At 55.5% G+C, this 83,693-nt stretch carries 96 protein-coding genes and 3 pseudogenes (1 of these 99 only partly in view); 45 read left to right on the forward strand and 54 right to left on the reverse strand.

Features of this window, described 5'->3' with window-relative positions:
- The 17 genes from ACR0NN_RS07045 to ACR0NN_RS07125 all read right to left on the reverse strand — a co-directional run.
- Window positions 1–1,441 carry the 5' portion of a terminase large subunit gene (locus tag ACR0NN_RS07045; RefSeq protein WP_480684239.1) on the reverse strand. The gene continues 329 nt to the left of window position 1, outside the view, so only the first 1,441 of its 1,770 coding nucleotides appear in the window; its start codon is at window positions 1,439–1,441; its stop codon lies beyond the left edge, outside the window.
- Window positions 1,425–1,775, reverse strand: coding sequence for a hypothetical protein (locus ACR0NN_RS07050; protein WP_480684241.1), 351 nt, complete (start codon window positions 1,773–1,775; stop codon window positions 1,425–1,427). The genes ACR0NN_RS07045 and ACR0NN_RS07050 overlap by 17 nt, the downstream gene beginning before the upstream one ends.
- Window positions 1,776–1,914: 139 nt before the next feature.
- Window positions 1,915–2,082 (reverse strand): hypothetical protein, encoded by a 168-nt coding sequence (locus ACR0NN_RS07055; RefSeq protein WP_480684243.1) that lies wholly within the window; start codon window positions 2,080–2,082, stop codon window positions 1,915–1,917.
- Window positions 2,083–2,231: 149 nt separating this feature from the next.
- Window positions 2,232–2,519: an HNH endonuclease gene (locus ACR0NN_RS07060; RefSeq protein ID WP_480684245.1), complete on the reverse strand. Its 288-nt coding sequence runs from the start codon at window positions 2,517–2,519 to the stop codon at window positions 2,232–2,234.
- A gap of 3 nt (window positions 2,520–2,522) precedes the next feature.
- Window positions 2,523–2,702 carry a hypothetical protein gene (locus ACR0NN_RS07065; RefSeq protein ID WP_480684247.1) on the reverse strand — a complete coding sequence of 60 codons (180 nt, stop codon included), beginning with the start codon at window positions 2,700–2,702 and terminating at the stop codon, window positions 2,523–2,525.
- A 115-nt stretch (window positions 2,703–2,817) separates the two neighbouring features.
- Complete coding sequence (locus ACR0NN_RS07070; RefSeq protein WP_480684249.1) at window positions 2,818–3,027, reverse strand: hypothetical protein; 210 nt, start codon at window positions 3,025–3,027, stop codon at window positions 2,818–2,820.
- A 220-nt stretch (window positions 3,028–3,247) separates the two neighbouring features.
- On the reverse strand, window positions 3,248–3,904 hold the full coding sequence (locus ACR0NN_RS07075) for a hypothetical protein (protein WP_480684251.1): 657 nt from the start codon (window positions 3,902–3,904) through the stop codon (window positions 3,248–3,250).
- Window positions 3,905–4,137: 233 nt separating this feature from the next.
- On the reverse strand, window positions 4,138–4,683 hold the full coding sequence (gene nusG / locus ACR0NN_RS07080; protein ID WP_480684252.1) for a transcription termination/antitermination protein NusG: 546 nt from the start codon (window positions 4,681–4,683) through the stop codon (window positions 4,138–4,140).
- Window positions 4,684–4,893: 210 nt separating this feature from the next.
- Window positions 4,894–5,034, reverse strand: a complete 141-nt coding sequence (locus ACR0NN_RS07085) for a hypothetical protein (protein WP_480684253.1) — start codon at window positions 5,032–5,034, stop codon at window positions 4,894–4,896.
- Entirely contained in the window at window positions 5,031–5,642 is a 612-nt protein-coding gene (locus ACR0NN_RS07090) for a LuxR C-terminal-related transcriptional regulator (RefSeq protein ID WP_480684255.1), read from the reverse strand. The genes ACR0NN_RS07085 and ACR0NN_RS07090 overlap by 4 nt, the downstream gene beginning before the upstream one ends.
- A gap of 12 nt (window positions 5,643–5,654) precedes the next feature.
- Complete coding sequence (locus tag ACR0NN_RS07095; protein WP_480684256.1) at window positions 5,655–6,236, reverse strand: hypothetical protein; 582 nt, start codon at window positions 6,234–6,236, stop codon at window positions 5,655–5,657.
- 282 nt (window positions 6,237–6,518) lie between these two features.
- A complete protein-coding gene (locus ACR0NN_RS07100; RefSeq protein WP_480684258.1) occupies window positions 6,519–8,633 on the reverse strand; it encodes an AAA family ATPase in 2,115 nt (704 codons plus the stop codon).
- 75 nt (window positions 8,634–8,708) lie between these two features.
- A complete protein-coding gene (locus ACR0NN_RS07105; protein WP_480684260.1) occupies window positions 8,709–9,344 on the reverse strand; it encodes a hypothetical protein in 636 nt (211 codons plus the stop codon).
- Window positions 9,345–9,414: 70 nt separating this feature from the next.
- Entirely contained in the window at window positions 9,415–10,161 is a 747-nt protein-coding gene (locus tag ACR0NN_RS07110) for a PD-(D/E)XK nuclease family protein (RefSeq protein WP_480684262.1), read from the reverse strand.
- Complete coding sequence (locus tag ACR0NN_RS07115; protein WP_480684264.1) at window positions 10,158–10,577, reverse strand: putative PDDEXK endonuclease; 420 nt, start codon at window positions 10,575–10,577, stop codon at window positions 10,158–10,160. The genes ACR0NN_RS07110 and ACR0NN_RS07115 overlap by 4 nt, the downstream gene beginning before the upstream one ends.
- A complete protein-coding gene (locus tag ACR0NN_RS07120; protein ID WP_480684266.1) occupies window positions 10,577–10,978 on the reverse strand; it encodes a hypothetical protein in 402 nt (133 codons plus the stop codon). The genes ACR0NN_RS07115 and ACR0NN_RS07120 overlap by 1 nt, the downstream gene beginning before the upstream one ends.
- Before the next feature lie 126 nt (window positions 10,979–11,104).
- Window positions 11,105–11,341 (reverse strand): helix-turn-helix domain-containing protein, encoded by a 237-nt coding sequence (locus ACR0NN_RS07125; RefSeq protein WP_480684268.1) that lies wholly within the window; start codon window positions 11,339–11,341, stop codon window positions 11,105–11,107.
- 94 nt (window positions 11,342–11,435) lie between these two features.
- On the opposite strand from ACR0NN_RS07125, the gene ACR0NN_RS07130 reads away from it, so the two are divergent.
- Window positions 11,436–11,771, forward strand: coding sequence for a helix-turn-helix transcriptional regulator (locus ACR0NN_RS07130; protein ID WP_480684270.1), 336 nt, complete (start codon window positions 11,436–11,438; stop codon window positions 11,769–11,771).
- A 303-nt stretch (window positions 11,772–12,074) separates the two neighbouring features.
- On the opposite strand, the gene ACR0NN_RS07135 is transcribed toward ACR0NN_RS07130, so the two are convergent.
- Window positions 12,075–13,034, reverse strand: a complete 960-nt coding sequence (locus ACR0NN_RS07135; protein WP_480684271.1) for an Arc family DNA-binding protein — start codon at window positions 13,032–13,034, stop codon at window positions 12,075–12,077.
- A gap of 121 nt (window positions 13,035–13,155) precedes the next feature.
- Between ACR0NN_RS07135 and ACR0NN_RS07140 the strand changes: the two genes are divergently transcribed.
- From ACR0NN_RS07140 to ACR0NN_RS07245, 22 genes are all read left to right on the forward strand, one after another.
- On the forward strand, window positions 13,156–13,287 hold the full coding sequence (locus tag ACR0NN_RS07140; protein WP_480684273.1) for an Arc family DNA-binding protein: 132 nt from the start codon (window positions 13,156–13,158) through the stop codon (window positions 13,285–13,287).
- A gap of 70 nt (window positions 13,288–13,357) precedes the next feature.
- Entirely contained in the window at window positions 13,358–14,104 is a 747-nt protein-coding gene (locus ACR0NN_RS07145) for a phage antirepressor KilAC domain-containing protein (RefSeq protein ID WP_480684275.1), read from the forward strand.
- On the forward strand, window positions 14,101–14,400 hold the full coding sequence (locus ACR0NN_RS07150; protein ID WP_480684277.1) for a hypothetical protein: 300 nt from the start codon (window positions 14,101–14,103) through the stop codon (window positions 14,398–14,400). Before ACR0NN_RS07145 ends, ACR0NN_RS07150 begins: the two co-directional genes overlap by 4 nt.
- A 188-nt stretch (window positions 14,401–14,588) precedes the next feature.
- Window positions 14,589–14,831 (forward strand): hypothetical protein, encoded by a 243-nt coding sequence (locus tag ACR0NN_RS07155; RefSeq protein ID WP_480684279.1) that lies wholly within the window; start codon window positions 14,589–14,591, stop codon window positions 14,829–14,831.
- Entirely contained in the window at window positions 14,828–15,172 is a 345-nt protein-coding gene (locus ACR0NN_RS07160) for a hypothetical protein (RefSeq protein WP_480684280.1), read from the forward strand. The genes ACR0NN_RS07155 and ACR0NN_RS07160 overlap by 4 nt, the downstream gene beginning before the upstream one ends.
- A complete protein-coding gene (locus ACR0NN_RS07165) occupies window positions 15,172–15,381 on the forward strand; it encodes a DUF551 domain-containing protein (protein WP_480684282.1) in 210 nt (69 codons plus the stop codon). The genes ACR0NN_RS07160 and ACR0NN_RS07165 overlap by 1 nt, the downstream gene beginning before the upstream one ends.
- On the forward strand, window positions 15,378–15,719 hold the full coding sequence (locus tag ACR0NN_RS07170; protein WP_480684283.1) for a hypothetical protein: 342 nt from the start codon (window positions 15,378–15,380) through the stop codon (window positions 15,717–15,719). The genes ACR0NN_RS07165 and ACR0NN_RS07170 overlap by 4 nt, the downstream gene beginning before the upstream one ends.
- Entirely contained in the window at window positions 15,716–16,006 is a 291-nt protein-coding gene (locus ACR0NN_RS07175; RefSeq protein WP_480684285.1) for a hypothetical protein, read from the forward strand. Before ACR0NN_RS07170 ends, ACR0NN_RS07175 begins: the two co-directional genes overlap by 4 nt.
- Complete coding sequence (locus tag ACR0NN_RS07180) at window positions 16,003–16,143, forward strand: hypothetical protein (protein WP_480684286.1); 141 nt, start codon at window positions 16,003–16,005, stop codon at window positions 16,141–16,143. The genes ACR0NN_RS07175 and ACR0NN_RS07180 overlap by 4 nt, the downstream gene beginning before the upstream one ends.
- A 188-nt stretch (window positions 16,144–16,331) precedes the next feature.
- Window positions 16,332–16,541: a hypothetical protein gene (locus tag ACR0NN_RS07185; protein WP_480684287.1), complete on the forward strand. Its 210-nt coding sequence runs from the start codon at window positions 16,332–16,334 to the stop codon at window positions 16,539–16,541.
- A 382-nt stretch (window positions 16,542–16,923) separates the two neighbouring features.
- Window positions 16,924–17,394, forward strand: coding sequence for a hypothetical protein (locus tag ACR0NN_RS07190; RefSeq protein WP_480684288.1), 471 nt, complete (start codon window positions 16,924–16,926; stop codon window positions 17,392–17,394).
- A gap of 29 nt (window positions 17,395–17,423) precedes the next feature.
- The gene (locus ACR0NN_RS07195) at window positions 17,424–17,909 is read left to right on the forward strand and encodes a hypothetical protein (protein ID WP_480684290.1); all 486 of its coding nucleotides are present in this window, start codon (window positions 17,424–17,426) and stop codon (window positions 17,907–17,909) included.
- On the forward strand, window positions 17,906–18,979 hold the full coding sequence (locus tag ACR0NN_RS07200; RefSeq protein WP_480684292.1) for a hypothetical protein: 1,074 nt from the start codon (window positions 17,906–17,908) through the stop codon (window positions 18,977–18,979). The genes ACR0NN_RS07195 and ACR0NN_RS07200 overlap by 4 nt, the downstream gene beginning before the upstream one ends.
- A gap of 111 nt (window positions 18,980–19,090) precedes the next feature.
- Window positions 19,091–19,462 carry a hypothetical protein gene (locus tag ACR0NN_RS07205; RefSeq protein ID WP_480684293.1) on the forward strand — a complete coding sequence of 124 codons (372 nt, stop codon included), beginning with the start codon at window positions 19,091–19,093 and terminating at the stop codon, window positions 19,460–19,462.
- Window positions 19,463–19,521: 59 nt separating this feature from the next.
- Complete coding sequence (locus ACR0NN_RS07210) at window positions 19,522–19,698, forward strand: hypothetical protein (protein ID WP_480684295.1); 177 nt, start codon at window positions 19,522–19,524, stop codon at window positions 19,696–19,698.
- Window positions 19,699–19,889: 191 nt separating this feature from the next.
- Window positions 19,890–20,918, forward strand: a complete 1,029-nt coding sequence (locus ACR0NN_RS07215; protein ID WP_480684297.1) for a tyrosine-type recombinase/integrase — start codon at window positions 19,890–19,892, stop codon at window positions 20,916–20,918.
- The gene (locus tag ACR0NN_RS07220; RefSeq protein ID WP_480684299.1) at window positions 20,915–21,154 is read left to right on the forward strand and encodes a hypothetical protein; all 240 of its coding nucleotides are present in this window, start codon (window positions 20,915–20,917) and stop codon (window positions 21,152–21,154) included. Before ACR0NN_RS07215 ends, ACR0NN_RS07220 begins: the two co-directional genes overlap by 4 nt.
- Before the next feature lie 276 nt (window positions 21,155–21,430).
- Window positions 21,431–22,420: a site-specific integrase gene (locus ACR0NN_RS07225; protein WP_170723395.1), complete on the forward strand. Its 990-nt coding sequence runs from the start codon at window positions 21,431–21,433 to the stop codon at window positions 22,418–22,420.
- A 206-nt stretch (window positions 22,421–22,626) separates the two neighbouring features.
- Window positions 22,627–22,845: a helix-turn-helix domain-containing protein gene (locus tag ACR0NN_RS07230; protein ID WP_170723396.1), complete on the forward strand. Its 219-nt coding sequence runs from the start codon at window positions 22,627–22,629 to the stop codon at window positions 22,843–22,845.
- A 17-nt stretch (window positions 22,846–22,862) separates the two neighbouring features.
- Window positions 22,863–23,357 carry a hypothetical protein gene (locus tag ACR0NN_RS07235; protein WP_170723397.1) on the forward strand — a complete coding sequence of 165 codons (495 nt, stop codon included), beginning with the start codon at window positions 22,863–22,865 and terminating at the stop codon, window positions 23,355–23,357.
- A gap of 355 nt (window positions 23,358–23,712) precedes the next feature.
- Window positions 23,713–24,393: a DNA-primase RepB domain-containing protein gene (locus ACR0NN_RS07240; protein ID WP_170723398.1), complete on the forward strand. Its 681-nt coding sequence runs from the start codon at window positions 23,713–23,715 to the stop codon at window positions 24,391–24,393.
- A 211-nt stretch (window positions 24,394–24,604) separates the two neighbouring features.
- A complete protein-coding gene (locus ACR0NN_RS07245) occupies window positions 24,605–26,056 on the forward strand; it encodes a hypothetical protein (protein WP_170746970.1) in 1,452 nt (483 codons plus the stop codon).
- 474 nt (window positions 26,057–26,530) lie between these two features.
- On the opposite strand, the gene ACR0NN_RS07250 is transcribed toward ACR0NN_RS07245, so the two are convergent.
- From ACR0NN_RS07250 to ACR0NN_RS07270, 5 genes and pseudogenes are all read right to left on the reverse strand, one after another.
- Entirely contained in the window at window positions 26,531–27,616 is a 1,086-nt protein-coding gene (locus ACR0NN_RS07250; RefSeq protein WP_480684302.1) for a DUF1501 domain-containing protein, read from the reverse strand.
- An 85-nt stretch (window positions 27,617–27,701) separates the two neighbouring features.
- Window positions 27,702–29,063 (reverse strand): DUF1800 domain-containing protein, encoded by a 1,362-nt coding sequence (locus ACR0NN_RS07255; RefSeq protein ID WP_170723401.1) that lies wholly within the window; start codon window positions 29,061–29,063, stop codon window positions 27,702–27,704.
- A 528-nt stretch (window positions 29,064–29,591) separates the two neighbouring features.
- Window positions 29,592–30,077, reverse strand: a complete 486-nt coding sequence (locus ACR0NN_RS07260; protein WP_170723402.1) for a hypothetical protein — start codon at window positions 30,075–30,077, stop codon at window positions 29,592–29,594.
- 235 nt (window positions 30,078–30,312) lie between these two features.
- Window positions 30,313–31,020 carry an IS6 family transposase gene (locus tag ACR0NN_RS07265; protein ID WP_170723403.1) on the reverse strand — a complete coding sequence of 236 codons (708 nt, stop codon included), beginning with the start codon at window positions 31,018–31,020 and terminating at the stop codon, window positions 30,313–30,315.
- A 57-nt stretch (window positions 31,021–31,077) separates the two neighbouring features.
- Window positions 31,078–31,290 (reverse strand): annotated as a pseudogene (locus ACR0NN_RS07270) (IS6 family transposase); the annotation flags it as partial.
- A gap of 240 nt (window positions 31,291–31,530) precedes the next feature.
- On the opposite strand from ACR0NN_RS07270, the gene ACR0NN_RS07275 reads away from it, so the two are divergent.
- A complete protein-coding gene (locus ACR0NN_RS07275) occupies window positions 31,531–32,982 on the forward strand; it encodes a S8 family serine peptidase (RefSeq protein ID WP_170723404.1) in 1,452 nt (483 codons plus the stop codon).
- An 8-nt stretch (window positions 32,983–32,990) separates the two neighbouring features.
- On the opposite strand, the gene ACR0NN_RS07280 is transcribed toward ACR0NN_RS07275, so the two are convergent.
- Both ACR0NN_RS07280 and ACR0NN_RS07285 read right to left on the reverse strand, forming a co-directional pair.
- Window positions 32,991–33,734: a zf-HC2 domain-containing protein gene (locus ACR0NN_RS07280; RefSeq protein ID WP_170723405.1), complete on the reverse strand. Its 744-nt coding sequence runs from the start codon at window positions 33,732–33,734 to the stop codon at window positions 32,991–32,993.
- Window positions 33,731–34,237 carry an RNA polymerase sigma factor gene (locus ACR0NN_RS07285; protein WP_170723406.1) on the reverse strand — a complete coding sequence of 169 codons (507 nt, stop codon included), beginning with the start codon at window positions 34,235–34,237 and terminating at the stop codon, window positions 33,731–33,733. The genes ACR0NN_RS07280 and ACR0NN_RS07285 overlap by 4 nt, the downstream gene beginning before the upstream one ends.
- 207 nt (window positions 34,238–34,444) lie before the next feature.
- Here ACR0NN_RS07285 and ACR0NN_RS07290 point away from each other — a divergent pair, with 207 nt between their 5' ends.
- The 4 genes and pseudogenes from ACR0NN_RS07290 to ACR0NN_RS07305 all read left to right on the forward strand — a co-directional run.
- Window positions 34,445–35,263 (forward strand): alpha/beta fold hydrolase, encoded by an 819-nt coding sequence (locus ACR0NN_RS07290; protein ID WP_170746969.1) that lies wholly within the window; start codon window positions 34,445–34,447, stop codon window positions 35,261–35,263.
- A gap of 25 nt (window positions 35,264–35,288) precedes the next feature.
- Complete coding sequence (locus ACR0NN_RS07295) at window positions 35,289–36,335, forward strand: P-loop NTPase family protein (protein ID WP_170723408.1); 1,047 nt, start codon at window positions 35,289–35,291, stop codon at window positions 36,333–36,335.
- Window positions 36,332–37,852 carry an ABC transporter ATP-binding protein gene (locus tag ACR0NN_RS07300; RefSeq protein WP_170723409.1) on the forward strand — a complete coding sequence of 507 codons (1,521 nt, stop codon included), beginning with the start codon at window positions 36,332–36,334 and terminating at the stop codon, window positions 37,850–37,852. Before ACR0NN_RS07295 ends, ACR0NN_RS07300 begins: the two co-directional genes overlap by 4 nt.
- Window positions 37,853–38,013: 161 nt before the next feature.
- A pseudogene (locus ACR0NN_RS07305) lies at window positions 38,014–38,385 on the forward strand (IS6 family transposase); the annotation flags it as partial.
- Between the two features lie 252 nt (window positions 38,386–38,637).
- Here the strand turns inward: ACR0NN_RS07305 and ACR0NN_RS07310 are convergent.
- From ACR0NN_RS07310 to ACR0NN_RS07340, 7 genes are read right to left on the reverse strand one after another with little or no spacing between them, the layout of a single operon-like run.
- Window positions 38,638–39,381: an amino acid ABC transporter ATP-binding protein gene (locus ACR0NN_RS07310; protein ID WP_170380804.1), complete on the reverse strand. Its 744-nt coding sequence runs from the start codon at window positions 39,379–39,381 to the stop codon at window positions 38,638–38,640.
- A 13-nt stretch (window positions 39,382–39,394) separates the two neighbouring features.
- A complete protein-coding gene (locus tag ACR0NN_RS07315) occupies window positions 39,395–39,739 on the reverse strand; it encodes a RidA family protein (RefSeq protein ID WP_170723410.1) in 345 nt (114 codons plus the stop codon).
- Window positions 39,736–41,637 (reverse strand): propionyl-CoA synthetase, encoded by a 1,902-nt coding sequence (locus tag ACR0NN_RS07320; RefSeq protein ID WP_170642903.1) that lies wholly within the window; start codon window positions 41,635–41,637, stop codon window positions 39,736–39,738. Before ACR0NN_RS07320 ends, ACR0NN_RS07315 begins: the two co-directional genes overlap by 4 nt.
- A complete protein-coding gene (locus ACR0NN_RS07325; protein WP_170380811.1) occupies window positions 41,634–42,380 on the reverse strand; it encodes an SDR family oxidoreductase in 747 nt (248 codons plus the stop codon). Before ACR0NN_RS07325 ends, ACR0NN_RS07320 begins: the two co-directional genes overlap by 4 nt.
- 6 nt (window positions 42,381–42,386) lie before the next feature.
- A complete protein-coding gene (locus ACR0NN_RS07330; RefSeq protein WP_170723411.1) occupies window positions 42,387–44,033 on the reverse strand; it encodes a hydantoinase B/oxoprolinase family protein in 1,647 nt (548 codons plus the stop codon).
- A gap of 3 nt (window positions 44,034–44,036) precedes the next feature.
- A complete protein-coding gene (locus tag ACR0NN_RS07335; protein ID WP_480684306.1) occupies window positions 44,037–46,103 on the reverse strand; it encodes a hydantoinase/oxoprolinase family protein in 2,067 nt (688 codons plus the stop codon).
- 6 nt (window positions 46,104–46,109) lie between these two features.
- Entirely contained in the window at window positions 46,110–47,384 is a 1,275-nt protein-coding gene (locus ACR0NN_RS07340; protein ID WP_170723413.1) for an NAD(P)/FAD-dependent oxidoreductase, read from the reverse strand.
- A 129-nt stretch (window positions 47,385–47,513) separates the two neighbouring features.
- Between ACR0NN_RS07340 and ACR0NN_RS07345 the strand changes: the two genes are divergently transcribed.
- Window positions 47,514–47,909: a rhodanese-like domain-containing protein gene (locus ACR0NN_RS07345; protein ID WP_170723455.1), complete on the forward strand. Its 396-nt coding sequence runs from the start codon at window positions 47,514–47,516 to the stop codon at window positions 47,907–47,909.
- A 20-nt stretch (window positions 47,910–47,929) separates the two neighbouring features.
- Here the strand turns inward: ACR0NN_RS07345 and ACR0NN_RS07350 are convergent, their stop codons facing one another.
- A complete protein-coding gene (locus tag ACR0NN_RS07350; protein WP_170723414.1) occupies window positions 47,930–48,697 on the reverse strand; it encodes an IclR family transcriptional regulator in 768 nt (255 codons plus the stop codon).
- Window positions 48,694–51,090, reverse strand: coding sequence for a molybdopterin-dependent oxidoreductase (locus ACR0NN_RS07355; RefSeq protein WP_170723415.1), 2,397 nt, complete (start codon window positions 51,088–51,090; stop codon window positions 48,694–48,696). The genes ACR0NN_RS07350 and ACR0NN_RS07355 overlap by 4 nt, the downstream gene beginning before the upstream one ends.
- A gap of 65 nt (window positions 51,091–51,155) precedes the next feature.
- Here ACR0NN_RS07355 and metC point away from each other — a divergent pair, with 65 nt between their 5' ends.
- Genes metC through ACR0NN_RS07370 form a run of 3 tightly spaced genes read left to right on the forward strand, consistent with a single transcriptional unit; the run spans window position 51,156 to window position 53,841 of the window.
- Window positions 51,156–52,295 carry a cystathionine beta-lyase gene (gene metC / locus ACR0NN_RS07360; protein WP_480684308.1) on the forward strand — a complete coding sequence of 380 codons (1,140 nt, stop codon included), beginning with the start codon at window positions 51,156–51,158 and terminating at the stop codon, window positions 52,293–52,295.
- 10 nt (window positions 52,296–52,305) lie between these two features.
- The gene (locus tag ACR0NN_RS07365; RefSeq protein WP_170380825.1) at window positions 52,306–52,941 is read left to right on the forward strand and encodes a VOC family protein; all 636 of its coding nucleotides are present in this window, start codon (window positions 52,306–52,308) and stop codon (window positions 52,939–52,941) included.
- Between the two features lie 15 nt (window positions 52,942–52,956).
- Complete coding sequence (locus ACR0NN_RS07370) at window positions 52,957–53,841, forward strand: MBL fold metallo-hydrolase (RefSeq protein ID WP_170723417.1); 885 nt, start codon at window positions 52,957–52,959, stop codon at window positions 53,839–53,841.
- Window positions 53,842–53,934: 93 nt separating this feature from the next.
- On the opposite strand, the gene ACR0NN_RS07375 is transcribed toward ACR0NN_RS07370, so the two are convergent.
- The 4 genes from ACR0NN_RS07375 to ACR0NN_RS07390 form a co-directional block, all read right to left on the reverse strand.
- Entirely contained in the window at window positions 53,935–55,002 is a 1,068-nt protein-coding gene (locus ACR0NN_RS07375) for an amino acid ABC transporter permease (RefSeq protein ID WP_170723418.1), read from the reverse strand.
- A 1-nt stretch (window position 55,003) separates the two neighbouring features.
- Window positions 55,004–56,137, reverse strand: a complete 1,134-nt coding sequence (locus ACR0NN_RS07380) for an ABC transporter permease subunit (protein ID WP_170723419.1) — start codon at window positions 56,135–56,137, stop codon at window positions 55,004–55,006.
- 72 nt (window positions 56,138–56,209) lie between these two features.
- Window positions 56,210–57,244, reverse strand: a complete 1,035-nt coding sequence (locus ACR0NN_RS07385; RefSeq protein WP_170642912.1) for an amino acid ABC transporter substrate-binding protein — start codon at window positions 57,242–57,244, stop codon at window positions 56,210–56,212.
- A gap of 1,098 nt (window positions 57,245–58,342) precedes the next feature.
- On the reverse strand, window positions 58,343–59,236 hold the full coding sequence (locus ACR0NN_RS07390) for a LysR family transcriptional regulator (protein WP_170642916.1): 894 nt from the start codon (window positions 59,234–59,236) through the stop codon (window positions 58,343–58,345).
- A 108-nt stretch (window positions 59,237–59,344) separates the two neighbouring features.
- On the opposite strand from ACR0NN_RS07390, the gene gstA reads away from it, so the two are divergent.
- From gstA to cysE, 5 genes are all read left to right on the forward strand, one after another.
- Window positions 59,345–59,953 (forward strand): glutathione transferase GstA, encoded by a 609-nt coding sequence (gene gstA, locus ACR0NN_RS07395; protein WP_170642917.1) that lies wholly within the window; start codon window positions 59,345–59,347, stop codon window positions 59,951–59,953.
- Window positions 59,953–60,333 (forward strand): nuclear transport factor 2 family protein, encoded by a 381-nt coding sequence (locus ACR0NN_RS07400; protein WP_170380846.1) that lies wholly within the window; start codon window positions 59,953–59,955, stop codon window positions 60,331–60,333. The genes gstA and ACR0NN_RS07400 overlap by 1 nt, the downstream gene beginning before the upstream one ends.
- Before the next feature lie 4 nt (window positions 60,334–60,337).
- Window positions 60,338–60,559 (forward strand): tautomerase family protein, encoded by a 222-nt coding sequence (locus ACR0NN_RS07405; RefSeq protein WP_170380848.1) that lies wholly within the window; start codon window positions 60,338–60,340, stop codon window positions 60,557–60,559.
- 185 nt (window positions 60,560–60,744) lie between these two features.
- A complete protein-coding gene (locus ACR0NN_RS07410; protein ID WP_170723420.1) occupies window positions 60,745–61,671 on the forward strand; it encodes a DMT family transporter in 927 nt (308 codons plus the stop codon).
- 25 nt (window positions 61,672–61,696) lie between these two features.
- Entirely contained in the window at window positions 61,697–62,491 is a 795-nt protein-coding gene (cysE, locus tag ACR0NN_RS07415; protein ID WP_170723421.1) for a serine O-acetyltransferase, read from the forward strand.
- Between the two features lie 113 nt (window positions 62,492–62,604).
- Here cysE and ACR0NN_RS07420 read toward each other — a convergent pair whose 3' ends face one another.
- The 3 genes from ACR0NN_RS07420 to ACR0NN_RS07430 all read right to left on the reverse strand — a co-directional run bounded on the left by ACR0NN_RS07420 (window position 62,605) and on the right by ACR0NN_RS07430 (window position 64,437).
- Entirely contained in the window at window positions 62,605–62,958 is a 354-nt protein-coding gene (locus ACR0NN_RS07420; RefSeq protein WP_170723422.1) for a PLP-dependent aminotransferase family protein, read from the reverse strand.
- Between the two features lie 283 nt (window positions 62,959–63,241).
- Complete coding sequence (locus ACR0NN_RS07425; RefSeq protein ID WP_480684311.1) at window positions 63,242–63,781, reverse strand: luciferase domain-containing protein; 540 nt, start codon at window positions 63,779–63,781, stop codon at window positions 63,242–63,244.
- 65 nt (window positions 63,782–63,846) lie between these two features.
- A complete protein-coding gene (locus ACR0NN_RS07430; RefSeq protein ID WP_170723424.1) occupies window positions 63,847–64,437 on the reverse strand; it encodes a YceI family protein in 591 nt (196 codons plus the stop codon).
- 124 nt (window positions 64,438–64,561) lie between these two features.
- Here ACR0NN_RS07430 and ACR0NN_RS07435 point away from each other — a divergent pair, with 124 nt between their 5' ends.
- Window positions 64,562–65,143 (forward strand): TetR/AcrR family transcriptional regulator, encoded by a 582-nt coding sequence (locus ACR0NN_RS07435; RefSeq protein WP_170723425.1) that lies wholly within the window; start codon window positions 64,562–64,564, stop codon window positions 65,141–65,143.
- 316 nt (window positions 65,144–65,459) lie between these two features.
- Here ACR0NN_RS07435 and ACR0NN_RS07440 read toward each other — a convergent pair whose 3' ends face one another.
- The 13 genes from ACR0NN_RS07440 to ACR0NN_RS07500 form a co-directional block, all read right to left on the reverse strand.
- Entirely contained in the window at window positions 65,460–66,167 is a 708-nt protein-coding gene (locus ACR0NN_RS07440) for an IS6 family transposase (protein WP_480684313.1), read from the reverse strand.
- A 97-nt stretch (window positions 66,168–66,264) separates the two neighbouring features.
- Window positions 66,265–66,783, reverse strand: a complete 519-nt coding sequence (locus tag ACR0NN_RS07445) for a 2,4'-dihydroxyacetophenone dioxygenase family protein (RefSeq protein ID WP_170728019.1) — start codon at window positions 66,781–66,783, stop codon at window positions 66,265–66,267.
- Between the two features lie 9 nt (window positions 66,784–66,792).
- Window positions 66,793–67,494: an SDR family oxidoreductase gene (locus tag ACR0NN_RS07450; protein ID WP_170728018.1), complete on the reverse strand. Its 702-nt coding sequence runs from the start codon at window positions 67,492–67,494 to the stop codon at window positions 66,793–66,795.
- Window positions 67,491–68,117: a 2-dehydro-3-deoxy-6-phosphogalactonate aldolase gene (locus tag ACR0NN_RS07455; RefSeq protein ID WP_170728017.1), complete on the reverse strand. Its 627-nt coding sequence runs from the start codon at window positions 68,115–68,117 to the stop codon at window positions 67,491–67,493. Before ACR0NN_RS07455 ends, ACR0NN_RS07450 begins: the two co-directional genes overlap by 4 nt.
- Entirely contained in the window at window positions 68,114–69,034 is a 921-nt protein-coding gene (locus ACR0NN_RS07460) for a 2-dehydro-3-deoxygalactonokinase (RefSeq protein ID WP_170728016.1), read from the reverse strand. Before ACR0NN_RS07460 ends, ACR0NN_RS07455 begins: the two co-directional genes overlap by 4 nt.
- A complete protein-coding gene (locus ACR0NN_RS07465) occupies window positions 69,015–69,704 on the reverse strand; it encodes an RraA family protein (RefSeq protein WP_108861947.1) in 690 nt (229 codons plus the stop codon). The genes ACR0NN_RS07460 and ACR0NN_RS07465 overlap by 20 nt, the downstream gene beginning before the upstream one ends.
- 12 nt (window positions 69,705–69,716) lie before the next feature.
- Window positions 69,717–70,748: a C-terminal binding protein gene (locus ACR0NN_RS07470; protein WP_170728015.1), complete on the reverse strand. Its 1,032-nt coding sequence runs from the start codon at window positions 70,746–70,748 to the stop codon at window positions 69,717–69,719.
- Window positions 70,741–71,235: a lactoylglutathione lyase family protein gene (locus ACR0NN_RS07475; protein WP_010437254.1), complete on the reverse strand. Its 495-nt coding sequence runs from the start codon at window positions 71,233–71,235 to the stop codon at window positions 70,741–70,743. Before ACR0NN_RS07475 ends, ACR0NN_RS07470 begins: the two co-directional genes overlap by 8 nt.
- Window positions 71,236–71,257: 22 nt before the next feature.
- Window positions 71,258–72,046 (reverse strand): SDR family oxidoreductase, encoded by a 789-nt coding sequence (locus ACR0NN_RS07480; RefSeq protein ID WP_170728014.1) that lies wholly within the window; start codon window positions 72,044–72,046, stop codon window positions 71,258–71,260.
- Between the two features lies 1 nt (window position 72,047).
- Window positions 72,048–73,049: an ABC transporter permease gene (locus ACR0NN_RS07485; protein WP_170728013.1), complete on the reverse strand. Its 1,002-nt coding sequence runs from the start codon at window positions 73,047–73,049 to the stop codon at window positions 72,048–72,050.
- Window positions 73,046–74,569, reverse strand: coding sequence for a sugar ABC transporter ATP-binding protein (locus tag ACR0NN_RS07490; protein ID WP_170728012.1), 1,524 nt, complete (start codon window positions 74,567–74,569; stop codon window positions 73,046–73,048). The genes ACR0NN_RS07485 and ACR0NN_RS07490 overlap by 4 nt, the downstream gene beginning before the upstream one ends.
- Before the next feature lie 78 nt (window positions 74,570–74,647).
- Window positions 74,648–75,682, reverse strand: a complete 1,035-nt coding sequence (locus ACR0NN_RS07495; protein ID WP_170728011.1) for a sugar ABC transporter substrate-binding protein — start codon at window positions 75,680–75,682, stop codon at window positions 74,648–74,650.
- Window positions 75,683–75,708: 26 nt separating this feature from the next.
- Complete coding sequence (locus ACR0NN_RS07500) at window positions 75,709–76,578, reverse strand: SMP-30/gluconolactonase/LRE family protein (protein WP_170728010.1); 870 nt, start codon at window positions 76,576–76,578, stop codon at window positions 75,709–75,711.
- A 106-nt stretch (window positions 76,579–76,684) separates the two neighbouring features.
- On the opposite strand from ACR0NN_RS07500, the gene ACR0NN_RS07505 reads away from it, so the two are divergent.
- From ACR0NN_RS07505 to ACR0NN_RS07535, 7 genes and pseudogenes are all read left to right on the forward strand, one after another.
- Entirely contained in the window at window positions 76,685–77,356 is a 672-nt protein-coding gene (locus ACR0NN_RS07505) for a GntR family transcriptional regulator (protein ID WP_170728009.1), read from the forward strand.
- 147 nt (window positions 77,357–77,503) lie between these two features.
- Window positions 77,504–79,057, forward strand: a complete 1,554-nt coding sequence (locus ACR0NN_RS07510; RefSeq protein WP_480684318.1) for a sugar ABC transporter ATP-binding protein — start codon at window positions 77,504–77,506, stop codon at window positions 79,055–79,057.
- Between the two features lie 2 nt (window positions 79,058–79,059).
- Complete coding sequence (locus tag ACR0NN_RS07515; protein ID WP_480684333.1) at window positions 79,060–80,046, forward strand: ABC transporter permease; 987 nt, start codon at window positions 79,060–79,062, stop codon at window positions 80,044–80,046.
- Between the two features lie 56 nt (window positions 80,047–80,102).
- Window positions 80,103–81,098 carry a substrate-binding domain-containing protein gene (locus ACR0NN_RS07520; protein ID WP_010437236.1) on the forward strand — a complete coding sequence of 332 codons (996 nt, stop codon included), beginning with the start codon at window positions 80,103–80,105 and terminating at the stop codon, window positions 81,096–81,098.
- Window positions 81,099–81,150: 52 nt separating this feature from the next.
- Window positions 81,151–82,053, forward strand: coding sequence for a hypothetical protein (locus tag ACR0NN_RS07525; RefSeq protein WP_480684319.1), 903 nt, complete (start codon window positions 81,151–81,153; stop codon window positions 82,051–82,053).
- Window positions 82,041–82,850, forward strand: coding sequence for an NAD-dependent epimerase/dehydratase family protein (locus ACR0NN_RS07530; protein WP_170728005.1), 810 nt, complete (start codon window positions 82,041–82,043; stop codon window positions 82,848–82,850). The genes ACR0NN_RS07525 and ACR0NN_RS07530 overlap by 13 nt, the downstream gene beginning before the upstream one ends.
- Before the next feature lie 285 nt (window positions 82,851–83,135).
- A pseudogene (locus tag ACR0NN_RS07535) lies at window positions 83,136–83,693 on the forward strand (transposase); the annotation flags it as partial.

Consider the following 83,693-nt stretch of genomic DNA (forward strand, 5'->3'; position numbering starts at 1 on the left):
GATCTACCATCGGTAAATCAGCGCCCATATCCCCGACCACCGCCTCGAAATCGGCAATCAGGTAATTGTCATACGCCACGAACTCGAAGTCATAGGCGGCACTATCGTCAATCAGATCCGCAGCAACGTAATCCAGTCGGGTCTTTTTGCCGGGCGTGGCGGTAATAAATCCGGCCTCAGCCCATAGATCATAGGGCGCGCCGTCCTTTTCGGCTCTCGCCTTCATCGTGTCCGCTGGCGTGTACCCGTGAACAAACGCGGCAAATTTCGGGTCGCCCTCATCAGTGAACCCATCGGGGAAAACCAGCGCCTTGGCCGTAAGGTCGGCTTTCGCCGATAAGTCCAGTCCGGCATACGCAGTCTGCTCCTTGAAGTCTTCAATGTTTAGTGTGTGGTCTTCAATGGCTTCCCACGCTGCCCGACTAATCCAGGCGCTTTCTGCATCCGTCCATTCGCAGAAATGCAGCCGCCTAATGCCGTTTGCCTTCGCCGGAATGTCCCGCGCCTGCTTGGCCTGCAGCGCTAGATATTCCTCTGTTATCGTCACCCCGAGCAGAGGGTTTGCTTTAATCCAGCAGCTAGGGTCTTCGAATGGGTCGTCGCCCTCATCCAGCGCGCAGACATACGAAAACGTCGTATCGTCTTCGACTTCCTGCGCTGCCACTGCAACCGCGTGTTTGCGTTCCTGCCAGCATATGCTTTGCCGATCGGACCCGCTGTTTGTAATCATCACCAGCAACGGCTGCTCTCGAAACTTAAAGCCACGCTCAAGGATTTCGATCACGCCGCCGTCTGGGTGTTCGTGCACCTCATCACAAAGCGCAAAGTGCGGACGCGGCCCCGAGCCCGTTTTCTTCGTTTCTCGTGATACCGGGCGAAAGAATGAACCGCTTTTCAAGTGCGCCAGATTGTATTCTCGGCCTGGCCCACCACTGCGTCGGATCTTACTATCCAGGCTAGGCGACTGATCCACCATCTTAACCGCATCGGCGAACAAGATACCGGCCTGCTCTTTCGTGGCTCCAGCGCTGTAAATCTGTGCCCCTGCCTCGCCATCAGCAACCAGCCCATAGAGGCCTATTGCCCCAGCCATAGGGCTTTTTCCGTTTCCCTTGCCTTGCTCAAGATACGCCCGACGAAACCGCCGCTTGTCGTCTTTCTTGCGTTTCCACCCAAAGATCGAACCGCATATAAACTGCTGTGAATGGTGCAATTCAAACGGCGTTCCGTCAAACTGGCCTTCGCTCAGCCTTAGAACCGTTCGACAAAAACGAGCGAACCGCTCAGCAGCTTCCGCGTCAAAGTAATATCCGCGATCCCCAGCGGTGTGCAGGTCGTCCAAATGCCGCCTACAGGCGTCCCGAACGTGTGGTCCCGCAACGATTTCCCCGGACTCAACGGCCTTGGCGTAAGCCGTGACCGGATCAGTTAAGGAACTCATCGGCTGGGTCGTCTTCTTCCGGCTTAGGTGGTGCCATTACCTTGCTGCGCGCCGCCGGTGTTGCTCCCATAGCATTCAAGATTTGGCGCATTTCCGTCATTGCCGTCAGCGACAACGGGCCTTCAACCATCTTCGCGCGGACGCGGCTAGCCATCTCCAAAATCACGCGATCGGATGCGCCCAGCCACGGCATCTCGGACTTAAACTGCTTCCATGCCTTTTTTTCTTCGGCATCGAGATAAGCCGGTGGATTACCAACCGCTTCGACTTTAGGGTCAGCGCGATCCTTGAAGCGTCCAGCGTTCTTTGCAACCGCTCCGGTGATCTTCGCCACCTCCTGCGGTAGCCTGGGACGTCCTGCCATTGAAAAGCCTTTTCATTTTGTGGATGTGAAAAAATGGCTCCCGCCGCCGGTCCCTAGACTGAAGGCTGTGAAGATGGAGGTACCCCCCCCTCCCTTTGCGATGAGCGAGTCAGTCTTCCTCTAAGGCCTCAATCGTCACTCGCAGGCGCTTGCCAATCATCAATTCGAGATCTTCATGCTTTCCATCGTCATCATCCGATAGTAGCCGCACAAACACCTCAGTCTCGTCGCTAGTAATCTCAAGTTGCAGAGAACTGCCGCCATCTTCTCGGTGCACGTAAGGTATTCCCTCAAGCACAATTGGATCAGTTGGATCGCTAGGAATAGTCGCGTTCCAGAAAGCCTGTATCTCAGGGCATTTACAAGGCGGTGGAATCTCACCTTGGGCGTGGTAAACTTTGGCCCCACAAACGTGACAGTGATGCTCTAGACAGCTGGCCATCCATCCTCACCAATCTGTTCTGTCTGGCAGTTCTCTGCCTTGGTCTTTTCTTTGTGACAGTCGTGGCAGATGGCCTGCAGATTGTCGGGGTCGTCTGTCCCGTCCTGTGCCTTGCCTATGATGTGGTCCACCTCAGACGCTGGTGTTGGCCTGCCCTTGCGCTTGCATGGTTGGCATAGATACCCGTCACGCTGTAGGATGCGCAGCCGCAGCTTTGTCCACTGGTAGCCGTACCCTCGTTCGTGTCGTGATGTGCTGTGCCAACCGGGCAAAGCTCACCCGTTCTGCGCCTGCTCCAGCAGTGTGGTAAGGTGCTGGCCTGCTTGCTGTGGTGTGGTGCCGATGTGTACGAGGTCTTCGAAGTCATAATGACCCTCAGCGTTCTTTGCTGCGTAGATATATGCTGCGAAGTTGCCGTTGGTGTCTTTGATGCTGAGAATGCGAATGTCTGTCATTGCTTAAGCCTCTTGAGTGCTTGTGCTGCTTCGTGGGCGGTTATCTCACCCCGTCGATACGATTGATAAACCTCACGGGCTTGGTTCATGAGGCGACACATGCGCTGAGCGTCCGTCATGTGTGCTGCTCCACTACTCTATCCAGCCAATCGCCTGCTTGGATTGCTGCCTGGATGTTGTCGTCAAATTTCTTGCCTATAACCGCCGGGCTACCGTCGCCCCTGTCTGATTGGGTCAGCGCTTCCCATGTGATGATGTTTGATAAATCATTCGACACAGCCTCACAGAAACCAGCGATTATGTATTCCTCGTTGGTGGGCGTCATCCGATCACGAACTCAAGCGTTTTCAGGATTAACGCACACGCACCAATAATCGCGAGAATGTCCGTGGCTCTCAATGAACTCGCCCCTCTCAATCAGTCGCGGTGCCTGTTTCAGGTGGTCGGTGCCCGTTGTTCCGCAGGCGGGCGCTGCGTACCAGAAAACCCGCCCAGAGGCGCATCGTTGAGAGGCGGGGCGGGTTGTGCCGGTGATCAACTCCGGCTCAGGGCTTTATTCGGTAGGGCGCACTTCCGTCACGAACCTTCTGGACCAGTGCTGCGGGTATTTGAAGAGCAACCGCAACGACCTTATCAGGTAAATCGCTTTCTAAGATTAGCTTTAGATCTTCCTGTGGTATTGCAGGCCAAGTCATAGGTTTATGAGTGTGCAACCAGGTATCTTGACTGTTCTCTGACGCTGACCCCCAGCAAAGATGTCGCGGGTTCACGCATGACAGGTGGCCGTTACCACACAAATGCCTTGCTGCGTGCCCCTCCTGCGGGTTTCCATGTGCCAAAATACACATCGCACGCGCGACGTCCATCTGATTGCCGTTCCAGTCAACGTTTGTTCGCTCACCGGGGATAGAGAAGGGAATGAATAGACAGTCAGGCCCCGACTCTTTGGCATTCTTGCGGATAAAATCTCTGCAAAACTCCGAGAATGATTTAATGCCACATCCGTGTCTCAGCTCCCACGCCTCACGCTCATCGGCCATTTTTTTGATCGCCCCGCGACCAGTCCACGGGTCATAAGCTACAATCTTTGCCCCCCTCGACCGCTTCCGTCTGCTGAGGGAAATAACACGCCTATTCTGGTTTGATTTGCGCTGGTGGTCATTTTCAAACAGCCATTTAGCTGCTAAGTCTGTGTTAGCCATAAGTGACGCTCCATCGTCGCTGCGGTTAGGGCTGCAAGGGTGTACCACCACCCAAGCGGCCCATTTGATTCCTTCTGTTTGAATTGCTTACGCACCCGGCTGCGTCTCAAGATTGAGACCGGGTTGCGTACCGAGCCATGGGCAAATCCACGGGATCCTCGGCGCTGAGCGCATCGCGCCCTGTGCCCAACTGGGGCTATTTGTTGCAACCATATTTAGTACAAATCGTGAATCTATGCAATACCTAGCTTATCCGGGTCCACTTCAAGCAATGATTCACGCCCAAACACCGCCACCTCTACGCGAATCTTGTGGTAATCGTCATGCGCCCGCTTGATTGTCTCTTTGAACACGGCGCGGAAGTCCTTGAACGGGCCGTCCAGCAACACAAGCGCCTGCCCCGGTCGATACTGACATTCATACAGGCTGTTGGCCTTTAGACGCTCTCTGTCGGCGTATTCGGCCTCTACGCAAGCCTTGAACTGCACCAGCCCAGATACGCCGTAGTTGCTGCCGTCAATGTCTCTGCGGGATAGCTCTAGGGGTTTGCCAATAACGTGCTTCAGTTCCACAACGTCGGGCCAGTAGATTGCCGGGATGACGCAGAACATAAGCTTTGAAACGTATGGGCGGTCATACCAAACCGTCTCGCGTTTTTCCTTGACGTACTTGCTTGCCAGGAACTTGGGAACCCATGGGTGTAGGCCCATTTCGGTTAACTCGCGCTCGACCTCGAATTCTTTGTTGCGGGTTGTGTTGATTGCGTATGTGTTTGTCATCTCACTGCCCCTCGCCTAGCCATTGAAAGGCGCAACCTGCGCTCTGTTGCTAGTTCTTCTTTCAGCGCCTTGATTTCCTGAGTGTTGGCCTCAAGCTCCCGATCCAGGTCGTGAAATCGCTCTGCCAGAATGTCCGCAATGGATTCCATGAGCGTGCAAATCTCTTCTGCAGATACGTACCCATTTCGCTCAAACTTTAAATTGAACATGTCACTTCTGCCCCTCCAATCGCTTTATCCGCGCGTCCTTTGCTTCAATCTCGATGTTCTTCCGCCGTATTGTTGCGGCCTGCTTGCGCACCTGTTCGCCTAACTTGCGTATGACGGCGTATAGGTGCTGGGTGGTGGTCATAACCGGCCACCAACCGCTTTGGGCAATCGACCAGCCTGCCTGAGAGACAACCTGTCAGCCGCAACCGCTGACTTGCCACAGCTAAGTGCTTCCGCGATTTGCGCGTTTGTGCGCCCTGCGAGAACAAATTCGCGCACCTTTTCGCGTCGATCGTCTAATTGAGATTGGCTGAGAGTGCCGCCCGGAACGCACTTTTCGAGCAGCCCGCGCTTAACGAGGTCAGCGCGATAACCCTGAACCGTCTTGGGTTTGAGGCCCAAGTATTTCGCTATCTCGGGGCCGGTGAATCCTTCATTGACCAGCCGTAGGACTTCTTTGCGGCGGAACTCAATCTCGGGGCTCTTTTTCCTTTGGGTCGTGAAATTCTTGTTGAACTTCTTGCGGCGCTCTTGAAGTGTCATCGGGTTTACTGGCACCAACTTACCGAACCCATGGGAGTTGCCCTTGTCACCCTCCCAAACGTAGTCTTCGGCAAATGCGGATTTCCCCTGTGGGATCTTCTGAACCTTGCCCGCTGCTATTGCCTCGTCAATCAACTGGCGCTCATTGGCGTCAATCTCTGAACGCTTGTGGGTGAGGCTGAATTCAGCGTGATTGTATGCGTTCATTTCTTAACCCTCTCAAAACGGAATTGGATCGCCACCGGCTTTCCAGTCGACGGGTGGTCGCCGGGAAACGCTGGTAACCTCGGCGCGTGGGAATTGGGCTTTGACTTCAGCGACCAACGGCGATGCCAGATGCGCCTTGAGGGCGATCGCGACTTCGCGCAGCGTGAATGATTGAATTCCATCATCGGGCAGCGTGGATGAGTCAGCGGCGTCGGCGATGATGCGGAACGAGAAGCCGTCCATCTCGTAGTGAGCTACGCATTCGGGCGGCTGGTGACCAGCAGTGACTGCTTCAGTCTCCATCGCCTGGATACCCCTGATGCAATTCGAGGCAGCAGCGGCAGCCTTGGTCGGGTCGTTTTCTCGGATGGCTTCATTCAGGTACGAAACAGCGCCACCGTACTTTGCAGCCAAATCCGGCGACACCAGCTCGGGCAGTCGATCATATCCCCACTTGCGTTCGGCCTCAGAGGCCACGCGGTCGAAACCGGCAACGGCATGATCAACCATGACCTCTGACTTGCGCGCATCGATGTTTAACAGTCGGTCACCCTTGCGCTGGCGACGGGGTCGTTTGGGACGATGATTATTCATCTACCGATAACTCCATGAACTGTGGAACTGTGGAAGGCGGCCTAAGTCGCCCTGCCATGCCACCCGCCCCCATGGGCGGCGTGGCGGGGCGACGCTTGCGAGTGTGGTCCACCACAGTAGTTACGTTAGTAGGGGACTGTGACTGTGGAGGTTGCATATTTGTCACAGTTTTCGCGGCCAAAATGGTTGCATTTTGTCGGCGCTCCTTACTGCTGCAAAGGTACTTAGAGCGAGCGCTTGTGACTGTGGATAACCGTGGAAAACTGTGGTGAACTGTGGAAATCATGACTGCTGACCTCCACTGATAAGGGGGTCATTTGCACCGGCAATCACGATGTTCACGGGTCTACCTGCGCGTTTATCTTGACCCTGTGTAGCCCTGAGAACATCTGTTTTGATCCACCCAGAAATCAGAGATTTGACACGCTCTTTGTCCGTTACTTTTGTCAGGTTCAAACCTAGAATATCAGCAACAATTTCACCCACCCATTTAGCTGACCTAACGTCCTGACGGGGCGGCTCAGACATTCCGTCAATCGCGTTTCGAACCTGCGCTGCCTTTTGGGGTGAGATGCCATCAAATGCGTCTGGCCAATCCCAGGGCTGCACAGCACCGACGCTACGACCGTTGGGGATACTGACTGACCTCTTTTCGAACCACCTGTTCACGTCCGCAGACGGAGGCGCGAGGTTGCTTTCCATGTCACCGATGCGGAAGTAGTAGCGGTGGTTCTCGACGCCCGCTTTTGCCGCCTCATCTTCCGTCATTGGATTCAGGATGCGATTAAAACGAGCCGTGCCGCGCAGTGCCGAGCCCCCGCGACCATCATCAATGGTGGCCTGCATTCCAGGGGCGACCTTGCGCGTGTGATGGATCAAGCCAAGGCTAACACCGCAAGATGATGCTAGGCGGCGTAGGCGTTGCCCTAGCAGACGAAACACTTCGTTTGTTTCGGGACTTGCGGACAGATCTTGAAGCGGGTCGAAAATCAAGACATCCGCATGCTGTTCAACGCAGAACTTTTCTATAGCGACGAACAGAGCTTCATTGATGATGCCCTCTTGGCCCGCCACTAGATAGAAATCTTCGTTCTCGACGCCGGAGGTTGGCCAGAAACGATCGATTATTTCCGATTGATCAATCTGATAGTGGGTCAGTAGAGCGGCCACACGGGCGTTAAGAACAGATTGGTCATCTTCTGCGTTGTAATAGACCACCCGAAGGGGGTCGCGTTCTTGTTTTGTCAGGAGTCCGCGCCCTGTGGCCATATCCATTGCTTCCGCAAGCCCAAGCATGGATTTGCCGACCTTGGGGGCCGCGAGTGTGAGCGATGTGTATCCCCGAGCATAAAAGTCCGAATAGACAAACTCGGGGTACGGGATAGTCATTAAGTTGGTTTGAACCCAAGGAGTAAAAACAGCAGCAGGTATTTCGGCTTTTTGTTCAGCCGTCAGCGGCGCGGGTTGTTGTTCCTGCGGCGTCCACCCTTTCTTCCGCGCTCCGTCAATAGCGACCTGAACCTCGGCGCGTGTTTGTTCGACAGTATACCCGGCCAGCGTGAGCGGATCTGTCAGCGCGTGAATCTCGCCGTCTGTCAGCCCTTTGCTGACATAAGACCCAACCAGGCGGATCACCGCGTCATGCCATTCTTTGCCGGATAGCGCCTGAATGGTCATGCGGTCACGGTCAAGTGGTTGGGGGCCGGTATCGATCAGTGGTGCATCTGTCGCGGGTGCTGACGCTGGAAATAGCCGCAGCATTTGTTCCATTGTGACGGGATCACGATTTTCATCATATTCCGTCCGGATCGTGGTGGTTTCTTTAATGTATCCACGTTCTTGTTTTTGCTTGTTTGGGTAGCTGACGGTTCCACCAACACGCATGATGCGCGAAGGGTTAACAACCTTGTTGTCGGACCTGAAATGGGCTGCAATTGCTTTCTGGGCCTGCGTCCATTCAGCCATGTCCAGACAGGGTGTTTTTAATGCCCAGTACGGATGTACACGGACGTGGGGCACGCGCCCTGTGGTAACGGCTGCCGACCACTTAGGCCCATCAAAGCGATATACATTGCCCGCACTGGCCTCATCGTCGCAATCAGCCCACAGAAAGAAGCTGGCAATGATATCGGCGTCGGTTGCGCTGCCGGTGATGTCTTGCCGGATTGGATTGCGAACAACATAGACGTTGTAGCCGAGTTCGTTCAGATCCGTAATCCAGTCAACGGCGTCGTCAATCCAATCGGGCGCGTACTTGGAGATCTGAGGGCTCGCACCTTCTTTGAATGCGCGGACCTCAAAGACGGCAGGCTCTGGCAGCTCATTCCAACGCGCCGTCATATACTCGAGGTCGCGGCGAATTTCCTGCTCTTCTGGGGATGTAATTATTTCGGCCACCACTTCCCGCGTCCTAGCTCTTTATGATTAGATGGCCCCGGCCCTTCCGGGCCGAGACGATGTTGTTTTGAGCGACTAGAACGACACGTCAGTCGGCACTGCGGCCTGTGCGGCAGGCTGCGGTGCCGGTGCTGGCTGAGGCTGTGGTTCAGGCTGCGCCGTCGGCCCTGAAGCAATGCCAGCCACCGCGCCTTCCTTCAGGCAATCCGGGCGATCGACCCACTGCGCAACTGCCAAGATGGGCTCGACAGTGCTACCGCGCTTGAACTGCACCGGCTTCGTTCCGGTGAGTTGCACGAGCGGCAGCTTACCCTCGGGTCCTTGCTGAAGTTGTGGCGCTAGAGCGGTCAATGCGCCCCAGACAGCGGCACCGGCCTGTTGCCAGGTTGCAGTTGCACCGCCGCCAACAGCACAACGGATTTCAAAGCCCTTTTTGTAGTCATCGCCAGGTTGCGGCATCATCTGTGAAACGGATGCGTTCCATTTCCAGTCCGGGGCAACACCTGCGATCCCGTCAGACTTCTGCCAGCCGGTTTTCATGCTGTGTATGTCCATCACAACACCGGTCGTAAAATCGAAGACAGACTTATTGCTGTCATCGCGAATGTAGAATGATTGTGGTGGGACAGACCCGTCCTGAGTTCCGCGCGCAGACCATGAAAGCCAGGGGCCTTCTCCTCCTGTACTGCCGGTATCTAAATCAAAAGCCATATTGTTTTCCTTGTCAGTTTTGCCCAAAGGGGCTTTGGAGTGCGGCAAGCCGTGCCGCGCGGATGCGGCATCATGTGCCGAACATTTCGGAGCGCGCGGCCTCATCGCCGCGCCAATAAAAAGAGCTTGGATTGTGTGGAACGCAGGCCAGCGCATCGTCGGCGCTGTGTAACGACAGGAAGCGCTCCAGGCGGGTGATCTGCGCCTTAGCTGTCCGCAGCACCTCGTCAGGATCACCGTCCTCGAGCAGCGCTGCCTTCTTTGCGCTGACGTACAGAAACTTGACGGCCATATTACCAACAGCCTTTGCGTATATGGCGCGCTGCAACTGGTGATCTGGCGACATAACAGACGGGACTCGAGTGGTTGTCTTAAGATCGATCACCAGCCCATGCGCAGGAAAGGTAAAATCAAGAAAGCCGATAACTGGAATTTCCCAGCCCTCGCCCTTTGCTGTGATGCTGATCTTTTTCTGGCTATCTCCGCCCTCTTCTGGCGCGCCGTATAGGGCCAACTCCGCGAAAGCGATTTCCGACATGGGTGCGATCAGCGCCCGCTCTTTCGATGTGTTCTCGTCGCCCAGAACAAATGTCTCGTCGAACTTCTTTTCAGCGACCCCGATCGCGTCCTGCAGGGTAGATCCGGTCAGCGCCAAATGTACGGCAGTTTCCACACACTGCCCGCGGCGCGGAGCCGGTCCAAACGCTTGCTTATGTCCGTGCAGATACTTCGCGACCCAGATATCCGGCGCGTTAACCCACAGGTTCAGGCTGGACGCAGACAGGTGCGTAATTCTGTGTTTCTGAAACCCGTTCACACTGCTGCCCTCCGGCTCATGATTTCGCGCGCGAAGTAGCAGAAGGTCGGAATGTCCAGATCAACGGTGCGGTGTGAATTGATCGTGCAGCCGTAGACCTCTGCCAGCGCCGACAACCCGACACGCACCCGGACTGGGAAGTTGTTGAATTTCCAGACTACTGCGGGAAGCAGCATTGATTTTTCAGCGGCTGTGCAGGCCTGCTTCCACCAAGCGGGCTTACAGTCCGTGCCTTTCGCATATGCCTTCGCCTCTATCAGAAACGGAAAAGCATCGTCTGAGGCGATCAGATCCCCATGTTCGGATTCCTGGTATTGGCGCAGGTCTCTTCTGAACTCGATGCCTAGTTCGTTATAGAGCTTGCGGGCTAGATCGCGTTCAAACGCTGCACCCTTCTGTCTGGAGTTAGCGCCCATCACTTTGCCCTCACAACACCAAGAGCGCGCTGCATAGCCTCTATGGCCTCAAGAATTTCCACCTCTGCTTGGGCGTGGTCTTCTGCGCAATCGGATTGCTGAGCGGCGAGAATGGCGTTGACCGCCTCCCCCGCCTCTTTGCTGATCCGTCCGGCGTGGGAAATCATTGAACCGGCTGGTGGTGCCTCTTGCGGCGTGACCCGCTGAGATAGAAGCTTGGTGATTGGATAGCAGCCTGATGCGCGCTCAAGTGCGGCCACTTCATCCACCGGCCAGCCCAGCATGCCCTGCTTGCGCTTAGTCAGGGTTCCCTCACTCACCCGCAGACCTGTGCTGGCATAGATTGCTTCGATAGCAGAAGCCCCGCAGCCGAAAGCTGGGCCATCGATAAGTGCACTCATTTGCACGGCAATGCGCTTGCGTAAGTCAGCCATGGGAAATGCCTTTTCCTTGGGGATTGAGTCCTGACCGCCCACGTTGGGGGTATGTTGAAGAGTGATTTGAGTAAGAAAGCATTTCAGCGGGGGTCATCTGTCCTTGGCCCCCGCATCTTCCGGCAGGAGCCAGCACTTCGCTGGCACTGCGCCATCGGTGGCCTTTTCAATCGCAAACGCCATATCGAGTGTTGGCCGCAACAGGCCGTTGACGACCCGCGACACAATACTCTGATGACTGCCGATCTTGAGCGCAAATTCCCTCTGACTGATGTTTTCAGACTGAAGGTGTGCGGCCAGAACGTTTGGTGAATCTGAGTGTGGCATCATGAAGGGCAAGATACATATCATGTATCATGCGGTCAATAAGGATTATTCACATGGTGTATTTTGCTTTTCGCGCTTCTCTTGCAAATATCGTGACATGAATAATCTTGCTCGATACCGGGACCTTAAAGGCCTTAGCCAACGAGACTTGGCTGAACTGCTGAAAGTCAGCCAGCCCACGATTCAGCGGGCTGAGACCGAACATGATTCCGCAAAACTTGGGACGTACAAGAGCGCGGCAAAGGAACTAGGTATCACGCTGTCTGATATCTTCAGCGACCGCACCGAAGTTGAAGAGAAGTTTCTACAGATGATTCGCGATGTCCCCCCGCACAAGATGGATCAACTGATGACGTTGATTGATATGGCAAGAGACGTTCCTCCCGAAGGCGACGAAGAAGCCAGTCAAATTGATGATCCTCAAGAGACCTGATGTTTTCAGCAATAGCGTTGAATTGGGTTTCATTCATAAAATCCCCTCTCTAAATTTTGGCAGCAAAACCCGTCAAAACGGGAAGGGGATCGTGAAAGGCGCTCAAGGAAAAATCCGAGCCGGTCAACTCTCACATTGCAACTAATTCATAGCAGAACATTACAAGAACATCCAGACGCGACATATTGTGATCCGGGTATTCAGGCACGACTAAAGCACCACCTCACATACTATATGTGGTGATTCTTCGCGTTTTCGGCGTCTGTTTCCTAGATGTAGATGGAGTGTTTCTTGCCGCCGGGCTTAGCGCATTTGAGGCCCGTCGTTCTCGGGGAGATAGTCCTGGTCGAGATCTTCTTCCAGGTTGTTGTCAATGTTGACGTCAATAGCTCGAATGCCGGTGCTTTGAGGCCGGGTGCGTTTTATCTCTTTCTCTTTAGAGTTTTCCCAGTAAGCATCCATGGCAATTCGATTATGCTCTGCGATCCGGTCCGCCCAGTCATCGATGCCGGGCTCTACAGGTCTATCCAGGCTTATAGCTAACGCAACAGTTTCTTCATAGTCTTCTTTTATGCTGTTACTTGCAAAATGCTCCAGCACCGCCACTTCGGAAAAGTCCAGAGCTCTAGCAAGTCTCGCAAGAATAGCAGGCTTCGAAAGGGCAACCCCGGAGAGGTAACGATTGAGCAACGCTTCCGGCATATCCAGAGCATAGGAAAGCTCTTGAAATGTTAAATTAAGATTACGGCATCTATCATTTATAAGATCTGGAAAGCTGGCAAACTGCTCACAGTACTCTCTGTCGTGCTTTTCTGATCTATATGTTGGCCTGTGCGGCCCCACCTGGCTCCTTATTTCGATTTCGTCGTCTGGGAACGCTTCAACCAACAGGTCGGAAATTTCAGCCAAAGTTCCTTGACGGCCAAGCTCAGCCTCGAATTCTTGCAGCAATTTGGCTCGACTAAACATGTCAGCGATGAATTTCTCACCTCCATATATCTCGGGGTCCTCAAGCCACAATCGGATCTGGCTACCTAAGAGAGAAAACCTGTATATCGGCTGCTCTGCCGCCAGATGATATAGATCAAACCAATTGTATCGCTCTTCTCTTTCCCAACCATACTGCTCCAAAAGTAGAGTAAGGATTTCAGAGTTCATAGAGCGGCCATTCGCATTGGCCTGATGCTTTATTTTACCCCGCAAACCCTCCGGGAGCCGAAGCAAATACTGATCAGTCAGCTTTCGATTCTCTTCATTTGCCATATGCTATCCAGTGGATTAATTAACCGCTTGACGCAATACTATCCCAAGGATAGCATGTCTATACTATCCGTTGGATAAGGAGTCGCAAATGGAGAATAATCGAACTCGCAAGGACGCATTCATGCTTCGATTAAACGATGGCCTGAGGGAAGCACTGAAGAAGATCGCGCAAGAAAATTGTCGATCAATGACCAGTGAGATCAATCTGCGCCTGATGAAGTCATTGGAGGCAGACCATGCAGTCCAAAAGTGAAAACCGCTGCGTCCGGCAAGACAGGCAGCGGTTTTCGAACAAGACAAACCTTAGCACAAGGAGTTCTCTTATGGAGAATCTACTAACGAACACCCAGAATTTCAATCAAATAACGACAACGGCTTTGCAATTTGCACCGCTCACCATGTCCAGCCGCGAAATCGCGGAACTTCTGGAAAAGCGTCATGATGATGTAAAGCGGAGCATCAAACGCCTTGCAGATCGGGGCGTAATCGCACAACCGCCGATGGCGGACGTGCAAGAAACAGGCGGAAATAACCGCATTTACACCACCACGGAGTATCAGCTGGAAAAGCGCGACACTTATGTTGTCGTCGCCCAACTGAGCCCCGAGTTCACAGCCCGGCTAGTCGATCGTTGGCAGGAGCTGGAAGCTCAAGCCCCTACCCTGACCGGCCCGCAACTGATGGCCGCGGCGCTGATCGAGGCGCAGGCGACACTAGACGCCCAGGTCGAGCAGATCGAAAACATGCAGGACGACGTGAAGGCGCTCGACCGGATCGCAAACACTGACGGCAGCCTGACGATCACCGAGGTCGCGAAAAATCTCGGCATTCGGCCAAAGGACGCGTTCACGTGGCTCAGCCAAAACGGCTGGATCTACAAACGGCCAGGTGCCGCGGTGTGGCTCGGATACCAAAGCAAATGCAACATCGGCTTGCTCGAACATAAGACAACCACGGTGCTGCGACCGGATGGATCAGAAAAGGTCACGGAGCAGGTTCGCGTAACCGCAAAAGGGCTAACCCGGTTGGCTAAGCTGATCCCCGGCATTGCGCGGGAAATCCTGACATGAAACGCCGTACCTTCATCGCCGGGGCAATATCTGCCCCGGTTCCGGTTGTTGCCGCCGGTGCGGTAGTAGGGGAGATATCTGAACCAGAGGAAGAAGACCCTATCGAGCGCCTGCGAAAAGCAATGTCTGAGATCCGAGATATACTTCAGCAATCAGCGCCGGAAGGAGCGGTCGTTGATGGCATTGTCTGGGGCGGTCCACTGGGCCCGGGCGTGTTCGGTGCCTGGGTTCACAAAGATGGCAACCGACTCAAGTTCTACGACCGCAAGGGCAAGACCGACATTCACTTTGAATGAACAGTAGTCCTTCAAAATTCGAGCAAGAATAGAACCTCGCTTCGGCGAGGTTTTCTTGTTTTTCAAGGATAGTGATTCTTAGAAGTTAGGTCTCGGCTATTCTTGCTTGATACATAATATGAATTTCTCTCTTGATCTGTTGATACACATTATGTATCTTATCCCTAACACGAGAGGGAGAAACGGATATGACTTACTACTGGTTAGACATCGCAGGCGCAGTTGGCAAAAACGTTAGCTACGACGTTCGTACCCGCTGCAACTCATACGCTGGTATCATTGCGTGGAAAGGCGACAAGGGTTTCGCCAAAGTCTACTTCAACAGCAGCGCCACCAAGGGTTCACAGCGTAAGTTCTCATCCATCGAGACCGCACTAGAGTTCATTCACACGCGCCGTGAGAAGCGCGGTATGAACAAGGTGGCGTCATGAAACACGCCCTATTCACCCCCGCTGAAACCGTCATTCCCAACTGGGTAGTATGTGACCGCGAAGAGGACGTTTCCGATATCTGGGTGGACTACATGGACACCGAGAATGAGGACGGCGCGGACGTCACGGTCTTTCTCCACGAGAACAAATACGACGATGGCATGACCTTCAAAGGCATTCGCGTTGTCGACTCTGACGGCGCTGTGACGTTCTGGGACCGTGCGCGTTGCACCAAGTTTGACGGCCTATTCTCAGCCCCTTGCAATGTTGAAGACGCCGCCATGCAGGCCCCCGGATACGGCTCTGATGATGAACGCGATATTAGAGCGGAGTGGGTGTGATGACTTGGCAACCCATGGAAACAGCGCCGAGGGATGGCAGTCGCGTCCTACTGGCTGTCGAATTCAAGGGCAAGAAATACGTCCGTACAGGCGGCTGGGACAATCACTGGAGCGGAAAGCACTGGGTATACGACGGCTACGGCGCTCCAGCGCCTGCCGAACCCTATTCTTGGATGCCTTTGCCGGATGCGCCGGAGGCCACACAATGACCGCCCTCATCCCCCTTATCCCCGATGACTTTGAGTTTTCCCCAGTGTCGGTGCGTAACACCGTCGCCAACAAAGGAGGTGCCTATGCGGGTGTAAGCCGGGCCGGTTGCACGGTTAATGAGCCCTATCAATCCAGCGAAACATGCCGCCTCTGTTGCGGGTTAGAAAGCCCCCGGCTTGGCCCAATAAGCCAGTCGGGGCACCCCCAAGCCCCCTACCGCCTACAGCCATATCAGCGCGTCAGACCAACAGAACCAGATTTCGAACTGGGTATCGATGAAGGCCGGGGCTTTGTGAAGAAAGACGGCGTGCGGACAGTTAAGGGAGCGGAGCAATGACAGAGTGGAGCGATTGGTTCCAGCATGACGGCAAAGGTTGTCCGTGCATCGGTATGCTCGTGCGCCTTCGATATGGTGATGGCGATGTTTTGGAGTGTATCGCGGGATCGAATTGCCGCGCACTCGGTATAGATGTCAACGGCCCATTGTCGGCGTGGGTTTGGCAAGGACCAGCACCAGACGAAGGCGGGGTTGCGTACTACCGCGTCCGCAAGCCACGCGGCATGGAAATCCTAGAGAGCATTCTAAGCGAAGTTGACGCCCCTGTACGAGAGGTAACGGTATGAACACCATTTCCAAAGCCTTCGAACGCCTGAATGCGCCTCAAATCCGTCGGGACATGATCCACGACATAGGCGACACCGCCCGCTTTGTAATCCTGTTCGCGCTGATTGTGTGTGCTGTCATTGAGGTGATGTCATGAGTGACTACGGTGATTTCTGCCGCGAACAAAGGCAGCAAAGACAGGAATTGCGTCGGTTCTGGCACGAATGCCCGCATTGCGCAGTTCGGTTTGGAACGGGAACAAGCGTGGCCCCCGGCTGTAAATGCCGAAACTGTGACTGGATCGCCCCCGGCAATCGTGGAGATGACCGTCGTTCTGTAGAAGCAATGAAGCGCAAGCAGGTAGCGCAGAAGATCGCCCTTCGCAAAAAGAAAGAAAAAGACTTCGAATACGAGTGCCCGTATTGCGACCGCAAGTTTCGGAACCCCGCAAATCGAGGTCAGCACGTCCAGACCGTTCACGCTGAAGAGCATGAAACCAGACGCGTAAAAATGGGCAAGCGCAAGACCTTCGAAGTGGAGGCATCCAATGTTTGACACCCTCCCCATAGCCTTCGCGGTCTTTCTTTCAATCCTATACCACATTCAGCCACTTCCGGCTGAGTTCGGCCCCGGCGCGGTTTTCTCCCGGCCCGCTGGGGTCGCCATAAACGAATGACCCACCTCGCCGCCGCCATACTCCTATTCTTAGGCCTACTCTCAGCAGTTCTTACAGGCCTAGCCATGCACTCTCTAAAGGAACTGCGTGTGAACCTGCTTACGCTGCTGAGCCTTGGTTTTACAGCCGCAGGCTATGCGCTGTTGGTGTGGGTATGAACACAGATGAAAGGAACGGATGATGGGACGTGAAGTCAGAAAAGTACCGGCAAATTGGGACCACCCAACAAGAGACCATTATGGCCGCACAGGCTATCAACCGATGTATGACACAACATATGAAAAGGCAGCGGCGGATTGGCTGGATGAGTTTGATCGTATCCGAAATGGTGGCGCTGATAAATTTGAGACTGAGTGCTACCCGCAGGGTGTGACGCACTGGGCCAGCGATAATACCGCACCCGATCCAGAATACTACCGACCATGGACCGACGATGACGCCACTTGGTTTCAGGTCTGGGAAACCGTTTCAGAGGGCACACCCGTAACCCCTCCGTTTGCCACAGAAGATGAGCTTATCGATTACTTAGCGGACAACGGTGATTTTTGGGATCAGGAGCGCTGCCACAAGCCGGACTGGGACCGTTTGTGGGGCGGCACTCCGGGTGTTTCTGCGTGGGGTCGAGAAAAGGCTGAGCGCTTTGTTAAAGGCCTAGGCTGGGCACCTTCAATGGTCATTGCCGGTGGCCGCGTGACGGACGGTGTAACCGCTGTCACCGACCCCACCCCATAAAACAGACACACCCCGCATAGGAGTTGGTGATGGATATCAGTAAGGAAGCAGTGGCAATTGACGAGGCGTGGCTTTACGGCGTGGCGGACAATGATCCCAAAAGCCCAGCGTTGGTCATTGCTCGAAGGCTCCGCGCCCTCTCAGCCCGCGTGGAAGAGTTGGAGGCCGAAAGAGACGCCCTGTCCGAATACAGCTTTGAGGCCACCAAGGCCATTACCGGCTTTACCGCTGGCGGTTCTGAGTTCTTTGCCGGGAAGCTGCCTGATGGCCGCTACAAGGCCGATTTATCGCGGTGCGTGAAGTACGTGCGCGACACGAAGGAGGCGCTGCAGGGTCAAGTGGTAAATCAGTATGCGCGCGGACGCCTTCAAGGACTGAATGAGGCGATAGCCGCAATAGATGAGCGGTTCACGCTTTATGAAGGCGATCCCTCAGACGCCAACTACAAGATATCCGTTAATGAACTGGAATTGACAAGGAAGGCCATCGACGCCCTGAAGGAGCCGAAGCAATGAACAGCGAAACGCCGCAGAAATCAACTACAGAGGACACGGTAAACGAAATCAGTAGTGCCCTTAACAACGGCGCTCGTATGATTTTGGAGCAGCCTTTTTCATCAACCTACATACCAAACAAGGACGCGCTGCATGCGTGGCGTCACCGCGCCGACACCCTCCCCGCCAGCCCCAGTAGGGATGAGATCGCGGGTATCATATCCGAAGAACTGCACACAATACCTGAAATGCGGGAACCTATTTGCTGTGGCAGTCCCATGAGTGGTGGCGTTGTTATTTGTGGATGTCAGGGCGCGACGGTCGGGGACCAAACAGCTTATGACCTAGCCGACGCCATTCTATCCCTCTCCCCCGCCAGCCCTGCCCCTGTATGGCGGGATCAGGTTGAGACTGCTGCCTACAACGCAAGACAAGGGTATTCCCTCAGAACGGACGCGCGCTCGATAGGTGTCCTTGAGGGTATCAAGCTAATGGAAGATGCCATAATGGCTCTTTCACCTGCCCCTGAACCAGAGCGCACGGTCAACGCTGTCAAAAGATACTTGGAGCGCATGGATGACGAACTTCTTAATCGTGACGGAACTGCAGAGCTCAGCCACGAAGAAGCGAAGCAAGCTCTGAGAGATGTGTACCTTCTAAGCTGTGGAAAAAATCCAGAGTTTCATCCACGACGCGCTGCCCCCGGTTCTCAGCCCACCGAACAGACGATTGAGGTTGAGCCGAACGCGCACAAATGGAACGCCGAAGCCGCCGAGGAATTCTATGGAGCCGAACAGCCCCCACAGGCGGACGTGCGGGGGGAAAGCCTTCTAGATCAGATGACACATGACCATCGACCCCTTTCGCTGTTCCGTGAATGCGATGAAGACGGCGGCAATTGGGTTGTTGTAGATAACAGCAACGATACCGTTGTTGCGTCTGGATCTGGTGCGTACGAAGCGATGCAGGCTGCATTCCCTAGGCGCTGCAAGGGCGGCGATATCGACCCATTCAACGGCGAATGCCTGTGGTGTGGCGCACCTATGGGCGGCGTCTGCCAGGACCGCGCCTTGGCTGGGGAGGAAGAGTGAGATGTTTGTCAAAATTGACGGCAAGCTGTTCTGGAAAGACTGCAAAGGCAAGCTTATCGGCCCGCTTGATGCCTCAACCCCTACCTGTGGTGATTATTCGGAGGGCCAGCCATGACCCAAGCACTCAAGGAACTGGCGGATAAGGTTGAGGCGGGGGACTGCAGGTTCAAGGAATTCTTTGACATTGCAGGACCAGCCTTTGATGGGCTTCCACCATTACTGCAGTCAAAGCACAACCGGCCCCGCGCTTGGAGCGCACTCAACGGGGACTTGAACGCAGCCAAGGCTCTTCATGAGACTGTGCTGCTGGAGTGGGATGCGGAGATATCCATCTTCCTCACTGACGGTTCAAATCTGGCTACTCTTCGCGCCGAAACAGAAACGCAGCACGTTTTTATTACTCGGCAAGCTGTATCTGGCGACCCCGCCCGCGCGTGGCTCTTAGCTATCCTGCGCGCCCTGATTGAGGACCAGCAGCCATGACAGAGCAGGAAGCCGACTATCAGCGCCGATACAACGCCATGTCACAGGAGGGGGAATAGATGGGCGATATGGCCGATGACGCTTTTGACAGCGCGTTTGAAATGGACACGGACATTCAAATTGCCCTCAGAGCGATGCGTGATGAATGTGATGCGCCGTTGTGCCGCCAAAACTGCATTTGGAACGATGACGGGCTGCTTGAGTGTACAGAATGCAGGAGGACGACTGATGTCTGACCCCATGACCCACCACTATGACCCGAGGGGGGAAGGATGACACCTCAACTTGTTCCAATTGAAACCGCTGCCGATGAGTTGGGTGTTCCCAAATCCAGCTTGCGCAGCGCCGCCGAAGAACATGGGTTTCTGGTTCGCATGGGCCGGGCTATTCGGATTGATCGAAACGATTACGGGAGGCTTGTAAAGAAATGCCAAGACCAAGCAAGGGCGCAAGGCTCCACAAGTACGACCACCGCCCGCAATGGTACATCCTCGACACCGGACAGCGACCCCGTTCAACGGGCTGCACAAGCCGCGCAGATGCTGAAAAAGCCCTCGCGGCCTACATCGCCACCAAAGGACGGTCAGGTGCTGCGAATGAGCCGGAAAACGTAACCTGTGGTGAAGTTCTCGGGATCTACGCAACCGAACACGCGCCGACCGTGGCAAACCCTGAACGGATCGGCTACGCGATAGAGGCCCTACTGCCCTTTTGGGGATCGCTAAAGCTATCGCACATTCGGGGTGAAACCTGCCGCCGGTACGTGAAGTGGAGAGACCGCGCAACCGGCACAGTCAGGCGGGAACTCGGGGCACTGCAATCAGCCGTCAACTACGCGCACAAGGAAGGCTATATCACCTCCGCGCCGGTTGTGACGCTACCAGAAAAGCCAGAACCAAAGGAACGCTGGTTAACCCGTGACGAGGCTGCACGGCTGCTGTGGGCCGCGTGGAGGGGCAATAAGACCCAGCACCTTGCGCAGTTCATTCTCATTGCCCTTTACACTGGCACACGCCGAGACGCGATCCTGCGCATGGGATTCGAGCGCAACACACTTGGTGGCTGGTTCGACCTGGATAACGGCCTGATGTATCGGAAAGGCGAAGGCGAACGAGTTACGCGGAAACGCCGCAAGCCCGCCAAGATACCCCGCCAGCTTGCTGCCCACTTGAAGCGCTGGAAAGCCAAGGGCCAGACATGGGCCGTAGAGTACGACGGCGCGCGCTGTGGCAGCGTTAAGCGGTCCTTTAGGAACACAGTCACCGCAGCCGGATTAGAGGACGTCACGCCCCACACGTTGAAGCACACGGCTATTACGTGGGCGCTGATGAACGGCGCAAGCACATGGGATGCTGCCGGGTTCTTTTCGACTTCAGCAGAGACGATTGAAAAGGTTTACGGGCATCACTCGCCCGAACATCAGGCAACAGCACTTAGAGCAGTGGAGAGAAGATGACGACGTTTGATGTTGAGTTCGAAGCCAGCGCAGAAATGCGCGTGTGGTTGTCTCTAGACCATGACGGAGCAGTTATTGTTATTTGCCTCGGATATGGAGACCCGGTTGCACAAATCCCCTTAAGTGAGATTGATTTTTTAGTTGCCGGTGATGAAAACGACGATCCGACCGAATATTTAAATCGGGGATTGCAGGATATTCACCAGCTAGCAAAAACCATTCGCAACAACCCATAGAGTTTCTGTTACGCGTAACGAAAACCCCCTATCCGAAAGGCCCTGAAACGTGACCAAACAAGGGGAAAATAGGGGTTATAGCGTGAACAAAGGGGCCGGGCCTGTCTTCGGGAGGCAGGGGTCGGAGGTTCGAATCCTCTCACTCCGACCAGATCAACTGCTTGATGTACAACGCATCTTCGGCAGTTGCTCGCATCGGCACGTATTGACGTGCACGTGTCTGTCACTCGCTCGTCACTCACATTCGTGCGTTGCCCGTTCAACGGAGCAATCAAGATGGCGACCATTAGGAAGCGTGGAAGCAAGTGGCAGTGCATCGTCAGACGCGACGGCAGGACAGCAAGCAAGTCGTTCCGCAAGCGAAGTGAGGCGCTGAAGTGGGGCAACATAGTCGAGGCGGAAGCGGATGCAGTCGGTGGCATGTTGCCAACGCGCGCGCGGAAGCAAGCCGACGCGCTGCAAGCAACGACACTCTCCACCGCACTTCTCCAACTCGCAAGCGACATGCCGAGCGAACGGTGGCGGCTGCACACTCTAACCCGAAGCAAGATTGCCAAGCTGCGCATCGAAGCAATCACGGTGTCTGACCTGTCGAAGTGGCGTGATGGGCGGTTGCGAGACGCCAAGCCGTCAACTGTCGTTCGGGAACTCTCTCTCATACAGACAGCAATCGACCGCGCTGTTGGTGACAATCTCTCCGAAGAGCCAAGACGCAATCCAGTTCGACAAGTGAAGCGGCCCCGTGTCGATGACAGGCGAGAACGCAGATTGACCGATGATGAGTGGCAACAACTTCTACAAGCCGCTGGTGAGTGCCGGAACCAATTGATGCAACCGCTCTTGATACTGGCGAGAGAGACCGCAATGCGGCGCGGCGAACTGCTCTCTATTGAGTGGCGACATGTCGATCTTGATGCATGCACCGTCTTGCTACCGAAGACCAAGAACGGACACTCAAGGTTGGCGCCACTGTCGCCACGCGCGGTCGCCGTTCTTGCCGAGCTGCCCCATGACGCCGAACGAGTTCTGCCGGTGACAACAAACGCGGTACGGCTGGCGTGGCAACGGTTGCGTGCACGTGCTGGCGTTGACGACATCCGACTACATGATCTGCGTGCGCAAGCGGCAACCGACAAACTGCTCGACGGTTGTCCAGTGGCTGAAGTGCAAGTGTTGACCGGCCACCGTGATGCAGGTGTGCTGCTTGAGCGATATGCACGACTGCGCGCGACGTACGTGGTGAAGCGGATGCATGCAGCTGAGTGACAGTAGAGGCATACAGTTGCACACCATGTTGTGCATTGTGGTACAGAGCAACTCATTGAACGCAACATATGGTGTGATATTGCTTGACCCAACGCGCCCAGTTTGCCAAGCTAATCTCAGGGAGCCATAGGCCCCTGGCATCATGAGAAGTCGGACCAAGACGGCATCAGCCGTGGCCGCGTCATCCAAGAAGGAGGCGCGGTATCGTGTCGACATCAACCAATAATGCCGCTTGGCTAACGACCGCCCAAGCTGCGGCGAGGATCGGCATCGCACAAGGCTCACTCGGCCGCCTTGTGCGCCAAGGGCGTGGCCCACGGGTACACAAGATCAGCGACCGAACTTGGCGCTTCAGTCTCAGCGACGTCGAGGCTTGGATCAGCGATCGAGCATGTGGGCCGTCCGATCTCGAGGTGGGCCAATGAACCCGCTCGCAGCCCGCTTGGCTACGTTCGAAGCTCACCCCGAAGATCGCGAGTTACTCGACACGATTGCCGCGCGCTACTCGCACTCAGATGCGCGCGGTTGTGTGTTCGTCAGAGGCGGCAATCACAGCAACGGCAGGCCACAGATCGGTGTAAACTACACCAAGATGCGCATAGCTCGCTTCATTGTGGCCGTACGCGAAGAACTCGACATGCAAGGTGAGTGGGACACACGTCATACGTGCAACGTTCGAGAATGTGTTAACCCGGACCACCTCTTGTCAGGCAGCAGACAAGACAACGCGCTCGACCGCTACGAGCAGGGAACCGCTCCGGTTGGCGAACGTGCCCCCAACGCCCGATTGACCGAGGACGAGGTGAAAGAGGTGCATCGACTGGCGGGCAGCATGACGCAGGCGCGTATTGCAGAGCTGTTCCGGGTCAGCGAAACGACCATCAGTAACATCTTGAATGGCGTCACTTGGCGGCACGTGTACGACGAGATGATATGATGCAACTAAGCGCACAGAAGAAGCCACCCCTTGGGGATTGGATGCAGGCGCATTGCCACAGGCGGGTGGTCTAATGGCGCGTCACCACACATACCTGCTCGACCAACTCTTCAAGGCACTACCCGCCGATGCATGGCGTATCCGTGTAATCGGCCGCTGGACTGACGAACAGACCGACAAGCGAGGCCGTACAACATACAGTGCTAATCGGAGTCGATGCCACTTCGACGATACCGTCTCTTCGCACGATCTCCTGCACAAGATGGTGGTGAACACGCACCCTCAGGGCAAGCGAGCCAAACGGTCATTACTCTCAACCATAACCGAACAGTCTCGCTATGTCCGCGAGGTGCTAATGCAGCCTATCGGCGCGATAACACACGTGCTGCTGGACTTGGACGACACGCCGCTGGACGAAGCGCTGAACTTATTGGCTATCGACCGTGTCCAACCTGCTGTAATCCACGAGACGTCGCCCGGTCGGCATCGCTTGATTTTCACATTGCCCGGTCGGAACCACCCACCTGAAGTGCACAAGGCTGCTGCCCGTTGGTTGGCCGATCGCGTCTGCGGCGATACTGGCAGCGCACACGTAGGCGCAGGCTTACATATGCCTGCGACCACGTGCTCGAAGCCTTGGCGGTTCACCACGCCTCCCCCGTTGGTGATCCAGCGCCATGCCAAGTTTACAGCTTGTAGAGCGTTGCTCGAACTCGCTACGAGCGCTGTCGGCAAGTCCGAAGCTGCACCTACCGTCCAACGAACGGGATTGAAGATAGAGAGCGGCATAACAGCCGATCAAGTGCCGCAAGCCGTCCGCATGCTGCACTCTGAGTTGATGGATGAGCACGCTGAAGATCGCTCCGTCGCTGACTTCGCGTTCTGTTGCACGTTGCTGCGAGCACGCGAGCCAAGGTCGTCCGTCGAAGCATGGCTAGGCGCGCTAAGCGACAAGGCAATGGGGCGACCGGGGTATGTATTTGTAACTGTCGATGCTGCCTATCGGGCAATAGGTCAGAAGGAGGCAAGCTTATGAGGCCGGCAGGACGATTATGCGGCAAGGTTCGTTCGTACTTGGACCAGCTGCCCAAGCATAGCAAACAGGCCGCTTGGCTACGGAAGATGGCCGATGCCGCAGAGAGCGAAGCCAGGGCTAGTGCTGGGGTTCTATCGCCTGAAGTAGAAGCAGGTGTAGCACCGGTCACAAATCAGGTTGGTATGCCCAGATACGCAGGAGGGGCAGCGTGATGGATGAGCAGCGTATTGATGCCAAGGTTGATCAGATCGAAGAACAGACCCAGCCAGAACAAGTGCGTTCTTCCTGTGCGCACTTCCCCCAAGAAGAAGGACCAAGGCCTAAGGGGAAGTGCGCACGGCCAAATGACAGTTCACGTGCTGTGAGCACGCAGCGAACGACAACGTGTGTCGAGTTCAGTGAAGACATCAGTACAACAAGCTATCCGACGCGATACAGTGTGCGCGGCCTATTACCCGTTGAAGAGCGCGACGCAGATGGCAAATTGGTGCGTGACAAGACGGGAACCGTCCAACTGTCACCACGGTTCCACCGTGTCCGCATACGGGGCGCGCAGTGGATCGACGAAGTGATGCTGTCAGTGGGGCAACTGCTGCCGACAATATCGCACGTTCGTGTTCTGATGGCATTGCACGCGATGACCAACGCGTTGAAGCACTCCGACATCACCCCGCGAGCGCACTGGTGCAACGAGGTGGGCAGGGTTGTCGCCGATGACGGCAGCACGGACCGCACTTGCGGATATACCGTGCCCTCGCTGTGTGTGCGCATATCCGATCTATCATATAACAACGTATCTAGGTTCCTGCATCCCGACAGGTCTATCGTTCTTGACCAACTGAGAGCGGATGCAGATCGCAGTGGCATGAGGTTTGACCCGGATGCCGCACATCAACTTCTGGGTGACTACGTTATCGGCGAAGCCGAGTTCACACGGTGCATCGATGATCTAACGAACCTTGAATTACTTGTATTACTGAACGAGGCAGGCCAGCGAGTTGCTGTATTGAACCACCTGTCGATAGCGCGATGCACCCCAACGATGAGACCGACGATGCTGCAAGGTGCGCCTTCGGCAGCCGCGATGGCTGATCCTGTTGATCGAGATCAGCGCACGACCGCAGGTGGCGTCGTGAAGCCCAAGAGCAAGAAGCGCAGTCAGGGCAATCGCGCGCTACGTGAACGCGTCGGCCAGTTGTCTGCATCCAACCAACGCAAGGATAGGGCAATGTTGATTATGGAGCGCCATCACGCAGAAGACCGAGCCAAGTTGACTGCAGAACGAGACGACGCGCAAGCCAAGGTCGATGCACTCACACGTGTGTTCGAGCACGGGCTAGCCATCATCCGGGCGATGCAACGCCGAAGCAGAAGGTCGATGCATTGGAGAGTGCGTTCATCCGGGACGACGGCGGCCCCTTCGATGCGGTGCAACAACGCTCGTCGAGCAAGGAGGCAATCAAACCATGACCTGCGATACTGTCTCTTCAATCAGGTTGTCGGATGCAGCAGCACTGCGAGCGTTCGCGGCTCTCAGCGACGATGCCACGTTGTTCCTGAACTGGATGCTGAAGGTTATCACGCAGACTGGCGAGGCAGATGCGTGCTTGGCCGAAAGGTTGGCGCTAGGGTAGTCGTTCGAAGAAGAACGATCGGCGCTTGAACGAGAATACATTACCAATGCCGCGCGAGAGAGGCATGACGAAAGTGCCCACTCATTGCCTTTTTATTCAAAGCTGGCTTCAATCCTCTACTTTGTCTCATTGGGCTGTATACTCTGGATCATTTGGAACCAAAGCACAGCCGTGTTCCAACAGGCTGGCTGGATTTCGTGAGACAACGCCTCCTTATTGTAAACTTCGAATGTCCGGTTCGAGCCCATAGCGGTCTTGCAATAACGAGCAGGTTCAACACCTAAGTTGGCCGTGAGAATTCATAGCTACAGCGAAAGACGTTTCTGAAAATAGATGCCAATCGACTACTGGCGGCTCGCTTTAGGATTGATTAGGCAGGTCCGACGAGATTTGGACGCTAATGGGCCAATCAACTCAGATTTATATGGTAATCCTATACCTGTTTACGTCTGCGGAAACATGGGCGGAGATTTATTGAACTTAAGCGCCTAATCTGTGATGGGTCAAAGAATAACTTCCGGAACATCTGCAATCACCACACCCGGAAATATTGTGCGCTCGATATTCGCTTTGCTTTGACCGAGGAGCGTCCGTATGACGGAACCAATGTAGCTACGTAAATCCGCCGTAGGCATCAGATCGCGCCGTTCGTACAAGTCGGCTTCTGTAAGACCGGGCCAGCGACCGTAGACTCGGCCTCCTCTTATGGCTCCACCCGCCATAAGCATTGCTCCAGCCGTGCCATGATCCGTGCCGCCAGATCCGTTTTCGTACACGGTTCGTCCGAATTCCGTCACCGCAAGAACAGCCGTTTTGGACCAAACCTCGCCGAGGCCCTGCTTCAGCGTCAAAATGGTGTCAGATAATCGTCCGAGCAAGTTTGGCATTACGTTGCCTTGCCTGCGATGTGTATCCCAGCCGCTGAGTGAAAAACTCACAATGCGAGTATCCCCGCGCATTCTTTCAGCCGCGAACTTTGCAATAGATATTTCCGGACGGCCCTTCGCATTCACCGGTTGAATAGAACGAGACAATTCGATAGCTTCCGCCACCGAATAGCTAAAGAGGGGGTCATTCTGATATGCGTGGATCAGAAGATCTTCTGCAGAGGCCCCTAGATTTAGGCGGGTTTCTGGTGACCAGTTAGCGACTTGCGCGGATCCCATGAGAATGCGCGAGTTCTCGCGCCCGATAGCAAAACCGGTCTCGGTTTCAATCCCGGGAGTTACCTGCAACAATCTGTTCAACCAACCGTCACGTGTTTTCGTCACGCCACTTTCGATGCCAACACCGGCTTCGAGCAAGTCTTGACCATCGAAATGGCTACGCACATCGCGGTAGGGTGTAGAAACCGCATGCGTAAATGCAAGCTCACCGCTTTGCCACATCGGAAGGAGGTCGTTAAGACCGCTGTGGAGGCTAAAAAATCCGTCCAAATCCGTAGATTCATCGCCAAAGCTGGAGCGTAATCCAGAAAAATCTGGATCACCGACAGGGCGCAAGACATCCAAACCGTCCATAGCACCGCGCAGGATCAAAACAACGAGCCGCCCCTCCCAAGGGGCAGAGGCAAGGGTGATATTCGTCATCAGAGGAAAAGCAGCTGCAGAACAGCCGAGAGTTCCGACGCCGCGCAGAACCGATCTTCTGTTCATCGTGGAACCCCTCATAAACCTACCTCCTGTTAAATTCAGCCGATGCCAAGACAAGCGCAATCCCTTCCGCTTTCGTTTCAGCAGCCGAAACGGCAAATCGCAGATGATCACCGCTATGCTCTCTGAGAGTTTGCTCAAGAAAGCTGCGCGGGTCTCCTGCCCGTCTGCCAAAATGATCCGCAACGGAAACGGCCCATGATATACGGGCCGCGAGGCCTTGGGGGCTGATCCAATACGCCGCGTCTTCGGGCCAACCATCCGGCCCCGAGGGGCGCATGAAAGGTTGACCCATGGCCGCCATAGGACGCTCAACCAGCGTACGAAGTCGGCCTGCTTTGATCTGCATAATTTCATCGCCGCGCACTCCAAATGCAATCAGCGATGAGGAAATGAATTCAAATGGTGTTTTTATCTTTTGAAGCGGCAGCCGAGCGGTTTCCGGATGTTCCATCAGCACTTTTGTAACCGCGCCTAAGTCACCACCAGTCTCCTGATAAATCAGCTTCAAATCACTTACCAACGCTTCTGGAGGTTTTTCTACCAGAAAGTGAACAGCAAGTTTTTGCGAAAGGTGATGTGCCGTTTCAGGTCGCGCTGCCAGATCTTCGAGAAATGAATCAATGTCCGCAACATCTGCCGCAGACGTCGACCCGTATGTATTACCCAACACAGTTTCAGCACCCGGTTGGGCCGCGCGGCGACGAAAGACAAAGCCCCGCCTTCGATCAAAAGAGAGTCCGGTTAAAAGCTCTGCCGCCGCCCGAACCTCTGTTTGGGTATAGCCGCTGCCAACACCCATTGTGTGAAGCTCCAGCAATTCGCGCGCCAAATTTTCATTCAGCCCTTTTCCGGTGCGTCGGCCGACAGGCGAATCCGGACCGATGGACTGCGCCTGATCGAGATAGAAGAGCATTGCGGGATGGCGGACCACAGCCTTGAGCATCTCTGCAAAAGTGCCCGACAAATGTGGTCGAATAGCGTCATCAACAAAGCTTGGTGACATTGCGCGCGCGACAATGTTTCGGGGTGCAACGGTAAAGTGGTCCGCCCAAAACCAAGTTAGCCGTTCGCGGAGTGGCGAACTTGCACTGACCACACGGGCAATTGATGTTGCTAACCCGTCTATTGCAGCTTGGCGTAGATCTTGACGAGCATTCTTAAAACGATCCCCGGAACCCGGTTCATTACGCTGATTTGCTTTCCTTGCCTTTCTGAACTCGCGCCCCAACGTCAGCGCTTGTGCAAGTTGCAGACCCGGATATCGATTGGCACCCAAGTCAGGCTTAAAGAACTGTTCGAGTAGAATGGCGCGTTTGGCAGGTGCAACACCTGGTCCAAATCCATATCCGAAGCGAATTTGAGCAATATCGGTTTCTGCCAAGGCTAGCTGACCTTTTCCAGTTCTATGGAATTATACACACTTGTTCACCCCGTTTCCATCGCACCGAAGGCTCCTTTGGCGCGGGACGCTGTTGAACCTCTTATTAGTGGGCAACAGACTCGTGCTGCGACAGAAGCAAAAAATTGTTCGCAAAATTGCAAATGAACTTATTTTTTTCCCACGCCCCGAAACAGACTTGGACTGCCCTGATCAAAGGCAGAATTGTCCGCAGAGCCGTCGTTCGCTCCTTATTGTTGATCTTCGAATGTCTACTCCGAGCCCAGAACCGCCGTCGCTAGGCGGACCGATTGGAACCTGATTCATGCAGCTTCACCGGTTTTGGCATTTGAGATTCCAGGGTGATTTATGTCCGTGTGCAGGAAGAATGCTGACCAAAGATGAAAAAGGAGGCCTCGCTTTATACCCCCAAAAGCTTCCTTTAGGGTCTCGTCCAGTTTTTTTGCGGTATTCCAAGGGCCGAGAACCTGCATCGTTCAGCAATAGGAACAGTATCTGGGTTCCGGCTATCTAGCTGCCAAAGGGCCAGCTGAAGATGCCCCCAATATTCTCTATGATTGCGGCGAGGAGCACCACACCGGCGATCAGTGCCGCGATGAGCCAGATGAACTGGAACGTGATAGCCGCAATCCCAAGGCTTGCGCCATAGGCTGGATAGCGCCAATTCTCCCGGCGCAGACCGGAGATTAGAGACAGCACCAGAGCCACAACGCCCAGTACCGGACCGATTATGGCGAGGTACATCCAGTAGTTCGTTTCTTCCTCGACAGGCGGAGTGTCTTCCAATCCACGCAGGCTGAACCAAGCAGATCGCCCGATGTCGCCTGCGATCTCGCCGATCTGGCTTCCCACGGAGGGAGCGGGCTGAAGGCTCGGATAGACGATGTGCATGAACACGGCGATAACACCGAGACCGCCGGCAAGCACGGCCCAGAGGCCGAAAGTATAGAACGGATGCGGCGCCGGGCCTTGTTTCATCGCGGTGTGCACTGTCATTCAGGTCGTATCACTCAAAATTGGGGCAAGAGCATGGCCGATTTTGACTTCTGTCCGCCCAGACCCCTCTAAGTGGTCGACCTTTTGGCGTCAATCTCGGCTGGTCGCTGCTACGAATGGAGCACGTAAAACCCTCCAGCGTGAAATTCCATGCGATTTCTGCACGAGCGCATCAAAGCGAAGGTGCTGTCAGACGAATTCGAACCAGTCTCAGTTTGCCGCGAAAACCGCGAACCTATCCGGAACAAAGTTGACGCCACTCGCTAAGAGCGGCGATGCGTGTCTGCTTGAAGGAGTCTCGGCTGGCTAGCGATCTTTCCTGATTGAAGTGGTTGTACACGGAGGAATGGACGGTGGCGAATTTCTGTAGACTTCGCATGCGCTTGAAACGCTGCATCGCGCGTTCGCGTCGTCGAAACGGCAGGTGCGAATTCTCGACGCGGTTGTTTAGCCACCTGCCCGTCTGTTGTTTTTCGAGAGCACCCAAATCTCTAAGGGCAGCCTTGTAGGAAGCGAAGCGATCTGTGACGATCTCTTCGGCGCAGCCGTGCCGCTTCATCAATTTCTTGAGAAATTTCAGTGCTGCAGCTTTGTTTCGGCGCTTGGTGACAACTGCTTCCAGCACTTCACCTTCGTGATCTACTGCACGCCACAGATAATGTCGCTTGCCATTCACCTTTACGAAAACCTCGTCCACGTGCCACTTCCATTTCGAGAACGCGCGCAGCTGCTGCACACGCTTTCTTCGGATCTCCGCAGCAAACACCGGCCCGAACCGGTTCCACCAATATCGGACAGTTTCGTGGCTCACGTCGATGCCTCGCTCGTGCAACAGATCTTCGACATTCCGAAGCGAGAGTGGAAATCGGATGTACAGCATCACCGCAAGGCGGATGATTTCGGGGCTGGTTTTGAAGTACTTGAAAGAGGCAGGTTTGGTCATTCCTAAATGCTATGCAACCGCCCTGCCCCGCTCAAGCAAAGTTCTTCTGACAAGACCATCTGCAGTGCGCTCTCGATATCGCGCCGCTTCGGCCATAAGAACGACATATTTACCTACCCGGCGGTTCAGCGTCGCATGATCCAGGTCAACACCACGTTCGGCCGCGATTTCTTCAAGATCACGGTACGACACCCCGTATCGAAGGTAGAAAAAGACTGCATGCAGGATCACGTTCTGTCGAAAATGTGCACCCTTGAATGAAATCGTCATGGTCTGCTCCTGTCTTATCCGAGCGCGCGTTATCAAAACCGCAGTCGGAATGACAGTTGGGAGTAGATTTTGCGACAGAACCTTTGAGCAAACTTGGTACGAATATTGAACTTCATTCTATGGGCCTGCTTGAGACTGACTCTTGATTTTCTGACAGCTACTTCGAAAGATTTTTTTGGAATAAACCCAAGCGCGAAACGTTGTTATTTTGGATCATGTAAGTCTGAACTGGATGTTCATATGAGAAAGATATCAACTCAGCTTCTTAAAACCAGCCTCGTGCTCAGCTTGTTGTTGCCTCTGCTACTTGCCGTTCCGATGAGCTGGCAACTCTCGTTTGTTGCTGTCGCATGGGCAGACGACCATGACGACGACAGGGATGATGGAGATGATGACCGCGATGACGATCGGGACGATGACAGAGGGGATAGGGGCAGCAGAGGCGGAGGTGGTGGTCGCTCAGGAGGTGATCAAAGATCCTCTGGCGAGAACCCTATTGGCAACCTCATCAGACGGCTGACCAACGGACCACCGGCACAGCAACCCGCGCAAGTACCTGCTCAGGCCCCAGCGCCAGCACCTGTCGCGCCGCCAACGCGCGCGCCGTTTGAGATAATTGTCGCCGATGCATCCGCCGAGGATCTGGAGCAACTTATATCCGAAGGCTTTGCGATATCGGCGACAGAAACCCTTCAAGCCTCTGATCAGGTATTGACGCGGCTGACTTCGCCGGGTGGGCTGGATCTGGAAGCCGCGCGGGAACGAGTACGCGCGCTGCCATCGGGCGTCACTGCGGATTTCAATCACTATTACCGCTTTGAACAAAGCGAAACGCGCGTGGCGTCATCGGACCCGTGTTGGCATGAAAACTGCCCTGCTTGGGAGATGATCCAGTGGCCGAGTATTGATTTTGCTCAGGCGACCTGCCCTGTGCGAGTGCCGGTAGGGATGATCGATACCGGGATAAATGCCGAGCACGAAATAATGACCGGTGCTCGATTGGAGTTGATTCAGCTTGCCGACCAGACCCTTGCGCCGTCCAAAGCGATCCATGGCACAGCAGTGGCCTCCCTTTTGATCGGCGATCCGGACAGCCGGGTTCCCGGGCTGATTCACGGCGCAGAGGTCATTGCGGTGGATGCGTTTGCGCGCGAAGGATCGGATGAACGTGCTGACGTGATCTCAGTGTTGCGGGGGTTGGACGTTTTGAAAGCCCGTGGCGTTCGCGTCGTCAACCTGTCACTGACCGGCCCCAACAACAGCCTGCTGGAAAGCATCGTTAACCAGATGGTGCAAGAAGACGGAATCGTTATGGTCGCGGCGGCGGGCAACGAAGGCCCGTCCGGCGAGCTGAGATATCCCGCAGCATTTGACACAGTTTTGGCCGTGACAGCCGTAGACGCGCGGACACGCATTTACCGGAAAGCACAGCGCGGCCCGCATATCGACATCACCGCGCCGGGCGTCAACATGCTGTCCGCCACATCCATTCGCGGTGCGCGCCTGAAGTCGGGAACATCTTTTGCGGTTCCCTTTGTCACTGCGGCGGTCGCAATCATGCTTTCGCAGGATGACACGTTATCACCTGATCAGGTGCGCGAACGTCTGAAAAACACCGCACAAGACCTGGGCGCACCCGGGGCTGACGACGTGTTCGGCCATGGTCTTCTGAATGCAGCTACTCTGTGTTAACCAGAACCTCAGGGCATCCAGCCGTTTGCAATCAGGTCCGCCTCAGCGTCGGGGGCAAGTGAAGCCCCTGCCCCCAACCGATCTAAAAACGGCATCAATCCCTGCATTTCAGTACCGCTTGCCGTCACAAACCCATCTTCGGTGCCGGATGCGGACAAAGGTTCTGACATCGTGACTTCCACCACCCAACTGTCGGAGGTTATGCATGCTATTCCGAGGTCGATGCGTTGCTTAGCACGATTGATGACCTCGAACTCGCGGCAATACCCATCTGAGATCGGCAGCGTGGCGAGGATCATGAACTCCTGATCCGTCCCTGACGACTCAGGCACACCAGACGGCAGACGGCTCAACGCGGTTGCCAGGTTCGAACCACTGTCGATCGGCCCCAAGGTCAAGTTTGGCGCAGCGACCGGCGCAAACAGGTCGGGACCTGAAAATACGCCAAGCGCCAACATCGCCGCCACAGCCGTGCTTATCCACACGGCGGGTCGTTTGCGAAAGGGTATGATCTTGGCTGTCTGCGCCTCACCCAGAATGACATTCTTGATCTCACCGGGCACGGGCTCACCCAGCGGTTCGCTGAACGCCTGCAACAGGGCTTCATTTGCGGACATAAGATTGTCGACATAGGCCTGATCCTCAGGGTGATCCGCCAAATGCATGACAACGGCGGCAGCCTCTTCGGGTGAAAGTTCCCCATCCGCAAAAGCTGCAAGACGGGACGGGTCCATTGTAGGTTTTGCACTCATTGCATCGGCCCTTTCGTCATCCCCAACTGCGGCAGCAGAGCGTCTCTGGCCCGTGACAAACGGCTCATAACCGTGCCAACCGGCACCTCCAGAACATCTGCAGCCTCTTTGTAGCTCAACCCCTCGACCGCAACGAGAGACAGCACAATGCGCTGCTTCTCGGGTAACGCACCCATGGCGTTTCGTGCCATATCGAGCATCATCCGATCTTCGGGCAGACGTGCCGAAAGCCCTTCATCGCTCAGACCCGCCAGTTCGGGTTCTACAGACGCCCCGCGTGTCTTGGCGCGCCGGCGATCATCAATCCAGAGGGTTTGAATAATCCGGTACATCCAACTGTCCATACGCGTCCCTTCGCGAAACTGAGCCGCGTTTTTTAACGCTTTCACACAGGCAGATTGCACCAAATCATCGGCGTCTGGCTGGTTGCCCGCCAGAGACAAAGCAAACCGGCGCAGTTTCGGCACTAGCGCTGCCAGATCATTACGGAACCGGTCCGTCATGCCGTCTCTCCCGTTTCGCGTCATATTCAATGACAACGGATGGTAGTGAGAATTATTCCACAGGATCGAAGAAAAAATGAAGACGCGCATCGTTTTGACCCGACGCAGCGGGTTCTGACTGGCCCAAAACACAATTTTCAAAAAAGTTGGAATAGATCGCAATCACCATCGTTGTCCCCGCAAGAGATCAAACAATCAGGAGCTGAAATGATGTTCGATACCGCGATGGATGTTCCCCCTGTCAACGGGCCAATGACGACCACCCGGTTTTCGGTCCGCGTCGGCGAACGCACACTGTCCGCCGATGTTCACATCCCGAGCATTCCCGCGCCCGATACCCCTCCCTTGTTGGCTTTGCACGGAATTTCGCGGCGGGCATCCGTGATTGGCTCGGCCTTTGCAAGCTATTGTAACGCCAAGGGACAGGTTCTGATCACGCCTCGTTTCTCAAAAAGGCACTGGCCCCATTTCCAGCGTATTGGCAGCTACCGACCGGATCGATCCCTTCTCGCAATGCTCGCCTTGGTTGAACAGATGGGCGTTGCGAGAACCAACAAGGTAGACCTGTTCGGGTATTCGGGCGGCGCACAGCTCGCACATCGATTTGCGATGCTGTACCCGCAACGTGTGGCCAGCCTGCATATCGCAGCTGCTGGTTGGTATTGTCTGCCGGATTTTACTCAACCCTTTCCGATGGGTTTGGCCCCGGCGGACAAGCCTCGGAAGATGAACGTTCCCGCTCTGGCCCACAACCAGTTGCGAAATTACCTCGAACTCAAGCTTCGGGTCTACGTGGGTGCCGAGGATCATCAACGGGATGATGCCCTTCGAAAAGGGCATGATATCGACGATGTCCAAGGCCGCAACCGGCTGGCCCGTGCACGGCACTATTGCAGGGCTTTTCGCGCCGCTGCCGAGGCGCGGGGGATCGTTCCTGATCTGTCGCTGACGGAAATCCCCAACTGCGCGCACAGCTTCGCCGACTGCGCCGAAGCGGGCTTAACCAAGCTTGTCTGTGAAGTTTAAAATTCTTGAAAATAGGAGATTACCCATGGAAAACTATCACTTCAAAGATGCAAAATGGTGTTTTGCAACCAGACGCATCGATCAGAGGCTGGCGCATGGGTTGCGTCAAGACTTTGCGCAGGCGCAACCCGGAGATCTGATCCTTGGCCGTGTCGCATCAATCGGCAACCACCAACGCATTCAGTTGCCTGCGGGACGGCCCTCAACCCTGTATCCCGGTGATCTTGTTGTGCTGCCCTGCGGCGCGCGATACGCGCCCGATCAGTTCGAAGGGCTGGCTGAGATCGACAGGAAAGGCAGCGACATGCTTGCTGGCGGAGGCTGTCTCGGGCGCATGGTGCAACGAAACGAGCGCATCAAACCCCCGACCCGCATTCAGCCGCTGGGGCGCATCACCTCAAAGGACGGTGTTGTTCTGAACACCAGTGGTTTCGCCCTGCCCGAACGTACCAGGCCGGCGCAGATTCCGGTGATCTGTGTGGTTGGAACCGCAATGAACTCGGGCAAAACAACAGCAACAGCCGCCCTGGCCCATGGTCTGACCAAGGCCGGGTGGCAGGTGGCAGTGCTGAAAGGCACAGGGACCGGCGCGTTTGGAGATTACAACTCCTTTGTCGATGCTGGTGCATCCTTTGTAGCCGATTTTACCGACGCAGGTATGGTTACGACCTATCTGGAACCTATGCCGCGCATCGTTGCGGGCATTGATACGCTTCTGGGCGAGTCAGAATCCCTTGGTTGCCACATCGCGGTGATGGAACTAGCCGACGGCATCTTCCAGCGGGAGACCGCCGCCCTGCTGGCTGACGCCTCCGTCCGTGGCCGGTTTTCGAAGTACCTGTTTGCCTGCGCCGATCCGGTCGCAGCCGCAGGAGGTGTAGCCGAGCTGGGGCGAAATGGGATCCGACCCATTGCACTGACAGGGATGCTGTCATGTTCGCCCATGGCGGTCGAGGAAGCCCAGGCTGCGACAGGTGTTCAGGTTCTGACGCGCAGTCAGCTTCTTGATCCGGCCTATGCGAACACATTGGCCGCACGCGCCGGGATCGAGCGGACCCGGCACGCCGCATGACCCCCCCAGGACTGCTTGAGGGTCAAAGGCGTCGCCTGTTTGTCTGGATTCTGTTTGCGACCCTCTCGCAGGCCACCGCTTTTGCTGCGGTGGCCATTGCAACTCGCACGGTCTTTGTCGCCGTACACGCCGGATCGGACCTGCCCGTTCTTCCGATTACAGTCATCGGCGTGGCGGGGCTGTGCGGCGCGCTGATGCAACTGATCTTCAGGACACTCGCGGAGCGGTTGGGCCAGAACTACACCAAAGACGTCCGCCTGCGGCTGTTCGATCACGCAAGCCGCAGCGATCAGCGCGATCTGGACCAAAGACGCATGGGCTATCATGTCCTGCGCTTTACCGGTGACCTGTCGGCATTACAGGATTGGCCTGGCCTTGGCTTACCCAGGCTTATTCAGGCTGCCGTTTTGTTGCCCGCAGCGACAGCTGTGTTGATCTACCTTGACCAGCGGTTTGTCTGGGTGGCGGTCTGCGCGATCCTGCCCTCAGCGCTTTGGGCGGCGCTGACACAGCGCAAACTTCTGGACGCGCACCGCCAATTGCGAAAGCTGCGGGCGCGGCTGGCAGCAGATGTCACCGAGCGCCTGCCGATTGCGCCAAGGCTTTCGGCGCTGGGACGGCGCCACATCGAGATGAAGTCGCTGGACCGCCGAGCAGACTGCGTGGCCGATGCGGCCTGCGCGCGCCGGGGTCTGAGCGAAGTCCGAAAGGCCGTGCCAGAGTTCTCAGCCGCAATCGCCGCAAGCCTGATCATGATGATCGGCGGAACAGGCGGCCTGTCTGCGGGAACAATCGCGGCCGGTTTGGCGGCTCTGGGTCTGATGATCAGACCTTTACGCAATGCGATGACGGCCAGCGATCATGCCGCAAAATATCGGGCGGCCTATAACAACCTGTCCCGTGCTTTGAACCGCCCGCTGGCGGCATCGCGAAGCGCGAAAGCACACCTGCGCAAAGAACCCGTTTCGGTTGAAATCACCACCACACATGGCCCGGAATTAAAAATATGCCCCGGGGAACAGGCCGTTATTTCCAGCACGTTGATGGACCAGATCGAAATCGCCCTGCTTGGCAACGCATCGCCCGGGGACATGTCTTTAAAACTGGATGGCAGAGACATTTCAGAACTAACGCCTGGAAGCCTGCGCCGATCTGTCGGAATTCTCACTGACCAACCCTTGATCCTGAAAGGCAGCCTGCGTCGGGCTTTGACCCTAGGTCTAAAGAAACGTCCATCGGACGAGCAAATCATAAAAGTCGCCGAGAGTGTTGCCCTGCAAGACGTCGTTCAAGAGATTGGCGGCTTGGACTTCAAATTGACGGAGCGCGGCGCCAATTTAACCACTGATCAGAGAATTTCCCTTTCTTGTCTGAGGCTTATTCTTCAAAAACCCGGCTTAATTCTTGCTGTCGTTGCTCCGTGCATTGCTTTCAGGTCAACTTCGTCATGGCAATTGGCTACAAAACTCACTTCTTTCCGTGAATACCATAGCCAGAAAAGCAATTCATTTCGTTGACTTTCAAGCAATAGTAAGCCGTTTGGGATGTGTCGCGAACCTTTTGACTGGATTGTCGAGCCCGTAGGTTCCAACGTCGATATGTTACAAATTTTGACCATTGACGCTCGGGAATGCTGAGAGTGAATAGCCGCTCATGTATTTCAGCCGAAAGTCAGCTCATGGTTTCCTTCAAGGGTGTGCATTTTCCGAAAGACGTGATTTTGCACGCGGTATTCATCCAACTACGCTACGGTGTTTCATACCGGGATCTGGAAGAAATCATGACGGAACGCGGTGTTTCAGTAGACCACAAAACGCTAAACTGACGGGTAGCACAATATTCTGGTGCAATCGCTGAGGCAGCACACCGACGCAAAAACCCATGTGATCGTTCGTAGAGAATGGACCGAACGTACATCAAATTAAAAGGCGCGTGGTTTTTCCTCTATCGAGCTGTCGACAAGCACGACAAGACTCTTGACTTAATGCTATCGCGACGTCGAGTTAAACCAGCCGCTACAAAGTTATTCACCCCAGCAATTTATTGGAATTTTGATACGCAACCCCAAGTTCCCAAAGCGTTCAGTTTGTAAAGAGAAATGGACCAAAGCCATTTCTATCGAGCAACTCAAATGCAAGCCTAAACTGAGTATGAGCCAAAACAAGAGCTTTCATTGGACATATATCCTTCTACCGTACAAAGCGGGATGTTCTGAGGAAGAGACCACACCCAGAGTTGTAGCGAAGTGTGTTCTAGCTGGATGCCCAACTAATTTGACTTTCTAAGAGTGAGTTCTTGCTCCTTAATGAACTAGAACTTGTTCCAAAAAATTCTTCGTCCGCTCGCTCTTGGGATTGGTAAAGAAGCTTTCGGGATCGTCCTCTTCGATGATTTCACCGGCATCCATAAAGATGATCCGATCAGCAACTTTGCGGGCAAATCCCATCTCATGGGTCACGCAGATCATGGTCATGCCTTCTTCGGCCAAACGAACCATGACGTCCAGAACCTCACCGATCATTTCGGGGTCCAATGCCGAGGTCGGCTCGTCAAACAGCAGGATATCCGGCTTCATACACAGCGCGCGCGCGATGGCCACGCGCTGCTGCTGACCGCCTGAAAGCTGGCCGGGATACTTGGGCGCCTGATTGGCGATCTGGACCTTTTCCAGATACATCATCGCGGTCTCTTCGGCCTCGGACTGCGAGATTTTTCGCGCAAGCATCGGGGCCAGCGTGCAGTTCTCAAGGATCGTCATATGCGGGAATAGGTTAAAGTGCTGAAACACCATACCAACATCCTGCCGCAGCTTGTCGATATTGGGATCTTCGGCGCTGATTGCGTGGCCATTGATCTCGATCAGACCGGACTGATGTTCCTCAAGCTGGTTGATCGTGCGGATCATGGTTGATTTACCCGATCCAGACGGCCCGCAGACGACAATTTTTTCGCCCTTGCTCACGGTCAGGTTTACGTTCTTGAGGGCGTGGAAAGACCCGTAGTATTTTTCCACCTTGCTTAGTCTGACGGCCGGTGTTTCGGACATGGCGGTCTCCCCTTTAGGTTTTGATTGCGGCTGTGATGATGATCTCAACTTTCAATACGTCCCGCGCCAGACGGGCCTCGCCACAGGCGCGGGCGGGCGCATGGCCCTTAGGCACCCAGGCATCCCAGACAGCGTTCATTTCAGCAAAGTCCGCCATATCGCGCAGCCAGACGGTGGCCTGCAGGATATGTTCACGGTCCGAGCCCGCCTCGGCAAGCAGGGCATCAACGCGCGACAGGCAGTCTTGCGTCTGTTTGTTGACGCTGTCACCCGCACCAACTTGACCGCACAGATAGGCGACGCCATTGTGCTTGACGATCTTCGACATCCGGGCACCGGTGTGGAGACGTTCTATCATTTCAGCAGCCCCCGGCCCTTCAGCGCGTCGGAAATCTCATCCAGAATGGCCGGATCGTCGATGGCAGCCGGCATCTTGAATTCAACACTGTCGGCAATCTTCTGCATCGTCCCGCGCAAAACCTTGCCAGAGCGTGTTTTCGGCAACCGTTTGACCGGAATGGCGGTTTTAAAGGCTGCGACCGCCCCGATCTGTTCCCGCATCAACGCGACCAGCTCTTTTTCCAGTTCACTAGAGTCCCGATCGGCGCCGTCATTGGTCACATAGAACCCCAGTGGCATCTGGCCTTTCAATGCATCCGCCGCACCGACCACAGCGCATTCAGCGATGTCGGGATGGGCCCCGATCACCTCTTCCATCGCACCGGTCGACAGGCGGTGCCCGGCTACGTTGATGATGTCATCCGTGCGGGCCATGATGAAGACATAGCCGTCCTCATCAATGATCCCGGCATCCGATGTGGCGTAGTAGCCAGGGAATTCGTTCATATACGAAGTCAGGAACCGTTCCGGCGCGTTCCAAAGTGTGGGAAAGCCCGAGGGCGGCAGAGGTAGTTTGCAGACGATGTTGCCCAAGGTACCAGGCGGGACCTCATGGCCTTCGTCATCCAAAACCTGAATTTCGTAGCCAGGCATTGGCTTTCCGGGTGAGCCATACTTGACCGGGAATTGTCCCAGGCCCACCGGGTTACCAGACATGGCCCAACCGGTTTCAGTCTGCCACCAATGGTCGATTACCGGGCGTTGTAGTTTTTCCTCAGCCCATTGAATCGTCGCTGGATCCGAGCGTTCGCCGGCCAGAAACAGCGTGCGGAATTTCGACAGATCATATTGCCGGATCAACTGGCCCTTGGGGTCCTCTTTCTTGATCGCGCGGAAAGCGGTCGGAGCGGTGAACAGCGCGGCAACCTCATGATCCTGAATAACCCGCCAGAACGCTCCGGCATCAGGCGTGCCCACCGGCTTGCCTTCGTAAACCACTGTGGCGCAGCCATGCAGCAGCGGCCCGTAGCAGATATAGGAATGCCCGACGACCCATCCCACGTCTGATGCCGCCCAGAACACCTCACCGGGATTGATCCCATAGTGGTGCTCCATCGTCCATTTCAGCGCCACCATGTGCCCACCATTGTCGCGCACAACGCCTTTGGGCTGGCCGGTGGTTCCGGAGGTATAGAGGATATAGAGTGGATCGGTCGCCGCAACCGGCACGCATTCCGTGGTTTCCCCCGCCGCCTTTGCTGCGTCGATCAGTTCGGCATAGTCCAGATCGCGGCCCAGGGTTAGCTCCGCCAGTTCCATGTCGCGCTGCAGGATCAGGCAATGCGCGGGCTTGGTGGTGGCTTCCTCAATTGCAGCATCCAGCAATGGTTTGTAATGCACGATCCGACCCGGCTCGATCCCGCAGGAGGCCGAGATAATCATCTTGGGTGCGGCATCGTTGATGCGGGTAGCCAGTTCATGCGGCGCAAAGCCGCCAAAAACGACCGAGTGGATCGCTCCCAAACGAGCGCAGGCCAGCATTGCAAACACTGCCTGTGGCACCATTGGCATATAGATGACGACGCGGTCGCCTTTGCCAACGCCATGCGCCCTCATGACCGATGCCAGAGCGCCAACTTCGGCCTTCAGTTCACCAAAGCTGAAGGTTTGAACCGTGTTCGTTACCGGGCTGTCATAGACAAGCGCGTTGCGTTCGCCATGACCAGCCTCAACATGGCGGTCGACGCAATTCCAGCAGGTGTTGCAAGTTGCACCGGCGAACCAGCGCCCATAAACACCCATATCTGCGTCAAAGACTTTCTCGGCTGGCGAGAACCAATCGACCTGTTCGGCGGCCTTCTCCCAGAACGCCTCGGGGTCTGACTGCCAGCTTGCATATGCGCCTGCGTAGCTCATGACATCACATAGTTCAGGCCGAGGCGACCGCCATCGACGTAGATCGTTTCACCCGTTACGTAGCTGGCCTTTTTCGAGCACAGAAACGCCACTACATCGCCGATCTCACGCGCGGTACCTGCTCGGCCCATTGGCGTGCGAGACATCGCCATCTTGTAGGCTTCTGGGTTTGCATTAACACTCGCCATCATTTCAGTATCAATCGAGCCCGGACCTACCGCGTTAACACGGATGTTTTTCGGAGCCAGCGCCAATGCTGCCGCCTTGGTCAGCTGCATGACACCGCCTTTCGACGCGCAATAGGCGGGGATCGCAGGGATTGCGACCTGCGCATTGATCGACGACATGTTGACAATCGTGCCCTCGATGCCCTGCTCGACCATCGTCTTCGCAGCCCGCTGCATTGCCACAAACACGCCGCGGAGGTTGATATCCATCACTCGGTCAAAGTTGGAAAGGTCATAATCCAGAAAGTTGCCGGGCATTGCGATCCCAGCGTTGTTTACCAACGCCGAGACCGGGCCATGTTCGGCCTCGATCGTATCGAACATGGCGCTGATCGCATTCATGTCGCCCATGTCGCAGACCATTCCGACCCCGCCCAGCTTGGCGGCAGCCTCGTGCACGTTGTCCTGAATATCGACTAGAATGACCTTGTAGCCATCCTCGCTCAGCGCCTCGGCGCAGGCTAGTCCGATGCCCTGAGCGGCGCCGGTTACGACTGCAATATGAGTTTCAGCCATTTGCGATTATCCCTCGAATCCGTAATCTTGCTTTGCTTGGACGGTCGTGATGAATCCGGCGGCCAAGTCATCGGCCACTGCGTTACGATCCCTCTGTTCTGGCGCTCCGTAGCCTCCGCCACCGGGCACGCTGAGTTTCAGACGCTGACCGTTCTTGACCAATTGCCGACCCTTAGAGCGCAGCTTTGTTCCATCAGACAATTCGACCGCACCTGCACCACCGGCGAGCCCACCGTTGCGCCCGCGCGCGGGGTTTTCGACGCGATCGAACATAGCGTTGAAGTAGAAATCATAGCCCTCGCGCGGTTCGATCTCGATGGTCTGGCCTAAACCGCCGCGCAGAGCCCCTGCCCCGCCGGAACCTTCGCGTAAGTCTTTGCGCCAGACGGTGATCGGCCCCACGTGCTCGGTCGCCTCAACGCTCATGGTCGATACGCCCGAGGGGAAGGCGGTGGCGCTCAGCCCGTCAAAACCTGGGCGCGCGCCAGTGCCACCCGAGTTGAACATCAGTACCTCGCGGTTCGGCAGCCCGCTTTCCGAGTCCGAAGCGCGGGCGGAAATCTGAATGTTCCACAGCGCGCTCGCCCCTTCCGCCGGAACCGTGTCCGGCATCGCCTTGTGCAACGCGCCCAGGACCACATCTGGCACCAGATGGCCCATGACGTGACGCACCGAAACCGGTGCGGGGCGTTTGGCGGCCAGAATGCAGCCTTCCGGCGCGGTGATGCGGAAGGGTTCAAGCGAGCCTGTATTGTTCGGCACCTCGGGCGCAATCGCGCATTTCAGCGCGTAGCAAGCATAGGCGCGGGTATAGACTTCGGGGCAATTCACGCCAAACCGGCTCATGCCCGATGTGCCTGCGAAATCAGCCAGCAACTGATCGCCATCGACGCTGAGGGTCACCTCCATATGCACCGGTGCGTCATATCCATCGACCTGCATGGTTTCGTGAAAGGTGCCCGAGGGCACTTTGGCGATAGCCTCGAGCGTGGCCTTACGGCTGGTCTCGATGACGAAATCCGACAACGATTGCAGATCGTCGATACCAAACTCATCCATCATCGCCTGTAGACGGCGGTCACCCGCTTCGTTACAGGCGGCCAACGAGTACATGTCGCCAACGGTCTGATCCGGGGTGCGCACATTGGCGCGGATCATCTCGATGAGCAGAGGTTGAACCTGACCACGTTCTGCGAACTTAGTGATGGGGATCAGGAGGCCCTCTTCGAATACCTCATTGCCGTCCGGGCCAAATCCACGCCCGCCGATATCCACCACATGTGCTGTGCAAGCAAAATACCCGATGTGAACACCCTTGCGGAACACTGGGGTAACTACGGTGATGTCATGCAAGTGGCCTGTGCCCATCCAAGGATCGTTGGTGATGAAAACATCGCCGTCGAAAGTGTTCTGCGGTCCGATTAGAGAGGCGAAATGCGTGACGCTTTCCGCCATCGCATTGACGTGGCCCGGAGTTCCAGTCACCGCCTGTGCGATCATCCGTCCCTCTTGGTCGAACAGTCCCGCCGACAGGTCGCCCGCCTCGCGGACCGAGGTTGAAAAGGCCGTGCGGATCAGCGTTGTGGCCTGTTCCTCTACAACCGCAATCAAGCGGTTCCACATGATCTGATGATCGATATCTGACGCACCCATTGCTTAAGTCTCCTTCGCCAGCAAGAGCATACTTCCATCGCCCTGCCCCACCGCGCGATAACCCGAAGTGACTACGGTTGATGTTTCGGATTCGACAATTATCGCGGGGCCTTCGACGGCCTTACCTGCTGTCATACTCGACCGTTCTACCTCACGTGCCGCGACGGATTTGCGTAGGGCGGTGTCGAAAAACTCGCGCGTCCGCGCGACATTCGCGTCAGATCCGTTTTTGTAGCCAACGACAGGTTCGGCATCTGGCAAAACCGTGGACACTGTCAGCAGCCAGTTGGTGATCTCAACTGCCAACCCGTCGATGACCCGGCCAAAGAGTATGCGATAGGCATCTTCGAAAGCGTTGAGGATCAGCGATACGTCGCTGTCTTCGAATTGTTTGTGAGGAAGCGCCACGGGTATTTCCCAGCCCTGACCGGAATAACGCATTTGCGCGGTCAGACGGATTTCAGTTTCTGCACCCTTGGCGCCTTCGTCGACAAATGCACGCGCTTCGGCTTCCATCTCGATCAACGCAGCGTTCACCGCCCCAGCGTCGAAATCGTCCAATCGCTGAAACAGCCCGCGTGTCGCCTCAAAACTGAACGGAGCCTTCAGAAACCCAATGGCCGAACCCACGCCCGCACCCGGTGGGATTATCAGCGCCTTGATCCCAAGCTTTTCACATTGACGGCAGGCATGCAGCGGTGCGCCGCCTCCAAAGGCAATCATAGTGAAATGCTCAATGTCGCGCCCGTTCTCGACCGTATGAACCCGCGCGGCGTTGGCCATGTTCTCATCCACCAATTCAGTGATACCAAAGGCGGCATCCCCTGCAGAGAGGTTCAATTTGGCGGCGGCCTTTTCGGATTCCGTCATGTGCAACGGGATAGCACCGCCTGCAAAATTGTCCGGATCCAGACGGCCAAGCAGCAGATTGGCATCGGTCACGGTTGGCTCTGTCCCGCCACGCCCGTAGCAGGCCGGGCCGGGTTCGGACGCCGCTGAGCGCGGCCCAACTTGAAGTCGCCCCATCCTATCCACAGAGGCAATCGAACCGCCCCCGGCTCCGATCTCGACCATCTCCACAACAGGCGTCGACACAGTCATGCCCGAGCCTTTTTTGAACCGATAGGTTCGCGCGACTTCAAACGTATTGGCCGTCTTGGGCGCGCCATCTTCAATCAAGCAGATTTTGGCTGTTGTTCCGCCCATGTCAAAGCTGAGCACCTTGTCCAGACCGTGTGCCCGTGCAAAATCGGCGGCAAAGATTGCCCCGCCCGCAGGGCCGGATTCCAGCAGCCGCACGGGCTGTTCCGCAGCAGTTTCAACCGAAATCAACCCACCGCCGGAATGCAGCATAAACACAGGGGCGTTCACGCCCATTTCGCGCAGGCGGGCCACCAAACGGCCCAGATAGTCGGCGACCTGCGGCTGCACATAGGCGTTTGCGATCACGGTGTTAAACCGAGGCAGTTCCCGCATCTGAGGTGAAATCACCGAGGACAGCGAAATCGACAGGTTTGGCATGGCCTTGCTCAACGCCTCGCCCATGGCAACCTCATGCGCGTCATTGGCGTAGGCGTGCATCAGACCGATGGCAACCGCCTCGAACCCGCCCGCTTTGATCGTGTCGACCATCGCGTTGACCTCGGACAGATCCAGCGCAAGAAGAACCTTTCCGTCCGGGCCCATGCGCTCGTTCAGGGTGAACCGGTCCTGACGCGGCACCAGCGGTTTGGGCAGGTTTAGGTTCAGATCGTATTGCTCGAACCGGTTTTCCGAACGCATCTCAATCACGTCCCGAAACCCTTCGGTGGTGATGAAGGCGGTCTTTGCGCCGCGCCGTTCTATTAGCGAGTTGGTCACCAGCGTTGTGCCGTGAATGACCTGCCTAATATCACCCAATGCAATGCTGGCCTGATCCGCCGCTTTGACGATGCCATCCAGAATCGCCTGTTCCGGTTGGCGATAGTTGGTGAGGACTTTGCTGGTAGACAATCCGCCGGGATGCTGCAGCGCGACATCCGTAAAGGTTCCACCAATGTCGACGCCTACGCGAATATCGATCTTGCTCATGGGACTCTAAAGGCTCTTGAGGATTTGGTTGGCCGTGAACGCCGTCTGATACAGACGGGACATAATCGGGGCTGACGGGACGGTCGAAAGCTCGGTCATGGGCAGCGGAAGGTCCGCCGGGTCCATGCCCGAGATCAGATTGGCCATGCACTCACCAAAGATCGTGCCTGTCGTGATGCCACGCCCATTGTAGCCGATTGGGGTCAATAGGTTCGGAGCCAACTGATAGATGCGCGGCAGGTGGTCCGGAGTCATAGCGATCTGACCATGCCAGGCCTCTTCGAATTCAACCGGACCCAGTTCGGGATAAAGGCGGGCGAGGTTCTTTTTGGCCCAGCGATGCGACAGCCCGCGCCCGACTGAGCCCACGACCGTACCCATGGAACCGATCACGAGGCGATCATGTGCATCACGTCGAATACTAAACATGATCTGGCCCGTATCCCAGATGCCCTGACGACCCGGTAGGATATGAGACATGTCTCCTTTCAGTGGTTTCGTAGCCAACTGAAAATAGTGAATCATGGTGAACACGCGGTTCAGGTCAGGCCACAAAGCGTCGCTATATGCGTTTGTGCCCAGCACAACATAGTTAGCGCGGACCGTACCCTTGTCGGTTTCAACAACCCATTTCTCGCCGTCGCGTCGTAAGTTGGTTGCGCAAACGCCGGTGTTGATTTCGGCTCCCGCGCCTTTTGCTGCCCGCGCAAGCCCTCGGCAATAGCCCATCGGGTTGATCGTGCCCGCGCGATGATCCAGTAGGCCACCATAGAATACGCTTGTTCCGGTTTTCTCGACCATTTCATCTGGCGAAAGCAAATCGACCGGCTTTCCCAGACGCGCCCACTCGGCGTGACGCGCTTTTAGGTCCTCGAAACCGGACGGCGCGTGCGCGGCGTGAATGGTCCCTGTCTTGGTCACTTCGCAGCGAATCTGGTGTTTTTCGATAAGATCAAAAACTTGTGCCGGCCCTTCGCCAAACCGCGTGACGAAGCGCGGCCCGTACTTATCGCCCAGCTTCTCCCGAACGGCGGCAGGGGGGTGCCAGACCCCGGCGTTGACCAAACCCACATTGCGACCCGAGCCACCGAAGCCGATATGCTTGGCCTCGAGCACATGGGCACTCAGCCCTTTCTCCGCACAGTGAAGCGCTGTTGAAAGACCCGTGAAGCCCCCACCAACAATTGCGACATCCGCTTCCGCGTCGCCAGTCATCGGATTGCGAATATCCGGCTCCTCCGCGGACACATCCCAAAGAGAGATTGGGCTGTCTGTACTCATGCGCGGGCACCCTCTTTTCTAACTACGAATACGCCATACAGTCTGGTGATTCCTGTTATCCTAAGTTGCAATGAAGGCAACATTGTGTCAATATATGAAAAGCTCGTTTTAAATATCGGAACAATGGACATGGCCCAGCTTAAGAAAACAGCAGCTCAGATGGTGCAGGAATCACGTGATCGAATTGAAGAGATTGAAACAGCAGATCTGATCGCGATGGTCGGCGACCCCAACGTTATTGTTGTAGACATTCGTGACGTACGAGAACGTCAGCGCACCGGTTTCATCCCAGGCAGTTTCCACGCACCGCGCGGAATGATTGAATTTTGGGTTGACCCCGACAGCCCCTACCACAAAGACGTATTCGCTCAGGAAGGCAAGAAGTACGTCTTTCATTGCGCCTCTGGTTGGCGCTCTGCCATCACCGTCGCCACGCTGCAGGATATGGGATTTGAAGCCGCGCACCTAAAAGAAGGCTTCGGCTCGTGGGAAAAATCCGGCGGTCCAGTCGAAAAGAAGGACTGATAGCCGGCAAAGACTGCGGGCTAGAGTTGGCGCAGCTTCTGCGTCACGCTTTCTGCGGCGTGATGGACCAATCTGCCTAAACGGTCTTCCCCGCCATCACTTAGGTTGATGTCGGGGAGTGAGATGCCAAGGGCGGCGATCGCCTCTCCATCTGGCAACAGGATGGGTGCGCCAAAACTTAGAATACGATCGCGGAACTCTCCGCGGTCAAAGGCATAACCCTGTTTGCGAGTTTCCTTTACATCTGTCTCTAGTTCATCCAGCGTCGTCAGGGTTCTGTCAGTGTATCGAGCCAGTTGACCATTCAGCTTTTCGCGGAATTGCTCAAAATTGCTCGACAAAATGGCCTTGCCCGTTCCGACACAGTAAATGGGCGCACTTCCACCCACGGGATTCCAAGATCGGATAGGCTTCAGGCTTTCAACCTTATCAATATAGATGACATTCAAACCTTCCGGCACAGCAAGATAGATAGCTTCTCCCGTTTCTTGACTTAGATACGCCATCTCGGGGGCAGCCGCGGCACGCAGATTCAGGTTTTCGACGGAACTGCGCCCAACTTGCCAGGTCTTCAAGGTTGCAGCGTATGTCTTGTCATCAAGGTGTTTGACATAACCAAGCGTGTTTAAGGTCTGCAAAAGACGAAATGTATTAGATTTCGTCAATTCCAGTTCGCGGGAGAGCTCAGTTACACCCTTACTACCCTGAGACGCAGCGAGGTTTTCCAAAATAGCCAAGCCTTTGGACAGAGTAGAGTCGACCTTAGGTTCTTTGGGTGTTTCGCTCACTGCTTATCCTTTCCTCGCAACTTGTGCTGTATAGCAGAACGAGAAGCGGCTTCAAACGCAGGTTGGTCATGAACAATCAAATCAGGAACCTCCCCGTCATAACGCTGCATATCGACCATTGTTGAATGTGAAGCCGGGCTTTGGGTCAGGCTCGACGTGCGCATGTCATGGGTCAGTACGTTCGGGTTGCCATGCCGGTCACGGTCCTGTGGTGCGTCATAGTCGGGGTCATACCAGGCGCCGGTCCACAGAAAAACACAACCTTTCAAAATATCAGCTGTGACACGCGCGCCCGCCAAACAACGACCGCGTTCGTTGAACAATTCGACGATATCGCCGTTTGCAATACCCCGTTCCGCCGCATCGTCCGGATGGATCAGAACCGGCTCGCGCCCGCGTATTTTTCGGCTCAGGCTATAGTCGCCATTATCTAGCTGAGAGTGCAACCGTGTGCCCGGTTGACCCGACAACAGATAAAAGGGCTGTTTGCCCGCAGCGGCATCCCGTGGCTGAAACCAAGTCGCGTGCCCCTTGCAGTCGTCCAATTGAAACCCTGCAATACGGTCCGAATAGATTTCGATGCGGCCACTTGGTGTATGCAAAGGGTTCGCTTCGGGGTCCTGCCGGAACTCAGCCATAAAGACCTGAGTGGGGGACGGGTCCTTCAGCTCAACAAAATCACCGCTGATGAAAGTTTGCCAATCGGGAATACTCTCTCCGGATGCGCTGGCTGCCTTTTGCGTTTGATCCCAGATACGGCGCAACCAACCGTCGCTGTCTAGCCCTTCGGAGAACTGCTCCGCAGTTCCCAGACGTTCGGCGAGATCAGCATAGACGTCGAATTCCGCCCGCGCTTCCCCCGGAGGTTCTGCACTCGCAGGCATGGGCACCAGAGCATTGTCTGATTTGCCACCGCCAAAATCCGTGCGCTCCTGCGGCGCTGCGACAGGTAAGACAATGTCTGCGTGACGAGCCGTCGAAGTCCAGTTCAACTCGTTCACAATGATGGTTTCCGGTCGCTGAAATGCCCTGTGTAGACGCCGCAAATCCTGATGGTGGTGAAATGGATTCCCTCCAGCCCACCAGACCATGCGAATATCCGGGAAAACACGGGTCTCCCCGTTGTACTTGTACTCCTCGCCCGGATTGAGAAGCATTTCTGCAATCATTGCCACCGGAATGAAATCCGAAATCGGGTTTTTACCCTGAGGGAATGTACCCCAGCGGAAGGGGCGCTCGATGTTTCCTATATTGGCGTTCACACCATATCCAACAGTATAACCTCCGCCGGGCAGTCCGATCTGACCCAGCATCGCAGCCAAGGTAACCGTCATCCATAAAGGCTGTTCACCGAAATCCGCTCGCTGAAGCGCTGCTGCACAGGTGATCATCGTGCGGCCTGCCGCCATCTCGCGTGCGAGGGATGTAATACGTTCCGCTGGAACACCAGATATCGCAGCCGCCCATACCGCTGATTTTATGACCCCATCGGCCTCGCCGCGTAGATATGCCGCCATCTTTTCAAACCCGACCGTGTATCGATCGAGAAATTCCGAGTCATGAAGCCCTTCGGACAGTAAGGTGTGTGCAAGCCCCATCATAACCGCTGTGTCGGTACCGGGTTTTGGCGGCAACCATTCGGCCCGGATCTCATCCGCAGCATCACTTTTCAGCGGGCTGCAGTTAACGAACTTAACTCCAGCTTCACAACAAGCCTTCAGATTGTCCATCATCCTGTGCTTGGCAACGCCACCGTCACTGACCTGCGTATTCCGCGTGGCCATACCCCCGAACATCACGACAAGATCGGTATGTTTGGCGACGACCTGCCAACGGGTCGCCTGTGCAACATGGGTCCGGAACGGCCCTACGATATGGGGCATCAGTACTAGTGCAGCATTGTAGCTATAGTTTCCCTCGGACCGGACGAACCCGCCCTGCCCGTTTAGGAAACGCTTAAGCTGGCTTTGAGCATGATGAAAACGGCCCGCGCTGGACCACCCATATGACCCGCCATAGATAGCTGTGTTACCAAAAGTTTGACGTATTCGGGTCAGTTCGGCGGCAACTAGCTCCAGCGCGTCATCCCAGCTGACCTCGACAAAACTGTCGCGTCCACGTACGCCCTCACCTTCCAGCCATCCACGACGGACAGCCGGACGCAATACGCGCGCACGACCATTCAGACTAGAGGCTACATTGCGGTTGATCTCTGAAGGATTCGGGTCGTCAGGATGCGGGTGAACCGCGACCAGTTTGCCGTCCTTTGTTTCTGAAATACCAGCACCCCAATGGTTTCCGGTCAGGGTCCGGGTCGTTTCTGCGGTCACGTCTTTGTTCCGATATAAAATACTGTCTTTCCGAATATTGACACAAAACTGGTAGGCTGTCATCATGCTGAACAGCATTAGAGGGCACAAAAGTGCAAGACACCCCACTTAATCTAGCAGACTGCCTTGTGCAGGATGGACGTCCCGATCGTGATGAGGGTCGACATGTTAATATGCCGATTGAACTCGGCTCAACAATGGTTTTCGACAGCTTTGCCGAATTCGCTGCTGCACGCGATGCGCGATATGAAAGCGGCACACTTTATTATGGGCGCTATGGCAATGCCGCGACCTTTAAGCTTGAGCAGATGCTGGCAAAACTTGAAGGCGCCGAAGCGATCACGTTGACATCCTCTGGGGTGGCCGCCATCACAACGACGCTGATGGCGCTGACCCACCCCGGCTGCCACGTTCTGGTCGCAGACAACGTTTACGGCAACACCCGCGTCTTCTGCGACGGGCTGCTGACCCAGCAAGGGGTCGAGATCGAGTACTTCGACCCGATGATCGGCAGCGCAATCAGCGATCTGATCCGCGCCGAAACCGCTGCGATTATGTTTGAAAGCCCGGGCTCCGGCACGTTCGAGATGCCAGATATCCGGGCCATCGCAGCAGCGGCACAATCTGCGAATGTACCCACGATCCTCGACAACACATGGGGGACGCCCGTCTTCAGCCAACCGCTGTCATGGGGCGTCGAAATCGTTGTCTACTCGGGCAGCAAATACATCTCGGGCCACTCGGACTGCATGCTGGGGATCACCGCCAGCAACGCCGCTTATGCCAAAGTTATTCGCAAGGCGGTGATGCAGGTCGGGGATAAAACCGGAGGGCAGGAAATCCTGCTCGCCCTGCGCGGGCTCAGAACACTGAAGCTGCGGATGGAGCATTTCGACAAAGCCGGTCGCGAAATGGCAATGTGGTTTGGAGATCAGCCACAGGTGAAAACCGTTCTGCACCCGGCGCTGCCCTCCTGCCCCGGTCACGAAAACTGGGCGCGGGATTTTACCGGCGCGGCCGGGCTGTTTGGCGTCATCTTCCACACTACAAGCGAAAGCGCGGCGCATCGCTTTGTCGACGCGCTGCACCATTTCGGCATCGGCGTAAGCTGGGGCGGCTATGAAAGCCTCGCCCTGCCGGTCACCCCTGTGCGCACAGCGACCAAGTGGTCGGAAACTGGCCAGCTTGTCCGTTTCAATATCGGGTTGGAGGACCTTGAAAGTCTGAAAGCAGACCTCGCCAACGCCCTCCCCCTGCTTGATCAGTAAGGATATGAGAATGCTCAACAAGATCGACCATTTTGCCATCGGCGCAGGCACTCTGGCGCACGGCGTTACGGCCATGAAAGACGCGTTGGGTGTCGAGGTGCCGCAAGGCTCGAAACACGATGCGATGAGCACGCATAACTGCGTCATGCAGGCAGGGAACGAGAGCTTCTTTGAACTGATAGCAATCGACCCCGACGCCCCCGATCCGGGCCGGGTCCGTTGGTTCACTCTGGATGATCCCGCGACGCAAGACCGGCTGAAAGAGCGCCCACGCGCGCTGTGCTGGGTGGTGAACACCGATGATCTGGATGCCGTCATCGCCGCCAGCCCGGTTGATCTGGGTGAAGTTGTCCATTTCCAGCGCGGTGACCGGACCTGGCGTCTGACCGTCCCAAAAGACGGGCATCTGCCTGAAAACGGCCTACTTCCGGCCTTCATCGAATGGTCCCCCGGTCCTCACCCGTCAACCGGCCAGCAGAACCTGGGCGTGACGCTTTCAAAGGTGCGGGTGCAGACGCCGAATGCTGCGCGCCTGACAGACATGTTTGAAAAACTCCAGATCTCGCATCTGGCAGAGATTTCCGAAGGCCCCACCGCGCTTTCCTTTGTTCTGGGAAGCCCAAATGGAACGGTAACGCTCGACTAAAACAATAGGTGCTCTATGACGATCCCATCGGTCAATCTGTCGCAAAAACCGGAGGTTACCGGTTTCTTTGATCCGGGGTCCAACACGATTACCTATGTCGTGCGCGACCCAGACTCGACGGCCTGTGCAATTGTCGATCCAGTGATGGAGTTCGACCTTTCAGCAGGCCGCCTGACCTTTGAAAGCGCCGATCAGGTCATCGCCTATATTCGCGAGAACGATCTGACCCTTGAATGGATCATCGAAACGCATGTCCATGCCGACCACCTGTCAGCCGCGCCTTACCTGCAGCAGGAGTTGGGCGGCAAGATCGGCATAGGCGAACATGTGCAAACCGTTCAGGACACGTTTGGCAAGATCTTCAACGAAGGGACAGAGTTTCAGCGCGACGGCTCGCAGTTTGACGCGCTTTTTGCGGATGGCGAGGCGTATCAACTGGGCGGCATGTCCTGCTTTGCGCTACACACACCGGGTCACACACCGGCCTGCATGGTCCATGTGATCGGTGACGCCGTTTTTGTCGGCGACACATTGTTCATGCCGGACGGAGGGTCAGCGCGCGCCGACTTCCCGGGCGGCGATGCCGGGCAGCTTTATGACTCGATCCAGCGGGTTCTTTCGCTGCCCGATGAGATGCGGCTTTTCATCTGCCACGACTACGGCCCCGGAGGGCGCGCGATTGCGTGGGAAACCACCATTGGCGAGCAGAAGGCCAAGAACATCCATGTTGGCGGCGGCAAATCGCGGGAAGAATTCATCAAGTTCCGCTTGGAACGCGACGCGCAGTTGGCCGTTCCAAAACTCATCCTGCCATCGCTTCAGGTGAACATGCGCGCCGGTGAGGTGCCCGAGGATGACGAGGGGAACATGATGCTAAAGACCCCTATCAACAAGCTTTAAACGCCTCGCAACTCCCAAAAAAACAAACCGCCCATCTGCTTTCAGATGAGCGGTTGCGTTTGCAGTGGCGGATTTCAGGGGAGGTTGGGGAGATTACCGCTCTGCAACTTTCATGCGCCGCTTGAGGTATTCTCCGTACTGGCCAAGGCCAAACAGGAACACCCAGTAGATCGCGGCAACAAATGCCAGCACTTCAATATAGTAAGGTGCCCATTCGCCTGTCCCAAAGGCGGCATTGGCCGAAGCAAGCACATCGAAGAACCCGATGATGATCACGATCGCGGTTTCCTTGAAGGTCACAACAACGTTGTTGACCGTGGCCGGCAGCGCGTGACGGAACACCTGCGGCAGAACAATGCGCCCTAGAATCTGCCAATAAGTCAGACCCAGCGCCTTGCCCGCTTCGAACTGTCCTTTGGTGATGGCCTGAAATCCACCACGCAGCACTTCGGCTTGATAGCAGGCAAAGAACAAGCCAAACGCAATGATCACGCGCCAGATCTTATCCCCTTCCAACCAGCTCGGCAGCAGGATCGGGATCACCACTGCGGCTGTGAAAAGGGTCGTCAGCAACGGTAGAGAGCGGATCGTGTCGATCACCAGCGACGCAAACCCGCGCACGACAGGCATCTCGGACCGGCGCATCAACGCCAGACCCAGCCCCATCGGCATCCCGATCAAAACAACGCTGGAGAACAGGAACAATGTCAGAGCCAAACCGCCCCACTGATCTGTGGTGACCTGCGGCAGACCCAACAGGCTGCCTTCCATCAACAGGAAATAGGTGGCGAAGCCCACGACCCAGATGGTCGACAGGCGCTTGGCCGTCCAGGTCCAAGGGAAGCACGAAATGATAACCGTGCCGATAATCGCCAGGCAAGCCAAGGCCGACCGCCAGTGTTCGTCGTACGGGTAAAGACCAAAAAGGATCAGCCGGTGCCGGGCATCGATAACAGACCAACACGCCCCGCCGTGACCGCATTCCTCGACATTGTCCGCGCTCCACACCGCGTGGAACACACCCCAGCTGAGCGCTTGCCATACCAGCCATGCGAGGCCCGCGAAGACTACAACCGTGATGATCGAATCCGTCGGCGTGGCGAACGAACGGCGGCGGAATCTCTCCCAGTCGAATTTCTTGTGAAGTACCGCGTCAGCCATATCAATGCGCCTTCAGTTTGAGGCTTTCGTTCAGCCAATTTATGAACTGAGCAATCGAGAAATTGACCAGCAGGAACGCGCCCATGAGGATGGCGATCAGTTCCAGCGTCTGCCCGGACTGTGTGATCGAAGTAGAGACGATGTAGAACAGGTCAGAGAACCCAATGGCGACACCGATGGTTGTGGCTTTCATGATGAAAATCCACTGGTTGCCAAGTGGCGGAATAATCGTCCGCAAAGCCATGGGCATCTTGATCCGCGCCCAGATCGCACGTTGGGTCAGACCCAGCGCCTCACCGGCCTCGATAAGTCCCTTGGGCACTTCGGCAAGACCTCCGCGCACAACCTCGGCGATATAGGCCGAGCCATACAGCGTGATGGCGATGATCATTACCAACAGTTCGGGTGAGATCGTCAGACCGCCGACAAAGCGCAGCCCCTTGAGCTCGGGCCACGAAATCGCGCCCTCACCTGCCGGAACCGTCAGGCCGGTTGCGACCAGAACCATGAAAAAACCCAGACCAATCAGCGCCAGCACGATCTTGGTAAAGCTGATCTTCATCCGCGACAGAAAGAATGCCGCCGCGATCAGAACCAAGACCATGACAAGAGCGACGGTCAGAGACACGTTCAGCAGCGGGATCATCAAGCCGCGATTGGACAGGAAAATCGCTTCGCCAAGGGTCATCGCCTGCCGTGGTCCCGGCAGGTGGATCACAACGGCATACCAGAAGATGCCCTGCAGGATCAGCGGAATGTTCCGGAAGGTCTGGATATAGACCGTCGCAGCGGTCTTCAGTGCCGGGTTCCGTGCATCGCGGAATGTCCCGATGAGAAAACCAAAGACCGTGGACAGGACAATCGTCAGAAAGCCCAGGAAAACGGTGTTCAGGAACCCGATGGTCAGGGTTCGGGCGTAGCTGTCGTTGATGTCCCGGTCGATCAGCGAGAAAGAGTAGGACCAGCCGGTAGACCGTTCAAGGAAGCCAAAGCCGCTGGCCAGACCCAGCGCATTCAGATTGACCTTGGCGCTTTGGATGGCGCTGATGACGACCAGTGCAGAAAATACGATCAGCGCGCTTTGTATAATCAATTTGCGCCTGTTGGCGCGCGCCTTCAGTTCGGATGCGTCCATGGCTCTTAGTCTTCTGGTTTTAGGGAAGGTGCGGGGCCGCAACACTACGCGGCCCCGAGGCTAGGTCAGTGCTTAGTCAAGCTGTGGGGCGTACAGAACGCCACCGTGGCTCCAGAGATTGTTCAGACCGCGTTCTAGTTTGTACGGGCTGTTGTCGCCAAGGTTGCGGTGGTAGATCTCGCCATAGTTGCCGACGGCTGCGATCATCTCTTTGGCCCATGTGTCACGGATGCCAAGCCGCTCACCCATGCCCGGCTCGGCACCCAGCAGACGCGCGATTTTCGGGTTCGGCGGGTTGGCTGCCATTTCTTCGACATTCTCCGAGGTGATGCCTTCTTCTTCGGCAATCAGCAGAGCAGCCAACATCCAGTTGGTAAAGTCGACAAAGTCTTCATCCCCCTGACGCATCGCGGCCGAGATCGGCTCATTCGACAGTTGATCGTTTAGGATCACATGTGCGTCGGGGTTTTCCATTTCGGTCGCACGCAGGACCGCCAGGAATGGACCCCAGGCGACAAAGCTGTCACAGCGGTTGGCCAGATACGCCGCACGCAGTTCCGATGCTTTTTCATAGCTGACCATTGTGTGTTCAACGCCAAGGCTTTGCAGGTAGTTGGCCGCAATACGCTCGATCGTGGTGCCGGCTTCGACACAGATTGTGCCACCTTCCAGATCTTTTGCTTCGGTGATCCCCAGATCGCCATGCGCCATGAACTGGGCGCCACCAAAGAAATAGGGGATTGAGAACTGCAGACCCAGCTCAGTGTCACGGCCCATGGTCCAGCCAGTGGCTTTGATGATGACATCAACATCACCCGATTGCAGCGCGGGGAACCGCTGCGCCCAGCTCAGTGGGACGATCTTTGACTTTTCCGGATCGCCCAGCAGCGCTGTCGTCATCGCGCGACAAAGATCGATATCCAGGCCTTTCCACTCGTTTTTATCATTCACTTCGACAAAACCGAAATAGGAACCGTTGTGGCCCGAGCACAGCAAGGTGCCGCGGTCCTGAATTGCTTTGATGGTAGGGCTTTCTGCCATCGCCAGACTTGGGAAGGTGAGCCCTGCGGCAACGGCCAATCCGGCCGCTAAACCTTTGACTTGCATTTTTCTAACTCCACTGTTGTTCTATATTTCGGCACATACGTGTCGATATAGAGAATGAACAACTTGCCGCAACGAGTCAACAGTTTCGAAACTGGGACACGCAGTTGAACTCAAAAACCGCGAACATTTCGCTCAGATTTTAGGCGCGCAACGGGTGCCTGTGATTAAGTATTCTCCGGTTTATTGGAAGATCAGGGCGCCGCGCTCGAAAGATGAAGTGCGCGGCAAAACTCGGAACCACGCGGAGAATTAGCTTGTTGAGGATCACTCACGAATGGGCACGACTTGATTGCCTAGCGCCCTAGAATTAAATTGGAAATTCAAGAGGAATACACAGATGTCACAAGTTGAGACCAAGTAACAATCCGCACCTTTGATTAACGAGTAACTTTGCTTTGCGCTCTATTCGATGTCGCGCGCTATCACGAAAATACTCCGGCATCCTGGACGAACTGGGCCTTACCCAACTACAATATTTGACTTTGCTTGTTCTCTGGGAAAAGGATGGCAGGAGTGTCCAAGAAATCGTGGATTACCTTGAGCTTGAGGGGGCAACAACTACGCCCTAGCTGAAAAGAAGATGAGCGTAGATTTAAAGTGTTTCTTACGGAAAAAGGCCACGCAACGCGCGCACGTGCACTGGATGTGCCAGAGCGTCTTGGGTGTGCCTTAGGCGTGACGGATAGCCAGGTCGATACGTGGATGAAACACCTTCGCGACCGTCGTAGAACCATGGGATAGCGCGAACACAAGCCAAGCTCGTGATCTTGTTACTTGGCTAGTGCACTAGCTAACTCCAACTACCTAATGCACTAGCTTTAACAATGAGCGCCCACTATGAAACGTCGAAAAGTACTAGCAGCAGTAGGCGCGCAAAATTCGAAGGACGTGATCCTGTTCGCGATATTCGTCTACGTCCGATACTGTGTGGGTAGTGTCGCAAACCTTTGGAACGACAAAAGCCAGAGATATGCCAGACGCAGTGATCCTGTGATCTCAGCAAACAACCGAAAACCAGGGGTCGTATCACTAGAGAATTGCTCCTTCCGGATCATGTTTGCGACACCACCGGCTCGGTTCTTGGTGAATCGGATCGGTTTACCGAACAACGTTTTGTTGTCGAGCTGCCAAGAGCTTCCAGATTTCCGACATAACCTTGCCCATTGTTTTGTCACGCCGGCGGATCGCAAACACGTCTGTGTGCCGAGGCGGGAAACCATCGACGTTCAACGGAATCAGTTCGCCTGATTCAAGTTCCTCTTGCATCAGGTGCTCTGGGACACCGCCCCAACCCAGGCCGGCCTTGATAATCGACTTCTTGGCCTCAAAGTCCGACACGATCCAGTGTTGGCCGCCAGACAGAACATCTCTGCTTTGGTCGAAATCCTTGCTACCGCTCCCGGCCACGATCACCTGAGTATAGCCCTGCATTTCTCGTTTAGAACGCACGCCTCGCGTTTTGGCCGCTGCAAACTCAGGGCTTGCAACAGGCCGGATGGTGATCGAACCAAACGGGAGCGTTTCCACCTCGTCGATCGGAACGTCTTGAAGCCCCGCTATGATCATATCAGCAGCACCTTCCATCAACCTTGCGAGCGGCCCACCCATCATCTCGGAGGCGACGTTGATGTTTGTTCCGGGATAAGTCTGCCTGACTTTGGCTAAGAGATCGAGGACAGGTTCCAGCGACATAGTTGCTGTAATAGCTATGGAAACCATTGGCTCTTGAGCACTTCGCAGTCCGGCGACAACGGATTTTAACGCACTCACTTGCTCCAACACCCGCGCTGTTTCCCGGAAAAATATCTCACCTTCGGGTGTCAGTTCCGGTCTGTAACTTTCGCGAGAGAAAAGGTCGAACTCCAATTCCGCCTCCAGTTTCCTGATTTGATGACTGACCGCAGATTGAGCCTTATTCAGGCGCTCTGCTGCGGCACGAAAGGTTCCGGTGGCGACAATCGCATCCAGGGCGACGAGTTGATCTAGGGTCATGTCGATCTCATATGATCTTCTTTTTAGATCATTACTCTGAGAAATCGATATTATCAATTGCCCCTCATGGCAGCTACTTCAGGTTCACACCCAAGAAAGGAGCCTGAAATGAAACTCTATTACAAACCCGGCGCCTGCTCGCTTGCCAGCCACATCATGCTGTACGAGGTCGGCGCCGAATTCGAGATCGAAGCGGTTGACACCAATGCCGGATTGACCGCCAGCGGAAGCGACTATCGCGACATCAACCCCAACGGCTATGTGCCTTCGCTGACGATCACAGGCGACGAAACCCTGAGTGAAGGCGTCGCCATTCTTCAGTACATCGCAGACAACAACGCAGAGCGCGCCTTTGCCCCCGAACCTGGTAGTGTTGCGCGCGCAAGAGTGCAACAGCATCTCAACTATGCCGCTGCCGAACTGCACAAATCGTGGGGCCCGCTCTTTGCCGGCAATGCGACCGCAGCAGAGCAGCAAGCCGCCGAAGAAAAAGTTCGTTCGAAATTCGACTATCTTGAAACGGTTTTTTCCGATGGCAGGGCATTCCTTGTGAACGAAACCTTTTCGGTTGCGGATGCCTATACGTTTGTTCTGGTAAACTGGGCGAACTTCAAATCCATTGACCTGTCGGGCTGGCCGCATCTTGCAGCCTATGTCGCGCGGATTGCCGAACGTCCGGCTGTAAAATCGGCGTTTGCCGCGGAAGGGCTAGTATGATGGTACAGTCGAAACATCCCGAAATCCAAGAGCTGATGAAGCGTTACTTTGACGGTCTCTATCACTCTGACAGCAACGTGCTGAGGACCGTTTTCCACAAAGACCTTGCTTATGTGAACGGCACCTCGGGCACCTACGAATTCATGGGGTTGGAGGCCTATATGCACAGGATCGACGGGCGCACCCCGCCCGCCTCGCGCGGCGACCCCCGACAAGAGGTGATCGAACGGGTCGCGCTCAAAGGCGATCGCATCGGTATTGTCGAGGCTCGAATGACCATGATGGGGCGCAACTACCAGGATCTTCTGACACTGATTAATACAGGCGACGGCTGGCGCGTTCTGACTAAGGTCTTCTCGTTTGTCGAGCGAAAGGAGTAATCCGATGCCTTACGTAAACATCAAGGTAACACAGGAAGGCGGCCCCGAAGGTAAAGGCCCGTCTGCAGAAGAAAAGGCGCTGCTTATCTCGGGTGTCACCGATCTGCTTCAGAGGGTTTTGAACAAAAATCCCACAACGACCTTTGTGGTGATTGACGAAGTCCCGCTTGAAAACTGGGGTATGAAAGGCCGTTCGGTCCGCTATATCCGCGCCAAGACGCCCTGAACCCTCTTCGATACCTAAAACCAAAACTGTCGGTGCGCCTGATGGCGCACCGGTTCAGAGGAAACGTCTTAGAGACACCCCAAGCGTTCCTACCTGCGCCAAGGCAGGCTGGCCTATCGACCGGCTGGTGCAGGGCTGACGCCAGAGGGTTTTTCAGCTTTCACACTCAATTGGCGGAACCGGTTATGAACCCGAACCTTACTCAAACTGACATGCTGAAAGGGTACCTCTGGATGGCCCTGGCCGTTGTGATCTGGGCCGGCTGGCTGGTCCTGACCTCATCGGGGCGCACGACAAGCTTGTCTGTCGTTGACCTTGCCGGGCTGCGTGCGTTTTTTCCTGCCATTCTGCTTGCCCCCGTCTTGTGGGCCCGCCGGCATGAGGTCGCCCGGCTTGGAGTCACACGCTGCCTGCTTCTGTCCGCGTATGGTGCCCCGTTCACCCTAAGCGTCGGGCTGGGACTGGGCAAAGCGCCGGTTGCTCATGCTGGCGCATTGGTTCCCGGCCTGATGCCTCTATTGGCCGCTGCAATCTGCGCTGTTTTCTTTGGTGCACCCGTTCAACGGCGTCAGATCATCGGCTATTTGCTGATCTTGATTGCCACATTGTCTGTATTCGTCCTTGCAGGTAGGCCATTCGCGGGCCCGAACATTTTCGCCGGTCACGTTCTGTTTTTGATCGGCGCCTGTTGCTGGGCCTGTTTCGCCGCAACATCCAAAACCTTCGACATCCCGCCGTTTCTGGCAACCGCTATTGTCGGTGGCGTCTCATCGGCACTGATCCTGCCCGTTTGGGTGTTCTCCGGCCACTCCACCCTTAGCCTGGCATCTTGGTCTGAGATTTTGTTTCAGTCATTCTTCCAAGGCATCGCCTCTGGGCTGCTGTCGCTTTTTGCATTCACCCGGGCGCTCCGCCTGATCGGCCATCAAGCTAGCATGCTTGCTTCGCTCACACCGGGGGTTGCCACTTTGCTGGCTGTTCCTGCTTTGGGGCAAGTGCCAAATGTCATCGAGTTGCTTGCTCTTTTGCTGGTGATCCTGGGCCTGCTGATCAGTTCAACCGGTGGTGGACCCGCACCCACCCATAACAACGCCACCGCTCACAATTGCTGAGCCCCGGTCATCGGAGAAACGAGAAATGTATATGGATCCCATTCCGACCCCTGTCGTCACCGACATATGGAACACCCTTAAACAAGAGGCGCGCGAAATGTGTAAGAATGAGCCATTTCTCGCACGGATGCTTCAGCGCGTTTTGTTGACCCCCAGCACCTTTGGACAAGCCATTGTCGAACTGCTCGCGCGACCACTAGCAGACCAAGACATTGAGGAAACACAGCTTCGTTCCGTGTTTTTGAATACGATCCGGGGCGATGGCCGGTTTGTCGATTCGACAGCGCAAGACCTTGCGGCCGTTTTTTCCAAAGACCCGGCCTGCAAAACCCATGCCCGTGCATTCTTGAACTACAAGGGCTTTCAAGCGCTGCAAGCGCATCGCTTCGCGCACCGATGGTGGCATTCAGGTCGTCATGAACTCGCTATCTGGCTGTCCAACAGGGTCTCTGCTGTTTTGGGTCCCGACATTCATCCCGCCGCTCGAATAGGTTCAGGAGTTATGCTTGATCATGGCTCTGACATCGTTGTTGGTGAAACCGCAGTTGTGGAAGACAATGTAACCATTCTTCAAAATGTTACACTTGGGGGAACGGGAAAAGTCACAGGCGAGCGACACCCCAAGGTTCGCCAAGGCGCAATGATTGGCGCAGGGGCCAATATAATTGGAAACATCGAAATCGGGGCTTTCAGCAAAGTCGGCGCAGGAAGCGTTGTTCTCAAGGACGTGCCACCCAACTGCACAGTGGCAGGTGTACCGGCTCAAATCGTGCGAATTCACTCTGAGTTCCTCCTGACGGGACGTGCCGCTGACATCTGAAAGGAGTTTCCTGAGGGAAACGAAGACTCATGAATGACAATCCGACCTTCAAAAATGTCTGTCATCGAGGGTGTTTTTCCATTCGGCAGACAAGTTGCGCCGGCTAATTGTTGCTAGGGAACCCAATTTTGATGGGTGATCGCATAATTCAAAGCTTCGAGATCTTCAGTCAGTTGGCTGTGTGAGATTGGCCCTCCCAGGCACACCCTGACCGCTTCGTCGGGTGCGCCTGTTACCGTAAAGGCATTGCTCGGCATAACTCCGACTTGACGATTGGCCATGTGGCTCATCACGTCAGCTCGGCTCGACCCTTGGGGCAGCTTGAGCCAGATATTGAATGCTTCGTTGCTGCCGACGAAGTCTTGGTCCAGCATAATCTTGGCCGCAAGATTCTGTCTGCGGTTCGCCTCGTTGCGGACGAACTTTTGCACCGCCGCGGCTGTACCATCCTCGATCCATCGCGCCATCAAAGCTGTTGTGATTGGTGACGCCATGACATTCGATGCTTGCAAGGCCCGCGTGAAGTGGGCTATCGCCCGCCAGCACCTGAAACCATCATCCCAATGGATTATAGGCCGATGATGCACTAACAATCAGGTTGGACCAGTCAGATGAGGCTGCTCAGCTTTAAGGTATCGAGCGCTTCGCCACAGTGACAATTCAAGAAAAAATAACTGCGAGAAACAAGGTGGCTGAAACTGCTCTCTTACAGGAAACAGGCGTGCCCACACACTTTCGCGCAACTCGAGCTTAGCCCAGAGTGATGCCGGTGATGAAGGTGTACGAGCTTTCAACCAGATCGATGACGACATCCAGCTCTTCGGGTGTGGTCGGTGTATATATCATGACAAAGCCGCTCCACCCAGGACGTTGCTTGGCCCAGGGGTGAGCTACGGCCCAGCCAGCCTCAATTGCCCTTCGCGCCATTTCTGGGTCGAGCGAGGCGTGCAAGCTGCCATCAGGATGCATGTGCGCAAACTCAAACCCACCGACGATAGAGTTCGGTTGGGACAACAACATATCGGGATCAAGCTGAAAGCCAATCGCGCCAGGTAATGATATGCGTGTGGGGCCAAGTGTGACCCCCGGGAATTGCGCAACTCGCTCCAGCAATAGCTGGGCCAAATCGGCATTAATTTCGACACCAATCTGAGTATGCGGCACGCCGCTTGTCGTTTCGGGACGGGGCGAGATGCGCTCCGGCAAGGAGCGCTCTTGCGCAGACGCCATCGAGCACATCAATGTCACTACCGTCACAGAAACCGCCAATGTTCTCAGGTGTACATTCATCGTGTTGACCATGCGCCAATATCAAAGATTGAGTGCTCAGCGCCGTATCGGTGCCCCTGCACGCATCATTCAGCTTTTAACGCTTCGATATTGATCAAGAGCTCTATCTCGTCGCTCACAGCAGGTGCAAAGGCCCCAAGTCCGAATTCAGACCGTACGATAGTCGCCGTGGCAGCCAGCCCCAAGGTCGCCGTGCCCTCTTTTGGGCCAAACGGGTATGGCGCTGACTTGTTGAGCGTTGTTTCCAGAACAACAGGCTTGGTGACGCCGTTCATGGTCAAGTCGCCAGAAATATCCGCGGAATTGTCCCCGGTCACTTCAATGCTGGTTGAGGCGAATGTGACCACGTCACCGTCGTTCGCGCTGAAAAAGTCATCGGACATGAAGTGTTGCAAACGGGCATCCCAGCCCGTGATCATGGATTTTACAGGCATAGACACTGTGACAGACGACGCAGACGGATCATCTTCGTTGAACTCTATCTCGCCGCTAAAACCTGAGAACATGCCAAATGTTTCTGAGAACCCGATGTGGTCGTAGCTGAACAATACCTGGCTGTGTCCAGGATCCAGCTCGTAGGTGCCACTCTCGGACAATGCGGTTGTCGCGCCCATCGATAAGAGTACCGCCAGCGGGGTTGTTGCCACTTTGAACATTGATACGCTCCCATTTTGACAAGACTTGTTTGCGGAATTGAGTATTGAGCTTTAGTTATTAGCTGATCATACTTATAGAACAAAATGTTTTATTACGCAACAAAGTGTTCTACAGGAGGGGCGGTTGAAAGAAGATCCCAGGCTGATCGCCACACGGCAGGCCGCGCTTGATGCGGCGCAAAGGATACTGAGGGATGAGGGCGTACTGCACGTAACTCATGGCGCGGTTTCAAAGGCAACGGGTATTTCGCGGAGCACACTTTACAGGCACTGGCCAGATGCGCGCAGTCTACGTGATGCAGCATTCAGGCGCATCGCAACACCGCCGAACATACCACCCAAAACCGATGGCCCGCTGCGATCTGACCTGCGCTGGCTACTCGGCGTACTGATGGGAGCTTTGAATGACACACCATGGGGCCAAATCGCGCCTCAGGTGGTCGCTGCTGCGTCCACCGACGAAGAAGCGCGGTTGGTGATCACTGAATTCATGAAAGACAGGTTCGCAAGTGTTGAAGCAGTATTTGCAGCCGCAATAGACCGCGGTGAGATCGCCACGGATGTTCCGGTTGAACAGCTTATAGAACTAGCAGTCGCTGCACCTTACTTCCGCAAGCTCATACGTCATGAGATACTGGACGAAGATTGGTTGGATCAACATGTTGATCTGCTGTGCAGTGTCGCGAAAACCAATTCGGAGCAGTGAACATCGCCTTACTTAGCAATCAAAGCGACCAGCAACGGGCGCGAGATTTCGACAGAAAAACAATTTATGATCAATAGCCTGTCCAGCCAGTTCCTCATAACTGCTGCTTCAAATAGTCCCGACGAAGGTTCGCTATGATCGTTCTTCGAATTTTGCAAAGTCCGCGTTCTGCGCATTTCTGTAATTCGGGCAACGCGCAGCATCGGCCAAAGTGGGCTCGATGCGGCCAATCTCCGCGGCTTGCATGTTTGGCAGGCCCAGCCGGTGCTGTCAGACGAATTCGAACCAGTCTCAGTTTGCCGCGGGAACCGTGAACCTATCCGGAACAAAGTTGACGCCACTCGGCAAGAGCGGCGCTGCGTGTCAACTTGAAGGTGTCTCGGCTGGTGAGCGATCGTTCCTGATTGAAGTGATTGTAGACGGAGGAATGAACGGAGGCGAATTTCTGTAAACTTCGCATGCGCCTGAAACGCTGCATCGCGCGTTCGCGTCGTCGGAAAGGCAGGTGCGAGTTCTCGACGCGGTTGTTGAGCCACCTGCCCGTCCTTTGTTTTTCGAGCACGCCCATTTCTCTAAGCGCAGCCTTGTAAGAAGCGAAGCGATCTGTGAAGACCTCCTCGGCGCAACCGTGTCGCTTCATCAATTTCTTGAGGAATTTCAATGCTGCAGCTTTGTTTCGGCGTTTAGTAACAGCTGCTTCCAGCACCTCGCCTTCGTGATCAACAGCCCGCCAAAGATAATGCCGCTTGCCATTTACCTTCACGAAAACCTCGTCCACGTGCCACTTCCATTTGGAGAATGCTCTCAATTGCTGAACACGCTTCCGTCTGATCTCAGAAGCAAACATCGGCCCGAACCTGTTCCACCAATACCGGACAGTTTCGTGGCTCACGTCGATGCCTCGCTCGTGCAACAAATCTTCGACATTCCGAAGCGAGAGCGGGAAGCGGATGTACAACATCACCGCAAGGCGGATGATCTCAGGGCTGGTTTTAAAGTATTTGAAGGAGGCAGGTCTGGTCATGGACAAAAGCTACGCAACACCCCTACCCCGCTCAACCAAAGTTCTTCCGACAAGACCCTTTCGCGCATCATGGGCCACGAGCGCGAAACGCGGCGCATCACCGGATGAATTGTTCAACGTAATCTTCTCCAAGACCGGCTTCCCCGAAATGTTTTCGGCACAGATCAATCTTGGTAAAGACATCTTCGTAGCCAGTGACCTTGCCCCACGGATCAACATAGCACATCACGCCATTGACCTGGAAATAGGCGACCATCTCTTCTACATCGTCGGGAACGACCAAAGTATGAGTCTCACCCGGCGGCTCAAAGACATATCCCCCCTCTTCCGCAACCCAATCATGTTCCAGATAATGCCAGCGCCCTTTCAGGACAAAACCGTGGACTGGCTGTGGATGGCGGTGCCGCGAAAGAACACCTGCTTTGCGCACTTTGAGAAGGTTCATCCAATAACCTTGCGAGCGGTTCAGGCAGAGCGGTCGGAACCAGACGTTCTCTGCCTGCGGAACCCACAGTCTGTCGTCCTCACTCATGGCATTCGGGATCACGATCTCGTCTTGCACATCCTTGGGGAATGGCAATTGATATGGCATTCGGGCGGTGTCATCGTCATTCATAGATTTTCCTCACATAGCGAGATAGCCGCCATCAACCGGATAGATCGATCCGGTCACAAAACTGGCGTTTTCACTCAAAAGCCATCGCACAAGCGCACCGACTTCTTCGGGTTTCCCCCAGCGTTTCATTGGCGTACGCGCCATGATCCCCGCTGTTCGTTCAGGGTCTTGCCGAAGGCCCTGGGTCATCTCTGTCTCAATCCAACCCGGCGCGATGGCATTGACCCGGATACCGTCTTCGGCCCAGCGACCTGCGAGGGCCTTGGTCAATTGTGCCACGCCGCCCTTAGAAGCGGTATACGCCGGAACTAAAGGCCCACCAAAGGTACTGAGCATAGAGGCGGTGTTGACGATGGCCCCACTCGCTTCAGCCAACAATGGATGCGCGGCAAGACAGCAGCGCATGGTGCCAGTCAGATTCACATCGAGCACCTTGGCGAAGACGTCGATGTCATATTCTTCGCCACGCAAAAGAATACCTGCGCAGTTCACCAAGGCATCGAGACCCGTGAGTTCGCCGAATACATCATTGATGGACGTCTGGTCGGTGACATCCAAGAGCTGCACCTTTAACCCGTCCCGAGGCTCGAATGCATCCAATTCGGATTGGGAGGCGGATGCGGCAATGACGGACCAACCTGCGTCTGCCAACGACCGTGCAACACCCGCACCAATCCCTCGCGTACCGCCCGTTACAAAGGCCTGTTTCATCCAAGTTCCTCCAATACACTGGTGAAGGCGCGCGCGCGCCTGCCGATATCATCCAAAGTATAGCTCGGTTTGAACAGTGCGGATCCCAGCCCATATCCATCTACACCCGCGGCATGATACGGCGCCATCGTATCCGGCGTTATGCCCCCTACCGCAGCGACGACTGCGTTTGCAGGCAATACGGCGCGCATGGCAGAAATGGCAGCTGGCGGCACCATTTCCGCCGGAAAGAATTTGAGGACCGATGCTCCGATATCCAACGCCGTAAAGGCCTCGGATGGGGTCATGACACCTGGACACCAATACAGACCCCGCGCGACAGCCGCGCGCCCGACGTCCGGGTTCATATTGGGCGACACGATGATACGCCCGCCTGCATCAGCAACCGCCGCGACCTGATCCACAGTCAACACTGTGCCAGCGCCGACGATGGTCTGAGCGCCATGTTTCACGGCGATCTGCCCTATCGATTCCAGCGGGTCCGGTGAGTCGAGCGGCACTTCGATTATCCGAAACCCGGCATCGAAGAGTACATCAGACACCGGGCGCGCATTTTCTGGTGATAGCCCCCGCAAAATCGCAATCAGCGGGTTCTCGGCAAGAGCTGCGGTGAGGTCAATCATCCAACCAACCCCGCAGCGCGAGCAATCAGAAAATGCCCTTTCGCAACGATATCATCTGGCGCGCGACGGCTGTCGAAACCAGCAGTTCGAAGCGCTATTTCGTATCGGTCGGACAAGTCGCTGCGTCCAACAACAGTGATCGTGCCGACGTCTTTTACTTCGCCGGTCGCGGCAGCAACCTCGGTCCCGATCAACAAGCCCGACAAGTAGTCGGCCGTAGCAACCTTTGGGATTTTGCCCATGAGAGGAAGCGTCCGAACATGAAACAAGCTGTGCAGCAGGTTCGACTCACCACTGAGGCCCGCCTTTACGCCCATCACGAATGCGTCTTCGCTGAAGGCGTCCTCCTTCATCAATGTGCCAAGGATCGTGTGTTCTTTCAGCGCCGAAAAGATCTCACCTGTCATGTAAGTCGAGAAATCCACGATCTTCCCGTCCGCAACCTGAACCCATTTGCTGTGCGTTCCCGGCATCACGAACATACCTTCGCTCAAGCCTAGCGAAGATGCCCCAATGATCTGGGTCTCCTCGCCGCGCATTACGTCGGGTCCTCCGGCATGTTCTGTCGACGCACCAGTCACAAAGTGAATGCGCGCTCCGTTGGCCGCTTGGTGGGGGACCAACGCCCGCGCCAGACCGCCAGCACCCAGCGGCATTTCGGCATATTGCGTTTCGACCCAGCCATTGCGGCTGGTAATCATGCCGGATGCCAGGATCGGCAGGTTAGTGTTGGAGACCCAAGGGCCGATGAGACGATCAAGGACCGCGTCAAAGGTTTGCCCCGCAACCTGCATGATGCCTTCAGGCGACGAGACCCCATCGATCACCTCGCCCTCCGCACCGATTAGAAATGCACGGAACGAAGACGTGCCCCAATCTACGCCGATCAACGCTGGCTCAGATGCGACCGAATTCATTCAGCAGATCCTCAACGGTTTTGCCTTGGGCGACCCATTTACGGGTTTCCTCTTCACGGTCAGCCTGCTCTTGAGCAAGGCGCACGGTTTCTTCGGCAATTTCCTGTGGAACCACAACGACGCCCATAAGATCAGCTACAATGAAATCGCCGGGGTTTACGACGACGCCACCACAGGCAATTGGCACATTGATCGAAAGTTCTTCTTTACGTTCCGAGAACATCGTGTGCGTTCCACGCGGTGTGATCGCGCGCGTCCAAATTGGCCAATTGATGTCTTCCAGTTCATCTGTGTCGCGCCCGGTGCCATCAACGATCATACCGCGTATGCCACGATTCTTGGCCAGACCGCCCATTAAACCGCCGCAGACTGACGTTTGACGATCACCTCCCGCGTCCACGACGATCACGTCCCCGGGTTGTCCCATTTCAAGCGCTCTCAAAGGATCGACCAGATCACCTTTTGAAAGCTGAACCGTCACGGCCTGGCCTGTAACCTTGGCACGGAACGCGGGCTTGATGGCGCTGTCCATCACGCCTGTTCGGTACTGCACATCCGCAAAAATGGCAGCAGCAGAGTACGCCTCCAACACCTTGTCGAATTTTTTGAGAAGTTCCGGGTTTCTTTCAAAATCATTGAAAACCCTGAGGTCCGTGCTGACGTCTGGCATTCTTGTCTCCTGTTATGCGGTAGATACGGCCAACGCGTCGGCATTGACTGTGTAGTCGGGGTTTTGTCCTGTCAGGACCTTGGCCACCTGAGTGGCCGCAGTGACCCGCGCTGCGTGTATGGATTCCTCGGAATAGTAGGCCGCATGTGGCGTTACGAGGACGTTGGGCAGTTTGAACAACGGGTTGTCATCAGGCGTCCAGTTGGCGCGCTTGGCCGGTTCTTCTTCGGGGTCGTCGAGCCCTGCGGCTGCCAGATGGCCTTCGGTCAGCGCCCGGAACAGGGCTTTGTTGTCGACCGTCGGTCCGCGTCCAGTGTTCACGAGTATCGCACCGGGTTTCATGACCGAAAATTCGGCATCCGACAAAAAGTGATGCGTGTTCGGCGTCATCGGCGCCTGCATCAGGACATAGTCGGACCTTGCCAGCAATTCAGGCTTGCTCACCAGCTCGACCCCAATCTTTGCCGCGACTTCTCTTGGCAAATACGGATCGTAGGCGATGACCGTAACTCCGAAAGACTGCGCCCGCGCTACGATGGCTTGCCCTATTTTTCCCAGCGAGACGACACCCATCGTCCGCCCGCGCAACCGGTAGACCGGCTGCCCGCTTTGCCACTTCCAGACCCCTGCATGAGTGGCCCGATCATAGTCGGGCAACTTGCGCGCCAGGGTCAGCCAAAGGGCAATCGCGTGATCGGCGACTTCCTCGGTGCAATAGTTTTGCACGTTGGTAACGAGGATACCTTTTTCCGTCGCCGTGCCGACATCCACGATATCCACGCCTACGCCATAGCGCGCGATGACCTCGCAGTTTCGCATCCGCGTGATCGTTTCTTTCCCGATCCGGGCATATTGGTTCATCATCGCTGCGCAATGCGGCGCGACATCGAACAGGTCTTCCTGACGCTTGGCCTGAAGCGCAATCACCTCGGCTCCTGCGGCTTCCAGGATTTCCGTCTCAACGGCAACATCACCAAAGTCGTAATCGGTGATCACGACCTTGGGTTTGTCCGTTCTGGGGGGAAAGGCGGCGCGATCAGTCATAAGCACCCGCCGAATAGGTCAATTCGTACGAGTGGCTGTAGAGCTCGAAAATGTTGCCAAAAGGGTCTTCCATATAGACCATGCGATAGGGCTTTTCACCTGGGTAATACTTGCGCACTTGGCTCATGCGCTGGCGCCCGCCCAGGTCTTCGATAACCTTGACGCGGCCTTCCAGATCCTCGTCCTGTACGCAGAAATGAAACAAGCCACGCCGCCAATATTCAAACGGGCGTTCTTCTTCGACGGTTTTCGGGAACTCAAACAATTCGATGCCAACACCGTCGCCCATCGACAAATGCGCGATGCGGAAGCTTCCCCAACCTTCCCCAAATACATCGTCGCACATCTGACCGATGGCGCTTTCGTCATGCAGGATTTCAGTTGGTTCCATCAGCACGTAGAGGCCGAATGCCTTGGAATAAAACTCCACGGCTTTTTCCAGGTCGGGAACTGTGATGCCGATGTGAGAGAAAGTGAGAGCGGCCATGTAGGGCTCCTCCAGTTAGAAGTTAGAGAATGTTGCGAACGATGCCGCCTTCGATCCGGTGCGCAGAACCATTGGAGGCCGTGCTTGCAGAGATCGTGACGATCATGCGGGCGACTTCGTCTGGTTGGACAAAGCGTTGTATGAGCGATGTGGGCTCATCTGATTTGAAGTAATTGTCGACGATCGTATCGAGCGGCTCACCCTTTTGATCCGCGAGACCGTCAAAATAGGCTTCGACACCTTCGGTCCAGGTCGGACCAGGCAGGATCGAGTTAACCCGGACTTTCGTGCCCTTTGTCAGTTCTGCCATGCCGCGTGTCAGACCTAACATGGCAGTTTTAGTGACAGAATAATGCACCATCTGAGGGAGCGGTTTCACTGCCGCTTCGCTGGCCATGTTGATGATAGATCCCTTATCCCGGCCAAGCATGTCAGGCAGGAAAATTCGGCTCATCCGAACGGCGGACAGGACATTGATGTTGAAGTAATGCATCCAGTCGTCATCCGTGAGTTCCTCGAACGGTTTGACCGAGAAGATGCCGACATTATTCACAAGAACATCCACCGCCCCGCGCGCGCGGGCAAAATCCGCCAGTGTTTCTGCATCTGAGGTCTTGGTCAGGTCGGCCGCAATGCCTTCGACCTTGCCCAGAGATGACAGGTCGTCGACGCAGTCGGACACTTCCGTCTGGGTCAGGCCATGCACGATGACCCGCGCGCCTTCTTCAAGATAGACCCGGGCAGTGGCTTTGCCGATGCCGGAACCTGAACCAGTCACCAGGACCAGCTTATCCTTAAGCCCCAGATCCATCTCAGGCCTCCTTCTTTACGTTAGACGACTGCTGCGATGAAGCGCGACCGAACATTCGACCCATCAAGCCCGAAATCTCTGCACGCCACATGTCTATGCCGACGGCCAACAGAATGATCAGGCCCAACACGATGTTCTGAACCGAAGATGGCGCAGCGTTCAGGTTCAAACCATTCTGGACGATAACGATTGTCATCGCCCCCATCAGCGTGGCGAGGATGTTGCCACGACCGCCTGCAAGGCTGGCTCCGCCGACAACAGCAGCGGCAATGGCCTGCAGTTCCAGCGTCTGGCCATAGTTGGGCGAACCAGAGTTGAGGCGCGCTGACATCAGGATCGCACCAACAGCCGTCATGAAACCAGCGATGACAAATGTCGTCGTCTGAACTTTTCGTACGTTGATACCCGTCAGAACGGCAGCGGCTGGGTTGCCACCCACGGCATAGATCTCACGCCCAAGTTTCGTGAAGTTCATGGTGAACGCAGCAAGGACGTAGAAGAATACGAGGTAGAAGAAAGGCATCGGAACGCCGAACAGCTTGCCGTAGAAGATTGGCTCTAACGCCGGATCCAGCGAGAAGATCGGAGACCCATTGTTGAAGGTCAGGGCAAGGCCCCTGAAGGCAATCAACGCCGCCAATGTCGTGATAAACGACGGGATACGCCCGTAGGCTGTTATCAGCCCGATGAACAGACCAAGCAATCCGCCCATGAAGAGTATGAGGGGCAGCGCCAGAACCAGTGGAATGCCGACAAATTTCAACATTTGCGCAAGGATCATGGTCAGCAAAGCCACCATAGACCCGGAACTCAGATCGATGCCCGCAGCGAAGATCACGATAGTAGACCCGATTGCGATCAAGGCCACGATGCTTACCTGTAGCGAAAGGTTAGAAAGGTTGCCCGGGTTCAGGAAGCGTTCGGTCGTAAGGGCCACGATCAGTGCGACAATCACCATTGCTGCGAATGGCCCGATCAACTGGGTGTCAAAGATCCGCTTCATGCGAAAGCCTCCTTAGGCTTGGATTGGGGGGTGTCGGCGGACGCGCGAACAAGATCGTCATGCGTAAGGTCGGATGCATCGACAGTGCGCACTATCGTTCCGTGCTGCACGACGGCAATCCGATCGCTCATCGCAAGCAACTCATCATGGTCTGAACTGATTAGAATGATCGATTTTCCCGCCCGCGTGAGCCTGTTAATCAACTTATAAACAGCGATCTTGGCGCCGATATCGATCCCTTGCGTCGGTTCATCAAGGATCAGGATGTCAGAGGCTGAGAACAGCCAACGTGCAATCACGATCTTCTGCTGATTACCACCAGACAAGAAGTTGACCGTCTTTTCCTCGGCCTGGGTCGAGATTTCCAGATCGCGGATCAGGTCATGGGTGGCTTGCTCTTCCGCCTTAAGATTCAACACGCCGAACCGGCTTAGCCCGCCAAGGGACGCTGCGGTGACGTTCCCGCTTGCGCGGAAATTGAAGAACAACCCGTCAAACTTACGGTTCTCCGGAACAAGGGCCAATCCAGCACGGATCGCATCAATTTCCCGACGAAAGCGAACCGGTTTGCCGTTCAGTGATATCTGCCCGGCGGTTAGCTCATCTGTCCCGAATAGGGCGCGGGCAATCTCTGTGCGGCCACTGCCCAATACACCACCCAAGCCCAGAACTTCACCTCGGTGCAACGAAAACGATACATCTTTCACGCCCGAGTTGGTGGCCAGACCCGCCGCCTCTAGCACAATATCCTTGGTCGCGTTCTGCTCCTTGGGATAATGCTCACCAATGTCCTCACCGACCATTGCGCTGACAATCTCAGAGACGTTGATCTTGGTCTCGCCACTCGCTCGCACAACACAGCCGTTGCGCAAGATCGTCACTTCATCAACGATCCGTTCAACCTCATCCAGCCTGTGCGACACATAGAGAATAGCGGTTCCGCGTTCACGCATATTGCGCAGTAACTGGTGCAGGCGTTCAATTTCATCTTCACCCAATGCCGCCGTCGGCTCGTCCAGGATGATCATGCGAGCGTCCATCGCGACGGCTTTCGCGATCTCGACCAGTTGTTGCTCGCCTACCGATAGCGAGCCGGTGATGGTTTCGGGAGAAACATCGACATCCATTTCAGCTAAAACGCGCGCGGCTTCGTTGTGAACCTTGACCCAGTCGATCACACCAAAACGAGACCGAGGCATATTGCCAAGGAAGATGTTTTCGCCAACCGACAAGGTGGGCACGATCGAGAATTCCTGAAAAACTGTTGCGACGCCAAGTTCACGTGCCGCCTGCGGATCGCTGATCGTGACCGGCTTGCCATTGTGCAGGATTTGACCGCTATCGGGTTGCTGCACGCCGGAAAGTGTCTTGATCATAGTCGACTTACCACAGCCGTTTTCACCCAGCAGGCCATGAATGGAACCGGGCATAAGCCGGATGCAGACCTTGTCATTCGCCAAAACCCCAGGATAGGCCTTGGTGATATCGACAAACTCCCAAAGGGGCGTTGCGGGTGTCATTGCGATTGCCTCGATAAAAGGGGATCTCGATTGAATTGCGACCCGGCAGCACGCGCCACCGGGAAGCGGGGAGAAAGTTCAGTACTCTTTGGACGGCTGCGGGAAGAGCTTTTCTGGCTCTTGCAGCACGCTGATCGCACCGTCTTTGTCTTCAATCGATGTGGGCGTTTCGATCCAGCCGCCGGGATAGGACCCGTTGAGCGCATCAATGGTTGCGTGCATGGCCGCTTTACCCATTAAGAATGGCGAGGTGTTGACGGTTGCCGTGATGTTGCCAGCCGCGATTTCTTCAAGGCCAGACGTGTCACCATCATTGCCCAAAAGGACGATATCATTGCGGCCAAGTGCTTTTGCAGCAAATGATGCCCCAATGATCATGTAGTCGTTCGCCGCAAAGATCATGTCGAGATCGGGGTTCGACTGCAGGATATCCATACCAGCAGTGTTGCCGCCTTCAACGTTCCATTTACCATCAATGGATACCACAACGTCGAAGTTATCATTGCCCTCGATACCGTCGAGGAAACCGCCCACACGTTCGGTCGAGTGATAGCCAGGCTGCCCTTCGATAATGCCGACCTTCAACGGTTTATCGCCATAAGTCTCAATGGCCCAATCAGCGATAGCATGCGTGCCGTTACGCTGAGAGTACCCGACAACGCCATGAATTGGTGTCGGGAAGTTCGGGATGTCCGAATTGATCATCAGAACTGCCATGCCCTTGTCTACTGCCTGCTTTAGCAGTGGTGCGGCAGCAAATTCATCGTGTGTCCCAAAGATGATTGCATCCACATCCTGCGTCAGCACATCCTGGATCATTCCCATTTGGCCGTTGATGTCCGCACCGGACTGGGGCGCAAGCATGAAGACTTCGACCCCGGCTTCAGCAGCAACCGCTTTGATGCCTTCACCGATGGCGATGTAGTAGTTGAACTCGGTCGCCGGCGGCATATACGCGATCCGGAACGTATCGTTCTTGGGTTCTATTGCATCGATTGGCGCTTGTGCCCCGTCCTCAAGTGGAACCGGTGCTGGATAATTTTCCGCCAGAGCGACCGTTGCTAGCGTGGCGAACCCCGCGGCAAGCGTAGTGGTCATTAGCGTTTTCAACATAGTTTTCTCCTCCAGAATTTCGTTGGTTATCCTTTGAATGGCGCGTCGATCACGCCACGAACGCCGGGTTTCACAGCGAAGAGGCCGCCAGATTCCGGTTCTTTTGTTAAAGCTGCTTCGTCACTCATCAGCCTTGAGGTCGTGATGAACAGCGTGTCGAGATCAGGTCCACCGAAAGCGCAACAGGTGGGCTTCCAGACCGGCACCTCGATCACGCGATCTATCGTGCCGTCAGGTGCGACGCGAACAACGCGACGGCCTTCCCATTCGGCGTTCCAGACGCCACCTTCGGCATCGACACAGGACCCGTCAGGCAAGCCAGGCTCATCATTGAAAGAAGCGTGCTGCCGACGGTTCGAAACGGTTCCACTGCGGGCGTCGTAATCAAATGCGACGATTTCCCGATCCGGGGTATCCGCGAAGTACATCGTCTCACCGTCGGACGTAAAGCAAGTCGAATTGGCGCAAGACACTCCTTCGATAATCGTCCGTACACTCAAATCCTTATCGACGCAGATGACTGACGAATCGGCTTTACCAGAAACTTCGTTCATGCCTCCAACAATCAATCGCCCCTGGCGATCAGTTCGCCCATCGTTCAGCCGTGTCTCCGGATTGCTCGACTCGAACCGTGCCACGAGGGTTTCCTTGCCATTGGGCGAATCGAACAAGACAACTCGATCCGCATAAGCAACAATCAGACCGCCAGACGCGCGCGGCGCGAAGCAACACACACGCTCCGGCATTTCATGAGAGGCGGTTTCTGACGTTGCAGGATCAAATGACCAAAGCGCGCAGCCCTCAATGTCGGTCCACCAGATAAGGCCATCGGCGGGATTCCAGAAAATCCCTTCCCCGTGCTGGTTCTTACAATCGACGACCAACTCTGCGCGCACTTTTTGATCTCCCAAATACATTCTGATATCTGATATACCAGCTTGCCTAATCTGGTGTATCAGATATCTTGCATCTGGCAACACCTTTTTTTGGAGATATCCTCAGATGGCGCTTGAGAGACCCAAGTCTTTGCGTGAACTCGCACTGGAACACTTGCGGAATAGTATTATCGATGGCTCCCTGAAAATGGGTCAGGTTTTGTCGGAGCGAAAAATCTCCGAAGAGCTGGGCGTATCGAAATCGCCAGTCCGCGAAGCACTCGCTCAATTACGTGACGAAGGGTTGGTCAGTATCGAGCCTCAAAAAGGCGCACGTGTTTTTTCGCTGTCTGAGCCGGAAGTGACTCAGATCTGCGATTTCAGACAGGCCATCGAAACTGCCGCCTTTGAACTTGCGTTGTTGCGGAACCCGGAAGGTCTTGCCGGCGACATGCAGCATGTCGTGAAGGACATGGAGAAGGAACGCAGGCGAGGTAATGAAAAGGGCTACCTTTCACTGGATACCACATTTCATCAGTTGATTTTTGAACATGCCGGTAACGATTATCTGACGGCCAGCTATACACGCTACATCGGTAAGATTGCCGCATTGCGAACCCATTTGGCGAAACTGCCACAGCATACTGAGCTCTCCTTCGACGAGCATTCGAAAATCGCTATTGCCGTTCGCGAAGGTGACATGGCCAAAATCAAATCTCTTCTCACAGCGCATATTGACCGCACCAGACAAGCCTACAAAAGCGCCGCCATCGTTCTCGAAGGAGCGACCGCATCCTAGCAAAAACGTAGCTTCGTTGTGACGGGGGCGGGCCAGAACGGCGCCGCCCCTTTCTTTTGGGCACCTCACGGTCTTTTCTTTTTCAGTTGACATCTGAGATATCAGATGCCAATCAAAAGGCGGGAGGAAGCTTGTATGACGCCAGCAATGAAACCTGACTCACCGGGGCTACAGCCACTGATCCAGCTGGATCGGGTTGGCAAAAGCTTCAGCACGAATATTGTTTTGGATGGCGTCGACTTTGAATTGAGACCCGGCGAAGTTCACGCGCTATGCGGGGAAAACGGCGCCGGAAAATCCACTTGTCTCGGCCTGTTTTATGGACTTCACCAACCTTCTGCTGGGCGTATCCTGTGCGACGGCAAGGAACAGCGAGTCGAAAGCCCATCACACGCGCAATCCCTGGGCATCGGCTGTGTTTTTCAAGAACTCAGCCTCGCTGGCGCGCTCTCTGTTGCGGAAAACATCTACGCAGGGCGCGTACCCACCCGGTTTGGCGTAGTTGACTGGCCTGAACTGCGCCGCCGTGCGGAGGCGTTACTGGCGGAATTCGGTCTGGATATCGACGTCTCAACACCCGTGGAAAACTTGCCAATAAGCTCCCGCCAGATTGTTGAAATCGCCAAGGCGCTGTCGTTGAATTCCCGCGTCCTTTTGCTGGATGAACCGACATCGGCATTGGCACCCGACGAAGTAGACGCACTATTCGAAGTCCTAAAGTCCCTGACAAAGAAAGGGATTGGCATCGTCTATGTCAGCCACCATATGGCCGAGATTTTCCAGATCTCGGATCGCATTACCGTTTTGCGAGATGGGCGCCACATCAGCACTTTACCGGTTTCGGAAACTTCTCAGGAACAAGTCGTCGCCGAGATGATCGGCGGCGCTCACCCCGGTGATGTCACGCGGTCAGGTAAGGTTAACGGCGAAGAGGTTTTGCATGTCCAAGAATTAACCCATCCAGATGAATTCGAAGACATTTCTTTCTCCATTAAAGCCGGAGAGATTGTAGGGATGGCAGGGTTGATGGGCGCTCGCCGCAGCGAGATTGTTCGATCGATTGTCGGGTTGATGCATGGCGCGACCGGGGAGATCAGACTGCACCGCAAGCCTGTTAACTTTGCGTCCTTGCGGCAGGCGATGCGTGCTGGGGTCGGGTTTGTTCCCGAGGAACGCAAGACTGAAGGCCTCTTTCTGGAACAATCACTCAGCGACAACCTGATCGCGGCCAGTCTTTCCGATCATGCGTCTGCTGGGTTCATGCGTTCGGGCTCGATCAAAGCAGCCAGCCAAACAGCCATTGACGCATTCAGTGTCAAAACCAGCGGGATTAACGAACTTGTTGGTGATCTCTCAGGGGGCAATCAGCAAAAGATTATGTTGGCCAAGTGGCTCAAACGCGCGCCAGCTCTTCTGATCATTGAGGAGCCCACAAAAGGGGTCGATGTCGGAGCCAAATTCCAAATCCACACGGAACTTTTGCGTCGAGCAGCCGAGGGAATGGCCATCCTCGTCGTGTCATCCGATTTTCCCGAACTGGTCTCTCTCTCGACCCGCATCCTTGTCGTCCACGACGGTCGCCTCATGGGAGACATCGCAGCCGCTGAGGCAACCGAAACCACGCTTCTTCAAATGGCCGCTGGAAATTCCGTTCCAATTGTGGACGCACCCCAAACCAATCAATCAGGAGTCGCGACGTGACCATGACCGCTCAAGCCAACTTGCCCATTAAGCGTCCGCTGCTGCGCCGTGTTCTGCAAGCTTTTGTCGATATTCGTGAACTGACGCTGATCGTTCTGATCGCCGCCATCATCATCGTGATGTCCAACGTTAATCCCTATTTCCTCAGCTTCTCGAACTTTCGAGCCGTGGCCGTGGGCATGGCCCCCACCGCGATCATCGTGATCGGTATGGCGATCCTACTTGCATCCGGCGGGTTCGATCTTTCCGTTGGATCGGTTATGGCTTTGTCTTCTACCGTCGTAGCCATGCTGCTTTTGACTGGCATGCCAATTCCGCTCGCTGTGGTATGCGGATTAGTGTTGGGTGGAATTGTCGGGGTAGTGAACGGTTTGCTCGTGACCGGCCTCGGGATCAATCCGCTTATCGCGACCCTCGGAACGATGTCGATCGCGCGAGGTATCGCTCTTGTCCTGACCGAAGGTTTTTCTGTCTCAAGCCTGCCGGCATCATTTGCCTGGATCGGCAAAGCTGACATAGGCGGCTTTCCGGTAATCGTCTTGTTCACCATTCTGCTCGTCGTTCTGTTTGACCTGGCCGTCCGCCATACGCGCTTTTTCCGTCAGGTCTATTTCATCGGCGCCAATGAAAAGGCCGCGATGTTGTCAGGCATCCATGTCACACGCGTACGTATCATTCTGTACGCACTGACCGGTATTCTGGCTGCTTTGGCGGGTGTATTGCTGGCCTCCCGCCTGATGAGCGGCACGCCCACGGCAGGAAACGGTATCGAACTTCAGGTTCTGGCAGCGGCTGTCATCGGTGGCGCATCCCTACGCGGCGGCGAAGGTACTATTCTTGGTGCTTTCCTCGGCGTCGTTTTCGTCGCGTTGATCAACAACACTATGACGATGCTGGCCGTATCGATCTACTGGCAGATGATCGTCATCGGCGGTGTACTCGTTACAGCGGTCGCCTTGGACATGCTGATCCGAAGCAAACGGGGCTGAGCCCGAAGCTTTCCAAAACTCAACAACAACTAAAGATCCAAAACAGGGAGACTACGATGACTGAACTGAATGTGAATCGGCGCAGGCTGCTGACAGCGGGCACCACCGCTGGATTGGCCGCAGCGTTCGGACTGCCCATGCTGTCCAAAGAAGCCATGGCGCAAGCGGCCGGCAAGGAGTATGTGTTCCTGTCCATCGTCACGCAGGTACCGTTCTGGGTGGACTATCGAAATGCGATGGAAGACCTTGAGGAACTGATGGGCATCAAGGCCACATTCACGGGCCCGTTGGATTTCGACACGGCCGCACAAGCACGCCAGTTGGATGAACTGATCGCAAGACGTCCCGCAGGCATCCTTATCTTCCCCGGTGATCCAGCCACTCTGGCCCCAGGCGTCGAACGTGCGGTGGAGGCTGGCATTCCAGTCACATGTTGTATTGGCGATATTCCCGACAGTCCCCGGTCCACATTCCTTGGTATCAACGGTGTTCAGGCAGGACGTGTCGGCGGCGAAATGCTGGCGCAAGCGATTGGCGGGAAAGGCAAAGTTATCCTTGGTACTTTCCCTGCCCCTTCCACATTGGAGCGTGTCGAAGGGTACAAACAAATTTTTGCCGAGAAATACCCGGATATCGAGGTCGTCGACGTCGTCAATGATAAGGCCGATCCGTCCTATGCGCCGACAGCCTACCTTCAGGCAATTCAGGCGAACCCGGATATTGTTGGCATTGGCGGCACGGACGGCGACAGTGGCAAAGGCGCTGCAATTGCCGTCAATGAGGCGGGACGCAAAGACATCAAGATCGTCGCGATGGACCGAAATGATGATATGCTTCCCTATATCGAAGACGGCACAATTCACGGCGCAGTGGCTCAGAAATCCTATCTTGAGATCTTTCTCGCCTTCCACATGATGCATTGGCAGAACACTGATGCGCTGAAGGTCTTGCCCGATTGGAAGGCGGCTGGCATCAATCCTCTACCCGAGCGCGTTGAAACCGGGGTTATGCCGATTACTGCCGAGAACGTCGTCCAGTTCAAGCACACCTAAGGGATTGTCCCGGCGCATTCGATCGCGCCGGGAAACCGATAGGAGGGGGTACATGTCGGACAGATGGAGCGTTCTTCACCTGCAGCAAAACGATCTGCAGCTGACACTACTGCCCGGCATCGGGGGCCGCCTATGGGATATAAACTTCCAAGGTCGCTCCCTCCTATTTCAGAACGCAGATCTCGACGGTTTGGATGTCGATGACACACGGCTTACTGATCTGCCCACACGCTCTCCACAATTTGGTTTTCCGCTCTGGGGCGGAGAGAAGACGTGGATCGCCCCAGATGCATCCTGGGTAAACGGCGCTCCGTTTCCCGTGTTGGACAGCGGCTCTTACCAGATCACTTCAAGAAGCAGCACTCGTATCGACATGACCAGCGCAGTATGCCCGACCTCGCACTTGTCAGTGTCGCGCCGCATCACGCTGACCTCGGCGGAAAGCTGGGAAATAGAACACATCGTGGTCAACCATGGGACCTCCTCGCGCCTGACCGGCATTTGGTCAGTCATGATGCTTAACACCCCCACCAAGGTCGGTGTCGAATTGCAAGACCCTGCATTTTATCCTGTTTTTGGCTCTGCCGAAGGGATGATAGCGACGCACGGCAAAAGCATTGTCCTGGATTGCAACAGACAGCAGGAATTCAAGGTCGGGCTACCGAACCCCAACGGTCGTACATTGATACGGTGCGGCGCTGATGCCCCGTTGCTAATGTGCTCGGTACCAGAACCTCAAAAGGGCGATCAATTTGCACACGACTATCCGTTTGAGGTCTTTAATTCAGCCGATTACGCCTATTGCGAAGCGGAGTGGCACTCCCCGGCACGCAAGCTTGCACCAAATGAAACGCTGAGTTTTCGGCAGACGTTCCGCGTCTTGACGGATGAAGATGCAACCCAAATGCCATTGGGGCTCACAAACAACAAGGAGTTCCTGTCATGCATGTCTTGATTACAGGCGCAGGCGGGCATCTAGGCCGCAAACTCTTCAACGCGCTAGAAATCGACTCCAATTACATCGTCTCTGGCATCGACATCCGTCCCGTTGATCATCCCGACATTCACACAGCAGACCTGTCCGACGACAGCAGTTGGGTCAGTTTGCTAGAGGGAGTGGACGTTATCGTGCATCTTGCCGGAGACCGAGAGCCCTCCGCCACTTGGGCCTCCGCGATCAAACACAATATGGATGCAACGCTTTCTCTCTATCACCATGCGGCAGCCATGGGCGTCAGCCGCGTGGTTCTTGCCAGCTCCAACTGGGTTCACGGCGACAAAAGGTTCACGCATGAGGTGCTCAACAGCGCGACACCACCAGGGCCAGTAAACGCCTACGGCATGTCAAAGCTATTCTGTGAACGGACAGGGGCCTATTTCGCCGAGCATCACGGACTGTCGGTCATCTGCTTGCGCATCGGCTGGACGCAATGGACTCACGGCAACCAACCCGGCACACACATGGCGATGGGCCGGTGGGGTCAGGAAATGTGGTTGAGTGATCGGGACTTTCTAGGCGGAATGCGCGCCGCAATAGATGCCAAGGATATTTCCTTCGCAGCCCTGAATCTAATGTCAGATAACCCAGGTATGCGCTGGGACATCACCGAAACACGACAAGCGATTGGCTATTCTCCAAAGGATGGAAGCCCCGCAAAAATAACAGTGGGCATTTCCTTGAGATCAATGCTGCAGCAGCTGTTTACAGTCCGGCTCCCCAGCAATTTCACGACACGTTTTCCGGATTGGTAGAGTACAAGGCCCGGGTATTGTTTTCGCGTCGCGCAATCAGTTTCCGAAACCTCACATCGAAGTAAGCGTTGAAAAGATCAGCGTTGTCCTTTTCGCGGTCGACGGACAGCGACATAACGAGCGCCAGATTTGGCAACCATTGATGTTTGATACTTCGATAACAAACTGCAAACGTCGCTGAACGGGTGTTATCTGGGTGCTGTCTGAGATCAGCACCTTTGGGCCTGATTGAAGGATTTGCATAACGGAAGGTTTCTGGCTCATCTGAACCGTTAAGGAGTTAAGATGAGACGGAAAGCTGGAACCGACAAACCGACGGCTGAACGGGTCGTCAAGGACATTCGCCGCAAGACGCGCAAGCACCATTCTGCGGAGGAGAAGATCCGCATTGTGCTGGAGGGTTTGCGTGGCGAGGAGAGCATCGCCTCGCTCTGCCGTCGCGAGGGGATTGCCACGAGCCTGTACTATTCCTGGTCGAAAGAGTTCCTGGAGGCCGGAAAGAAGCGGCTGGCAGGCGACACAGCCAGGCAAGCGACTAGCCCCGAAGTGAAGGAGCTGCGGGCCGAGGCGTCGGCCCTGAAGGAGGCCGTTGCCGACCTCACCTTGGAAAACCGCTTGCTCAAAAAAAGCATGCTCGGGGATGGGGACGGCGACATATGAGATATCCCGCAACCGAGAAGCTCGAGATCATTCGCCTCGTCGAGCAGTCCCACTTGCCAGCAAAGAGGACGCTGTCGAAGCTGGGCATACCGAAGACCACGTTCTACCGCTGGTGTGCCCGCTATGAGGCGTTTGGTGAAGCGGGGCTTGAAAATCGCCGTCCACACCCCGGCCGGGTCTGGA

The sequence above is a fragment of the Ruegeria sp. BA2 genome, from assembly GCF_056539605.1.

What these genes read in the sequence shown, in the direction of transcription:
- ACR0NN_RS07065 (WP_480684247.1), bottom strand. Translation starts at nt 2,702, where the DNA reads ATGACAGACATTCGCATTCTCAGCATCAAAGACACCAACGGCAACTTC.
- ACR0NN_RS07070 (WP_480684249.1), bottom strand. Translation starts at nt 3,027, where the DNA reads ATGACGCCCACCAACGAGGAATACATAATCGCTGGTTTCTGTGAGGCT.
- ACR0NN_RS07075 (WP_480684251.1), bottom strand. Translation starts at nt 3,904, where the DNA reads ATGGCTAACACAGACTTAGCAGCTAAATGGCTGTTTGAAAATGACCAC.
- nusG (WP_480684252.1), bottom strand. Translation starts at nt 4,683, where the DNA reads ATGACAAACACATACGCAATCAACACAACCCGCAACAAAGAATTCGAG.
- ACR0NN_RS07085 (WP_480684253.1), bottom strand. Translation starts at nt 5,034, where the DNA reads ATGACCACCACCCAGCACCTATACGCCGTCATACGCAAGTTAGGCGAA.
- ACR0NN_RS07090 (WP_480684255.1), bottom strand. Translation starts at nt 5,642, where the DNA reads ATGAACGCATACAATCACGCTGAATTCAGCCTCACCCACAAGCGTTCA.
- ACR0NN_RS07095 (WP_480684256.1), bottom strand. Translation starts at nt 6,236, where the DNA reads ATGAATAATCATCGTCCCAAACGACCCCGTCGCCAGCGCAAGGGTGAC.
- ACR0NN_RS07105 (WP_480684260.1), bottom strand. Translation starts at nt 9,344, where the DNA reads ATGGCTTTTGATTTAGATACCGGCAGTACAGGAGGAGAAGGCCCCTGG.
- ACR0NN_RS07115 (WP_480684264.1), bottom strand. Translation starts at nt 10,577, where the DNA reads ATGGGCGCTAACTCCAGACAGAAGGGTGCAGCGTTTGAACGCGATCTA.
- ACR0NN_RS07120 (WP_480684266.1), bottom strand. Translation starts at nt 10,978, where the DNA reads ATGAGTGCACTTATCGATGGCCCAGCTTTCGGCTGCGGGGCTTCTGCT.
- ACR0NN_RS07125 (WP_480684268.1), bottom strand. Translation starts at nt 11,341, where the DNA reads ATGATGCCACACTCAGATTCACCAAACGTTCTGGCCGCACACCTTCAG.
- ACR0NN_RS07130 (WP_480684270.1), top strand. Translation starts at nt 11,436, where the DNA reads ATGAATAATCTTGCTCGATACCGGGACCTTAAAGGCCTTAGCCAACGA.
- ACR0NN_RS07135 (WP_480684271.1), bottom strand. Translation starts at nt 13,034, where the DNA reads ATGGCAAATGAAGAGAATCGAAAGCTGACTGATCAGTATTTGCTTCGG.
- ACR0NN_RS07140 (WP_480684273.1), top strand. Translation starts at nt 13,156, where the DNA reads ATGCTTCGATTAAACGATGGCCTGAGGGAAGCACTGAAGAAGATCGCG.
- ACR0NN_RS07145 (WP_480684275.1), top strand. Translation starts at nt 13,358, where the DNA reads ATGGAGAATCTACTAACGAACACCCAGAATTTCAATCAAATAACGACA.
- ACR0NN_RS07150 (WP_480684277.1), top strand. Translation starts at nt 14,101, where the DNA reads ATGAAACGCCGTACCTTCATCGCCGGGGCAATATCTGCCCCGGTTCCG.
- ACR0NN_RS07155 (WP_480684279.1), top strand. Translation starts at nt 14,589, where the DNA reads ATGACTTACTACTGGTTAGACATCGCAGGCGCAGTTGGCAAAAACGTT.
- ACR0NN_RS07160 (WP_480684280.1), top strand. Translation starts at nt 14,828, where the DNA reads ATGAAACACGCCCTATTCACCCCCGCTGAAACCGTCATTCCCAACTGG.
- ACR0NN_RS07165 (WP_480684282.1), top strand. Translation starts at nt 15,172, where the DNA reads ATGACTTGGCAACCCATGGAAACAGCGCCGAGGGATGGCAGTCGCGTC.
- ACR0NN_RS07170 (WP_480684283.1), top strand. Translation starts at nt 15,378, where the DNA reads ATGACCGCCCTCATCCCCCTTATCCCCGATGACTTTGAGTTTTCCCCA.
- ACR0NN_RS07175 (WP_480684285.1), top strand. Translation starts at nt 15,716, where the DNA reads ATGACAGAGTGGAGCGATTGGTTCCAGCATGACGGCAAAGGTTGTCCG.
- ACR0NN_RS07180 (WP_480684286.1), top strand. Translation starts at nt 16,003, where the DNA reads ATGAACACCATTTCCAAAGCCTTCGAACGCCTGAATGCGCCTCAAATC.
- ACR0NN_RS07185 (WP_480684287.1), top strand. Translation starts at nt 16,332, where the DNA reads ATGAAGCGCAAGCAGGTAGCGCAGAAGATCGCCCTTCGCAAAAAGAAA.
- ACR0NN_RS07190 (WP_480684288.1), top strand. Translation starts at nt 16,924, where the DNA reads ATGTATGACACAACATATGAAAAGGCAGCGGCGGATTGGCTGGATGAG.
- ACR0NN_RS07195 (WP_480684290.1), top strand. Translation starts at nt 17,424, where the DNA reads ATGGATATCAGTAAGGAAGCAGTGGCAATTGACGAGGCGTGGCTTTAC.
- ACR0NN_RS07200 (WP_480684292.1), top strand. Translation starts at nt 17,906, where the DNA reads ATGAACAGCGAAACGCCGCAGAAATCAACTACAGAGGACACGGTAAAC.
- ACR0NN_RS07205 (WP_480684293.1), top strand. Translation starts at nt 19,091, where the DNA reads ATGACCCAAGCACTCAAGGAACTGGCGGATAAGGTTGAGGCGGGGGAC.
- ACR0NN_RS07210 (WP_480684295.1), top strand. Translation starts at nt 19,522, where the DNA reads ATGGGCGATATGGCCGATGACGCTTTTGACAGCGCGTTTGAAATGGAC.
- ACR0NN_RS07215 (WP_480684297.1), top strand. Translation starts at nt 19,890, where the DNA reads ATGCCAAGACCAAGCAAGGGCGCAAGGCTCCACAAGTACGACCACCGC.
- ACR0NN_RS07220 (WP_480684299.1), top strand. Translation starts at nt 20,915, where the DNA reads ATGACGACGTTTGATGTTGAGTTCGAAGCCAGCGCAGAAATGCGCGTG.
- ACR0NN_RS07225 (WP_170723395.1), top strand. Translation starts at nt 21,431, where the DNA reads ATGGCGACCATTAGGAAGCGTGGAAGCAAGTGGCAGTGCATCGTCAGA.
- ACR0NN_RS07240 (WP_170723398.1), top strand. Translation starts at nt 23,713, where the DNA reads ATGCAGCCTATCGGCGCGATAACACACGTGCTGCTGGACTTGGACGAC.
- ACR0NN_RS07245 (WP_170746970.1), top strand. Translation starts at nt 24,605, where the DNA reads ATGGATGAGCAGCGTATTGATGCCAAGGTTGATCAGATCGAAGAACAG.
- ACR0NN_RS07250 (WP_480684302.1), bottom strand. Translation starts at nt 27,616, where the DNA reads ATGACGAATATCACCCTTGCCTCTGCCCCTTGGGAGGGGCGGCTCGTT.
- ACR0NN_RS07260 (WP_170723402.1), bottom strand. Translation starts at nt 30,077, where the DNA reads ATGACAGTGCACACCGCGATGAAACAAGGCCCGGCGCCGCATCCGTTC.
- ACR0NN_RS07265 (WP_170723403.1), bottom strand. Translation starts at nt 31,020, where the DNA reads ATGACCAAACCTGCCTCTTTCAAGTACTTCAAAACCAGCCCCGAAATC.
- ACR0NN_RS07275 (WP_170723404.1), top strand. Translation starts at nt 31,531, where the DNA reads ATGAGAAAGATATCAACTCAGCTTCTTAAAACCAGCCTCGTGCTCAGC.
- ACR0NN_RS07280 (WP_170723405.1), bottom strand. Translation starts at nt 33,734, where the DNA reads ATGAGTGCAAAACCTACAATGGACCCGTCCCGTCTTGCAGCTTTTGCG.
- ACR0NN_RS07285 (WP_170723406.1), bottom strand. Translation starts at nt 34,237, where the DNA reads ATGACGGACCGGTTCCGTAATGATCTGGCAGCGCTAGTGCCGAAACTG.
- ACR0NN_RS07290 (WP_170746969.1), top strand. Translation starts at nt 34,445, where the DNA reads ATGATGTTCGATACCGCGATGGATGTTCCCCCTGTCAACGGGCCAATG.
- ACR0NN_RS07295 (WP_170723408.1), top strand. Translation starts at nt 35,289, where the DNA reads ATGGAAAACTATCACTTCAAAGATGCAAAATGGTGTTTTGCAACCAGA.
- ACR0NN_RS07300 (WP_170723409.1), top strand. Translation starts at nt 36,332, where the DNA reads ATGACCCCCCCAGGACTGCTTGAGGGTCAAAGGCGTCGCCTGTTTGTC.
- ACR0NN_RS07310 (WP_170380804.1), bottom strand. Translation starts at nt 39,381, where the DNA reads ATGTCCGAAACACCGGCCGTCAGACTAAGCAAGGTGGAAAAATACTAC.
- ACR0NN_RS07315 (WP_170723410.1), bottom strand. Translation starts at nt 39,739, where the DNA reads ATGATAGAACGTCTCCACACCGGTGCCCGGATGTCGAAGATCGTCAAG.
- ACR0NN_RS07320 (WP_170642903.1), bottom strand. Translation starts at nt 41,637, where the DNA reads ATGAGCTACGCAGGCGCATATGCAAGCTGGCAGTCAGACCCCGAGGCG.
- ACR0NN_RS07325 (WP_170380811.1), bottom strand. Translation starts at nt 42,380, where the DNA reads ATGGCTGAAACTCATATTGCAGTCGTAACCGGCGCCGCTCAGGGCATC.
- ACR0NN_RS07330 (WP_170723411.1), bottom strand. Translation starts at nt 44,033, where the DNA reads ATGGGTGCGTCAGATATCGATCATCAGATCATGTGGAACCGCTTGATT.
- ACR0NN_RS07335 (WP_480684306.1), bottom strand. Translation starts at nt 46,103, where the DNA reads ATGAGCAAGATCGATATTCGCGTAGGCGTCGACATTGGTGGAACCTTT.
- ACR0NN_RS07340 (WP_170723413.1), bottom strand. Translation starts at nt 47,384, where the DNA reads ATGAGTACAGACAGCCCAATCTCTCTTTGGGATGTGTCCGCGGAGGAG.
- ACR0NN_RS07345 (WP_170723455.1), top strand. Translation starts at nt 47,514, where the DNA reads ATGGCCCAGCTTAAGAAAACAGCAGCTCAGATGGTGCAGGAATCACGT.
- ACR0NN_RS07355 (WP_170723415.1), bottom strand. Translation starts at nt 51,090, where the DNA reads ATGACAGCCTACCAGTTTTGTGTCAATATTCGGAAAGACAGTATTTTA.
- ACR0NN_RS07365 (WP_170380825.1), top strand. Translation starts at nt 52,306, where the DNA reads ATGCTCAACAAGATCGACCATTTTGCCATCGGCGCAGGCACTCTGGCG.
- ACR0NN_RS07370 (WP_170723417.1), top strand. Translation starts at nt 52,957, where the DNA reads ATGACGATCCCATCGGTCAATCTGTCGCAAAAACCGGAGGTTACCGGT.
- ACR0NN_RS07375 (WP_170723418.1), bottom strand. Translation starts at nt 55,002, where the DNA reads ATGGCTGACGCGGTACTTCACAAGAAATTCGACTGGGAGAGATTCCGC.
- ACR0NN_RS07380 (WP_170723419.1), bottom strand. Translation starts at nt 56,137, where the DNA reads ATGGACGCATCCGAACTGAAGGCGCGCGCCAACAGGCGCAAATTGATT.
- ACR0NN_RS07385 (WP_170642912.1), bottom strand. Translation starts at nt 57,244, where the DNA reads ATGCAAGTCAAAGGTTTAGCGGCCGGATTGGCCGTTGCCGCAGGGCTC.
- ACR0NN_RS07390 (WP_170642916.1), bottom strand. Translation starts at nt 59,236, where the DNA reads ATGACCCTAGATCAACTCGTCGCCCTGGATGCGATTGTCGCCACCGGA.
- gstA (WP_170642917.1), top strand. Translation starts at nt 59,345, where the DNA reads ATGAAACTCTATTACAAACCCGGCGCCTGCTCGCTTGCCAGCCACATC.
- ACR0NN_RS07400 (WP_170380846.1), top strand. Translation starts at nt 59,953, where the DNA reads ATGGTACAGTCGAAACATCCCGAAATCCAAGAGCTGATGAAGCGTTAC.
- ACR0NN_RS07405 (WP_170380848.1), top strand. Translation starts at nt 60,338, where the DNA reads ATGCCTTACGTAAACATCAAGGTAACACAGGAAGGCGGCCCCGAAGGT.
- ACR0NN_RS07410 (WP_170723420.1), top strand. Translation starts at nt 60,745, where the DNA reads ATGAACCCGAACCTTACTCAAACTGACATGCTGAAAGGGTACCTCTGG.
- cysE (WP_170723421.1), top strand. Translation starts at nt 61,697, where the DNA reads ATGTATATGGATCCCATTCCGACCCCTGTCGTCACCGACATATGGAAC.
- ACR0NN_RS07420 (WP_170723422.1), bottom strand. Translation starts at nt 62,958, where the DNA reads ATGGCGCGATGGATCGAGGATGGTACAGCCGCGGCGGTGCAAAAGTTC.
- ACR0NN_RS07425 (WP_480684311.1), bottom strand. Translation starts at nt 63,781, where the DNA reads ATGAATGTACACCTGAGAACATTGGCGGTTTCTGTGACGGTAGTGACA.
- ACR0NN_RS07430 (WP_170723424.1), bottom strand. Translation starts at nt 64,437, where the DNA reads ATGTTCAAAGTGGCAACAACCCCGCTGGCGGTACTCTTATCGATGGGC.
- ACR0NN_RS07440 (WP_480684313.1), bottom strand. Translation starts at nt 66,167, where the DNA reads ATGACCAGACCTGCCTCCTTCAAATACTTTAAAACCAGCCCTGAGATC.
- ACR0NN_RS07445 (WP_170728019.1), bottom strand. Translation starts at nt 66,783, where the DNA reads ATGAATGACGATGACACCGCCCGAATGCCATATCAATTGCCATTCCCC.
- ACR0NN_RS07450 (WP_170728018.1), bottom strand. Translation starts at nt 67,494, where the DNA reads ATGAAACAGGCCTTTGTAACGGGCGGTACGCGAGGGATTGGTGCGGGT.
- ACR0NN_RS07455 (WP_170728017.1), bottom strand. Translation starts at nt 68,117, where the DNA reads ATGATTGACCTCACCGCAGCTCTTGCCGAGAACCCGCTGATTGCGATT.
- ACR0NN_RS07460 (WP_170728016.1), bottom strand. Translation starts at nt 69,034, where the DNA reads ATGAATTCGGTCGCATCTGAGCCAGCGTTGATCGGCGTAGATTGGGGC.
- ACR0NN_RS07465 (WP_108861947.1), bottom strand. Translation starts at nt 69,704, where the DNA reads ATGCCAGACGTCAGCACGGACCTCAGGGTTTTCAATGATTTTGAAAGA.
- ACR0NN_RS07470 (WP_170728015.1), bottom strand. Translation starts at nt 70,748, where the DNA reads ATGACTGATCGCGCCGCCTTTCCCCCCAGAACGGACAAACCCAAGGTC.
- ACR0NN_RS07475 (WP_010437254.1), bottom strand. Translation starts at nt 71,235, where the DNA reads ATGGCCGCTCTCACTTTCTCTCACATCGGCATCACAGTTCCCGACCTG.
- ACR0NN_RS07480 (WP_170728014.1), bottom strand. Translation starts at nt 72,046, where the DNA reads ATGGATCTGGGGCTTAAGGATAAGCTGGTCCTGGTGACTGGTTCAGGT.
- ACR0NN_RS07485 (WP_170728013.1), bottom strand. Translation starts at nt 73,049, where the DNA reads ATGAAGCGGATCTTTGACACCCAGTTGATCGGGCCATTCGCAGCAATG.
- ACR0NN_RS07490 (WP_170728012.1), bottom strand. Translation starts at nt 74,569, where the DNA reads ATGACACCCGCAACGCCCCTTTGGGAGTTTGTCGATATCACCAAGGCC.
- ACR0NN_RS07495 (WP_170728011.1), bottom strand. Translation starts at nt 75,682, where the DNA reads ATGTTGAAAACGCTAATGACCACTACGCTTGCCGCGGGGTTCGCCACG.
- ACR0NN_RS07505 (WP_170728009.1), top strand. Translation starts at nt 76,685, where the DNA reads ATGGCGCTTGAGAGACCCAAGTCTTTGCGTGAACTCGCACTGGAACAC.
- ACR0NN_RS07510 (WP_480684318.1), top strand. Translation starts at nt 77,504, where the DNA reads ATGAAACCTGACTCACCGGGGCTACAGCCACTGATCCAGCTGGATCGG.
- ACR0NN_RS07515 (WP_480684333.1), top strand. Translation starts at nt 79,060, where the DNA reads ATGACCGCTCAAGCCAACTTGCCCATTAAGCGTCCGCTGCTGCGCCGT.
- ACR0NN_RS07520 (WP_010437236.1), top strand. Translation starts at nt 80,103, where the DNA reads ATGACTGAACTGAATGTGAATCGGCGCAGGCTGCTGACAGCGGGCACC.
- ACR0NN_RS07525 (WP_480684319.1), top strand. Translation starts at nt 81,151, where the DNA reads ATGTCGGACAGATGGAGCGTTCTTCACCTGCAGCAAAACGATCTGCAG.
- ACR0NN_RS07530 (WP_170728005.1), top strand. Translation starts at nt 82,041, where the DNA reads ATGCATGTCTTGATTACAGGCGCAGGCGGGCATCTAGGCCGCAAACTC.